The organism is Streptomyces sp. NPDC001515 (genome assembly GCF_053597115.1).
On the sequence record NZ_JBSFHN010000018.1, the window covers coordinates 1 to 113,200 of the forward strand.

At 72.0% G+C, this 113,200-nt stretch carries 104 protein-coding genes, 5 tRNA genes and 2 pseudogenes (1 of these 111 cut by a window edge); 77 read left to right on the forward strand and 34 right to left on the reverse strand.

Going from position 1 to position 113,200, the window contains the following annotated elements; translation table 11 throughout:
* Both ACWCXC_RS19915 and ACWCXC_RS19920 read left to right on the forward strand, forming a co-directional pair.
* Positions 1-180: carboxyl transferase domain-containing protein (locus ACWCXC_RS19915; RefSeq protein ID WP_306471624.1), on the forward strand; the 180-nt coding region annotated here is incomplete at its 5' end.
* Between the two features lie 65 nt (positions 181-245).
* Positions 246-449, forward strand: a complete 204-nt coding sequence (locus ACWCXC_RS19920; RefSeq protein WP_383644378.1) for an acyl-CoA carboxylase subunit epsilon — start codon at positions 246-248, stop codon at positions 447-449.
* Positions 450-528: 79 nt separating this feature from the next.
* Here the strand turns inward: ACWCXC_RS19920 and ACWCXC_RS19925 are convergent, their stop codons facing one another.
* The 8 genes from ACWCXC_RS19925 to ACWCXC_RS19960 all read right to left on the reverse strand — a co-directional run bounded on the left by ACWCXC_RS19925 (position 529) and on the right by ACWCXC_RS19960 (position 11,023).
* Positions 529-1,110, reverse strand: a complete 582-nt coding sequence (locus tag ACWCXC_RS19925) for a GTP-binding protein (protein WP_014048542.1) — start codon at positions 1,108-1,110, stop codon at positions 529-531.
* On the reverse strand, positions 1,091-1,729 hold the full coding sequence (locus ACWCXC_RS19930) for a DUF742 domain-containing protein (protein WP_450686042.1): 639 nt from the start codon (positions 1,727-1,729) through the stop codon (positions 1,091-1,093). Before ACWCXC_RS19930 ends, ACWCXC_RS19925 begins: the two co-directional genes overlap by 20 nt.
* 91 nt (positions 1,730-1,820) lie before the next feature.
* A complete protein-coding gene (locus ACWCXC_RS19935; RefSeq protein WP_450890100.1) occupies positions 1,821-2,234 on the reverse strand; it encodes a roadblock/LC7 domain-containing protein in 414 nt (137 codons plus the stop codon).
* 10 nt (positions 2,235-2,244) lie between these two features.
* Positions 2,245-5,466: a nitrate- and nitrite sensing domain-containing protein gene (locus ACWCXC_RS19940; RefSeq protein WP_450890101.1), complete on the reverse strand. Its 3,222-nt coding sequence runs from the start codon at positions 5,464-5,466 to the stop codon at positions 2,245-2,247.
* Between the two features lie 347 nt (positions 5,467-5,813).
* Positions 5,814-6,395, reverse strand: coding sequence for a GTP-binding protein (locus ACWCXC_RS19945; protein WP_376688983.1), 582 nt, complete (start codon positions 6,393-6,395; stop codon positions 5,814-5,816).
* Positions 6,376-6,783: a DUF742 domain-containing protein gene (locus tag ACWCXC_RS19950; protein ID WP_073738726.1), complete on the reverse strand. Its 408-nt coding sequence runs from the start codon at positions 6,781-6,783 to the stop codon at positions 6,376-6,378. The genes ACWCXC_RS19945 and ACWCXC_RS19950 overlap by 20 nt, the downstream gene beginning before the upstream one ends.
* Before the next feature lie 133 nt (positions 6,784-6,916).
* A complete protein-coding gene (locus tag ACWCXC_RS19955) occupies positions 6,917-7,330 on the reverse strand; it encodes a roadblock/LC7 domain-containing protein (protein ID WP_006127850.1) in 414 nt (137 codons plus the stop codon).
* A gap of 9 nt (positions 7,331-7,339) precedes the next feature.
* Positions 7,340-11,023, reverse strand: a complete 3,684-nt coding sequence (locus ACWCXC_RS19960; RefSeq protein WP_450680785.1) for a nitrate- and nitrite sensing domain-containing protein — start codon at positions 11,021-11,023, stop codon at positions 7,340-7,342.
* Between the two features lie 579 nt (positions 11,024-11,602).
* Between ACWCXC_RS19960 and ACWCXC_RS19965 the strand changes: the two genes are divergently transcribed.
* From ACWCXC_RS19965 to ACWCXC_RS20005, 9 genes are all read left to right on the forward strand, one after another.
* Positions 11,603-11,791 carry a hypothetical protein gene (locus ACWCXC_RS19965; protein ID WP_450680784.1) on the forward strand — a complete coding sequence of 63 codons (189 nt, stop codon included), beginning with the start codon at positions 11,603-11,605 and terminating at the stop codon, positions 11,789-11,791.
* A 107-nt stretch (positions 11,792-11,898) separates the two neighbouring features.
* Positions 11,899-12,675: a fumarylacetoacetate hydrolase family protein gene (locus tag ACWCXC_RS19970; protein ID WP_450680783.1), complete on the forward strand. Its 777-nt coding sequence runs from the start codon at positions 11,899-11,901 to the stop codon at positions 12,673-12,675.
* Complete coding sequence (gene gltX, locus ACWCXC_RS19975; RefSeq protein WP_450680782.1) at positions 12,668-14,140, forward strand: glutamate--tRNA ligase; 1,473 nt, start codon at positions 12,668-12,670, stop codon at positions 14,138-14,140. Before ACWCXC_RS19970 ends, gltX begins: the two co-directional genes overlap by 8 nt.
* An 86-nt stretch (positions 14,141-14,226) precedes the next feature.
* Positions 14,227-14,949 carry an HAD family hydrolase gene (locus ACWCXC_RS19980; protein WP_450680781.1) on the forward strand — a complete coding sequence of 241 codons (723 nt, stop codon included), beginning with the start codon at positions 14,227-14,229 and terminating at the stop codon, positions 14,947-14,949.
* A gap of 85 nt (positions 14,950-15,034) precedes the next feature.
* Positions 15,035-15,106: transfer RNA gene (locus ACWCXC_RS19985), tRNA-Gln, on the forward strand.
* A gap of 27 nt (positions 15,107-15,133) precedes the next feature.
* A tRNA-Glu gene (locus tag ACWCXC_RS19990) sits at positions 15,134-15,206 on the forward strand.
* A 60-nt stretch (positions 15,207-15,266) separates the two neighbouring features.
* Positions 15,267-15,339 (forward strand) — tRNA-Glu (locus tag ACWCXC_RS19995).
* Between the two features lie 12 nt (positions 15,340-15,351).
* Positions 15,352-15,423 (forward strand) — tRNA-Gln (locus tag ACWCXC_RS20000).
* Between the two features lie 20 nt (positions 15,424-15,443).
* Positions 15,444-15,516: transfer RNA gene (locus tag ACWCXC_RS20005), tRNA-Glu, on the forward strand.
* A gap of 210 nt (positions 15,517-15,726) precedes the next feature.
* Here the strand turns inward: ACWCXC_RS20005 and ndgR are convergent.
* On the reverse strand, positions 15,727-16,443 hold the full coding sequence (ndgR, locus tag ACWCXC_RS20010; protein ID WP_026237628.1) for an IclR family transcriptional regulator NdgR: 717 nt from the start codon (positions 16,441-16,443) through the stop codon (positions 15,727-15,729).
* A 174-nt stretch (positions 16,444-16,617) separates the two neighbouring features.
* On the opposite strand from ndgR, the gene leuC reads away from it, so the two are divergent.
* From leuC to ACWCXC_RS20030, 4 genes are all read left to right on the forward strand, one after another.
* Positions 16,618-18,042 carry a 3-isopropylmalate dehydratase large subunit gene (leuC, locus tag ACWCXC_RS20015; protein ID WP_450680780.1) on the forward strand — a complete coding sequence of 475 codons (1,425 nt, stop codon included), beginning with the start codon at positions 16,618-16,620 and terminating at the stop codon, positions 18,040-18,042.
* A gap of 5 nt (positions 18,043-18,047) precedes the next feature.
* Positions 18,048-18,641: a 3-isopropylmalate dehydratase small subunit gene (gene leuD / locus ACWCXC_RS20020; protein WP_450890102.1), complete on the forward strand. Its 594-nt coding sequence runs from the start codon at positions 18,048-18,050 to the stop codon at positions 18,639-18,641.
* Positions 18,642-18,745: 104 nt separating this feature from the next.
* Entirely contained in the window at positions 18,746-18,973 is a 228-nt protein-coding gene (locus tag ACWCXC_RS20025) for an SCO5555 family protein (protein ID WP_450680778.1), read from the forward strand.
* Between the two features lie 142 nt (positions 18,974-19,115).
* A complete protein-coding gene (locus tag ACWCXC_RS20030; RefSeq protein ID WP_450680777.1) occupies positions 19,116-19,787 on the forward strand; it encodes an HU family DNA-binding protein in 672 nt (223 codons plus the stop codon).
* Positions 19,788-19,897: 110 nt separating this feature from the next.
* Here the strand turns inward: ACWCXC_RS20030 and ACWCXC_RS20035 are convergent, their stop codons facing one another.
* Together ACWCXC_RS20035 and cofC are read right to left on the reverse strand one after the other, a co-directional pair.
* The gene (locus ACWCXC_RS20035; RefSeq protein ID WP_450680776.1) at positions 19,898-20,101 is read right to left on the reverse strand and encodes a hypothetical protein; all 204 of its coding nucleotides are present in this window, start codon (positions 20,099-20,101) and stop codon (positions 19,898-19,900) included.
* Between the two features lie 10 nt (positions 20,102-20,111).
* Positions 20,112-20,825, reverse strand: coding sequence for a 2-phospho-L-lactate guanylyltransferase (gene cofC, locus ACWCXC_RS20040; protein ID WP_450680775.1), 714 nt, complete (start codon positions 20,823-20,825; stop codon positions 20,112-20,114).
* A gap of 160 nt (positions 20,826-20,985) precedes the next feature.
* Between cofC and ACWCXC_RS20045 the strand changes: the two genes are divergently transcribed.
* From ACWCXC_RS20045 to ACWCXC_RS20055, 3 genes are all read left to right on the forward strand, one after another.
* Positions 20,986-21,738 carry a lysophospholipid acyltransferase family protein gene (locus ACWCXC_RS20045; RefSeq protein WP_450680774.1) on the forward strand — a complete coding sequence of 251 codons (753 nt, stop codon included), beginning with the start codon at positions 20,986-20,988 and terminating at the stop codon, positions 21,736-21,738.
* Positions 21,735-22,745 carry an NAD(P)H-dependent glycerol-3-phosphate dehydrogenase gene (locus ACWCXC_RS20050; protein ID WP_450680773.1) on the forward strand — a complete coding sequence of 337 codons (1,011 nt, stop codon included), beginning with the start codon at positions 21,735-21,737 and terminating at the stop codon, positions 22,743-22,745. Before ACWCXC_RS20045 ends, ACWCXC_RS20050 begins: the two co-directional genes overlap by 4 nt.
* A gap of 70 nt (positions 22,746-22,815) precedes the next feature.
* Positions 22,816-23,973, forward strand: coding sequence for a D-alanine--D-alanine ligase family protein (locus tag ACWCXC_RS20055; protein ID WP_450890103.1), 1,158 nt, complete (start codon positions 22,816-22,818; stop codon positions 23,971-23,973).
* 48 nt (positions 23,974-24,021) lie between these two features.
* On the opposite strand, the gene ACWCXC_RS20060 is transcribed toward ACWCXC_RS20055, so the two are convergent.
* Together ACWCXC_RS20060 and ACWCXC_RS20065 are read right to left on the reverse strand one after the other, a co-directional pair.
* Positions 24,022-24,507 carry a DUF3515 domain-containing protein gene (locus ACWCXC_RS20060; RefSeq protein ID WP_450680771.1) on the reverse strand — a complete coding sequence of 162 codons (486 nt, stop codon included), beginning with the start codon at positions 24,505-24,507 and terminating at the stop codon, positions 24,022-24,024.
* 20 nt (positions 24,508-24,527) lie between these two features.
* On the reverse strand, positions 24,528-24,761 hold the full coding sequence (locus tag ACWCXC_RS20065) for an Lrp/AsnC family transcriptional regulator (RefSeq protein WP_383644314.1): 234 nt from the start codon (positions 24,759-24,761) through the stop codon (positions 24,528-24,530).
* Between the two features lie 327 nt (positions 24,762-25,088).
* On the opposite strand from ACWCXC_RS20065, the gene ACWCXC_RS20070 reads away from it, so the two are divergent.
* Together ACWCXC_RS20070 and thiD are read left to right on the forward strand one after the other, a co-directional pair.
* Entirely contained in the window at positions 25,089-26,060 is a 972-nt protein-coding gene (locus ACWCXC_RS20070) for a thiamine-phosphate kinase (protein WP_450680770.1), read from the forward strand.
* Positions 26,061-26,070: 10 nt separating this feature from the next.
* Complete coding sequence (gene thiD / locus ACWCXC_RS20075) at positions 26,071-26,880, forward strand: bifunctional hydroxymethylpyrimidine kinase/phosphomethylpyrimidine kinase (protein ID WP_450890104.1); 810 nt, start codon at positions 26,071-26,073, stop codon at positions 26,878-26,880.
* 117 nt (positions 26,881-26,997) lie between these two features.
* Here the strand turns inward: thiD and rpmB are convergent, their stop codons facing one another.
* Positions 26,998-27,183 (reverse strand): 50S ribosomal protein L28, encoded by a 186-nt coding sequence (rpmB, locus tag ACWCXC_RS20080; protein WP_003965989.1) that lies wholly within the window; start codon positions 27,181-27,183, stop codon positions 26,998-27,000.
* A 256-nt stretch (positions 27,184-27,439) separates the two neighbouring features.
* Here rpmB and ACWCXC_RS20085 point away from each other — a divergent pair, with 256 nt between their 5' ends.
* Positions 27,440-29,062, forward strand: a complete 1,623-nt coding sequence (locus ACWCXC_RS20085) for a DAK2 domain-containing protein (protein ID WP_450890105.1) — start codon at positions 27,440-27,442, stop codon at positions 29,060-29,062.
* Positions 29,063-29,107: 45 nt separating this feature from the next.
* On the opposite strand, the gene ACWCXC_RS20090 is transcribed toward ACWCXC_RS20085, so the two are convergent.
* Both ACWCXC_RS20090 and ACWCXC_RS20095 read right to left on the reverse strand, forming a co-directional pair.
* Complete coding sequence (locus tag ACWCXC_RS20090; protein ID WP_450890106.1) at positions 29,108-32,035, reverse strand: tetratricopeptide repeat protein; 2,928 nt, start codon at positions 32,033-32,035, stop codon at positions 29,108-29,110.
* Positions 32,032-33,900 carry an HSP90 family protein gene (locus tag ACWCXC_RS20095; protein ID WP_450680766.1) on the reverse strand — a complete coding sequence of 623 codons (1,869 nt, stop codon included), beginning with the start codon at positions 33,898-33,900 and terminating at the stop codon, positions 32,032-32,034. Before ACWCXC_RS20095 ends, ACWCXC_RS20090 begins: the two co-directional genes overlap by 4 nt.
* Positions 33,901-34,073: 173 nt before the next feature.
* Here ACWCXC_RS20095 and recG point away from each other — a divergent pair, with 173 nt between their 5' ends.
* The 8 genes from recG to mutM all read left to right on the forward strand — a co-directional run bounded on the left by recG (position 34,074) and on the right by mutM (position 41,623).
* A complete protein-coding gene (recG, locus tag ACWCXC_RS20100) occupies positions 34,074-36,359 on the forward strand; it encodes an ATP-dependent DNA helicase RecG (RefSeq protein ID WP_450680765.1) in 2,286 nt (761 codons plus the stop codon).
* Between the two features lie 106 nt (positions 36,360-36,465).
* Positions 36,466-37,050, forward strand: coding sequence for a 16S rRNA (guanine(966)-N(2))-methyltransferase RsmD (gene rsmD, locus ACWCXC_RS20105; protein WP_450890107.1), 585 nt, complete (start codon positions 36,466-36,468; stop codon positions 37,048-37,050).
* A gap of 26 nt (positions 37,051-37,076) precedes the next feature.
* Positions 37,077-37,556, forward strand: coding sequence for a pantetheine-phosphate adenylyltransferase (coaD, locus tag ACWCXC_RS20110; RefSeq protein ID WP_450680792.1), 480 nt, complete (start codon positions 37,077-37,079; stop codon positions 37,554-37,556).
* A 98-nt stretch (positions 37,557-37,654) separates the two neighbouring features.
* The gene (locus ACWCXC_RS20115) at positions 37,655-38,830 is read left to right on the forward strand and encodes a cell division initiation protein (protein ID WP_450680763.1); all 1,176 of its coding nucleotides are present in this window, start codon (positions 37,655-37,657) and stop codon (positions 38,828-38,830) included.
* 217 nt (positions 38,831-39,047) lie between these two features.
* Positions 39,048-39,647, forward strand: coding sequence for a YceD family protein (locus ACWCXC_RS20120; RefSeq protein WP_450890152.1), 600 nt, complete (start codon positions 39,048-39,050; stop codon positions 39,645-39,647).
* A 2-nt stretch (positions 39,648-39,649) separates the two neighbouring features.
* Positions 39,650-39,823 (forward strand): 50S ribosomal protein L32, encoded by a 174-nt coding sequence (gene rpmF / locus ACWCXC_RS20125; protein ID WP_003965982.1) that lies wholly within the window; start codon positions 39,650-39,652, stop codon positions 39,821-39,823.
* Positions 39,824-39,842: 19 nt separating this feature from the next.
* Positions 39,843-40,667, forward strand: coding sequence for a ribonuclease III (gene rnc / locus ACWCXC_RS20130; RefSeq protein WP_450680762.1), 825 nt, complete (start codon positions 39,843-39,845; stop codon positions 40,665-40,667).
* An 89-nt stretch (positions 40,668-40,756) separates the two neighbouring features.
* On the forward strand, positions 40,757-41,623 hold the full coding sequence (gene mutM / locus ACWCXC_RS20135; RefSeq protein WP_450680761.1) for a bifunctional DNA-formamidopyrimidine glycosylase/DNA-(apurinic or apyrimidinic site) lyase: 867 nt from the start codon (positions 40,757-40,759) through the stop codon (positions 41,621-41,623).
* Between the two features lie 61 nt (positions 41,624-41,684).
* On the opposite strand, the gene ACWCXC_RS20140 is transcribed toward mutM, so the two are convergent.
* Both ACWCXC_RS20140 and ACWCXC_RS20145 read right to left on the reverse strand, forming a co-directional pair.
* A complete protein-coding gene (locus tag ACWCXC_RS20140) occupies positions 41,685-42,104 on the reverse strand; it encodes a winged helix-turn-helix transcriptional regulator (RefSeq protein WP_450680760.1) in 420 nt (139 codons plus the stop codon).
* 149 nt (positions 42,105-42,253) lie between these two features.
* Complete coding sequence (locus tag ACWCXC_RS20145; protein ID WP_450890108.1) at positions 42,254-43,255, reverse strand: CAP domain-containing protein; 1,002 nt, start codon at positions 43,253-43,255, stop codon at positions 42,254-42,256.
* A gap of 144 nt (positions 43,256-43,399) precedes the next feature.
* Here ACWCXC_RS20145 and ACWCXC_RS20150 point away from each other — a divergent pair, with 144 nt between their 5' ends.
* From ACWCXC_RS20150 to ACWCXC_RS20165, 4 genes are all read left to right on the forward strand, one after another.
* A complete protein-coding gene (locus ACWCXC_RS20150; protein WP_148021059.1) occupies positions 43,400-43,681 on the forward strand; it encodes an acylphosphatase in 282 nt (93 codons plus the stop codon).
* A 439-nt stretch (positions 43,682-44,120) separates the two neighbouring features.
* Positions 44,121-44,333, forward strand: a complete 213-nt coding sequence (locus ACWCXC_RS20155) for a hypothetical protein (protein ID WP_383644275.1) — start codon at positions 44,121-44,123, stop codon at positions 44,331-44,333.
* A gap of 362 nt (positions 44,334-44,695) precedes the next feature.
* Positions 44,696-48,703, forward strand: coding sequence for an AAA family ATPase (locus ACWCXC_RS20160; RefSeq protein ID WP_450890109.1), 4,008 nt, complete (start codon positions 44,696-44,698; stop codon positions 48,701-48,703).
* A 101-nt stretch (positions 48,704-48,804) separates the two neighbouring features.
* Positions 48,805-50,223, forward strand: coding sequence for a sugar porter family MFS transporter (locus ACWCXC_RS20165; protein ID WP_450890110.1), 1,419 nt, complete (start codon positions 48,805-48,807; stop codon positions 50,221-50,223).
* 18 nt (positions 50,224-50,241) lie between these two features.
* On the opposite strand, the gene ACWCXC_RS20170 is transcribed toward ACWCXC_RS20165, so the two are convergent.
* Both ACWCXC_RS20170 and ACWCXC_RS20175 read right to left on the reverse strand, forming a co-directional pair.
* A complete protein-coding gene (locus tag ACWCXC_RS20170) occupies positions 50,242-51,207 on the reverse strand; it encodes an LLM class flavin-dependent oxidoreductase (RefSeq protein WP_450680756.1) in 966 nt (321 codons plus the stop codon).
* Positions 51,208-51,257: 50 nt separating this feature from the next.
* Positions 51,258-52,649, reverse strand: coding sequence for a purine-cytosine permease family protein (locus tag ACWCXC_RS20175; RefSeq protein WP_450680755.1), 1,392 nt, complete (start codon positions 52,647-52,649; stop codon positions 51,258-51,260).
* Positions 52,650-52,788: 139 nt separating this feature from the next.
* Between ACWCXC_RS20175 and ftsY the strand changes: the two genes are divergently transcribed.
* The gene (ftsY, locus tag ACWCXC_RS20180) at positions 52,789-53,988 is read left to right on the forward strand and encodes a signal recognition particle-docking protein FtsY (RefSeq protein ID WP_450890111.1); all 1,200 of its coding nucleotides are present in this window, start codon (positions 52,789-52,791) and stop codon (positions 53,986-53,988) included.
* Positions 53,989-54,099: 111 nt separating this feature from the next.
* Here the strand turns inward: ftsY and ACWCXC_RS20185 are convergent, their stop codons facing one another.
* A complete protein-coding gene (locus ACWCXC_RS20185) occupies positions 54,100-54,759 on the reverse strand; it encodes a bifunctional DNA primase/polymerase (protein ID WP_450680753.1) in 660 nt (219 codons plus the stop codon).
* A gap of 419 nt (positions 54,760-55,178) precedes the next feature.
* Here ACWCXC_RS20185 and nsdA point away from each other — a divergent pair, with 419 nt between their 5' ends.
* The 6 genes from nsdA to ftsH all read left to right on the forward strand — a co-directional run bounded on the left by nsdA (position 55,179) and on the right by ftsH (position 64,955).
* Positions 55,179-56,654, forward strand: coding sequence for a transcriptional repressor NsdA (nsdA, locus tag ACWCXC_RS20190; protein ID WP_450680752.1), 1,476 nt, complete (start codon positions 55,179-55,181; stop codon positions 56,652-56,654).
* A gap of 369 nt (positions 56,655-57,023) precedes the next feature.
* Positions 57,024-58,373, forward strand: coding sequence for an ammonium transporter (locus ACWCXC_RS20195; RefSeq protein ID WP_450680751.1), 1,350 nt, complete (start codon positions 57,024-57,026; stop codon positions 58,371-58,373).
* Positions 58,370-58,708 carry a P-II family nitrogen regulator gene (locus tag ACWCXC_RS20200; protein ID WP_383644249.1) on the forward strand — a complete coding sequence of 113 codons (339 nt, stop codon included), beginning with the start codon at positions 58,370-58,372 and terminating at the stop codon, positions 58,706-58,708. Before ACWCXC_RS20195 ends, ACWCXC_RS20200 begins: the two co-directional genes overlap by 4 nt.
* Before the next feature lie 31 nt (positions 58,709-58,739).
* Positions 58,740-61,193 (forward strand): [protein-PII] uridylyltransferase, encoded by a 2,454-nt coding sequence (locus ACWCXC_RS20205; RefSeq protein WP_450680750.1) that lies wholly within the window; start codon positions 58,740-58,742, stop codon positions 61,191-61,193.
* 120 nt (positions 61,194-61,313) lie between these two features.
* Positions 61,314-62,864, forward strand: coding sequence for a signal recognition particle protein (gene ffh / locus ACWCXC_RS20210; protein ID WP_450680749.1), 1,551 nt, complete (start codon positions 61,314-61,316; stop codon positions 62,862-62,864).
* A 174-nt stretch (positions 62,865-63,038) separates the two neighbouring features.
* Positions 63,039-64,955, forward strand: coding sequence for an ATP-dependent zinc metalloprotease FtsH (ftsH, locus tag ACWCXC_RS20215; RefSeq protein ID WP_450890112.1), 1,917 nt, complete (start codon positions 63,039-63,041; stop codon positions 64,953-64,955).
* Between the two features lie 13 nt (positions 64,956-64,968).
* Here ftsH and ACWCXC_RS20220 read toward each other — a convergent pair whose 3' ends face one another.
* On the reverse strand, positions 64,969-65,799 hold the full coding sequence (locus ACWCXC_RS20220; RefSeq protein WP_450680747.1) for an SAM-dependent methyltransferase: 831 nt from the start codon (positions 65,797-65,799) through the stop codon (positions 64,969-64,971).
* Between the two features lie 551 nt (positions 65,800-66,350).
* Between ACWCXC_RS20220 and ACWCXC_RS20225 the strand changes: the two genes are divergently transcribed.
* From ACWCXC_RS20225 to ACWCXC_RS20305, 17 genes are all read left to right on the forward strand, one after another.
* Complete coding sequence (locus ACWCXC_RS20225; protein ID WP_097867061.1) at positions 66,351-66,944, forward strand: hypothetical protein; 594 nt, start codon at positions 66,351-66,353, stop codon at positions 66,942-66,944.
* 157 nt (positions 66,945-67,101) lie between these two features.
* A complete protein-coding gene (gene rpsP / locus ACWCXC_RS20230; RefSeq protein WP_383644233.1) occupies positions 67,102-67,536 on the forward strand; it encodes a 30S ribosomal protein S16 in 435 nt (144 codons plus the stop codon).
* Positions 67,537-67,538: 2 nt separating this feature from the next.
* Complete coding sequence (locus ACWCXC_RS20235) at positions 67,539-67,778, forward strand: RNA-binding protein (RefSeq protein ID WP_005311361.1); 240 nt, start codon at positions 67,539-67,541, stop codon at positions 67,776-67,778.
* Positions 67,779-67,856: 78 nt separating this feature from the next.
* Complete coding sequence (gene rimM / locus ACWCXC_RS20240; RefSeq protein ID WP_450890113.1) at positions 67,857-68,441, forward strand: ribosome maturation factor RimM; 585 nt, start codon at positions 67,857-67,859, stop codon at positions 68,439-68,441.
* Positions 68,441-69,262, forward strand: a complete 822-nt coding sequence (gene trmD / locus ACWCXC_RS20245; RefSeq protein ID WP_450680745.1) for a tRNA (guanosine(37)-N1)-methyltransferase TrmD — start codon at positions 68,441-68,443, stop codon at positions 69,260-69,262. The genes rimM and trmD overlap by 1 nt, the downstream gene beginning before the upstream one ends.
* A gap of 126 nt (positions 69,263-69,388) precedes the next feature.
* The gene (rplS, locus tag ACWCXC_RS20250; protein ID WP_383644224.1) at positions 69,389-69,739 is read left to right on the forward strand and encodes a 50S ribosomal protein L19; all 351 of its coding nucleotides are present in this window, start codon (positions 69,389-69,391) and stop codon (positions 69,737-69,739) included.
* A 45-nt stretch (positions 69,740-69,784) separates the two neighbouring features.
* Positions 69,785-70,555, forward strand: a complete 771-nt coding sequence (gene lepB / locus ACWCXC_RS20255; protein WP_450890114.1) for a signal peptidase I — start codon at positions 69,785-69,787, stop codon at positions 70,553-70,555.
* Complete coding sequence (gene lepB, locus ACWCXC_RS20260) at positions 70,548-71,639, forward strand: signal peptidase I (protein WP_450890115.1); 1,092 nt, start codon at positions 70,548-70,550, stop codon at positions 71,637-71,639. Before lepB (ACWCXC_RS20255) ends, lepB (ACWCXC_RS20260) begins: the two co-directional genes overlap by 8 nt.
* Complete coding sequence (lepB, locus tag ACWCXC_RS20265) at positions 71,527-72,435, forward strand: signal peptidase I (protein WP_450680790.1); 909 nt, start codon at positions 71,527-71,529, stop codon at positions 72,433-72,435. Before lepB (ACWCXC_RS20260) ends, lepB (ACWCXC_RS20265) begins: the two co-directional genes overlap by 113 nt.
* Before the next feature lie 49 nt (positions 72,436-72,484).
* Complete coding sequence (lepB, locus tag ACWCXC_RS20270; protein WP_450680742.1) at positions 72,485-73,249, forward strand: signal peptidase I; 765 nt, start codon at positions 72,485-72,487, stop codon at positions 73,247-73,249.
* The gene (locus tag ACWCXC_RS20275; protein ID WP_450680741.1) at positions 73,239-73,727 is read left to right on the forward strand and encodes an NUDIX hydrolase; all 489 of its coding nucleotides are present in this window, start codon (positions 73,239-73,241) and stop codon (positions 73,725-73,727) included. The genes lepB (ACWCXC_RS20270) and ACWCXC_RS20275 overlap by 11 nt, the downstream gene beginning before the upstream one ends.
* A 66-nt stretch (positions 73,728-73,793) precedes the next feature.
* Positions 73,794-74,102: a DUF2469 domain-containing protein gene (locus ACWCXC_RS20280; RefSeq protein ID WP_003965949.1), complete on the forward strand. Its 309-nt coding sequence runs from the start codon at positions 73,794-73,796 to the stop codon at positions 74,100-74,102.
* Between the two features lie 84 nt (positions 74,103-74,186).
* Positions 74,187-74,546 (forward strand): YraN family protein, encoded by a 360-nt coding sequence (locus tag ACWCXC_RS20285; RefSeq protein ID WP_450680740.1) that lies wholly within the window; start codon positions 74,187-74,189, stop codon positions 74,544-74,546.
* A complete protein-coding gene (locus tag ACWCXC_RS20290) occupies positions 74,546-76,168 on the forward strand; it encodes a YifB family Mg chelatase-like AAA ATPase (protein ID WP_450890116.1) in 1,623 nt (540 codons plus the stop codon). The genes ACWCXC_RS20285 and ACWCXC_RS20290 overlap by 1 nt, the downstream gene beginning before the upstream one ends.
* A gap of 461 nt (positions 76,169-76,629) precedes the next feature.
* Positions 76,630-77,751 carry a DNA-processing protein DprA gene (gene dprA, locus ACWCXC_RS20295; RefSeq protein WP_450890153.1) on the forward strand — a complete coding sequence of 374 codons (1,122 nt, stop codon included), beginning with the start codon at positions 76,630-76,632 and terminating at the stop codon, positions 77,749-77,751.
* Positions 77,752-78,041: 290 nt separating this feature from the next.
* Entirely contained in the window at positions 78,042-78,878 is an 837-nt protein-coding gene (gene whiG / locus ACWCXC_RS20300; RefSeq protein WP_450890117.1) for an RNA polymerase sigma factor WhiG, read from the forward strand.
* Positions 78,879-78,998: 120 nt separating this feature from the next.
* Positions 78,999-79,574, forward strand: a complete 576-nt coding sequence (locus tag ACWCXC_RS20305) for a TetR/AcrR family transcriptional regulator (protein ID WP_450680789.1) — start codon at positions 78,999-79,001, stop codon at positions 79,572-79,574.
* Between the two features lie 158 nt (positions 79,575-79,732).
* Here ACWCXC_RS20305 and ACWCXC_RS20310 read toward each other — a convergent pair.
* Positions 79,733-80,275 (reverse strand): annotated as a pseudogene (locus ACWCXC_RS20310) (peptidoglycan DD-metalloendopeptidase family protein); the annotation flags it as partial.
* Between the two features lie 276 nt (positions 80,276-80,551).
* Here ACWCXC_RS20310 and rpsB point away from each other — a divergent pair.
* The 9 genes from rpsB to ACWCXC_RS20355 all read left to right on the forward strand — a co-directional run bounded on the left by rpsB (position 80,552) and on the right by ACWCXC_RS20355 (position 90,491).
* Positions 80,552-81,460, forward strand: a complete 909-nt coding sequence (gene rpsB / locus ACWCXC_RS20315) for a 30S ribosomal protein S2 (protein WP_450680736.1) — start codon at positions 80,552-80,554, stop codon at positions 81,458-81,460.
* A 99-nt stretch (positions 81,461-81,559) separates the two neighbouring features.
* On the forward strand, positions 81,560-82,396 hold the full coding sequence (tsf, locus tag ACWCXC_RS20320; protein WP_450680735.1) for a translation elongation factor Ts: 837 nt from the start codon (positions 81,560-81,562) through the stop codon (positions 82,394-82,396).
* Positions 82,397-82,554: 158 nt separating this feature from the next.
* A complete protein-coding gene (gene pyrH / locus ACWCXC_RS20325) occupies positions 82,555-83,331 on the forward strand; it encodes a UMP kinase (RefSeq protein WP_450890118.1) in 777 nt (258 codons plus the stop codon).
* Between the two features lie 171 nt (positions 83,332-83,502).
* Positions 83,503-84,060: a ribosome recycling factor gene (gene frr, locus ACWCXC_RS20330; protein WP_450680733.1), complete on the forward strand. Its 558-nt coding sequence runs from the start codon at positions 83,503-83,505 to the stop codon at positions 84,058-84,060.
* The gene (locus tag ACWCXC_RS20335; RefSeq protein ID WP_450680732.1) at positions 84,060-85,145 is read left to right on the forward strand and encodes a phosphatidate cytidylyltransferase; all 1,086 of its coding nucleotides are present in this window, start codon (positions 84,060-84,062) and stop codon (positions 85,143-85,145) included. Before frr ends, ACWCXC_RS20335 begins: the two co-directional genes overlap by 1 nt.
* Positions 85,146-85,314: 169 nt before the next feature.
* Complete coding sequence (gene rlmN / locus ACWCXC_RS20340) at positions 85,315-86,421, forward strand: 23S rRNA (adenine(2503)-C(2))-methyltransferase RlmN (RefSeq protein WP_450890119.1); 1,107 nt, start codon at positions 85,315-85,317, stop codon at positions 86,419-86,421.
* A gap of 241 nt (positions 86,422-86,662) precedes the next feature.
* Complete coding sequence (locus ACWCXC_RS20345) at positions 86,663-87,763, forward strand: thiamine ABC transporter substrate-binding protein (protein WP_450890120.1); 1,101 nt, start codon at positions 86,663-86,665, stop codon at positions 87,761-87,763.
* 86 nt (positions 87,764-87,849) lie between these two features.
* The gene (locus ACWCXC_RS20350; protein WP_450680729.1) at positions 87,850-89,463 is read left to right on the forward strand and encodes an ABC transporter permease; all 1,614 of its coding nucleotides are present in this window, start codon (positions 87,850-87,852) and stop codon (positions 89,461-89,463) included.
* Between the two features lie 2 nt (positions 89,464-89,465).
* On the forward strand, positions 89,466-90,491 hold the full coding sequence (locus tag ACWCXC_RS20355; protein ID WP_450680728.1) for an ABC transporter ATP-binding protein: 1,026 nt from the start codon (positions 89,466-89,468) through the stop codon (positions 90,489-90,491).
* A gap of 15 nt (positions 90,492-90,506) precedes the next feature.
* Here the strand turns inward: ACWCXC_RS20355 and ACWCXC_RS20360 are convergent, their stop codons facing one another.
* The 4 genes and pseudogenes from ACWCXC_RS20360 to ACWCXC_RS20375 form a co-directional block, all read right to left on the reverse strand.
* Positions 90,507-91,688 (reverse strand): hypothetical protein, encoded by a 1,182-nt coding sequence (locus tag ACWCXC_RS20360; RefSeq protein ID WP_450890121.1) that lies wholly within the window; start codon positions 91,686-91,688, stop codon positions 90,507-90,509.
* Positions 91,670-92,323, reverse strand: a pseudogene (locus tag ACWCXC_RS20365) (ABC transporter ATP-binding protein); the annotation flags it as partial. The gene ACWCXC_RS20360 and the pseudogene ACWCXC_RS20365, both read right to left, overlap by 19 nt.
* Positions 92,324-92,675: 352 nt before the next feature.
* Positions 92,676-94,055 (reverse strand): aspartate aminotransferase family protein, encoded by a 1,380-nt coding sequence (locus tag ACWCXC_RS20370; protein ID WP_450680726.1) that lies wholly within the window; start codon positions 94,053-94,055, stop codon positions 92,676-92,678.
* Positions 94,040-94,531: an Lrp/AsnC family transcriptional regulator gene (locus tag ACWCXC_RS20375; RefSeq protein WP_450680725.1), complete on the reverse strand. Its 492-nt coding sequence runs from the start codon at positions 94,529-94,531 to the stop codon at positions 94,040-94,042. Before ACWCXC_RS20375 ends, ACWCXC_RS20370 begins: the two co-directional genes overlap by 16 nt.
* 178 nt (positions 94,532-94,709) lie before the next feature.
* Here ACWCXC_RS20375 and ACWCXC_RS20380 point away from each other — a divergent pair, with 178 nt between their 5' ends.
* The 3 genes from ACWCXC_RS20380 (at position 94,710) to ACWCXC_RS20390 (ending at position 98,111) form a co-directional block, all read left to right on the forward strand.
* Positions 94,710-96,149, forward strand: a complete 1,440-nt coding sequence (locus ACWCXC_RS20380) for a gamma-aminobutyraldehyde dehydrogenase (RefSeq protein ID WP_450680724.1) — start codon at positions 94,710-94,712, stop codon at positions 96,147-96,149.
* Positions 96,150-96,349: 200 nt separating this feature from the next.
* Positions 96,350-97,513, forward strand: a complete 1,164-nt coding sequence (locus ACWCXC_RS20385; RefSeq protein WP_450680788.1) for an ABC transporter substrate-binding protein — start codon at positions 96,350-96,352, stop codon at positions 97,511-97,513.
* 52 nt (positions 97,514-97,565) lie between these two features.
* Positions 97,566-98,111 carry a hypothetical protein gene (locus tag ACWCXC_RS20390; protein ID WP_450680723.1) on the forward strand — a complete coding sequence of 182 codons (546 nt, stop codon included), beginning with the start codon at positions 97,566-97,568 and terminating at the stop codon, positions 98,109-98,111.
* A 1-nt stretch (position 98,112) separates the two neighbouring features.
* Here the strand turns inward: ACWCXC_RS20390 and ACWCXC_RS20395 are convergent, their stop codons facing one another.
* The 6 genes from ACWCXC_RS20395 to ACWCXC_RS20420 all read right to left on the reverse strand — a co-directional run bounded on the left by ACWCXC_RS20395 (position 98,113) and on the right by ACWCXC_RS20420 (position 104,020).
* On the reverse strand, positions 98,113-99,312 hold the full coding sequence (locus tag ACWCXC_RS20395; protein WP_450890122.1) for a serine hydrolase domain-containing protein: 1,200 nt from the start codon (positions 99,310-99,312) through the stop codon (positions 98,113-98,115).
* Between the two features lie 89 nt (positions 99,313-99,401).
* On the reverse strand, positions 99,402-100,133 hold the full coding sequence (locus ACWCXC_RS20400) for a response regulator (protein ID WP_450890123.1): 732 nt from the start codon (positions 100,131-100,133) through the stop codon (positions 99,402-99,404).
* Positions 100,130-101,329, reverse strand: coding sequence for a sensor histidine kinase (locus ACWCXC_RS20405; protein ID WP_450890124.1), 1,200 nt, complete (start codon positions 101,327-101,329; stop codon positions 100,130-100,132). The genes ACWCXC_RS20400 and ACWCXC_RS20405 overlap by 4 nt, the downstream gene beginning before the upstream one ends.
* Positions 101,329-102,165: an SAM-dependent methyltransferase gene (locus tag ACWCXC_RS20410; RefSeq protein WP_450680719.1), complete on the reverse strand. Its 837-nt coding sequence runs from the start codon at positions 102,163-102,165 to the stop codon at positions 101,329-101,331. The genes ACWCXC_RS20405 and ACWCXC_RS20410 overlap by 1 nt, the downstream gene beginning before the upstream one ends.
* A gap of 89 nt (positions 102,166-102,254) precedes the next feature.
* Positions 102,255-102,959: a glycerophosphodiester phosphodiesterase gene (locus ACWCXC_RS20415; protein ID WP_450680718.1), complete on the reverse strand. Its 705-nt coding sequence runs from the start codon at positions 102,957-102,959 to the stop codon at positions 102,255-102,257.
* A 26-nt stretch (positions 102,960-102,985) separates the two neighbouring features.
* A complete protein-coding gene (locus ACWCXC_RS20420) occupies positions 102,986-104,020 on the reverse strand; it encodes an adenosine deaminase (protein WP_450680717.1) in 1,035 nt (344 codons plus the stop codon).
* A gap of 123 nt (positions 104,021-104,143) precedes the next feature.
* Here ACWCXC_RS20420 and ACWCXC_RS20425 point away from each other — a divergent pair, with 123 nt between their 5' ends.
* Positions 104,144-104,971: a DUF4190 domain-containing protein gene (locus tag ACWCXC_RS20425; RefSeq protein ID WP_450890125.1), complete on the forward strand. Its 828-nt coding sequence runs from the start codon at positions 104,144-104,146 to the stop codon at positions 104,969-104,971.
* 100 nt (positions 104,972-105,071) lie between these two features.
* Here ACWCXC_RS20425 and ACWCXC_RS20430 read toward each other — a convergent pair whose 3' ends face one another.
* On the reverse strand, positions 105,072-105,674 hold the full coding sequence (locus ACWCXC_RS20430) for an NADAR family protein (protein WP_450680715.1): 603 nt from the start codon (positions 105,672-105,674) through the stop codon (positions 105,072-105,074).
* A gap of 189 nt (positions 105,675-105,863) precedes the next feature.
* On the opposite strand from ACWCXC_RS20430, the gene ACWCXC_RS20435 reads away from it, so the two are divergent.
* From ACWCXC_RS20435 to ACWCXC_RS20465, 7 genes are all read left to right on the forward strand, one after another.
* On the forward strand, positions 105,864-107,378 hold the full coding sequence (locus ACWCXC_RS20435; protein ID WP_450890126.1) for a gamma-aminobutyraldehyde dehydrogenase: 1,515 nt from the start codon (positions 105,864-105,866) through the stop codon (positions 107,376-107,378).
* A 42-nt stretch (positions 107,379-107,420) separates the two neighbouring features.
* Positions 107,421-108,671, forward strand: coding sequence for an ABC transporter substrate-binding protein (locus ACWCXC_RS20440; protein ID WP_450890127.1), 1,251 nt, complete (start codon positions 107,421-107,423; stop codon positions 108,669-108,671).
* A gap of 52 nt (positions 108,672-108,723) precedes the next feature.
* Positions 108,724-109,872 (forward strand): ABC transporter ATP-binding protein, encoded by a 1,149-nt coding sequence (locus ACWCXC_RS20445; protein ID WP_450890128.1) that lies wholly within the window; start codon positions 108,724-108,726, stop codon positions 109,870-109,872.
* Positions 109,869-110,795, forward strand: coding sequence for an ABC transporter permease (locus ACWCXC_RS20450; RefSeq protein ID WP_450680711.1), 927 nt, complete (start codon positions 109,869-109,871; stop codon positions 110,793-110,795). The genes ACWCXC_RS20445 and ACWCXC_RS20450 overlap by 4 nt, the downstream gene beginning before the upstream one ends.
* Positions 110,795-111,595, forward strand: coding sequence for an ABC transporter permease (locus tag ACWCXC_RS20455; RefSeq protein ID WP_450890129.1), 801 nt, complete (start codon positions 110,795-110,797; stop codon positions 111,593-111,595). The genes ACWCXC_RS20450 and ACWCXC_RS20455 overlap by 1 nt, the downstream gene beginning before the upstream one ends.
* A 22-nt stretch (positions 111,596-111,617) precedes the next feature.
* Entirely contained in the window at positions 111,618-113,033 is a 1,416-nt protein-coding gene (locus ACWCXC_RS20460) for an NAD(P)/FAD-dependent oxidoreductase (protein ID WP_450890130.1), read from the forward strand.
* A gap of 138 nt (positions 113,034-113,171) precedes the next feature.
* On the forward strand, positions 113,172-113,200 hold the 5' end (the start) of the coding sequence (locus tag ACWCXC_RS20465; protein WP_450680708.1) for a hypothetical protein. 442 nt of this gene lie beyond the right edge of the window; the window shows 29 of its 471 coding nt (coding positions 1-29); its start codon is at positions 113,172-113,174; its stop codon lies beyond the right edge, outside the window.

The window sequence follows — 113,200 nt, forward strand, 5'->3', positions numbered from 1 at the left end:
CGCATGGTCAAGGAGTACAAGGCCGAACTGATGCACCCGTACTACGCGGCCGAGCGCGGCCTCGTCGACGACGTCATCGACCCCGCCGAGACCCGCGAGGTCCTGATCGCCTCGCTGGCCATGCTCCGCACCAAGCACGCCGACCTGCCGTCCCGCAAGCACGGCAACCCCCCGCAGTAGTCCGCGGCCCCGCAGCGACCCTGCCCGGACCCCGCGACCCCCTGCCGAGAGACGGAGAACCCTTCATGAGTACTGCCACTGCCGAGTCCGTGCTGCGCGTCGAGCGGGGTCAGGCCGACCCCGAGGAGCTGGCCGCCGTCACCGCCGTCCTGCTCGCCCGCGCCGCCGCCCAGCCCGCCGACGCCCCCGTCCGCCGCCGCGACACCGCCGGCTGGCGCCGGCTGGAGCGCACCCCGGGCTTCCGCGCCCCGCACAGCTGGCAGGGCTGACGGGCCCCGGCACCCCGCACACGGAAGGGCCCCGCACTCCACGAGGAGTGCGGGGCCCTTCCGTGTACGACCGGAGGTGCTAGCGCAGCCGGGCCATGAGGGCGTGCTCGACTAGGGTGATCAGCGCGCTCTTGGCGTCGGCGCGGTGGCGCGCGTCCGTGGTCAGGATCGGGGTGTCGGGTCCGATCTGGAGGGCTTCGCGGACCTCGTCGGGGGTGTAGGGCTGGTGTCCGTCGAAGCCGTTGAGGGCGATGACGAAGGGGAGGCCGCTGTTCTCGAAGTAGTCGACGGCGGGGAAGCAGTCGGCGAGGCGGCGGGTGTCGACGAGGACGACGGCGCCGATGGCGCCGCGTACGAGGTCGTCCCACATGAACCAGAAGCGGTCCTGTCCGGGGGTGCCGAAGAGGTACAGGATCAGGTCCTGGTCCAGGGTGATGCGGCCGAAGTCCATGGCCACCGTCGTGGTGGTCTTGTCCCCGGTGTGTGTCAGATCGTCGATGCCCGCGGACGCGGACGTCATCACGGCTTCGGTGCGCAGCGGATTGATCTCCGAAACGGCACCGACAAACGTGGTCTTACCCACGCCGAAGCCCCCTGCCACCACGATCTTCGCCGAGGTAGTGGAGCGGGCCGCTCCGCCGCTAGAGCTTGCGAAGTCCACTGAGCACCCTTTCGAGCAGTGTCACATCTGGCTGGCCGCCGGCGGACTCGTCTCCGCCGGGCTGATGGATGGCGACGAGTCCGGCCTCGGCCAGGTCGGCCACGAGGATCCGGGCTACGCCGAGGGGGATCGAGAGCAGGGCCGAGATCTCGGCCACCGACTTGATCTCGAAGCACAGCCGGCAGATCCGCTGGTGCTCGGGCAACTGCCCTTGCAGCCGGGACGGATCGGCCGTCGTACTGACCAACGCCTCAATCGCGAGTTGGTAGCGCGGTCGGGTCCGTCCGCCCGTCATGGCGTAGGGGCGGACCAGAGGATTGTGCGCGGCCGGGGCCGTGGGAACGGCGGGCTCGGGCGCCCGCCGGGGCTGCACCGGCTGGATACGGGGCGGCTGCGGGGCCTCCAGACGGTGCGGACGCTGCGCCCGGTGGGGCTGCTGCGGCTGCGACGGCCAGTCCGGGCCCTGCTGCTGCGGAGGCTGCGGCTGCTGGTACGGGTCGTAGGGCTGCGGAGCGCCCTGTCCGCCGGGTCCGAAGGGGAAGCCGAAACCCTGGTCCCCGTACTCACCCGGTACCTGCTGACCACCGTCGAACTGGTGCCCGCCTGGGGGTGTCCCCACGTCTCCTCCTCGGCCTGCCGGTCCCGATCCCAGTGGGTCCGCGCCACCGCACCCTATGGCGCGGTGACGCAAAACGCACGGTCTGTGTCCATTAGTTAAGAAGACTGCCCTGGAGCTCGGCGCGGAGGTCCGGGGTCAGAACATTGCCCGCACGGTCCACCAGAAGGGCCATTTCGTACCCAATCAGACCGATGTCGGCGTCCGGGTGTGCAAGAACGGCCAAAGACGATCCATCGGAAACGGACATGATGAAGAGGAATCCTCGCTCCATCTCCACAACTGTCTGATTCACGGCGCCGCCTTCGAAGATCCGCGAGGCACCCGCGGTCAGCGAGGTCAGACCGGAGGCGACGGCCGCCAACTGGTCCGCACGGTCGCGCGGGAACCCCTCGGACATCGCCAGCAGGAGTCCGTCGGCGGAGACCACCACCGTGTGGGACACCCCGGGGGTGTTGTCCACGAAGTTGGTGATCAACCAGTTGAGATTCTGCGCCGCCTGGCTCATCGGGCTCACACTAACGCTCCTGGTGGTAGGTATTACTGGTGTCCGAACCCGCGTTGCGTCCCCGCAGCACGCCGCGCCGCAGGTTGCTCAACCTGCCACGCACGTCCTCCGGAGCGCGGGAGACCTGGGGGCCGCCCTGATCGGTCTGCTCGGCCGTGCCCTCGACCAGGTTGGCCTTGGGCACCCGCCGGGGAAGACCGGACGGAGTGACCCCGCCCGCCTTCGGGTCGCGGAGCTTCTCGGCCCGCTCCCAGCGCTCGTCGTTCGCCGAGCGCCAGTCGTCGGAACCGCCCCCGTCCGTCCGCTCGGGCGAGGTCCGCTGCGGCAATTCCGCCTGCCGCTGCGGCTGTTGCCCGTCGGCCTCGGGACGCCGGTTCCCGCGGCCGGTCGGCTGCCAGTGCTGCTGGGCGCCGCGGCGCGGCAGACCGGCGTCGGTCAGCTCGTGCCCTGCGTTCGGAACGGGGCCCGAACGCTCGAAGCCTACGCGTTCGAGCGAAGGATCGGGAGCGCTCGGCTGAGATTCCGGTTCCGGCTGGGCAACCGGTTCGTAAGTGCCCTGGTACGCACCCTGATCTGCCCACTCTTCCTGCTGGGGCTGGGCGGCGTACTGCTCGTCATAGCCCTGGGCGGGAGCCTCGGGAGCCGGATATGCAGCCTCCGGATAGCCACCCTGGGCGGGGTAGCCGACCCCCTCGGGATAGCCGGTGCCGCCCCGGTAGGGGTCGTAGGCGCCCTCGTAGCCGGGCTGCTGCTGGGCGTAGGGCTGCTCCGGCTGGACGGCCTGCTGCGGCTCCTGGGCGTACGGCCCGGTGTAGGGCGCCTCCTGGCCGTAGCCCGCCTCCGCGTACGGCTGCCGCGGTGCCTCCGGCTGCTGCTGCTCTGGGAAGGCCGGGCGCTCGGCCCCGGTCTGCGCCTCCAGCGCGGCCCGGCGCTCCTCGCGCATCAGCGAGCGGCCCACCGGGTCGAGCTGGGCGGCGTCCGGGGCCGGCTGCTCGTAGCGGGAGTCGTCGAAGCCCAGTTCGGCCGCCGTCCGCATCCCCTGGACGGGCGCCGTGTCGAAGGCCTGCTGCTGCGGAATGATCGAGGAGACCGTGAAGTCGTCCTGCGCGGGGGAGCCGTCGCCGCCGCCACCGTGGGTGATGGCGTCCGGCAGCATGACCAGCGAGGTCGTGCCGGCCTGCTCGCCCGAGGGGCGCAGCTGGACCCTGATGCCGTGCCGGTCGGCCAGCCGACCGACCACGAACAGGCCCATGCGCTGGGAGACCGCCGCGTCCACGGTCGGCGGGTTGGCCAGCTTGTGGTTGATGTCGGCGAAGTCCTCGGCGGTGAGGCCGATGCCCTTGTCGTGGATCTCGATCATCACCCGGCCGTCGGGCAGCCGGGTCGCGGTGACCCGCACCTTGGTCTGCGGCGAGGAGAACGTGGTGGCGTTCTCCAGCAGCTCGGCCAGCAGGTGCACGAGGTCGGTGACGGACTGACCGTGGATCTCGGTCTCCGGGACGCCGGAGAGCTCGATGCGCTCGTACGACTCCACCTCGGAGGAGGCGGCCCTGAGCACGTCCACCAGCGGCACCGGCTGGTTCCAGCGGCGGCCGGGCTCCTCACCGGCGAGGACGAGGAGGTTCTCGCCGTTGCGCCGCATGCGGGTCGCCAGATGGTCCAGCCGGAACAGGCTCTCCAACTGGTCGGGGTCGGCCTCGTTGTTCTCCAGATCGGTGATCAGGGTCAGCTGGCCCTCGATGAGCGACTGGTTGCGGCGCGAGAGGTTGGTGAAGATCGCGTTGACGTTGCCCCGCAGCATGGCCTGCTCGGCGGCGAGCCGGACGGCCTCGCGGTGCACCTGGTCGAAGGCGCGGGCGACCTCGCCGATCTCGTCCTGGCTGGTGATCGGGATCGGCTGGACACGGGTGTCCACCCGGCCCGGGTCGGTCCGCGAGAGCTGGTCGACGAGCGAGGGCAGCCGCTGCTCGGCGATGGAGAACGCGGCGGTGCGCAGCCGGCGCATCGAGCGGCTCATCTGCCGGGCCATGAGCCCGGCCAGCACGAACGCGGCCAGCAGCGCGACGATCACGACGGCCGCGTTGACGAAGGCGTCGGTCCGGGCCGAGGACGAGATCTCCGCCGCCTCGGTCACCGCCTTGTCGACCAGCTCGTCCTCGACCGTGGTGTAGCCGTCGAACTTCGCCGTGGCGGCGGACATCCAGGTCTCCGGGGTGATCCCCTTCGCCTTCAGCTGCTCGGGGCTGCGGCCCAGCCCGATCTCCTTGGCCATGCCGTCGTAGACCGAACCGTCGATGGCCGGCGGCGCCACGAAGGGCGTGCCCGCCGCGTCGGCCTGCTGCTTGGCGGTCTTGAGCTTGGCGGCGCTCTCGGCGGCCTTCTGGGACATCACCGTCTTCAGCCGCGCGGCGTCGGCGTCCGTACCGCCGGAGGTGAACTCGCCGAGGGCGATCTGCTCCAGGTAGTTGTACGAGCCGAAGGCCTTGACCTGGTCGTTGAACAGGCCGTCCTCCCGGCTGGGGCGGACCAGGAGGTGCATGCCGATCGAGCGCTGAAGCGATTCTGCGGCCTTGGCCAGCTCGATCGCGTAGACGGTGCGGCCGTAGCTGGTGATGTTGCCGGTGCCCAGGCCCAGCTCGTTGGAGAACTCCATCAGCGAGTGCTGGACCTGGGTGTAGCCCTCCTCGGTCTTCACCGGGTCGAGGGCGGCGGTGTACGCGGCCTTGCGCAGCTGCGGGAGCTTCGGCTCCTCCAGCCGGAACAGCTTGAGGCGGCGGTCGAGGCCGCGCTTTCGCGGCATGTCCTTCACCGCGGTGTCGAACTTCTCCGCCGCCGCGTCGGTGGTGGCACGGGCCTGGGTGACGACCTCGGAATCGCGCTTGTTGGAGAGGAGGGGCTGCGCCGTGAGGTCGCGCTCGTTGAGCAGCGCCTGGCCGTACTCGGCGGCGGCGCGCACGACCAGCGCGGTCTTCTCGGCGTCCTGGGCCTCCTGCCAGGTGTCGATGGATCCCTTGACCTGGAAACCGCCCATGACCAGGCCGACCAGGACGGGGATCAGGAGGATCGCGTTCAGCCTGGTGGGCACTCGCCAGTTGCGCGGGGACAGCCGGCTGGTGCTGCCACCGGCCGGCCTCTCCGCGGACATCTCGGCGGACGGCACCGCGGCACGGGGCGGCGGGGTGAAGTTGCCCCGCTCAGCCTGCGCCGTGGAGCCCTCGTTGTTACGCCTCACTCGACCAACAACCTCTCGGCGTCGGCACCTACGCTGTGCCGTTTTTCGTTCAGGGCCGTACTACTCGCAAGTTCGTCGCATTGCAGCACGGCTACCTGTCGCCTTCCAAACAGTCGGAATCGGCGATTCGACGTGGCCCATACCTCAGATAAAACGGGCATAAAGAGCGAGCCCCGCCAAAAGGCGGGGCTCATGTGAGCGCAGCGATACCGGTCGTACGCGTCGGGTGTCGGCCGTGCGGCAATTCTCTGTCGAAACGTTATGAACACGGGGGCGGATCGTGTCAAAGGACACAGTCCGCCCCCGTGTGACTACGGCAACTGGCGTACCGCACTTCCGACTTGTGCCTACTTGAGCCGGGCCATGAGGGCGTGCTCGACCAGGGTGATCAGGCCGCTCTTGGCGTCGGCGCGGTGGCGCGCGTCCGTCGTGATGATCGGGGTGTCGGGTCCGATCTGGAGGGCTTCGCGGACCTCGTCGGGGGTGTAGGGCTGGTGTCCGTCGAAGCCGTTGAGGGCGATGACGAAGGGGAGGCCGCTGTTCTCGAAGTAGTCGACGGCGGGGAAGCAGTCGGCGAGGCGGCGGGTGTCGACGAGGACGACGGCGCCGATGGCGCCGCGTACGAGGTCGTCCCACATGAACCAGAAGCGGTCCTGTCCGGGGGTGCCGAAGAGGTACAGGATCAGGTCCTGGTCCAGGGTGATGCGGCCGAAGTCCATGGCCACCGTCGTGGTGGTCTTGCCTCCGGTGTGTGTCAGATCGTCGATGCCCGCGGACGCGGACGTCATCACGGCCTCGGTGCGCAGCGGATTGATCTCCGAAACGGCACCGACAAACGTGGTCTTACCCACGCCGAATCCACCCGCCACCACGATCTTCGCCGACGTGGTGGCACGGGTCGCGCCGCCGCTAGAGCTTGCGAAGTCCACTGAGCACCCTTTCGAGCAGTGTCACATCCGGCGCGCCGCCGGCCTCTCCGTTGCCCGGCTGGTGGATGGCCACCATGCCGGCTTCCGCCAGGTCCGCGACCAGGATCCGCGCCACCCCGAGCGGCATCGACAGCAGCGCCGACACCTCCGCCACCGACTTGACCTCACGGCACAGGTGGCAGATCCGCTGGTGCTCGGGGAGCAGGGTCCCCAGATGCGCGGGGTCGGCCGTGGTGCTGACCAGCGCCTCTATCGCGAGCTGGTAGCGAGGTCGGGTCCGTCCGCCGGTCATGGCATACGGGCGGACCAGCGGCTGATCGCCTTCACCTTCGTACGATGCGTGGTTCAACGCACCGTACGGATCGGGTGAGGCGGGTGGCGGGGTCATGAATCCTCCGGGCGTGACAGCAGGGTGTCGGCTTGCCGTCTGAAGGGGCCGGTGGGGGGCTCTAAGCGGCCTGACGGGCGAGGGTTGATTGCGGTACCTGGGCTAATCGTCTGTGTCACCGATGCACGGCCGCCTAGTGGAGCAGGCTGCCCTGGAGTTCGGCTCGGAGGTCCGGGGTCAGGACGGTGCCCGCCCGGTCCACCAGGAGCGCCATCTCGTAGCCCACCAGACCGATGTCGGCGTCCGGGTGGGCCAGGACGGCCAGCGAGGAGCCGTCGGAGATGGACATGAGGAAGAGGAACCCGCGTTCCATCTCCACCACGGTCTGGCTGACGGCGCCGCCCTCGAAGATCCGGGAGGCGCCCGCGGTCAGCGAGGTCAGACCGGAGGCGACGGCCGCCAGCTGGTCGGCGCGGTCGCGCGGGAAACCTTCGGACATCGCCAGCAGCAGGCCGTCCGCGGAGACCACCACCGTGTGGGACACCCCGGGGGTGTTGTCCACGAAGTTGGTGATCAGCCAGTTCAGATTCTGCGCGGCCTGACTCATCGGGCTCAACTAACGCTCCTGCTGGTGAGTGGGGCCGATAGGGAAACTGCCGGTCGACTGGCCGTTGTTGTTGGCCTGACGCCCCTGCTGGATGCCCCGGCGGAGATTGGTCAGCCGCCCGCGCACATCATCGGGCGCACGCGACACCTGGGGACCGGACTGGTGGTTCTGCTGCTGGGCGGTGCCCGGCACCAGATTGGCACGCGGAACCCGGCGAGGCAGCCCGGACGTGGTAATTCCACCCGCGGCGGGCTTCTTCACGCGCTCCGCCTGCCGGACGATCTCGTCGTTCGGCGAGGGCCGCCAGACGGGCGTCGCACCGGTGGACTCGTTGCGCGACTCGGGGACCGGGGCCGGACGCGGTCCGCCGGACTGCTGCGGGAAGGCGGCCGGGGCCTGCGGCGCGGCGGGCTGCTGGGGGGAACCCTGCTGCGGACCGTGGAACCAGTTGGTCTCCAGCGTGTCGTACAGCGGGGTACGGCCGTCGCCGGGGCCGGCCGGGGGCAGCGCCTCCGGCTGCTGCTGCGGGCGGAAGTCGTTGCCCTGCGGCTGGACCGGCGGACGCGGCGCGCCGAAGTCCTGCGTGTCGCGGTCCCGCTGGCGCGGTGCCGGCTGCCCCTGGTCCTGACCGGGCAGCGGGGCACCGAAGTCCGGACGCGGGAACTGCGCGGTGCTCGCCGGGTCCTGGGCCTGCGGCTGCGGCGCGAACGGCTGCTGCGGGGCCGGGGCCGAGAAGTCCGGGCGGGCGAACTGCGCGGTGCTCGCGGGGTCCTGGGCCTGCGGCGGGAACGGCTGCTGCGGACGCGGCGCCGCCGGACGCGGGAACTGGCCGGTGGACTCGGGCTCCTCGTGACCGCGCGGCGCGTCGAGCGGAGCGCGGTGCGGGGCGGCCGGATCCTCCGTGCTGCCCCAGCTGGTGGTCTGGGGGCGCTGCGGCTGGGGGTTGCCCCCCGGCAGCTCGGCCCGCGGGCCGCCGACCGGGGGCAGCTGACGGCCGCCCTGGCCGGGGCCGCCGGACTGCGGGAAGCCGGTGTCCTGGCCGGACCGGTCCTGCGGCGGGTGCGGAACCTGGCGGGCCGGGCCGACGGGCTGCTCGGGGCGCCGCTGGTCGAACAGGCTCGGCCGGCTCGCCTCCGGGCCGTTGTCGCCCTGGCCGCGGGCGCCGAGGCGGGCACCGCCGCCGAAGGCTCCGGCCAGTCCGCCGCCCTGGCGCGGGGCCGGGGCCTCGGGCTGACGGCCCTGCGGGGCGTTGCCGCCCGTACCGCTCGGGAACGAGGACTCGGCGGGGCCGCCGGACTGACCGGGCGGGCCCTGCGGGTTCTGGCCGCGCACGGCGTCGCGGGACGGCAGGGCCGCCCGGGGACCGCTGCCCGCACCGACCTGGCCGCGCGCGGCGGCGGGGCCGCCGGCGAGGAGGCCGCCCGGGGCAGAGGGCGCGCTGTCGAGGCCGGGACGCGGCGCGTTGCCGCCGGCCGGCAGACCGCCCTGCGGGGAGGACTGCTGGGGCTGGCCCGGAGCCTGCTTGGGAGCGGGCTGCTTGCCGCCGTGCGCCACGTCGACCGGGAGCATGACCAGCGCGGTCGTCCCGCCGGAGTCGGAGGGGCGGAGCTGGATGCGGATGCCGTGACGCAGCGAGAGCCGGCCGACCACGAACAGGCCCATGCGGCGCGAGACCGAGACGTCCACGGTGGGCGGCGAGGCCAGCCGCTCGTTGATCGCCGCGAGGTCCTCGGGGGAGAGGCCGATGCCCGTGTCGTGGATCTCCACGAGCACCCGGCCGTCGGGCAGCGCGTGGCCGGTGACCCGGACCTTCGTCTGCGGCGAGGAGAACGAGGTCGCGTTCTCCAGCAGCTCGGCGAGCAGGTGCACGAGGTCGTTGACGACCCGGCCGGCGACCTCGGTGGCGGGCACCGCGGCCAGTTCGATGCGCTCGTACTGCTCCACCTCGGACGCGGCGGCGCGGAGCACGTCGACCAGCGGCACGGGGCGGGTCCACCGGCGGCCCGGCTCCTCGCCCGCGAGGACGAGGAGGTTTTCGCCGTTGCGGCGCATACGGGTCGCGAGGTGGTCGAGCTTGAAGAGCGAGGACAGCTGGTCCGGGTCGGCCTCGCGCGACTCCAGCTCGGAGATGAGCGAGAGCTGGCGCTGGATGAGGCCCTGCGAACGGCGCGAGAGGTTGGTGAACATCGCGTTGACGTTGCCCCGGAGGAGGGCCTGTTCGGCGGCGAGGCGGACGGCCTCGCGGTGCACGTCGTCGAAGGCCGCGGCCACCTTGCCGATCTCGTCGCGGGAGTGGACACCGACCGACTCGACCGAGGTGTCGACGTCCTGCGGGTCCGACTCCGAGAGCTGCTTGACGAGCTCGGGCAGACGGTCCTGGGCGACCCGGGTGGCCGTGTCCTGGAGGCGGCGCAGCGAGCGGATCATGGACCGGGCGACGACGAAGGCGCCGACCAGCGAGACACCGAGGACGAACAGGATGAGCGCACCGCTGATGATCGCTTCGCGCTGGGACTGGTCGCGCAGCTCGCGCGCCTTGCCCTCCATGTCGCTGAGGAGCGTCTCCTCGATCTGCTTCATGGCCTGGATCTTGGTGGAGTCCTGGTCGTACCAGTCCATGTACGAACGGCGGGCGCCGGGGCTGCCCATGCCGTTCGCGTTGTCGAGCACCTTCTTGGCGTAGGTGTCGGCGGCCTTGATCTCGGGCTGGCCGTCGTCGAGCGTGGAGGTCAGTTCCTCGGCGCTCTTGCCCGTGGTGGTGTAGATCGCCTCGAAGGAGCGGCGGGCCGCGTCCTCCTTGCGCTGGGCGGCGAGACCGAACTGCTGGTCGTTCCGGCTGAGATGGGGTTCCTTGGCGTTGCTGTTGGGCAGCGCCGCGGCGATGATCGCGCGCTGGATCGACGCGTACTCCTTGGCGGAGGAGAAGGCCGCCAGGGCACGCGTGCGCTTGATCATCTCGGGGCTGCTGGTCGCCTGCGCCATGTCCTGGGAGAGGCTCAGCAGCGAGGTGATCAGCTGGCTGTAGGCGTCGACGGTCTGGAGACTCGGGCTGCCGTCGGCGTACGCCTGCTTGCGGATGTCGCGGATGCCGCCGAGCTGCGAGGCGATCTGCTGGACGCTGGAGTGGATGCTCTCCAGGGCCTCGTCGCCCGAGGTGTCACCGATGTCGTTGGTCGCGGTGAAGAACGCCTTCTTCGCCCGGTCCGTCTTCTTGCGGGGCTCGGTGACCTTGAAGTCGTCCGCGGCGACGCCGTTGGAGAGCGGGCCCGCCGACCGGTCGCGCTCCTCCTGGAGCGCCTGGGCCAGCGAGGTCGCCTGCTTCGTCATCTTCGTCAGCAGCTGCATGTGCTCCAGCTGCTGGATGTCGTTCATGGAGTCGTTGATGCGCAGACCACCCAGCGTGGTCGCGGCGACCACGGGGAGGGCCAGCAGGGAGACCAGGCGCGTGGAGATGCGCCAGTTGCGGAGCGCCACGCGCGATCCCGTGTTGACCGGGCCGCGCGGCTTGAGCGCGGAGGCCGGGTCGGTCTCGCCGCCCGCCGTCACGCCGGGCCGCCGGTCGCGGTCGCTGCTCTCACCGGCCGCGGCCGGTCCGGGGTTCTGGGCGTGCTGGGGCGAGGAACCGCGGTCGGTCCCGCCGCGCGGCTCCTGTTCCGCCGCAGCGCTGCCATCCCTCTTGAAACGTCCCTGCACTAGCGTCGCAACCTCTGGACCAGGCGTTCCTCCGTCAAGGACGGTGGGAACGGTGTCGGCGTCGTGGGGCGTCTTACCGCCCCATGGTGGTCTTTGAGTGGCCGGCGCTCTTCCCCTTCCCGCCGCCACTCGGCGCTGCGTTGCGCCCCCTGCGCGCCGGCTTGAAACCCGCGGCGGTGCGTGGAATTCCAGCACAGTGCCGGATCTCCAACAAGGCCCCGGTATCGGCCCGTGACCTGCGTGACGGGTTGTGATGACAGGGTAACAAGCCGTGGAACGCGATCATCGGCATAACGGACTATTGCGGGTGAATCAGGTGGGGGCGGATGGTGTCCCAGTCGACATGATCAGGGGCGGAATGGTGGATTCAGGTGGGCAATGTCGGGTTTCTCCGGTCGTAAAGGCAGCCCGAATTGACGCGTATGTCTGTCACTTCGTGAGCAAACTCACATGATGATCGCCGTCTCTTCCTGGCCTTTGAAGGGAATCGGATGTTTAGCCTGGCGCTTTACAGGGATGGCAGAACCGACAACCGGCGCCCCCAGGCGGGGTGCCCCTACCGACAGGGTCCGACCGCAGATGAAGACGACGATGACGTTCCGCAACACCGCCAACCCCCGGCGCACGACGCTGGCGCACCTCAAGGACGCCGAGACGCTGAGCACGCCGGAGCAGCGGGAGCACGCCGTCGAGCTGCCGTCGCAGACCGCCAACCCGCGCCGCACGATCCTGATGACCGCCCCCGCGGCCCCCGCGCCCGCCGAATAGTCCGGCGGCCCCGGCCGCCGTCCCGGCACGCGCACCGCGCCCCCTCACCGCGTTAGCCTGGAGCGTCAGTCTTCAGCCAGCCAGCAAGTGAGGGGCGACAGCAACCCGTGCGCATCGCCAGGTTCTCCATCGACGGCAATGTCGCCTTCGGCGCGGTCGAGGGCGACGGACCCGATGGTCTCGTCCTCGACATCATCAAGGGCATCCCGTACGCCGAGTTCGAGCTCTCCGGGACCAAGGTCCCGCTGAACAAGGTCCGGCTGCTGCCGCCCGTGCTCCCCAACAAGGTCGTGGCCATCGGCCGCAACTACGCGGAGCACGCCGCCGAGCTCGGCCACGAGGTCCCCGACGTCCCCGTCGCCTTCCTCAAGCCCACCACCTCGGTGATCGGCTCCGGCGACGCCATCGAGTACCCCTCCTTCTCCCAGGACGTGCACTACGAGGGCGAGCTGGCCGTGGTCATCGGCCGGATGTGCCGCGAGGTGCCCCGCGAACGCGTCAAGGACGTCGTCTTCGGCTACACCTGCGCCAACGACGTCACCGCCCGCGACGCGCAGCAGCGCGAGAAGCAGTGGGCCCGTGCCAAGGGCTTCGACACCTCCTGCCCCCTGGGCCCCTGGGTGGAGACCGACCTCGACCCCGGCGACCTCGCGATCCAGACGACCGTCAACGGCGAGCAACGCCAGCTCGGCCGGACGAGCGACATGGTCCGGAGCATCGAGGACCTGGTCGTCCACATCACGGAGGCCATGACGCTGCTCCCGGGCGACGTGATCCTCACCGGCACACCCGCGGGGGTCGGACCCCTCCACGTCGGCGACGAGGTCGCCGTCTCCATCGAAGGCATCGGCACTCTCACCAACAAGGTGATCAAGCGTGGCTAACGCACCTGTACGCGTCCGTTTCTGTCCCTCCCCGACGGGCAACCCCCACGTCGGTCTGGTCCGGACGGCCCTCTTCAACTGGGCCTTCGCCCGGCACCACCGGGGCACCCTGGTCTTCCGCATCGAGGACACCGACGCGGCCCGCGACTCCGAGGAGTCGTACGAGCAGCTCCTGGAGGCCATGCGCTGGCTCGGCCTCGACTGGGACGAGGGCCCCGAGGTCGGCGGCCCGCACGCCCCGTACCGCCAGTCGCAGCGCATGGACATCTACAAGGACGTCGCCGAGAAGCTGCTCGCCGCCGGCCACGCGTACCCCTGCTACTGCACCACCGAGGAGCTGGACACCCGCCGCGACGCCGCCCGCGCCGCCGGGAAGCCGTCGGGCTACGACGGCCATTGCCGCGACCTCACCGCCGAGCAGAAGGCCGCGTACGAGGCCGAGGGCCGTACCTCGATCGTGCGCTTCCGGATGCCCGACGAGGCCATCACCTTCACCGACCTGGTCCGCGGCGACATCACCGTCCAGCCGGAGAACGTGCCGGACTACGGCATCGTCCGCGCCAACGGCGCCCCGCTGTACACCCTCGTCAACCCGGTCGACGACGCCCTGATGGAGATCACCCACGTCCTGCGCGGCGAGGACCTGCTCTCCTCCACCCCGCGCCAGATCGCCCTCTACCGGGCGCTCACCGAGCTGGGCATCGCCAAGGACACCCCGGCCTTCGGGCATCTGCCCTACGTCATGGGCGAGGGCAACAAGAAGCTCTCCAAGCGCGACCCGCAGGCCTCGCTCAATCTCTACCGCGAGCGCGGCTTCCTGCCCGAGGGGCTGCTCAACTACCTCTCGCTGCTGGGCTGGTCGATCGCCGAGGACCGCGACATCTTCGACATCGACGAGATGGTCGCCGCCTTCGACATCACGGACGTCAACGCCAACCCGGCCCGCTTCGACCTCAAGAAGTGCGAGCACATCAACGCCGAGCACATCCGCCGGCTCGATGTGAAGACCTTCACGGAGGCCTGCGGACCGTGGCTGCGCGCCCCGTTCGCCCCCTGGGCCCCCGAGGCGTTCGACGCGGACGTGTTCGCCGCGATCGCCCCGCACGCCCAGACCCGCGTCACCGTGCTCTCCGAGATCACGGCCAACGTCGACTTCCTCTTCCTCGACGAGCCGGCCGTGGACGAGGCGTCCTGGGCCAAGGCGATGAAGGAGGGCTCAGACGCCCTGCTCACCACCGCCCGCGCCAAGCTGGCCGATGCGGAGTGGACCGCGGACGCGCTGAAGAACGCCATCCTCACCGCCGGCGAGGAGCACGGCCTGAAGCTCGGCAAGGCCCAGGCCCCGGTCCGGGTGGCCGTCACCGGCCGGACCATCGGCCTGCCCCTCTTCGAGTCCCTGGAGATCCTGGGCCGCGAGCGGACCCTGGCCCGGGTGGACGCGGCCCTGGCCAGGCTGGCCGCGTAACGCCCGCCCCGTACGACCGACGGGCCCGGCCGCCGCACCGCGCGGAGGCCGGGCCCGTCCGTCGTGTCTGGGCATAGAGTCGGAGCATGCCGACGATCAGAGCCGTTCTCTGGGACGTGGACGACACCCTCTTCGACTACACGGCCGCCGCCACCACCGGGATGCGCGCCCATCTCGCGGCCGAGGGGCTGCCCGCCCGGTACGGGACGCCCGAGGAGGCCGTCGAGGACTGGCACCGGCTCACCCGGCGCCACTGGGCGCGCTTCGCGGCGGGGGAGACCGACTGGGAGGGCCAGCGCCGCGACCGGGCCAGGGAGTTCCTGGACGACCCGCTGGACGACGAGGCCGCCGACGCCTGGTTCGGGCGCCACATCGCGCACTACGAGGCCGCCTGGGCCCTGTTCCCCGACGTCGTGCCCGCCCTGGACGCCCTCGCGGCCGGCCACCGGCACGCCGTGCTGTCCAACTCCAGCCTGAGCCACCAGCACCGCAAGCTGGAGGTGCTCGGGGTGCGCGACCGCTTCGAGACCGTCCTGTGCGCCGCCGAGCTGGGCGTCTCCAAGCCCGACGCCGCCGCCTTCCACGCGGCCTGCGAGGCCCTGGAACTCGCTCCCGCCGAGGTGATGTACATCGGGGACGAGCCGGACATCGACGCCGCCGGCGCGGTCGCCGCGGGGCTCACGGGGGTCTGGCTGGACCGCCGCGGGCGTGGCGGGCGGCCCGAGTTGAAGCGGATCACCGGGCTCGGACAGCTCCCCGGGCTGCTGACGGGCGATACCCGTTTTGGAGCGCCGGACACCTTCGGGTAATGTTCTTTCTGCGCCGCCCGAGCGGGCCGAAAGATCCGGCCGGGAAGCGCAGACAGAAATGAAGCCCCCAGGGGTTGATTTTCAGTGGGCTATGGTGTAATTGGCAACACTACGGTTTCTGGTACCGTCATTCTAGGTTCGAGTCCTGGTAGCCCAGCGCAGTACAAGCAAGTTGCAGGAACAAGCCCCCGTTGTGTAGCGGCCTAGCACGCTGCCCTCTCACGGCAGTAGCGCCGGTTCGAATCCGGTCGGGGGTACAGATCCTTCCCGCGAGAACATCTGGGTCGCACCCACGTTCTCGATGCAGGATCGCTAGGGCCCCCGTTGTGTAGCGGCCTAGCACGCTGCCCTCTCACGGCAGTAGCGCCGGTTCGAATCCGGTCGGGGGTACTTGTCACACCATGGGCTATGGTGTAATTGGCAACACTACGGTTTCTGGTACCGTCATTCTAGGTTCGAGTCCTGGTAGCCCAGCGTAACACCGCAGTATCCACGCCCCCGTTGTGTAGCGGCCTAGCACGCTGCCCTCTCACGGCAGTAGCGCCGGTTCAAATCCGGTCGGGGGTACAACAGAGAAGAACACGAAGGCCCTTCACTCCGGTGAGGGGCCTTTCGTCTGTCCGGCCGGGCGGCGGGAGGCCGGGCGGCGGGAGGCCGGGGGGCGGACCGTCTCGCGCGCCGCTCGCCGGCGCGGTGGGGCACGGCGGGGTCCTGCGCGAGGAGGGGGCCGCCACGACGCTGGGGCGGCCTCTGGAGGGGAGGGGCGGCTGTGCGGGCTCAGCCGGAGCGGCGCAGCGCCTCGCTGAGACGGGCGGCCGAGTCGATGACGGCCTGGGCGTGCATCCGGCCCGGGTGGCGGGTCAGCCGCTCGATCGGTCCGGAGACCGAGACGGCCGCGACCACCCGGTTCGACGGGCCGCGCACGGGGGCGGAGACCGAGGCGACACCCGGCTCGCGCTCGCCGATCGACTGGGCCCAGCCCCGCCGGCGAACGCCGGAGAGCGCCGTCGCCGTGAACCGGGCGCCCTGGAGGCCGCGGTGCAGGCGCTCCGGCTCCTCCCAGGCCATCAGGATCTGCGCGGAGGAGCCCGCCTTCATGGTGAGCGTGGAGCCGACCGGGACCGTGTCCCGCAGCCCGGACAGCCGTTCCGCCGCCGCCACGCAGATCCGCATGTCGCCCTGTCGGCGGTAGAGCTGGGCGCTCTCGCCGGTGATGTCGCGCAGGTGGGTGAGCACCGGTCCGGCCGTGGCCAGGAGCCGGTCCTCGCCCGCCGCCGCCGCGAGTTCCGACAGGCGGGGGCCGAGAATGAATCTCCCCTGCATGTCCCTCGCCACCATGCGGTGATGTTCGAGTGCCACGGCCAGCCGGTGGGCCGTGGGTCGTGCGAGCCCGGTCGCCGCGACCAGCCCGGCGAGGGTGGCCGGTCCGGACTCCAGGGCGCTCAATACCAGAGCCGCCTTGTCGAGAACGCCGACGCCGCTAGAGTTGTCCATACGACGATACTCGCGTCTCACTCTGTGAAACGCAAGTTCAATTTTCCGGGGAAGTTGCGAACCTGTACCGGCGGCCCCACAACGGCCCGTAGCCACCGCCCCGCACGGGGGTCCGGACGGGGGCGCACCGAATCTCTAGTTGGGCCGGCGAAGACGCCGGCCGGAGGGAAAGCGATGGGTAGGACACTCGCGGAGAAGGTTTGGGACGACCACGTCGTCCGGCGCGCCGAGGGCGAGCCCGACCTCCTCTTCATCGATCTGCACCTGCTGCACGAGGTGACCAGTCCCCAGGCCTTCGACGGTCTGCGGCAGGCCGGACGCCCGGTGCGGCGCCTCGACCTCACCATCGCCACCGAGGACCACAACACCCCGACCCTCGACATCGACAAGCCGATCGCCGACCCGGTCTCCCGCGCCCAGCTGGAGACGCTGCGCAAGAACTGCGCGGAGTTCGGCGTCCGGCTGCACCCGCTGGGCGACGTCGAGCAGGGTGTGGTCCACGTGGTCGGCCCGCAGCTGGGACTGACCCAGCCCGGCACGACGGTGGTCTGCGGCGACTCCCACACGTCCACGCACGGCGCCTTCGGCGCCCTGGCGTTCGGCATCGGCACCAGCCAGGTCGAGCACGTGCTGGCGACCCAGACGCTGCCGATGGCCCGCCCGAAGACGATGGCCATCACCGTCGACGGCGAACTGCCCGAGGGCGTCACCGCCAAGGACCTGATCCTGGCGATCATCGCCCGGATCGGCACCGGCGGCGGCCAGGGCTACATCCTGGAGTACCGCGGCTCCGCCATCGAGAAGCTCTCGATGGAGGCCCGGATGACCATCTGCAACATGTCGATCGAGGCCGGCGCGCGGGCGGGCATGATCGCCCCCGACGCGACCACCTTCGAGTATCTGCGCGGCCGCGACCACGCGCCGCAGGGCGCGGACTGGGACGAGGCCGTCGCGTACTGGAAGACGCTGCGCACGGACGACGACGCGGTCTTCGACGCCGAGGTCGTCATCGACGCCGCCGCGCTCTCGCCGTTCGTCACCTGGGGCACCAACCCGGGCCAGGGCGCGCCCCTGTCGGCCGCCGTCCCCGACCCGGCTTCGTACGAGGACGCCTCGGAGCGCACCGCCGCCGAACGGGCCCTGGAGTACATGGGGTTGACCGCCGGACAGCCGCTGCGCGAGATCGGCGTCGACACCGTCTTCGTAGGCTCCTGCACCAACGGCCGCATCGAGGACCTGCGCAACGCGGCCGCGGTGCTGGACGGCCGCAAAGTCGCCGACGGCGTGCGGATGCTGGTCGTCCCGGGCTCGGTCCGGGTCGCCCTGCAGGCCGTCGAGGAGGGCCTGGACAAGGTCTTCACCGCCGCCGGCGCCGAATGGCGGCACGCGGGCTGCTCGATGTGTCTCGGCATGAACCCCGACCAGCTGGCCCCCGGCGAGCGCTCCGCCTCCACCTCGAACCGCAACTTCGAGGGCCGGCAGGGCAAGGGCGGCCGTACGCACCTGGTCTCCCCGCAGGTCGCCGCCGCCACCGCCGTGCTGGGCCGTCTGGCCTCGCCGGCCGACCTGTCCGACGCCCGTACGCCCGCCGGAGTCTGAGAATCATGGAAGCTTTCACCACACACACCGGCCGGGCCGTCCCGCTGCGCCGCAGCAACGTGGACACCGACCAGATCATCCCCGCCCACTGGCTGAAGAAGGTCACCCGGGACGGCTTCGAGGACGGGCTCTTCGAAGCCTGGCGCAAGGACGAGACCTTCGTCCTCAACCGCCCGGAGCGCCAGGGCGCCACGGTCCTGGTGGCCGGCCCCGACTTCGGCACCGGCTCGTCCCGCGAGCACGCCGTCTGGGCGCTCCAGAACTACGGCTTCAAGGCCGTCATCTCCTCCCGGTTCGCCGACATCTTCCGCGGGAACTCGCTGAAGAACGGCCTGTTGACCGTGGTCCTGGAGCAGCCGGTCGTCGACGCCCTCTGGGAGCTGACCGAGGCCGACCCGACCGCCGAGGTCACCGTCGACCTGGAGAAGCGCCAGGTCGTCGCCGGGGACATCACCGCCGCCTTCGAGCTGGACGAGAACTCCCGCTGGCGGCTGCTGAACGGCCTCGACGACATCAGCCTCACCCTGCAGAACGAAGCGGACATCGCGGCCTACGAGGCGGCCAGGCCGGCCCACAAGCCCCGTACAATTTCCGCCTGAGCAGCGCGTTTCCAGGACTGCGCCCCCTGCCTTCTGGTAGGGGGCGCAGTCGCTTGTTGAGACCCCGTCGGGCGACAACTCGCCCCAGATGGCACAATCGGTGCATGGAACGCGACAGCCAACTCAAGCTTTACGGCCATGTCGCCGACCAATTGAAGGAAGCGCACTCCCGGGTGCGCGCACTGCAAGTCCCGGAGGGCGTACGGATGGCGCTCAACCGGAAGCTGCTGGTCGTCACGGCCGCGGCGAAGCACGATCTCCCGGATGCGGCAAGGCGTCTGGACCGTTTGATGAAGGACCTCGACGAGGGCCGATTCCCCGAAGGTGACTGACTCTGCGGAACTGCGCAGCGGTCGACTTCGTTGCGGCACTAGGGTGATTAGCCCGTTTCGTGTTTGATTTGCGGTATATATCTGCCTAACGTGCGAAAAAGCCGGAAAGTTTCGTTCCGGCAATGTCTCCGAAGGGGAAGACGTGAACAAGGCCCAGCTCGTAGAAGCGATTGCCGACAAGCTCGGCGGCCGTCAGCAGGCCGCGGACGCCGTGGACGCGGTGCTCGACGCCATCGTCCGTGCCGTCGTCGCAGGTGACCGCGTTTCGGTCACCGGCTTCGGCTCGTTCGAGAAGGTCGACCGCCCCGCCCGCTACGCCCGCAACCCGCAGACGGGTGAGCGCGTCCGGGTCAAGAAGACCTCGGTGCCCCGCTTCCGCGCGGGACAGGGCTTCAAGGACCTGGTGAGCGGCTCCAAGAAGCTCCCCAAGAACGATGTGGCCGTGAAGAAGGCCCCCAAGGGCAGCCTCTCGGGCGGATCTTCCACCCGGACGACGGCCAAGGCCGCCGCCAAGAAGGCGACGGCGAAGAAGGCCACCGCCAAGAAGGCCACGGCGAAGAAGGCCGTGACCGCGGCGAAGACCACCCCGGCCGCCAAGAAGACCACCGCGAAGAAGACCTCCGCGGCGGCCAAGAAGACCACCGCGGCCGCGAAGAAGGCGGCCCCCGCGGCGGCGAAGAAGGCCACCCCGGCCAAGAAGGCCACCGCCGCCAAGACCGCGCCCGCCAAGAAGGCCACGGCCAAGAAGGCGCCCGCGAAGAAGACCACGGCGCGCAAGACCACGGCCAAGAAGACCACCGCACGCAAGAAGTGAGACCGGCCCGCACCGGGCCCTCACACGCGCCGGGCCGGGCTCCCCTCGGGGAGCCCGGCCCGCGGGCTGTCCGGGACCCGTGCGCGCACGGGCCCGTGACGCCGGAGGGTTCAGAAGGTCTGGAGCGTCACCAGGGTGATCCGCAGATCCGCCCCCGCGCCCTCGCCCTCGATCCGCACCCGCTGCCCCGGACGCAGCAGCCGCAGCCCGCCCGCGTCGAAGGCCGCGGCGTCGAAGTCCACCGGTGTGCCGTCGTCGAGCAGCACACTGCCGGTACGGGTCTCGGGGTCGTACGTGTACGAGGTCGCCTGCATGGACGGCAGCTTAGGGCCTTCCGCCCGGACCCTGCCGGGCCCGCCGGTCCGCCGAGGGCACCCCCGCGGCCCACCGCCCCGCCGTGTACGGGCCGACGCCCAGGGCCAGCGCTGCCCGCAGGTCCTCCCCGGTGTCCACGTCCCGGCGCACCGAATCGATGCCCGCCAGCGTGATCTCCACCGCCCCCGACGCCAGATGCCGGGCCCGTGACGGACCGCCGAATGCGGGCCGCATTTCCACCCCCGGACCCGCCGACAGAAAAGTCGTCCCGATTCCCTCCGCATCGGTCACAAAAGCGCGCGGAAAAGCGGCGGCGAATTCGATGACACGGGACAATTCCGCCGGACGCAGCGCGGGGAGATCCGCGTTCAGCGCGGCGACCGCTCCCCGGGGCCTGCCGGCCCGCACCGCGCGCGCCCCGTGCGCCAGCGCGGCGTTGAGCCCCGCCGCCGGGACATCGGGCACGATCCGCGCCCCGAGGGCCGCCAGCGCGGCCGAGGCCGCCGCGTCGTCCGTGACGACCACCACATCGGCCACCGCCGGGCAGGACAGCGCGGCGGACACCGTGTCGCGGGCGAACGCCAGGGCCAGCCGGGGCCGCAGCAGCGGCCCGGAGGCGGGCGTCAGCCTGCTCTTGGCCCGCGCCAAGGGCTTCAGCGGGACGACCAGTGACCAGGGGCCGGTCGGGTCGGTGTTCGTGGCGGTCTCCCCGTCGGTGCGCATGGCCGCCTATTCTCGCCTGCCGGTGCGACAACCCGGAGGGTCGGTCCCGAAGGCGAGGCGTACGGTGTTCTCGACAGAGCAGGGGCCTGGGGCGAGACTTGACCCTCGGTAGTCAGGCAGCAGTTCGCTCCACAGACAGGCCATAGAGGAAGGTGTCCGAGTGTCCCGCCGCAGAATCGGCTTCTGGTACCGCCTGGCGGCGGTCATCGCGAAACCGCCGCTGGTGATTCTGTTCAAGCGCGACTGGCGGGGAATGGAGCACATTCCGGCCGACGGCGGATTCATCACCGCGGTCAACCACAACTCCTACCTCGACCCGCTGTCGTACGGGCATTTCCAGTACAACACCGGCCGGGTGCCCCGGCTCCTCGCCAAGGCGGGCCTGTTCAAGGCCCCCTTCGTCGGCATGATGCTGCGCGGCACCGGCCAGATCCCGGTGTACCGCGAGACGACGAACGCGATGGACGCCTTCCGCGCCGCCGTCGACGCCATCGAACGCGGCGAGTGCGTCGCCTTCTACCCCGAGGGCACCCTCACCCGCGACCCCGACATGTGGCCGATGGCCGGCAAGACCGGCGCAGCCCGCGTCGCGTTGACGACCCGCGCGCCGGTGATCCCGGTCGCGCAGTGGGGCGCCAACCTCGTGATGCCGCCGTACGCCAAGGAGAAGAAGGTCCGGCTCTTCCCCCGCAAGACCCTCCGCGTCCAGGCGGGCCCGCCCGTCGACCTCTCCCGGTTCTACGATCAGGAGGCCACGCCCGAGGTGCTCCGCGAGGCGACCGAGGTCATCATGCGGGCGATCACCGAACAACTGGAGCAGGTGCGCGGCGAGAAGGCCCCCGCCGAGCCGTACGACCACCGCAGGGCCCGTGCCGAGCAGCGGCGCAGGGCCGAACGAGAGGGAACCACGTGACGCACCCCGTCAAGGCCGCCGTCTTCGGAACCGGCTCCTGGGGTACGGCCTTCGGCATGGTCCTCGCGGACGCGGGTTGCGAGGTCACCCTCTGGGGACGCCGGGCCGAGGTCGCCGACGCCGTCAACACCACCCGCACCAACCCCGACTACCTGCCCGGCATCGAGCTGCCCGCCTCCGTCCGGGCCACCACGGACGCCGCCGAGGCGCTGCGCGGGGCCGACTTCGCGGTGCTCGCCGTTCCCTCCCAGACGCTGCGCGCCAACCTCGCGGCCTGGACGCCGCACCTGGAGCCGCGGACGGTCCTGGTCTCCCTGATGAAGGGCGTCGAACTCGGCACCGCCGAGCGGATGAGCGAGGTCGTCCAGGAAGTCACCGGGGTCGGCGCCGACCGGGTCGCCGTCGTCACCGGACCCAACCTCGCCCGGGAGATCGCCGAACGCCGTCCCGCGGCCGCCGTCGTCGCCAGCACGGACGAGGCCGTCGCCCGCCGCCTCCAGGCCGCCTGCCACACCTCGTACTTCCGCCCCTACACCAGCACCGACGTGGTCGGCTGCGAACTCGGCGGCGCCGTCAAGAACGTCATCGGGCTGGCCGTCGGCATCGCCAACGGCATGGGGCTCGGCGACAACGCCAAGGGCTCGCTCATCACCCGCGGCCTCGCCGAGACCATCCGGCTGGGCGTCGCCATGGGCGCCGACCCGCTGACCTTCTCCGGGCTGGCCGGCCTCGGCGACCTGGTGGCGACCTGCTCCTCGCCGCTCTCGCGCAACAACACCTTCGGCACCAACCTCGGCCGGGGCATGACGCTCCAGGAGGCCATCGAGGCCACCAAGCAGACCGCCGAGGGCGTCAAGTCCTGCGAGTCGGTCCTCGACCTGGCCCGGCGACACGGCGTCGACATGCCCATCACCGAGACCGTCGTCGGCATCGTCCACGAGGGCAAGTCGCCGCTGGTCGCGGTCAAGGAGCTGATGTCGCGCACCGCGAAGGCCGAACGGCACTGACCCCGTTCGGCCCCCGGGCGGCCCCGGCCACGCTGACGCCACCGGTACCAGCAGGTACGCTCAACGCGATATGAGCAGCGAGAACCTCCCCCAGAGCACGGAGCACCAGCTCCGCAAGCCGCGTGTGGCCGTCGTGTTCGGCGGCCGCAGCTCCGAGCACGGCATTTCGGTGGTCACGGCCGGCGCGGTCCTGAACGCGATCGACCGGACGAAGTACGACGTCCTGCCGATCGGCATCACGACGGACGGCCGCTGGGCGCTCACCGCCGACGCACCCGAACGCATGGCCATCACCGAGCGGCGGATGCCGGACGTGACCGAACTGGCCGAGTCCGAGGACGGCGGCGTCGTGCTCTCCGTCGACCCGGGCAGCCGCGAAGTGGTCTACACGGAGCCCGGATCGGTCCCCAAGGCGCTCGGCGAGGTCGACGTCGTCTTCCCCGTCCTGCACGGCCCGTACGGCGAGGACGGCACGCTCCAGGGCCTGCTGGAGCTCTCCGGCGTGCCGTACGTCGGCGCCGGGGTGCTCGCCTCGGCGGTCGGCCAGGACAAGGAGTACATGAAGCGGGTCTTCACCTCCTTCGGCCTCCCCGTCGGCCCCTACGTCGTCGTACGCCCCCGAGAGTGGGACCACGACCGGCAGGCCGCCCGCAAGCGCATCGTGGACTTCGCCGGCGAGCACGGCTGGCCGCTCTTCGTGAAGCCCGCCCGCGCCGGCTCCTCCATCGGCATCACCAAGGTCGACGACCTCGCCGGGCTGGACGAGGCGATCGAGGTGGCCCGCCGCCACGACCCCAAGTTCCTCGTCGAGTCCCTGCTGCGGGGCCGCGAGATCGAGTGCGGGGTGCTGGAGTTCGAGGACGGCCCGCGCGCCAGCGTGCCCGCCGAGATCCCCCCGGTCACCGCGCACGACTTCTACGACTTCGAGGCCAAGTACATCGACGCGGCCTCCGGGATCGTGCCCGCGCCGCTCACCCCCGAACAGACCGCCGAGGTCCAGCGGCTCGCCGTCGAGGCGTTCGACGCCTGCTCCTGCGAGGGCCTGGTGCGCGCCGACTTCTTCCTCACCGAGGACGGCACCTTCGTCATCAACGAGATCAACACCCTGCCGGGCTTCACCCCGATCTCCATGTACCCGCGCATGTGGCAGGAGAGCGGTGTCGACTACCAGCAGCTGGTGGACCGCCTCATCCAGGCGGCGCTGGACCGGCCCACCGGCCTGCGCTGACCCGCACGGCACCCCTGCGGGGCGTGCGCCCCGCGAACGGCGCACGCCCTACAGGCTGGGCGGAACGGTCTTCTTCACCGCGGCGGCGAACGCCGCGAGCGGCGTCGCGTCGTGCGCGTACGCCTCCGAGAGCGTCACCTCCACGTACGCCTTGCGCAGCGTCGTGGTGAAGCGGGGTCCGGCGCCCTCGCGCTGCTCCAGCAGCCAGTTGACGCCGTCCGCCTCCGCGGCCTTCGCCTGGGGGTCGCCCATCTTCTCGGGGCGCGGGACACCGCAGCGCAGTACGATCGCCCCGTCCCCCCACCCGGCCGTCAGCTCGGAACGGGGCGCGGGGTCCTCGCGCTCCAGCCCCGCGACGGAACGCGGCAGCTCCTTGTGCAGGGCACGGCAGTAGGCTGCGGCTTCCGAGGACGGGGTGGGCACCGTCACCGACGCCGCCGGGTCCGGGGAACAGCCCGCCGCGGCCAGCAGAACCAGGACGGCGGACGGACCGAGGAGCACGGGGTGGAGGAGCCGGCGGCGGGTGGATGTCACCGGCCCAGCGTAGACGGGGGCTACAGGTGAACGACCGGGCAGGTCAGGGTTCGGGTGATGCCGTCCACTTGCTGGACCTTGGCGACCACCATGCGACCGAGTTCATCGACCGTGTCGGCCTGGGCCCGCACGATCACGTCGTAGGGGCCGGTGACGTCCTCTGCCTGGATCACTCCCGGAATCCGGGAGATGGTCTCGGCGACGGTCGACGCCTTGCCCACCTCGGTCTGAATAAGGATGTACGCCTGTACCACGGAACCTCCAGGGCGGCCACGAGGATCATGTGGGGGAAAGGGACGCCACGTTATCGCGTCGCCGCACGCCGCGGGGAGACCTGGGGGCCGGAAGACGTCCACAGCGTGGCGTACGGAACGCACAGGTTGACGTATCCCTTGACGGTACCGACCGCGAGGAGGACCCGCGACCGCGCGTCGGGCGGCGCGGACGGGGGACGGACATGCCCGTGACCAGCAAGACCGGCCGTACGCGCCGGCGACCGCGCTCCACGACCGGGGCGGGCACCCGGGCCGCGGGAGCAGGCCGGACGCCCGTCCGGCCCCATCGATGAGAGGTGAGACTCGGTGAAGGGAACCGTGGGCGAGTTGGGGGAGTTCGGCCTCATCAGGGAGCTGACGTCCCGGCTTACCACCACTCCGGCGGTACGGCTGGGGCCCGGCGACGACGCCGCGGTCGTGACCGCCCCCGACCGCAGGGTCGTGGCCAGCACGGACATCCTGCTGGAGGGGCGCCACTTCCGGCGCGACTGGTCGACGGCCTACGACGTCGGCCGCAAGGCCGCCGCGCAGAACCTCGCCGACATCGCCGCCATGGGGGCCGTGCCCACCGCGCTGCTCCTCGGTCTGGTCGCCCCCGCCGAACTCCCGGTCACCTGGGCCGGCGAGCTGATGGACGGCATCCGTGACGAATGCCAGGTCGCCGGGGCCGCCGTGGTGGGCGGCGACGTGGTGCGCGGCGACACCATCACCGTCGCGATCACCGCGCTCGGCGATCTGCGCAACCACGAACCGGTCACCCGGGCCGGCGCCCAGCCCGGCGACGTCGTCGCCGTCACCGGCTGGCTCGGCTGGTCCGCCGCCGGATACGCCGTGCTCTCCCGGGGCTTCCGCTCGCCCCGCGCCTTCGTCGAGGCCCACCGCCGGCCCGAACCGCCCTACCACGCGGGCCCCGCGGCGGCCGGGCTCGGCGCCACCGCGATGACCGACGTCAGCGACGGACTCGTCGCGGACCTGGGCCATATCGCCGAGGCCAGCAAGGTCCGCATCGACCTGCGCTCCGGTTCCATCGACATCCCCTCGCAGATGTCCGACATCGGCCAGGCCGTCGGCGTCGACCCGCTCCAGTGGGTGCTCACCGGGGGAGAGGACCACGCGATCGTCGCCACGTTCCCGCCGGACGTGAAGCTGCCGGCCCGCTGGAAGGTGATCGGCGAGGTCGTCAACCCCTCCGCGCTGCCCCAGGTGACCGTCGACGGGGCGCCCTGGACCAGCACCAGCGGCTGGGACCACTTCGGCGGCATCGAGGACGCCCAGTAGATTGCGGCCCATGCCGATATCTTCCGCCGCACCTCCCCGTGTGCTCACCGTCGCCGGATCCGATTCCGGCGGCGGTGCGGGCATCCAGGCCGATCTGAAGACCATGCTGGCCTTCGGCGTCCACGGGATGAGCGTGCTGACCGCCGTCACCGCGCAGAACTCGCGGGGCGTCCAGGGCGCCTGGGAGCTGCCCGCGGACGCCGTGCGCGCCCAGTACCGCAGCGTCATGGACGACATCGGGGCCGGGGCCGTCAAGACCGGCATGCTCGCCTCGGCGGAACTGGTGGAGACCGTCGCCGATCTGCTGGCCCGGACCGCCGCCCCGGCCGTCGTCGACCCCGTCGGCGTCTCCAAGCACGGGGACCCGCTGCTCGCCGCCGAGGCGCTGGACACCGTCCGCGCGAAACTGCTGCCGGTCGCCACCGTCGCCACCCCGAACCTCGACGAGGTGGCGCAGCTCACCGGGATCGCCGTCACCGACGAGGCCGGAATGCGCCGGGCCGCGGCCGCTGTGCTGGAGTACGGGCCCCGCTGGGTGGTGATCAAGGGCGGGCACCTGCCGGGCGACCCCGTCGACCTGCTCACCGACGGCACCGAGGAGCACTGGCTGCGCGCCCCCCGCCACGACAACCGCCACACCCACGGAACGGGCTGCACGCTCGCCTCCGCCATCGCCTGCGGACTGGCCACCGGCCAGGACGTGCCCACGGCCGTACGGGCCGCCAAGGACTACGTCACCGGGGCGATCGCCGCGGGCTTCCCGCTCGGCTCCGGGATCGGCCCCGTCGACCACGCCTGGCGCCTGCGCGACCCCCGCTGACCGGCCGGGCCCGGCGCACCGGGCCCGGCTTTCCGGTTCCGGGCACGGCAAAAAGCCGGTCCACCGAGATGGACCGGCTTTTTGGGCAACCGGTAGGGCTGCGCTACGACGGGAACGTCAGCGCGCGACCTTGCCGGCCTTGATGCACGAGGTGCAGACGTTGAGCCGCTTCGGCGTCCGCCCGACCACGGCACGCACGCGCTGGATGTTGGGATTCCAGCGACGGGACGTACGGCGGTGCGAGTGCGAAATGCTGTTGCCGAAGCTCGGCCCCTTGCCGCAAACGTCGCAGTTGGCAGCCACGGGTCACTCCAAAACTTCAGATGCACTTACAGTGAATTCCGGCACGCCGGATTCATTGGATGAAGTGGCGGTACCGGGGGAATGTCCCGACTTACGTCGGGCAACCGAAGCAGCATACAACGGCCGCGTCGGAGATACGAAACTACCATGGCTTCGGCGACCGCCCGCCCCGCCCCTGGAGCCCGGCCGACCGCCGGCCGGACTACTCTGCGGTGCAGCCCGCCGGCCCGGTACGCGTTTCGAGGAGGACCATCAGGTGTCGCAGACCGCCGACGACCTGGACGCCGACGCGGTGCGCACCTGGTGCTCACGGGCGCTGGACGCGCTGGGCCGGGAACGCGAGGCCATCGACGCGATCAACGTCTACCCCGTCGCCGACGGCGACACCGGCACCAACCTCTATCTGACCGTGGAATCCGCGGCCGCCGCCGTCGAAGCCGTCTTCGCCGCCCACGAGACCGGGCCGCTGGCCCCCTCCACCGCCGACGCGGTGCGCGCCATGGCGCACGGGGCGCTGATCGGCGCCCGGGGCAACTCCGGCACGATCCTGGCGCAGCTGCTGCGCGGCATGGCCGGGGTGCTCGCCGGGGAGGCCGGACCCGGCTCGCTGCGGCTCGCCCTGGCCCGCGCCGCCGTGTCCGCCCGCGAGGCCGTCGCCCACCCCGTCGAGGGCACCGTCCTCACCGTGGCCACCGCCGCCGCGGAGGCCGCCGCCCGGACCCCCGCAGACGCCACGACGGCGGCGGTGGCCACCGCCGCCCACGCGGGTGCGCGCACGGCCCTGGACGCGACCCCGGGGCAACTCCCCGTCCTCGGCAGGGCCGGGGTCGTGGACGCGGGCGGACGCGGACTCGTCGCGGTGCTCGGCGCCCTGGTCGAGGCGGTCACCGGACAGGCCCCGGAGCCGGTGGCCCCCACGGCGCCCGCCCCCGTCCCGGTCCTGGACTGCCCCTCGGCCGACGGCCCCCAGGACGGCCCGGCCTTCGAGGTCATCTACCTCCTGGAGGCCGAGGACGCCGCCGTGGAGCGGCTGAGGACCCGGCTCGACGCCCTGGGGGACTCCCTCGTCGTCGTGGGCGGGGACGGACTGTGGAACGTCCATGTCCACGTCGACGACGCGGGCGCGGCGGTGGAGGCGGGCGTCGAGGCCGGCCGGCCGCACCGCATCCGGATCACCCACTTCGCCGCCGACCGGGGCCACGCCCGCCCCGAACCCGTCCAGCGCGCCGTCGTCGTGGTCGTCCCCGGCGACGGGCTCGCCGGCCTCTGCGCGCAGGCCGGCGCCACCACCGTGCTCGCCCGCCCCGGCGAACCCCTCGCCAGCGGCGAACTCGCCGACGCCATCCGCCGCGCGCACGCCCGCGAGGTGGTCCTGCTGCCCAACGACGGGGACCTGCGCCACACCGCGGCCGCCGCCGCCGAACAGGCCAGAGCCGCCGGCATCCGCGTCGCCCTCGTCCCCACCCGGGCCGCCGTCCAGGGCATCGCCGCCCTCGCCGTCCACGAACCCGACCGCAGCTTCGACGAGGACGTGGTCGCGATGACCGCCGCGGCCGGAGCCACCCGCTACGCCGAACTCGCCGTCGCCGAACGGCAGTCCTGGACCATGGCGGGCATCTGCCAGGCCGGCGACGTCCTCGGCCTCATCGACGGCGACGTCGCCGTCATCGGCCACGACCTCCCCGCCACCGCCTGCGCGGTCCTGGACCGCATGCTCGCCGCCGGCGGCGAACTGGTCACCCTCGTCCTCGGCGAGGACGTCCCCGACGCCCTCGCGGACACCCTGGAGAACCACGTCCGCGAGGGCTATCTCGCGGTCGACACGGTGGTCTACCGGGGCGGCCACCAGTGCGCACCCCTGCTGATCGGGGTGGAGTAGGTCCGGACGCCGGACGGGCCCCGGGGCCCGTCCGGCGCGTCGGGCTCAGGCGCGCACCGCGCCCGTCGCGTACCCGCGGAGCGACTCGGCCTCGGCACGACGGGCGTCCGCGGTCTCGTCGGTGTCCGGGGGGACGTCCTCGTACGCGGCGACGACGGCGGCGGCCCGGCGCAGGGCGCCCTCCGGACGCCCGAGATCGGCCTCCAGCCAGGCCGCCATGAGTTCCGCCGCGGTGCGCTGCGCCAGGGCCTCGGGACCGGCCGGGGCGAGGAGGGCCACCGCGCGGTCGACCAGGGCGAGAGCTTCCTCGTACGCGAGTCGGGCGGGGTCGTCGGGGGCCTCGCCGGGGTCCTCCTCGCAGGCGTGGGCGATCAGTTCGGCGGTCTGGCGGAAGGTGTCGGCCAGCTCCTCACGGAGTCCGGCGTCCTCGCAGACGCGCTCGGCCTCGGCCATGAAGGCGCGTGCGGGGGCGAGTCCCGCCTGGCCGTCGCGGACGGCGATCCAGGCCCGGACGCGCAGGGTGCGGACCAGGGAGGGCAGCTCGCCCAGCTCGCGCCAGAGCTCACCGGCCCGGGTGTAGGCCCGGTCGGCCTCGGGGTTCAGCTCGGCCCGGTAGAGCGCCTGCCCGGCCAGCTGGGCGAGCATCGCGTGGTCGTGCTGCTCCGGCCAGCCGCGGGCGACATCGGCCGCCCGCAGCCAGTGCCCGGCCGCCTCCCGGGGCTCGTCGAGCGCCATGAGGCCGTCGCCCAGCCACCAGAGCGTCTGGACGAGCAGGCCCTCCCCGTGGTCCTCGGCATCGATGTCCGGCAGCACGGACTCCAGCACGGCGGCGGCCTCCGCCGCCCGCCCCAGCCGCAGCAGCCAGCCGCCCAGCTGATGCCGGGCGTAGACGCCGAGCGCCTCGTCGCCGCCCTCGTCCGCCCAGTGCGCGGCGTCCAGCGCGGCGTCCGCCGCCTCCTCGAACCGGCCCGCGCCGGCCAGCGTCTCGGCGAGCTGGAGCAGCAACCGGGCCCGCCCGGCCGCCGGCAGCCGGCTCCCGCCGTGCTCCAGCGCCGCCCGGACGGAGCGCTCCGCCGCCCCGTGGTCGCCGAGCTGCGCCTCGATCCGGCCGGCCCGCGCCTCGTACTCGACCGCGTACCACGGCAGTCCCGCCGCCACCGTCTCGGCGGCGGCGCGGTTGTACAGCCCGGCCGCGCCGGGGCCGTCGCCGCCGAACCCCGCGACGTCCGCGAGGAAGCCCAGCACCTCGGCGAGGCGGGAAGGAACCCCGTCCTCGTCCCGCAGCGGCTCGGCGAACTCCAGGGTCTCCCGCGCCGCCCGGTCGAGCGCGGCGATCGCCGCCTCCCCGTCCTTCTCGTCCTCGGCGCGCACCAGCCGCTGCCGGGCTATCCGGGCCCGGCACACCAGCACCCCGCTCGCCTGCCGGGCCGTGGCCGCACCCTCCGCGTGCAGCGCGAGCGCCCGGCCGACCAGCGGCTCGATCTCCCGCGCCGCCTCGTCGACGGCGCCCTCCATCGAGCGCAGGAAGGCCCGCCGGGCCAGGGCCGCCACGGCCTCCCCGGCGTCGCCCGCCTCCTCGTACAGCCGGGACGCCGTCGCGAACAGCTCCGCGCACTCGGCCGCCGGCCGGTCGCCGTCCATCGCCAGATGGTCCGCCATGCTCGCCCGGTCGTGGACGGTCAGCACATCCGGCTCGCCGTCCTTCCCGTCCCGGTCCGCGACCGCCTGCCAGGCGGGACCGGCCTGCGGGTCATGGGCCTCCGAGAGCCGCTTCGCCTCGGCCAGCAGCCCGGCCAGATCCCGTTCCGCCTCCCCGGACCGCCCCTCCCGCGCCGGGGCCACCGGCACGGCTGCGGCCACCGGCCGCGCCGCCCGCACGCCCAGCGGCAGCCGGTCCAGAAGCGGCCGGCGCGCCAGCCGCTCCCGGGTCTGCCCGCCCACGTAGCCGTTGCCGTTGCGCGCGTCGAAACGGGCGGCGAGGGCCAGCGCCCGCGCACGGGCCTCGACGGCCAGCGTCGCGGCGGTCCACTCGGTGCCGGCCGGACCGGGCACCGGCTGCTCCCCGTGCCCCAGCGCGACCAGCCGGTCCATCAGCACGGCCGTCACGGCCAGATAGTCCAGCAGGCTGCCCGGATTGCCGTCGTCGGTGAAGTACGCCGGACGCTCGGCCAGGATCTCCAGCCCCCGCGCCTCGTTGCCCGTCAGGGCGCAGAACTCGATGTGCAGCGCGACCGCGTACCGCATGCTCTCCATCGGCCGCACCAGCCGGTAGCCGCGCAGATGGTGCGCCCTGGCCCGCTCCGCCCGCCCGGTCCGCAGCAGCGGCAGCAGCGAGGCGGCCAGCACCGCGTGCGGCTCGTGCGCGCAGGTGTGCTCGCCCTCCAGCACCGGCGCCCAGGCGGCCAGCGCCTCCTCGTCCCGGCCCCGCAGCACCTGCCAGCTGCCCTGCTCGTGCAGTTCGCAGGCATGGCAGTTGGCCATCCGGTCGCGCTCGGCCGCCTGCCACGCGGCGTACGCCCGCCCGGCCCGCTCCATGTCGCCCAGATGCCGGGCGATCTCCAGCTCTCCCTGGTGCACCGCCCGCGCGGAGTGGCCCGCGAGGCGGTAGCGGTGCGCCATCTCCGCCTGCCACTTCTCGATGGCGGCGAGCGGGATGTGCGGCTGGTCGACCATGGAGCTGGAGACCCACTTGAACATCCAGAACAGATGGTGGGTCATGAACGCGTTGAAGTCGTCCGGCCGTTCGTCCCACATCCGCAGCAGCCGCGCGAACGGGACGAACATCTTGTCCTTCTCGGAGCTGTAGTTGTAGACCTGCAGCTGATGGACCAGCGCCTCCACCAGCAGCGGGGCGTCGCCGCTCTGCTCGGCCTCGGCCAGCAGCCGCTCCGCGCGGGCGTTGCGGGCCGGCCCCTCGGGCTCGTCCAGCAACTCCCGCAGGGACCGGCGGATCGTCTCGGTTCCGGCGCTCATCGGCCGTCCTCCTGGGGGTGTGCGGGGGAGTTCCCCGGTACGGCGGGGGCGGCCCACTCCAGCAGTCCGGCGAAGGCCCGGTTCAGCAGCGCCGAGTCGGCCGGCCGCAACGGCCGCTGGGCCATCAGCAGTGCCTGCCCGTACAGCGCCTCCGTGGCGGTCGCCGCCAGCTCCGGGGCGTCCAGCGCACCGATCCGGCGGATCAGCGGATTGAGATGGTTCAGCACCAGCCGGGCCCGGGGCGCCGAACCGCGCAACGAGCCGAGAATGCCCGCCCACAGCTCGTCCGCCTGCTCCTCGGCCTCCGCCCGCGCCTGCTCGTGACGGGCCGAACGGTCGTCCAGATGCAGTGCCGGCACCGTCAGCGGATGGAACGCGCGCAACGCCACGTCGCAGCCCAGCGGATCCAGCCGGGCCCGCGCCGCCGCCAGGAACGGCCCCAGCGCCAGCTCCTCCCGCGGATCGACCGCGTCCAGATGCGCGGTGACGGTGTCGGCGTCCAGCTCCGCGACCACCGTCCCCGGCCGGACCGAGGGCAGCGCCTCCACCAGCTCGGTGTCGTACGTGTAGCCGCCGTTGACCACCCCGATGCCCTGCGCGGACGCGATCGGCGCGACCTGGCGGAACTCCTCCACGGACCGGGTGAAGTGCACCACCGGATGGCGCCGGGCGAACTCCTCCAGCGACAGCCGGCCGTCCGTCGTCTCGAACGGCAGCCACGGCAGCATCGTGCGCAGCATCGCCCCGTCGTGCCGGGCCAGCGACTTCACGCCCAGATGGTGCACGGACAGGAACTCCGCGAGCCGCTCCGGATCGCCCGCCGCGAGCCCCGTCAGCCACCCCCTGATCCGCTCGCCCAGCGCCTCGCGGACCGCGGCCAGCGTCTCGTCCGCGTACAGCGCCTCCCGCGAGGCCGTCGGCCGCAGACTGTCCGTGTCGATGACGCACCGCACGAAGAACGCCCACTCCGGCAGCAGCTCGTCCGCCCGGTCCGTGAGCAGCATCCCCTTGAGATGGACCCGGTGGCCCGCGCGCTGCGCCGGACTCACCGCCGACGGCAGCACGTACGCCACCCCGCGGATGCCGGCCGGCGGCAGGTCCAGGTCGATCGTGTCGAGCGGCGAGAAGCCGAACAGCTCGTGGCAGTGGCGGGCGAGCGCCACCCGTCGCGCCGCCGGGCTCGGATGCGCGCGGTCCCACGGGGCCGGCAGATCCGTGACGGCCACGTCACCGACCCGCACGTCGTACGGCAGCAGCGCACCGAAGTCCCGGGCCAGCGCGCGCACCCGCTCCTCGGACAGCCAGTCACCCGAGCCCGGCCGGGCCGTCAGGCACACGGTCGTGCCCGGCTCCGGCCGCGCCTCGTCCGGCAGGGTGCGGACGGTGTACGAACCGTCGTCGCGGGCGCACCACTCCACCGGAGGCGCACCGGGCGTCCGCGCCGAACGGCTCACCACCCGGATCTCCGCGGCGACCACGAAACAGGCGAGCAGCCCGATCCCGAACTGGCCCAGGAACTCCGCCCGCGCCGAGGCCAGCCCCTCGGCGCCGTCCCGTTTGGAGCTGCGCCCGATCGTGGCGAGCAGGCTGTGCACATCGGACTCGGTCAGCCCGATGCCGCTGTCCTCGACGCGCAGCCGGCCGCCCTCGGCGTACAGCCGCACCCGCGCGGGGGCGTCCGGCGCTTCGGCGCGCCGTGCCGTGATGGCGTCCACGGCGTTCTGGAGCAGCTCGCGCAGATAGACGCGCGGCGAGGAGTAGAGATGATGGGAGAGGAGGTCGACCAGGCCGCGCAGATCCACCTGGAAGGTGTGCGGGGCGGCGGGGTCCGGGGACGCGGAATTCGCTGAGTTCTCAGATGTCATTCGTCGCAGCGCCGGTGGGGGGACTTGCGACAGCGCGGGTCGGGCGATCCCCCGCAGGGCGATCGCGAACGAGAGCGTGGGAGCCGATCCTAGGGTCGGGCGACAAATCTGACCAGGAGTTTCGGAGGGCGCCGGTGGTGCCCCCGGCCCGTCTGTCAGTGCGGTGGTGTGCAATGGATCGCGTGTCTGCGTTCGACGAACCCCTCAAGAAGCTCCTCGGCGGTGCCACCGCGAAGGTGATGGCCGAGCACCTCGATCTGCACACGGTCGGTGATCTGCTGCACCACTACCCGCGGCGGTACGAGGAGCGCGGGCGGCTCACGGCACTGACCGATCTCCCGCTCGACGAGCACGTGACGGTCGTCGCCCAGGTCGCCGACGCCCGGGTGCTGACGTTCAGCGGCGGCCGGGGCAGCGGCAAACGCCTCGAAGTCACGCTCACCGACGGCCACGGCCGGCTCCAGCTCGTCTTCTTCGGCCACGGCGTCCACAAGCCGCACAAGGAGCTGCTGCCCGGCCGGCGCGCCATGTTCGCCGGCAAGGTCTCCGTCTTCAACCGCAAGACGCAGCTCGCCCACCCCACGTACCAACTGCTCGACGCCGACCCGGCCGACGGGAGCGCCGCCGAGGCCGTCGACGCCTTCGCGGGCCGGCTGCTCCCCATCTACCCGGCCTGCAAGCAGCTCGACTCCTGGCGGATCGCCAAGGCGGTCGACGCCGTGCTTCCCAGCGCCGGGGAGGCCGTCGACCCGCTGCCGCCGGCGCTGCGCGAGGGCCGCGGTTTCGCCACGCTGCCCGAGGCCCTGCTGAAGATCCACCGCCCGCAGACCAAGGCCGACATCGCCGAGGCCAGGGAGCGCCTGAAATGGGACGAGGCCTTCGTCCTCCAGGTCGCCCTGGCCCGCCGCAGGCACGCCGACACCCAACTGCCCGCCGTCGCCCGCCGGCCCGCCCCCGGCGGCCTCCTCGACGCCTTCGACGCCAAGCTGCCCTTCACCCTCACCGAGGGCCAGCGGAAGGTCTCGAAGGAGATCTTCGACGACCTCGCCACCGAGCACCCCATGCACCGCCTCCTCCAGGGGGAGGTGGGTTCCGGAAAGACGATGGTGGCGCTGCGCGCCATGCTCGCCGTCGTGGACGCCGGCGGCCAGGCCGCGATGCTCGCCCCCACCGAGGTCCTCGCCCAGCAGCACCACCGCTCGGTGACCGAGATGATGGGGGAGCTGGCCGAGAAATGGGGGCTGTGGCGCGGAGCGCCTCTCGATGAGGGGCGGCGGTCGGGAGACGGGCGGGCGCTGGGCGGCGCCGAGCAGGGGACGAAGGTCGTGCTGCTCACCGGATCGATGGGGACCGCGGCCCGCCGGCAGGCGCTGCTCGACCTGGCCACCGGCGAGGCCGGTGTCGTCATCGGGACGCACGCGCTGATCGAGGACAAGGTCGCGTTCCAGGACCTGGGCCTGGTCGTCGTGGACGAGCAGCACCGCTTCGGGGTGGAACAGCGCGACGCCCTCCGGTCCAAGGCGCACACCCAGGGGGAGAGGAGGTCCCCGCATCTGCTCGTCATGACCGCCACCCCCATTCCCCGGACGGTCGCCATGACCGTCTTCGGCGATCTGGAGACCTCCGTCCTCGACCAGCTCCCGGCCGGCCGCTCGCCCATCGCCAGCCACGTCGTCCCCGCGAAGGACAAGCCCCACTTCCTCAGCCGTGCCTGGGAGCGGGTCCGCGAGGAGGTGGAGAACGGCCACCAGGCCTACGTCGTCTGCCCCCGCATCGGTGACGACGACGACCCCGCGAAGAAGAAGGGCAAGAAGTCCGCCGAGGAGGAGGCCGCGGCGGACAAGCGCCCGCCGCTCGCCGTCCTGGACGTCGCCGACCAGCTCGCCAAGGGGCCGCTGCACGGCCTGCGCGTCGAGGTGCTCCACGGCAGGATGCAGCCCGACGACAAGGACGACGTGATGCGCCGCTTCGCCGCCGGCGACGTCGACGTCCTCGTCGCCACCACCGTCATCGAGGTCGGCGTCAACGTCCCCAACGCCACCGCCATGGTGATCATGGACGCCGACCGCTTCGGCGTCTCCCAGCTCCACCAGCTGCGCGGCCGGGTCGGCCGCGGCTCCGCCCCCGGACTCTGCCTGCTGGTCAGCGAGGCCCACGAGGCGAGCCCCGCCCGCGCCCGGCTCTCCGCCGTCGCCGCCACCCTCGACGGCTTCGAGCTCTCCCGCATCGACCTCGAACAGCGCCGCGAGGGCGATGTCCTCGGCCAGGCCCAGTCCGGCGTGCGGTCCTCCCTTCGGGTCCTCAGCGTCATCGACGACGAGGAGGTCATCGCCGCCGCCCGCCAGGAGGCCGCCGCCGTCGTCGCAGCCGACCCGGAGCTGGAGCACCTGCCGGAGCTGCGCACGGCGCTCGACGCCCTGGTCGACAAGGAGCGCGAGGAGTACCTCGACAAGGGCTGAGCCGGGGGCACGCCCCGGGGCGCCGGGCCCCGGGCGACGCCATATCGTGGGGCGTACGGCGTCCGCAGCACCCTGCCCGCCGCCCCGACCCGAGGACCAGACACCCATGACCCGCGTGATCGCAGGCGTGGCCGGCGGACGCCGCCTGGCCGTCCCGCCCGGCACCGGCACCCGCCCCACCTCCGACCGCGCGCGCGAGGGCCTGTTCTCCACCTGGCAGGCGCTCCTCGGCACCCTCGACGGCATCCGGATCGCCGACCTGTACGCCGGTTCGGGGGCCGTGGGCCTCGAAGCCCTCTCCCGGGGCGCCGCCCACGCCCTGCTCGTGGAGGCCGACGCCAAGGCCGTGCGCACCGTCCGCGACAACGTCCGCGTGCTGGGCCTGCCCGGTGCCGAGGTCCGGGCGGGCAAAGCCGAACAGATCGTGACAGGGCCGCCCCCGGCCGCGCCGTACGACGTGGTCTTCCTCGATCCGCCCTACGCCGTCACGGACGACGATCTGGGCGAGATCCTGATCACACTCCGTGCCCAGGGGTGGCTCGCGGACGACGCGGTCGTCACCGTGGAACGCAGCACCAGAGGCGGAGAATTCAGCTGGCCCAAGGGATTCGATCCCCTGCGGGCCCGTCGCTACGGCGAGGGAACGCTTTGGTACGGTCGCGCCGCCGCTACGTGCGAAGACGCACGATGACCGGACCGGAGAGCGAGGGAATCACGTTGCGCCGCGCCGTATGCCCGGGGTCGTTCGACCCCATCACCAACGGACATCTCGACATCATCGGCCGTGCGTCGAAGCTGTACGACGTCGTGCACGTCGCGGTGATGATCAACCAGTCCAAGAAGGGCCTGTTCACCGTCGACGAGCGGATCGACCTCATCCGCCAGGTCACCGCCGAGTTCGGCAACGTCGAGGTCGAGTCCTTCCACGGTCTGCTGGTCGACTTCTGCAAGCAGCGCGACATCCCGGCGATCGTGAAGGGCCTGCGGGCCGTCAGCGACTTCGACTACGAACTCCAGATGGCCCAGATGAACAACGGGCTCTCGGGCGTCGAAACGCTCTTCGTGCCGACCAATCCGACCTACAGCTTCCTGTCGTCCTCGCTGGTCAAGGAGGTGGCGACCTGGGGCGGCGACGTCTCGCACCTGCTGCCGCCCCCGGTCCACGCCGCCCTGACCGAGCGCCTCGCCGAACGCTGAGCCGCTGACGGCACGTCACCAGGTGTCGGGCGGGCACCGACTGGCCGTACAGTCGTCCCGTCCGTCTCCAATCCGCAGTAGAGAGTGGCGAGCACACGGTGGACGTGCAGAAGAAGCTCGACGAGATCGTCGAAGCGGTCGGGAACGCCCGGTCCATGCCCATGTCGGCGTCCTGCGTGGTCAACCGCGCCGAACTGCTCGCGATGCTCGAAGAGGTGCGCGAGGCGCTGCCCGGCTCGCTCGCCCAGGCCGCCGAGGTCATCGGCGGCCACGAGCAGCTCGTCGAGCAGGCCCGCCAGGAGGCCGGACGGATCATCGAGTCGGCCCGTGCCGAGCGCGACTCCCTCGTCTCCGACACCGAGGTCGCCCGCCGCGCCCAGGCCGAGGCCGACCGGATCCTCGGCGAGGCCCGCAAGGAGGCCGACGAGGTCCGCGCCGAGGCGGACGAGTACGTCGACAGCAAGCTCGCCAACTTCGAGGTCGTCCTGACCAAGACCATCGGCTCCGTCGACCGGGGCCGCGAGAAGCTGCTCGGCCGGGGCCGGGGCACCGACGAGCACGGCTACGAGGACCCCGACTTCACCGAGGCCCCCGAGCGCAGCGCCGACCCGGACACGCTCCGGCGCCGCGCCGACGAGTACGTGGACACCAAGCTCGGCGCCTTCGAGGCGGTGCTCGCCAAGACCCTGGAGGCCGTCGGCCGGGGCCGGCAGAAGCTGCACGGCCGGGTCGCGACGGACGAGCTGGGCGCCCACATCGCCGCCCAGGACGCGGCGGGCGACCAGGGCCGCACCAGTGACGAGGACCACTGGGCCGGACTGGCCGAGGTCGCCGCCCCGCAGCCGCTCCCGCTGCCCCGGCAGGGCGAGCCCGCCTACGGCGCGCAGCCGGAGCCGCAGTACGCCCAGACGTACGGCTACCAGGACCAGGGCCAGGACTCCTACGGGGGCCAGGGACAGGACGCCTACGGCGAGCCGCAGCGGCAGGACGTCTACGGGGACCTGCGCCAGGACGCCTACCGGGACCCCGCCGCGCAGGACGTCTACGGCTACCCTCAGCAGTCCGACCCCTACGCGGCCTACCAGCAGCAGGGCTACGACCCGAACCAGGGCCCGGCCGCGCTTCCGGCCCAGGGCGGCTACGACGCCTGGCAGCAGCCGGTCCAGGGGCAGCAGCCCCCCTCCCAGGGCGAGGGTGCGCTGGACGAGACCAGCCTCTTCGACACCAGCATGATCGACCTGGACCAGCTCCGCCGGTACGAACAGGGGCGCTGACCGCCTCCGGGCGCCCGGCCGGGCAGCCGGGGCGGGGGACGGGGCCGGATTGGGAGCTGGGCGGTGTGTCCAGTATCCTGGCTCTTCGGTCGCGCGTATGTCCGCGATCCCGGCTGCCCGCTTCGACTCCGGACCGGTCGGCCCCCACCTCCCTGACGCGCACGATCCGAAAGCAGGAAGACCCCTGAACGGCAACCTCGACCACCGCAACCCCCTCGTGTTCGATACGCACGAGCTGGGTCGGCGTCCTGGTGCCATGAAGCGGCTGACCCGCACGGTGGACGCCCCGAAGGACTTCGGTATCGACGGGGTCATCGGTGTGCCGGAGGGCGCTCCGGTGGAGCTGGAGCTCCGCCTCGAATCCGTCATGGAGGGTGTGCTCGTCACCGGCACCGCCCGTGCGGCCGCCGAGGGGGAGTGCGTAAGGTGTCTGGAGCCGCTGAGCCTTGAGGTCGAGGCGGACTTCCAGGAAATGTTCTCGTACCCTGACGCCGATGACCGGAACGGTGGCACGTCCGCCGCCCCGGTCGACGACGCCGAGGACAGGTTCTTCCTCGAGGACGGCTTGCTCGACCTCGAGTCGGTGCTGCGTGATGCGGTGGTGCTCGCACTGCCGATGCAGCCGGTGTGCAAGGAGACCTGTGCCGGTCTGTGCTCCGAGTGCGGAGTCAGGCTGGACGAGAATCCCGGCCACCACCACGATGCCGTCGACGCTCGTTGGGCGGCACTGCAAGGACTCGCCGAGACCATTCAGGACGGCGAGAAGGACAACATGGGCGGCGCCGGCACCGGCGTCGACGAGAAGCAGGAGAAGTAGCCGTGGCTGTTCCGAAGCGGAAGATGTCGCGCAGCAACACGCGCCACCGCCGGTCGCAGTGGAAGGCTGCGGTCCCCACCCTGGTTTCGTGCGAGCGTTGCCAGGAGCCGAAGCTGCAGCACATCGCGTGCCCGAGCTGCGGCACGTACAACAAGCGCCAGGTCCTCGAGGTCTGAGCGGCTGGTGAGAGGCCCGATGTCTGAGTTGTCCCACGCCAAGAAGCAGGCAGACAACGTCAACACAGCCTCGTCCCACACGCTTCTGGAAGGGCGGCTCGGGTATCACCTCGAGTCCGCCCTTCTGGTGCGTGCGCTGACCCATCGTTCGTACGCGTACGAGAACGGCGGTCTGCCCACCAACGAGCGGCTGGAGTTCCTCGGGGACTCCGTGCTCGGTCTGGTGGTCACCGACACGCTGTACCGCACCCACCCCGACCTGCCCGAAGGCCAGCTGGCCAAGTTGCGGGCCGCGGTGGTCAACTCTCGTGCGCTGGCGGAAGTGGGCCGCGGCCTCGAACTCGGCTCCTTCATCCGGCTCGGCCGGGGCGAAGAGGGCACGGGCGGCCGGGACAAGGCTTCCATCCTCGCCGACACGCTCGAAGCGGTGATCGGCGCGGTCTATCTCGATCAGGGCCTCGACGCGGCATCGGAGCTGGTCCACCGGCTCTTCGATCCGCTGATCGACCGGTCCTCGAACCTCGGCGCCGGCCTGGACTGGAAGACCAGCCTCCAGGAGCTGACCGCGAGCGAGAGCCTCGGAGTCCCCGAGTACCTCGTCACGGAGACCGGCCCCGACCACGAGAAGACCTTTACTGCTGCCGCCCGCGTCGGTGGTGTCTCGTACGGCACCGGCACCGGCCGTAGCAAGAAGGAAGCGGAGCAGCAGGCGGCCGAGTCCGCCTGGCGTGAGATCAGCGCCGCCGCGGAAGCACGGGAGGCGGAGGCCAAGGCCGCCGCCGACGGAGGGGCCGCCGACACCCCTGCCGCACCGTCGCCGTCCACGGACGCCGCTCCGGCCTGACCCACGAGGACCCCCGGTGCGCCCGCGCACCGGGGGTTCTCCGTGCCCGCATCCCCCACCACCCCCATCCCGATCCAGGAGAACCGGACGTGCCCGAGCTGCCCGAGGTCGAAGTCGTCCGGCGCGGTCTCGCCCGCTGGGTCACCGGCCGCACGGTCGAGGACGTGGAGGTCCTGCACCCGCGCGCGGTCCGCCGCCATCTCGCCGGAGGCCCCGACTTCGCGGCCCGGCTCACCGGGACGCGCCTCGGGACGGCGATGCGGCGCGGCAAGTACCTCTGGGTGCCCCTCGACGACGCCGACACCTCGCTCCTGGGCCACCTCGGCATGAGCGGCCAGCTCCTCGTCCAGCCGGAGGACGCACCCGACGAGAAGCACCTGCGCATCAGGGTCCGTTTCGCCGACGCCGCCGGCACCGAACTCCGCTTCGTGGACCAGCGCACCTTCGGCGGGCTCTCGCTCCACGAGAACACCCCCGACGGACTGCCCGACACCATCGCGCACATCGCCCGCGACCCCCTGGACCCGGCCTTCGACGACGCCGCGTTCCACACCGCGCTGCGGCTGCGCCGCACCACCGTCAAACGCGCTCTGCTCGACCAGTCGCTGATCAGCGGGGTCGGCAACATCTACGCGGACGAGGCGCTCTGGCGCGCCCGGCTGCACTACGACCGGCCGACCGCCACGCTGACCCGGCCCCGCACGGCCGAGCTGCTGGGGCATGTCCGGGACGTGATGAACGCGGCGCTCGCCCAGGGCGGCACCAGTTTCGACAGCCTCTATGTGAACGTGAACGGGGAGTCGGGCTACTTCGACCGCTCGCTCGACGCCTACGGCCGCGAGGACGAGCCCTGCCACCGCTGCGGTACGGCGATGCGGCGCCGCCCGTGGATGAACCGGTCGAGCTACTTCTGCCCCCGCTGCCAGCGCCCGCCGCGTCCGAGCGGCGTGTCCTAGGGCGTGTGGTGAAAGTAGCGCCGTCCGCCCGCCGAGCAGGCGGGACTTTCACCACACGCCCTTAGGAGTCGACCGGGGCCGTGCGCGCGGCGTCGTAGCGGTCGCGGGCGTCGAGGACCTCGGACATCCGGCCCTCGACCAGGTCGATGAGGGCCAGGAGCCGGGCGGCGACCTCGCGTCCGAGCGGGGTCAGTTCGTAGTCGACCCGGGGCGGATTGGTGGGCTGGGCCTCGCGGTGCACCAGCCCGTCGCGCTCCAGGGCGTGCAGGGTCTGGGAGAGCATCTTCTCGCTCACCCCGTCGACCCGGCGGCGCAGCGCGTTGAACCGGAGGCGTCCCTCGTACAGGGCGCCGAGCGTCAGACTGCCCCAGCGGCCCGTGGCGTGCTCCAGCGTGGAGCGGGAGGGGCACCGCCGGGAGAACACGTCGAAGAGGAGCGCGTCGACCGCGCCGCCGTTCGCGTCGTCGGCGTTCTCGTCCATGACGACAGCGTACGCCCCACAGCGCTGTCCACGAGTTTGCGCAAACCGTGGGTAAGGCTGTGGGGCGTACGGGGAATCCGTGCCCGATGGTGCGGGGCGCCGGGACCGGCGGGCGGTCCCGGCCGTCCTCGGAAACGTCCCGGCCGACCTCAGAAGCCGAAGTCCTGGGTCCACCAGGGGCCGCCGGCGCCGAAGTGGACGCCGACGCCGAGGGTCGTGTAATCGCAGTTGAGAATGTTTGCGCGGTGGCCCTCGCTGGCCATCCAGGCGTCCATCACGGCCTGGGCGTCGGCCTGACCGCGGGCGATGTTCTCCCCGCCGAGCCCCGAGACACCGGCCGCGGAGGCGCGGTCCCAGGGGGTCTTGCCGTCGGGGTCCGTGTGGTCGAAGAACCCGCGGGCGGCCATGTCGTCGCTGAAGCGCTGCGCCAGCGAGGCGAGCGAGCCGCTGGCCTTCACGGGGGTGCAGCCGACCTTGGCGCGCTCCTGGTTGACGAGGGCGAGCACTGCGGCCTCGGCCGAGGAGGCGGTGCTCGGGGAGACCGGGGCGGTGGCGGCCTTGACGGTGGTGGACGGGCTGGGCGCGGCGGCGGGCGCCGAGCTCTTCGTCGCCGGGGCGGACGCCGCCGACTTCTTCGCCGACTTCGGGGCCGGGGCGGACGAGGTCTTCCTCTCGGCGGCGGGCCGCTCGTTCTGCCTGGTCGCGGCCGGTGTCCGGGTCGGGGTCGCGGTCGTGGAGGGGCTCGCCGACGCGCTCGCGGACGGTGGAGCCGAGGTGGCGGCGGCCTCGGGCGAGACCGTCCGGGCGGGAGCCTTGGCACGCTCGGTACCCCGGCTGGCCGGGGCGGAGGAGGTCGCCCGGTCGGCCGGCGCGGTCCGGCCCCCGTCCTGCGACAGCAGATTCGGGGCGGCCTCGGAGCGGACCTGGTCGGTGGCCGGGCCCCCGCTCACGACGGAGTTGTCGCCGCCGGGTATCAGGCCCGAGGCGACGGCGACGGCACCGACGGCCACGGCGGCGGAGACGCCGAGCAGCCCGGTGCGCATCGGCAGACCGCCGAGCCTGCCCCGGCGCGCGGTCCGGTCGCGGTCCTCGGCCCCGTCGGTGGACCGGTCAGCGGCGGGAGCTGCCGCGGAGCGTCGATGGCGTCCCATCTGCTGTGCCCTTCTGACGATCTGGACGCCGTTGTCGGCGCGCCTTTGCTCACCCGAACGAGTGAAGCTTGTGCGAGGGGACTGTACGCCATGAGGAATCGGGGGGAAGTGCTCCGAAAGTAATTGCCCGGTTAGCGTTCGGGCATGAACGAAGATGTGCGCCTCACGGCATGGGTACGCGGCCGAGTACAGCAAGTAGGCTTCCGCTGGTTCACCAGGGCAAACGCTTTGGAGATCGGCGGGCTCACCGGATTCGCCCTCAATCTCGACGACGGCCGGGTCCAGGTCGTGGCGGAGGGCCCGCGTGAGAATTGCCACCGCCTTCTCGACTGGCTCCGCTCGGACGACACTCCCGGCCGGGTCGACGGAGTCACTGAGATCTGGGACACGCCGCGCGGGGGATACGAGGGGTTCGCGATCCGCTGATCATGCGCACCGGGAGGGTGCGGACGGGGCTCGTGTTCGGGCGGTGTTCGACGTGGGTCGCGGGGTGACGGAGGAGCCACCGGCCCCGCGTACACATGAAATGACCTGCGGAATGTCCTGATGCTTGCCAAGATTCGGTTGCCGTGCCAGGCTGCGGCTCAAGGATGATCCCCGGACCCCTCAGGGCCCCGTCGGAGAGCCGCGCCGCATGATCGCCACCGCCGCGCGCCCCCGGGCCGCCCGCCTCTACGGGGTGTGATCGTGTTGACCGTCAAACTTTTTGGTGAGACTCTGAAATCCCCGCGCACCTCAGCTGTTCGGCAGGGCTGTTTGGCAGCAGAAGAGCAGTGCATACAGAGCACTGCCGAGCACCGCGGGTGCGAATCCCTCACGACCCACACCGCATCGGTCGGTCACTCAGTGTGGAGGACCATCCATCATGGCAAAGGCGCTTCTCGGTTACGTCGGCGGTTCCGACCCGCGACTTCTCGCCGAGATGCGACGGCTCCAGCAGCGCGTCCAGGATCTTGAGTCCGAGCTCGTACGGATTCAGGACGAGAACGACGCGCTCAACGCCGCCGCTCAGCACCAGCAGTCGCTGCTCGAAAGCATCGACATCGATGTACCCCAGGCGGAGCCGGCGCTGACCTGACCGCACGGCCCCGTTTCAGGGGCCGGTCGGGCCGTACGCGCCATCGCACGGACATCATCGCCGGAACGTCACCGGATCATTGAAGATCAATTGCGGAATCACCGCATCACGCGTGTTCCGTCATCCTTGATCTGCCGCTTCGTCCGCCGCGTCATCGAGCCGGTACGCACGCCTTCAACGGGGGCGGCGGATAGCGGCGCGGCACCGCACACGAAATCATTGGGGACGCTTCGGCGTCCCTTCTTTCTTTTCCCCTCCGACCCGCACAGGTCCCGCCCCGGGCGTACACCCCTTCCCTTACCGTCTGATGTGCCCTGCACCTTCATCAGCGAAACCGAGCGCGAAAGGTAGAGTCCGGCGGCGTGCACCTCAAGGCCCTGACCCTGCGTGGTTTCAAATCGTTCGCGTCCGCCACCACCCTGCGGTTCGAACCCGGCATCACCTGTGTCGTCGGCCCCAACGGGTCGGGCAAGTCCAATGTCGTGGACGCGCTCTCCTGGGTCATGGGGGAGCAGGGGGCCAAATCCCTGCGCGGCGGCAAGATGGAGGACGTCATCTTCGCCGGCACCACCGGGCGTCCGCCGCTCGGCCGGGCCGAGGTCTCACTGACGATCGACAACTCCGACGGGGCGCTGCCCATCGAGTACGCCGAGGTGACGATCACCCGGATCATGTTCCGCAACGGCGGCAGCGAATACCAGATCAACGGGGACACCTGCCGGCTGCTCGACATCCAGGAACTCCTCTCCGACTCCGGCATCGGCCGCGAGATGCACGTCATCGTCGGCCAGGGCCAGCTGGACTCCGTTCTGCACGCCGACCCGACCGGCCGCCGCGCGTTCATCGAGGAGGCCGCGGGCGTCCTCAAGCACCGCAAGCGCAAGGAGAAGGCGCTGCGGAAACTCGACGCGATGGGCGCCAATCTGGCCAGGGTCCAGGACCTCACCGACGAACTGCGGCGGCAGCTCAAACCGCTCGGCCGGCAGGCGGCGGTGGCCCGCCGGGCCGCCGTCATCCAGGCCGACCTCCGCGACGCCCGGCTCCGCCTCCTCGCCGACGACCTGGTCACCCTGCGCACCGCGCTCCAGGGCGAGATCGCGGACGAGGCCGCGCTGAAGCAGCGCCGCGAGGCCGCCGAGGCGGAACTCGGCGCCGCCCTGGCGCGCGAGGCCGAACTGGAGGACGAGGTACGGCGTCTGACGCCGAGGCTCCAGCGGGCCCAGCAGACCTGGTACGAGCTGTCGCAGCTCGCCGAGCGGGTACGCGGCACGATCTCGCTGGCCGACGCCCGGGTGAAGAGCGCCACCGCACCCCAGGAGGAGGAGCGGCGGGGGCGCGACCCCGAGGACATGGAGCGCGAGGCGGCCCGCATCCGCGAGCAGGAGGCGGAACTGACCGCCGCTCTGGAGGCGGCCGAACACGCCCTGGAGGACACCGCCGCCCACCGCGCGGAGCTGGAGCGGGAGCTGGCCGCCGAGGAGCGCCGCCTCAAGGACGCCGCCCGCGCCCTGGCCGACCGCCGCGAAGGGCTCGCCCGGCTGAACGGCCAGGTCAACGCCGCCCGTGGCCGGGCCGCTTCCGCGCAGGCGGAGATCGACCGGCTGGCCGCCGCCCGCGACGAGGCCCGGGAACGGGCGGTGGCGGCCCAGGAGGAGTACGAGCAGCTGAAGGCCGAGGTCGACGGCCTGGACGCCGACGACACGGAGCTGGGCGAGCGCCACGAGGCCGCGCGCGCGGAGCTGAAGGAGGCCGAACGGGCCCTGTCCGCCGCCCGCGAGGAGGCCACCGCCGCCGAACGCCGGCGCGCGGCGGTCGCGGCCCGGCACGACGCGCTGGCCCTCGGGCTGCGCCGCAAGGACGGCACCGGTGCCCTGCTCGGTGCCCGGGACCGGCTGACCGGACTGCTCGGCCCCGCCGCCGAACTGCTCACGGTGGCCCCCGGCCACGAGATCGCGGTGGCGGCGGCCCTGGGCGCGGCGGCGGACGCCGTCGCCGTCACGGACCCGGCCGCCGCGGCCGAGGCCATCCGGCTGCTCCGCAAGCAGGACGCGGGGCGCGCGGCCCTGCTCCTCGGCGGTCCGGGGGGCCACGGCGGCGCGGGCGGTGCCGACGGCGAGCACGGGCCCGCCGGCCTCCACGAGGGGCCCGTGGGCGGCCCGGGGGACCGCCGTGGCGTCGTCGACGCCGGCCACGACCGCCGATCCGGCGCCTTCCACGACGCCGGAGCCCCGGGCGGCCCCGGCTCCGGCACCGCGCCGCACGTGCCGGGGCAGGGCGCGGGGCCCCAGGGCTCCGGAGCCGTCGCGGAACCGCATGTTCCCGGCCAGGGCGCGCCGCAGTCCCCTGCCGCCGCCCACCCGGGCGCGGCGCCGCTCCCCGGCCGGGGCACGGAACCGGACGGGAGCACGGACGCCGACCGGGTGCCCGAGCGCGGTGGTCCGCTCCCGCAGCCCGTCACCGCCCTCACGGCGCGGGGGCAGGGACAGGGCCAGACCGGGGGAGCGCACGGGGCGGCGGCGGAGGCCGTCGGCGCCACGGGAGGTTCCACGGCCGGTACCGCCATGTCCGCGGTGGCCGAGCTCGTCACCGGCCCCGTCGAACTGATGACCGCCGTCCGCAGGCTGGTCCGGGACATGGTCGTCGTCGGGACCCTGGAGGACGCGGAGGACCTGGTCGCCGCACGTCCCGAGCTGACCGCCGTCACGAGCGAGGGCGACGTGCTCTCCGCCCACTTCGCGCAGGGCGGTTCGGCCGGCGCGCCGAGCCTTCTGGAGGTCCAGGCATCCGTGGACGAGGCGGCGGCCGAACTGGCCGAACTCGATGTGCGGTGCGCGGCACTGGCCGACGCCCAGCGGGGGGCGGCCGAGCGGCGCGCGGAACGGGCCGCGCTCGTCGAGGAGCTGGGGGAGCGTCGCCGGGCCGCCGAACGGGAGAAGTCCGGGGTCGCCCAGCAGCTCGGCCGGCTGGCCGGACAGGCGCGGGGCGCGGCGGGCGAGGCCGAGCGGATGGCCGCTTCCGCCGCCCGTGCCCAGGAGGCCCTGGAGCGGGCCACCGAGGAGGCCGAGGAGCTTGCCGAACGGCTGCTGGTGGCCGAGGAGGCGGCCGGGGACGGGGCGGACGAGGAGCCGGACGCCTCGGTGCGCGACCGGCTCGCCGCCGACGGGGCCAACGCCCGCCAGACCGAGATGGAGGCCCGCCTCCAGCTCCGTACCCATGAGGAACGCGTCAAGGCGCTCGCCGGGCGGGCCGACTCCCTGGACCGGGGCGCCCGCGCCGAGCGCGAGGCCCGCGCCCGCGTCGAGCGCCGCAGGGCCCGGCTGCGCCACGAGGCCGCGGTGGCCACCGCCGTCGCCTCCGGGGCCCGGCAGCTCCTCGCCCATGTCGAGGTCTCCGTCGTCCGGGCCGAGGAGGAACGGCAGGCCGCGGACGCGGCGAAGGCGGAACGGGAGCGGGGACTGGCAGCCGAGCGCGCCCGGGGCCGGGAGCTCAAGAGCGAGCTGGACAAGCTGACCGACTCGGTCCACCGGGGCGAGGTGCTGGGCGCCGAGAAGCGGCTGCGGATAGAGCAGCTGGAGACCAGGGCCCTGGAGGAACTGGGCGTCGAACCGGCCGGGCTGACGGCGGAGTACGGTCCCGACCAGCTCGTCCCGCCGTCACCCGCCGCGCAGGGCGAGGAGCTGCCGGAGGACCCGGAGCACCCGCGCAACCAGCCGAGGCCGTTCGTCCGGGCCGAGCAGGAGAAGCGGCTCCGGTCGGCCGAACGGGCGTACCAGCAACTCGGGAAGGTGAATCCGCTCGCCCTGGAGGAGTTCTCGGCGCTGGAGGAGCGGCACAAGTTCCTCTCCGAGCAGCTGGAGGACCTGAAGAAGACCCGGGCCGATCTGCTCCAGGTGATCAAGGAGGTCGACGAGCGCGTCGAACAGGTCTTCACCGAGGCATACCGGGACACCGCCCGGGAGTTCGAGGGCGTCTTCTCCCGGCTCTTCCCGGGGGGCGAGGGGCGGCTGATCCTGACCGACCCCGACAACATGCTCGCCACCGGGGTGGACGTGGAGGCCCGGCCGCCCGGCAAGAAGGTCAAGCGGCTCTCCCTGCTGTCCGGCGGGGAGCGGTCCCTGACCGCCGTGGCCCTCCTCGTCTCGATCTTCAAGGCCAGGCCCAGCCCGTTCTACGTGATGGACGAGGTCGAAGCGGCGCTCGACGACACCAATCTCCAGCGGCTGATCCGGATCATGGAGGAGCTCCAGGAGAGCTCCCAGCTCATCGTGATCACCCATCAGAAGCGGACGATGGAGGTCGCCGACGCGCTCTACGGCGTCTCGATGCAGGGCGACGGGGTCTCGAAGGTGATCAGCCAGCGGCTGCGCTGAGCACCGCCGCCCCCGAGTGGTGGCGGGACCGAAGATGTGCGCCACTGGAGAACAGCTCATCCCACGCCCGACGTCGCGGCCCGGCCCCAGGGAGTTCTCACGTGTCCAGCACCCCGCAGGGGCCGGCGTCCGGAGCGCGTACGGCCCATCCGGACCACATCGGCCACGTCATCTTCATCACGGCCGCCGCCGCGATGGGCGGCTTCCTGTTCGGCTACGACAGTTCCGTCATCAACGGGGCCGTCGAGGCGATCCGGGACCGGTACGACATCGGCTCCGGGACCCTCGCCCAGGTCATCGCCATCGCCCTGATCGGCTGCGCGATCGGCGCGGCCACCGCCGGACGGATCGCGGACCGCATCGGCCGCATCCGCTGCATGCAGATCGCCTCCGCGCTGTTCACCATCAGCGCCGTGGGCTCCGCGCTCCCGTTCGCGCTCTGGGACCTGGCGATGTGGCGCATCATCGGCGGTTTCGCGATCGGCATGGCCTCGGTGATCGGCCCGGCGTACATCGCGGAGGTCTCGCCGCCCGCCTACCGCGGCCGGCTCGGCTCCTTCCAGCAGGCCGCCATCGTCGTCGGCATCGCCATCTCCCAGCTCGTCAACTACGGGATCCTCCAGATCGCGGACGGCGACCAGCGCGGGAAGATCGGCGGCCTGGAGGCGTGGCAGTGGATGCTCGGCGTGATGGTCGTGCCCGCCGTGCTGTACGGGCTGCTCTCGTTCGCCATCCCCGAGTCGCCGCGCTTCCTGCTCTCCGTCGGCAAGCGGGAGAAGGCCCGTCGGATCCTGGAGGAGGTCGAGGGGAAGAACGTCGACCTGGACGCCCGGGTCGACGAGATCGAGACCGCGATGCGCCGGGAGCACAAGTCGACCTTCCGGGACCTGCTGGGCAGCCGGGCCGGCTTCCTGCCCATCGTCTGGGTCGGCATCGGCCTCTCGGTCTTCCAGCAGCTCGTCGGCATCAACGTGGCCTTCTACTACTCGGCGACGCTCTGGCAGTCCGTCGGCATCGACCCGACCGACTCGTTCTTCTACTCGTTCACGACGTCGATCATCAACATCATCGGTACGGTCATCGCGATGGTCCTCGTCGACCGCGTGGGGCGCCGCCCGCTGGCCCTCGTCGGTTCGTGCGGCATGGCGGTCGCGCTGGCCTTCGAGGCGTGGGCCTTCTCCGCGGACCTGGTCGACGGCAAGCTCCCCACCACCGAGGGCGCGGTCGCGCTCGTCGCCGCCCATGTCTTCGTGCTGTTCTTCGCCCTGTCCTGGGGCGTCGTCGTCTGGGTGTTCCTGGGCGAGATGTTCCCCAACCGGATCCGCGCCGCCGCGCTCGGCGTCGCCGCCTCCGCCCAGTGGATCGCCAACTGGGCGATCACCGCGAGCTTCCCGAGCCTCTCCGACTGGAACCTCTCGGGCACGTACGTCATCTACGCCTGCTTCGCCACGCTCTCGATCCCCTTCGTCCTCCTGTTCGTCAAGGAGACCAAGGGCAAGGCGCTGGAGGAGATGGGCTGAGGCTCCGGCCCGGCCGGCTCAGTCCTTCACCGCGTCGCAGAACAGCCGCAGACTGCGCCAGCCCTCTTCCGGCGGCATCCCGCCGCACAGGGGATGCAGCACCAGACTGCCCAGCCGGGCGGCCAGCTCCGCGCACGCGTCCGGGGTGACGATCCGGTAGACGCCCTCCTCCCGGAGCCCGTCCACCGTCGTCGCCGCCGAGCGGACGGCCGAGTGGATGTCCTGCGACTGCCACGAGGCGTAGGTGCGCGCCTCGTGCAGGAAGTGCTTCCCGTACGTCTCCCACGCCCGGTCCGGGTCCTCGGAGACGTGCAGCAGCGGGGTCTCGGCCGAGGGCATCATGCAGAAGCCCTCCGTGCCGTGCGCCGCCCGCCGCTCGTCGTAGTACGCCTCCAGCTCCGGCAGATGCGCGCTCGGGAACAGCGGCAGCCCGAGCCGGGCCGCCCGCCGCGCCGCCGCCCGCGAACTGCCGCCCACCAGCAGCAGCGGATGGGGACGGGTGAACGGCCTCGGCGTGACCTGGACCGTACGGCCCCGGTACCCGAACGGCTCCCCGGTCCACGCCTTCAGCAGCGTCTCCAGCAGTTCGTCCTGGAGCCGGCCGCGCCTGCGCCATTCGACGCCCGCCCGCGCGTACTCTTCCGGGCGGTAGCCGATCCCCGCGACCGTCACGAGCCGGCCCCCGCTCATCAGGTCGAGGACCGCGATGTCCTCGGCCAGCCGCAGCGGATCGTGCAGCGGACCGATGATCGCGGAGACCGTGACCGCGATCCGCCGGGTGGCCCCGAACACGCCCCCGGCGAAGGCGAAGGGGGAGGGCAGCCAGGAGTTCGCCACCCCGTGGTGCTCCTCGGTCTGTACGGTGTCGACGCCGTGCTCGTCCGCGTACGCGGCCATGTCCAGGGCCGCGCGGTAGCGGGCGGAGAGCGACGCCGGTGTGGCGCCGGGCTCGACGAGATTGAACCGGACGACGGTGAAGGCCATGACGCTGTCCCCTTACGCCGGGCTGGGCGGGGACCATAACTGACGTAGCGTCAGAAGTGTAGGGGTGCGGACCGCTCCGCCGGCCGGGCCCGGGGCAGCACGGCGTACACCCCGCCGGAGACCAGGATCGTCACGGCCCAGCCCAGGCCGTTGCGGCCCGGCCAGGTCGCGGCGAACGGGCCGGTGAACCACTCCACCCCCGTGAACAGCAGCCCCACCACCAGGCCCACGGCCCACGCGGCCACCGCCGTGCCCGCGAAGCCGCCCGTGTACCAGTAGGCGCCGGCCGGGCCGGTGTCCATCAGCGCCACCGGATCGTAGACACGGCCCCGCAGCCGGTCCACGCCGAAGACCCCGATCCATGCGGCGAACGTCACCGCCAGCACCTGGAGGAAGGAGATGAACGAGCCCAGGAAGCTGCTCGCCGCGAGCATCAGCAGCGCTCCCAGGAACAGGCTGATCGCGGCGTTCACCCCGACCGCCCAGGCGCGCGGAACCGTGAACCCGAGCGTCTGCGCGGTGAATCCGGCGGAGTACATCGACATCGCGTTGATCATCACCATGCCGAGCACGGCGATCACCAGATAGGGGACCGCGAGCCATCGGGGCAGCAGCTCCCCGATGAACGCGACCGGATCCCGGGTCAGGGCGAGTCCCGGCGTCCCCACCGCCATCACCGCCCCCATGAGCACCATCGGCACGATCACCAGCCCGGCCCCGCCGACCGTCGCCGCGCCCATCGCCCGGCCGGACGCGGTCCTGGGCAGATAGCGGGCGAAGTCCGGCCCGGTGGGCGCCCAGCTCATCCCGCCGGCCGCCAGGGTGCCGACCCCCGCGACCATGAGCGGGACCGGGCCCGCCGGCCGCTCCAGCACCGCCCGCCACGCCGTCGTCTCCACGAGATGCGCCAGTACCAGCACGCTGAACGCACCGAAGAGGTACGCCGACCAGGTGCAGCACAGCCGCAGCGCCCGCGCCCCCAGCCCCGACAGCAGAAAACTGGCCGCCACGAAGGCGAGCAGGGCCACCACGGTCGGCGCCGACGTGCCCCGGACCCCGAAGAGCACGGCGGCCACCGCCAGCAGCGCGTACGCCCCCGTGACCGCGTTCACCGTCTCCCAGCCCCAGCGCGCCACCCAGATCAGCGCCCCCGGCGCCAGATTGCCGCGCTGGCCGAACACCGCCCGGGAGAGCGCCATCCCCGGGGCCCCGCCGTCGCGCCCGGCGGCCGAGATCCAGCCGACCAGACCGAAGGAGACCAGCGGCGCCACGACGGAGACCACCAGGACCTGCCAGAGCGCCAGCCCGTCCAGCACGACGAACCCGGCCCCGATGGTGAGCAGCAGCACGGTCATGTTCGCCGCCGCCCAGGTGGGGAAGAGCGCCCGCACCCGGCCGGTCCGCTCGCTGTCGGGCACGGGCTCCAGTCCACGGGTCTCCACGGCGCGAAGCGTACCTTCAGGGCATACAGCTCATTTCGGTCGGATGGTCCGAGGGGTCCGGCCGTCCCCCGGGCGGCACAGCGCGACCGGACCACACGGTCCCCGCTCGCCGCCGCCCGTGACCGATACTGGGTGGGTTATGGAATTCGTCATCCTTGCTGTAGTCATCGCCCTGGTCGCGGTCGGCGTGATCAGCGGGCTCGTGGTCAGCAGCCGCAAGAAGAAGAAGCTGCCCCCGGCACCGTCGAGCACGCCGACCCTCACTCCTCCCGCCGAGCCCCATGTCGGCGAGGAGGCCGAAGAGCCGCGCGAGGAACCGCGCCGCACCATCGAGGACGTCGCGGCCCCGCCCGCCGAGGCCGCCCCGGAGACCGTCGAGCCGCAGGAGCCCGCCGCCCCGGCGCTCGACGTCCCCGAGCCCACCGCCGGCCGTCTCGTCCGGCTGCGGGCCCGGCTCGCCCGCTCGCAGAACTCCCTGGGCAAGGGGCTCCTCACGCTCCTGTCCCGGGACAACCTCGACGAGGACACCTGGGAGGAGATCGAGGACACCCTCCTCACCGCCGACGTCGGCGTCGCCCCCACGCAGGAACTGGTCGAACGGCTCCGCGAGCGCGTCCGCGTCCTCGGCACCCGTACCCCCGAGGACCTGCGCGCCCTGCTGCGCGAGGAACTCATCACCCTGCTCGGCACGGACTTCGACCGCGCCGTGAAGACCGAGAGCGGCCTGGACACCCCCGGGGTCGTGATGGTCGTCGGGGTCAACGGCACCGGCAAGACCACCACCACGGGCAAGCTCGCCCGGGTGCTCGTGGCCGACGGCCGCAGCGTGGTGCTCGGCGCGGCCGACACCTTCCGCGCCGCCGCGGCCGACCAGCTCCAGACCTGGGGCGAGCGCGTGGGCGCCCGCACCGTGCGCGGCCCCGAGGGCGGCGACCCGGCGTCCATCGCCTTCGACGCCGTCAAGGAGGGCATCGCCGAGGGCGCCGACGTCGTCCTCATCGACACGGCCGGCCGGCTGCACACCAAGACCGGGCTCATGGACGAGCTGGGCAAGGTGAAGCGGGTCGTCGAGAAGCACGGACCGCTCGACGAGGTCCTGCTCGTCCTCGACGCCACGACCGGCCAGAACGGCCTGGTGCAGGCCCGGGTCTTCGCGGAGGTCGTCGACATCACCGGCATCGTCCTGACCAAGCTCGACGGCACCGCCAAGGGCGGCATCGTGATCGCCGTCCAGCGCGAGCTGGGGGTGCCGGTCAAGCTCATCGGCCTCGGTGAGGGCCCGGACGACCTGGCCCCCTTCGAGCCGGCGGCGTTCGTGGACGCCCTGATCGGGGACTGACGCCCCGCGGCACCCACGAGGAGCCCGGCAGCACCGAGCGGTGCGGCCGGGCTCCTCGCCGTCCGGGGCCCGGCCGGCTCCGGACCGCCGGACACGACGCGGGCGGGCGGGTCAGGCGCAGGGCGCCAGACGGTGGCAGATGTACGCCAGGGTGCCCAGCAGCAGCCGGGCCTCGGGCGGCGCCGACGCCGTGTCCAGCGACGGCGGACGCAGCCAGCGGACCGGGCCGAGGCCGCCCTGGTCGGACGGCGGCGCCGTGATGTGCGCGCCGGCGCCGAGGGCCCTCAGGTCCAGGTCCGCGTCGTCCCACCCCATCCGGTACAGCAGCCGGGGCAGCTCCTCGGCCGCGCCCGGAGCCACGAGGAACTGCGCCCGGCCCGCCGGTGTCACCGCGACCGGCCCCGGCGGCAGCCCCATCCGCTCCATCCGGACCAGCGCCCGGCGCCCGGCCGCCTCGGCCACGTCCAGCACGTCGAAGCTCCGCCCCACCGGCAGCAGCATCGAGGCGCCGGGGACCTCGGCCCAGGCCCGTGCCGCCGCGTCCAGCGTGGTCCCGGCCGGGACCTCCCGGGCGAATTCCAAGGGATGCGCCCCGGGGGAGGGGCAGCCGGACTCGCCGCACGAGCAGACCCCGCCGGCCGCGCGGGCGCCCGGGACGACCGCCCAGCCCCACAGGCCGGTGTACTCCGCCACCGCGGTGCCCTCGGCCGCACGGCCGCGGCGCCGTGAGCCTGATCGCATCTCACGGATGCCGCCGATCGTGAAGCCCATGCCCCCTCCAACGGGTCCAGCGCGCCGGTGGTTACGAGGCGGAGCGCGGTCCGGCGCTCCTCCGTCCTGGCGGTCCGGATGGGCCGGGGTGAGCCGGGGCGTGCGCGACGACTCGCGCGCCCCCGGGCGCACCCCCGCGCCCACCGTCGATCGCTCTGCGTCAAGTGAATCGCGCCCGGCGCGGACGGCGTTCATCCGAAGGGGTGGCGAATGGTGGCGTTTCCGTAGGCGCCCTCGCGGAGGGGGTGATCGTAGGATTACCGTCGGTACACGAACCATGGAAGTATGTGCGCCCACGGGTATGCCAAAGGCAACCCGATTTTCTGTTCGACGGCGGCAACCCGCATACGGACAGCGCCGGTTCACGGCATTCTGATAGAGGTTCGCGCGAAGGTATTCGGCGGGATGGGGGCGTTCCAGTGAGTGGCAGCGGCGCAGGCAATGCGAATGCAGGCAAGCGCCCGAACGAGCAATTGGGATCATGGTTCGTGCGCAGCGGCTGGTCCAAGGGCGAGCTGGCCCGCCAGGTCAACCGCAGAGCACGGCAGATGGGCGCCCACCACATCAGCACCGACACCTCGCGGGTCCGGCGCTGGCTCGACGGCGAACAGCCGCGCGAGCCGATCCCGCGCATCCTGTCGGAGCTGTTCTCCGAGCGCTTCGGCTCCGTCGTCGCCGTCGAGGACCTGGGGCTGCGCACCGCCCACCAGGCCCCCTCCGTCGCCGGGGTCGACCTGCCCTGGGCCGGACCGCAGACGGTCGCGCTGCTCAGCGAGTTCTCCCGCAGCGATCTGATGCTGGCCCGCCGGGGCTTCCTCGGCAGCTCCCTCACCCTCGCCGCGGGCCCCGCCCTCATCGAGCCCATGCAGCGCTGGCTGGTCCCCGTCGCCGGCGCCGGTGCCGTCGAGGCCGAGTCGCCGGCCGCCGCCCGCCGCCCCTCCCGGCTCTCCGCGCCCGAGCTGGACCTGCTGGAATCCACCACCGCCATGTTCCGCCAGTGGGACGCCCAGTGCGGTGGCGGACTGCGCCGCAAGGCGGTCGTCGGCCAGCTCCACGAGGTCACCGACCTCCTCCAGGAGCCGCAGCCGGCCGCCACCGCCCGGCGCCTGTTCCGCTGCGCCGCCGAACTGGCCGAGCTGGCGGGCTGGATGAGCTACGACGTCGGCCTCCAGCCCACCGCCCAGAAGTACTTCGTGCTCGCCCTGCACGCCTCCAAGGAGGCCGGCGACAAGCCCCTCGGCTCGTACGTGCTCTCCAGCATGAGCCGCCAGATGATCCACCTCGGCCGCCCCGACGACGCGCTCGAACTGATCCACCTCGCGCAGTACGGCAGCCGCGACTGCGCCACCCCGCGCACCCAGGCCATGCTGTACGCGATGGAGGCCCGCGCGTACGCCAACATGGGCCAGCCCAGCAAGTGCAAGCGGGCCGTCCGGATGGCCGAGGACACCTTCCTCGACGCCGGTCTCGACGGCGAGCCCGAGCCCGACTGGATCCGCTTCTTCTCGGAGGCCGAGCTCAACGGGGAGAACTCCCACTCCTTCCGCGACCTGGCCTACGTCGCCGGCCGCAGCCCCACCTACGCCTCCCTCGCCGAACCGGCCATGCGCCGGGCCGTCGAACTCTTCGAGGAGGACGAGGAGCACCAGCGCTCCTACGCGCTCAACCTCATCGGCCTCGCCACCGTGCACCTGCTCAAGCGCGAGCCCGAGGAGTCCACCCTCCTCGCCGAGAAGGCGCTGCGCGTCGCCAAGAAGGTGCGCTCCGAGCGCGTCAACACCCGGCTGCGCAAGACCGTCGACACCGCCGCCAGGGACTTCGGGGACATCCCCGAGGTCGCCCGGCTCACCGATCTCCTCACCGAACAGCTGCCCGAGACCGCCGAAGCGGTCTGAGCGGCACCACAGCCCCGGCCACGACGGCCACCCCGCACGGACCGACTTCGGCTCCCCCGATTGCCAGGTCAGCGGGTGGTCGCCGTGGCCGGTTCGTGTGGTCGTTCCCCCACGGGTGCGTCGTAACCGCACCGTATGCGGCTCCGGCCGCAGAGTAGGCCCGAGCGCGGACCCGGCGCGGGCGGTTCATGGGGACGTAACACACCGGTCCTCTTGGTCACTGCGGCGAAACACCGTGCGGCATCGGTGGAAACGGCGCTGGGCGAACCTCATGGCTCATAACGGCCCGCACCTTTTCCCCAGTGGTCCCGCACGTGGATGCACCCCCCATCGCCCGCACGCGGCCGCACCGACGACGAGGAGACGCCGATGCCCCCAGGCATCACGACGCTTGCAGCAGACGCCCCGACGCTGTCCGCCGCCAACACCGGGTTCATGCTCATCTGCTCGGCCCTGGTGATGCTCATGACCCCGGCCCTGGCCTTCTTCTACGGAGGCATGGTCCGCGTCAAGAGCACGCTCAACATGCTGATGATGAGCTTCATCAGCCTCGGGATCGTCACGATCCTGTGGGTGCTCTACGGATTCAGCCTCGCCTTCGGCACCGACGCGGGCTCGCTCATCGGCTGGAGCCAGGACTTCGTCGGCCTCAGCGGCATCGGCGTGACGGAACTCTGGGACGGCTACACCATCCCGGTCTACGTCTTCGCCGTCTTCCAGCTGATGTTCGCCGTGCTCACCCCGGCCCTGATAAGCGGTGCCCTCGCCGACCGGGTCAAGTTCACCTCCTGGGCGCTGTTCATCACGCTCTGGGTCACCGTCGTGTACTTCCCCGTCGCGCACTGGGTCTGGGGCGCGGGCGGCTGGCTGTTCGAGCTCGGCGTCATCGACTTCGCCGGCGGCACCGCCGTCCACATCAACGCCGGAGCCGCGGCCCTCGGCGTGATCCTCGTCATCGGCAAGCGCGTCGGCTTCAAGAAGGACCCGATGCGGCCGCACAGCCTGCCGCTGGTGATGCTCGGCGCCGGACTGCTGTGGTTCGGCTGGTTCGGATTCAACGCCGGATCCTGGCTCGGCAACGACGACGGCGTCGGCGCGGTGATGTTCGTCAACACCCAGGTCGCCACCGCCGCCGCGATGCTCGCCTGGCTCGGTTACGAGAAGCTCCGCCACGGCTCGTTCACCACGCTCGGCGCCGCCTCCGGAGCCGTCGCCGGACTCGTCGCCATCACCCCGGCGGGCGGCGCGGTCAGCCCGCTCGGCGCGATCGCGGTCGGAGCCATCGCGGGTGTGCTGTGCGCCATGGCCGTCGGCCTGAAGTACAGGTTCGGCTACGACGACTCCCTCGACGTGGTCGGCGTCCACCTCGTCGGCGGCATCGCCGGCTCCCTGCTCGTCGGCTTCTTCGCCACCGGCGGCGTCCAGTCCGACGCCAAGGGCCTCTTCTACGGCGGCGGCCTCGACCAGCTCGGCAAGCAGGCCGTGGGCGTCGTCGCGGTCCTCGCCTACTCCCTCGTCGTCTCCGCCCTCCTCGCCTTCCTCCTCGACCGGACCATCGGGATGCGCGTCGACGAGGACGACGAGATCTCCGGCATCGACCAGGTCGAGCACGCCGAGACGGCGTACGACTTCAGCGGCGCCGGCGGCGGCGCGGCGTCCCGCACCGCGGCCCCCGCCCCCGGCACCACCGCCCCGACCAACAAGAAGGTGGACGCATGAAGCTCATCACCGCCGTCGTGAAGCCGCACCGGCTCGACGAGATCAAGGAGGCCCTCCAGGCCTTCGGCGTCCAGGGCCTCACGGTCACGGAAGCCAGCGGTTACGGGCGCCAGCGCGGCCACACCGAGGTCTACCGGGGCGCCGAGTACACCGTCGACCTCGTCCCCAAGATCCGCATCGAGGTCCTCGTCGAGGACGAGGACGCCGACCAGCTCATCGACGTCGTCGTCAAGGCGGCCCGGACCGGCAAGATCGGCGACGGCAAGGTCTGGAGCGTCCCGGTGGAGACCGCGATCAGGGTCCGCACCGGCGAACGCGGCCCCGACGCACTCTGACCGACTGAACCGCACACGGAAGGGCAGCTGGGTGACGAGCACCGAAGCGACGACCGAATCCGAGGAATCGGGACCCAGCGGCTACGCGGCGGCCCGGCTGCTCCTTCTCCAGCAGAAGGAGCGGTCCGGGCCGCCGCGCCGTGCGGCCCTCGCCTCCCTCACCGACACCTGGCTGACCGGCCTCTTCGCCGCCGCGGCCGAACACGCCGGCGTCCGGGGCGCCGCCCTGGTCGCCGTCGGCGGCTACGGCCGGGGCGAACTCTCCCCGCGCAGCGACCTCGACCTCCTGCTCCTGCATGACGGCCACGCCGACCCCGCGGCCGTCGCCGCCCTCGCCGACCGCATCTGGTACCCGGTCTGGGACCTCGGACTCGCCCTCGACCACTCCGTGCGCACCCCGGCCGAGGCCCGCAAAGCCGCCGCCGACGACCTCAAGGTCCAGCTCGGACTGCTCGACGCCCGGCCCGTCGCCGGTGACCTCGGCCTCGTCGCCTCCCTGCGCACCGCGATCCTCGCCGACTGGCGCAACCAGGCCCCCAAACGCCTCCCCGCCCTCGACGAACTCTGCCGCGAGCGGGCCGAACGCCAGGGCGAACTCCGCTTCCTCCTGGAACCCGACCTCAAGGAGGCCCGGGGCGGACTGCGCGACGTCACCGCCCTGCGCGCCGTCGCCGCGTCCTGGGTCGCCGACGCCCCCCGCGAAGGACTCGCCGAGGCCCGCCGCGTCCTCCTCGACACCCGCGACGCCCTCCACCTCACCACCGGCCGCGCCACCGACCGCCTCGCCCTCCAGGAACAGGACCAGGTCGCCGACGCCCTCGGCCTCCTCGACGCCGACGCCCTGCTGCGCCAGGTCTACGAGGCCGCCCGCACCGTCTCGTACGCCACCGACGTCACCTGGCGCGAGGTCAACCGGGTGCTGCGCGCCCGCTCGGTCCGGCCCCGGCTGCGCGCCATGCTCGCCGGACGGGCGGCGCCGGCCACCGACCGCACCCCGCTCGCCGACGGGGTCGTGGAGTCCGACGGCGAGGCCGTCCTCGCCCGCACCGCCCGCCCCGAACGCGACCCGGTCCTCGTCCTGCGCGCCGCCGCCGCGGCCGCCCAGTCCGAACTGCCGCTCTCCCGGCACGTCGTGCGCCACCTCGCCACCGTCGCGGCGCCGCTCCCGGTGCCCTGGCCGGCCGAGGCCCGCGAGGAACTCGTCACCCTCCTCGGCGCGGGCGAGGCCACCGTCCCCGTCTGGGAGGCGCTGGAGGCCGAGGGGCTGATCACCCGCCTGCTCCCCGACTGGGAGCGCGTGCACTGCCGCCCGCAGCGCAACCCCGTCCACACCTGGACCGTGGACCGCCACCTCGTCGAGACCGCCGTCCGCGCCTCCGCCCTGACCCGCCGGGTCGGCCGCCCCGACCTCCTGCTGGTCGCCGCCCTGCTCCACGACATCGGCAAGGGCTGGCCCGGCGACCACTCCGTGGCCGGCGAGGTCATCGCCCGCGACATGGCCGCCCGCATCGGCTTCGACCAGCACGACGTGGGCGTCCTCGCCACGCTCGTACGCCACCATCTGCTGCTCGTCGAGACCGCCACCCGCCGCGACCTGGACGATCCGGCCACCGTCCGCTCCGTGGCGACGGCCGTCGGCAGCACCACCACCCTGGAACTGCTCCACGCCCTCACCGAGGCCGACGCCCTGGCCACCGGACCCGCCGCCTGGTCCGCCTGGCGCGCCTCCCTCGTCACGGACCTGGTCACCCGCGTCGCCGCCGTCCTGGCGGGCGAGGCCCCCGAGGAACCCGCGCCGAACGCGCCCGGCGCCGAGCACGAGCGCCTGGCCGTGGAATCCCTGCGCACCGGCGAACCCGTCCTCGCCCTCCACACCCGGCCCGAGCCCGCCGCCGAGGACGGCGCCCCCGAACCCGTCGGCGTCGAACTCCTCATCGCGCTGCCCGACCGCCCCGGCGTCCTGCCCGCCGCCGCGGGCGTCCTCGCCCTGCACCGGCTCACCGTCCGCGCCGCCGATCTGCGGGCCGTGGAACTCCCCGCCGCGCTCGGCGGACCGGGGGAGGTGCTGCTGCTCAGCTGGCGGGTCGCCGCCGAATACGGCTCGTTGCCCCAGGCGACCCGGCTGCGCGCCGACCTCGTCCGCGCCCTCGACGGCTCCCTGGACATCCGGGCGCGGCTGGCCGAACGCGAGGCCGCCTACCCGCGCCGCCGGGGGGTGAAGGCCCCGCCGCCCCGGGTGACCGTCGCCGCCGCCGGGTCCCGCCTGGCCACCGTGATCGAGGTCCGCGCCCAGGACGCCCCCGGTCTGCTGCACCGGATCGGCCACGCGCTGGAGGGCAGCGGCGTACGGGTCCGCAGCGCGCACGCGTCGACGCTCGGGGCGAACGCGGTGGACGCCTTCTACGTCACGGACGCGCAGGGGGCGCCGCTGTCGGCGGAGCGGGCGGCGGAGCTGGCCCAGGAGGTCGAGAAGGCGCTCGGCTGACCCCGGCCGCCGAGCCCTCGCCCGTCACGAGAACCGGGCGAGGGCTATGCCTTCCCCGGCGTCCGGATACCCTGGGGAGGACTGTCCGACCGCCCCCGACCCTGAGGACCGACGAGCGCCGTGTTCGATACTCTCTCCGACCGCCTTGCCGCGACTTTCAAGAACCTCCGGGGCAAGGGCCGCTTGTCCGAGGCCGACATCGACGCCACGGCGCGCGAGATCCGTATCGCCCTGCTCGAAGCGGATGTCGCCCTGCCCGTGGTCCGGTCCTTCATCGCCAAGGTCAAGGAGCGGGCGCGCGGCGCCGAGGTCTCCCAGGCGCTGAACCCGGCGCAGCAGGTCGTCAAGATCGTCAACGAGGAACTGATCGCCATCCTCGGCGGCGAGACCCGGCGGCTGCGCTTCGCCAAGACCGCCCCCACCGTGATCATGCTGGCCGGTCTCCAGGGTGCCGGTAAGACGACGCTGGCCGGAAAGCTCGGCCTCTGGCTGAAGGGCCAGGGCCACTCCCCGCTCCTCGTCGCCTGCGACCTCCAGCGCCCCAACGCCGTGAACCAGCTGAGCGTCGTCGCCGACCGCGCGGGTGTCGCGGTCTACGCGCCGCAGCCGGGCAACGGGGTGGGCGACCCGGTCCAGGTCGCCAAGGACTCCGTCGAGTACGCGCGCTCCAAGCAGTACGACGTGGTCGTCGTCGACACCGCCGGCCGCCTCGGCATCGACGAGGAGCTGATGCGGCAGGCCGCGGACATCCGCGACGCCGTGAGCCCGGACGAGATCCTCTTCGTCGTCGACGCCATGATCGGTCAGGACGCGGTCAACACCGCCGAGGCCTTCCGCGACGGCGTCGGCTTCGACGGCGTGGTGCTCTCCAAGCTCGACGGCGACGCCCGCGGTGGTGCGGCCCTGTCGATCGCCCATGTCACGGGCAAGCAGATCATGTTCGCGTCGAACGGCGAGAAGCTGGACGAGTTCGATGCGTTCCACCCGGACCGCATGGCCTCGCGCATCCTCGACATGGGTGACCTGCTCACCCTGATCGAGCAGGCGGAGAAGACCTTCAGCCAGGAAGAGGCCGCCAAAATGGCCTCCAAGCTGGCGTCCAGCAAGGGCAAGGACTTCACGCTCGACGACTTCCTGGCCCAGATGGAGCAGGTCCGGAAGATGGGCTCCATCTCCAAGCTGCTCGGGATGCTGCCCGGCATGGGGCAGATCAAGGACCAGATCAACAACATCGACGAGCGCGACGTCGACCGCACCGCCGCGATCATCAAGTCGATGACCCCGAAGGAGCGCGCCGAGCCGACGATCATCAACGGCTCGCGGCGGGCCCGCATCGCCAAGGGTTCCGGTGTCGAGGTCAGCGCCGTGAAGAACCTGGTCGAGCGGTTCTTCGAGGCCCGCAAGATGATGTCGAAGATGGCCCAGGGCGGCGGCATGCCGGGGATGCCCGGGATGCCGGGCATGGGCGGTGGCCCCGGCCGGCAGAAGAAGCAGGTCAAGCAGGCCAAGGGCAAGCGCAAAAGCGGCAACCCGATGAAGCGCAAGGCCGAGGAAGCGGCCGAGGCCGCCCGCCGCGAGCAGGCGGCCCAGGGCGGCGTTCCGGGCCTTCCGGCCGGCGGCGGCGGCCAGAACTTCGAGCTGCCCGACGAGTTCAAGAAGTTCATGGGCTGACCACGGCTCGTTCGTCCGGCCCCGAGGGGGCGTCCGTCGTGCGGCGGGAGCCCCCTCGGGCGTGCCGCGCGGCCGTACATCCCTCCATGGGCCCATCGGGCCGCCTCTGAGGAGGGCTTCGCCCCTGTTCCTCCCCTAATGTCGGCTGAAAGGCCGTCGGCAGAGGAGACGCGTGTGACCAGTCCCGTACCTCCCCGCGACCGTACGGACCAGCCCTGGCGGTCCGAGGGCGCGCCGCCGCCCCCGAGCCCCGGCCGCAAGATGCCCGGCGGCTGGGGCGGCCTCCTGCTGACCGCGCTGGCGGTCTATGTGATCGCCAACCTGGTGCTCTCGTTCTTCAACGGGGACGAGGAGCGGACCATCGCGTACACCGAGTTCAGCAAGCAGGTGACCTCGGGCAACGTCTCCAAGATCTACTCCAAGGGCGATGCCATCCAGGGGCAGCTGAAGAAGAAGGCGAAGGCGCCCGGCACCGACGACACGTACACCAAGTTCGTCACCCAGCGGCCCGCCTTCGCCGATGACAACCTCTGGGCGGAGCTGGTCAAGGACGATGTCACCGTCACCGCCGAGCCGGTCGTCAAGGAGCGCAGCTTCCTGGCCAATCTGCTGATCTCGCTGGCACCGATGCTGCTGCTGGTCCTGCTGTGGGTGTTCATCGCCCGGCGGATGGCGCGCGGCGGCATGGGCGGCGGCATGGGCGGGTTCGGACGGAAGGCGCCTCCGAAACCGGTGGAACTGGAGGGCGCCAAGCGCACCACGTTCAAGGACGTGGCGGGCATCGACGAGGTCGAGGGCGAGCTCAACGACGTGGTCGACTTCCTGAAGAACCCGGACGCCTACCGGAAGATGGGCGCCCGGATGCCGGGTGGGGTGCTGCTCGCCGGGCCGCCCGGCACCGGCAAGACGCTGCTGGCGCGGGCGGTGGCCGGGGAGGCGGGGGTGCCGTTCTTCTCGGCCTCGGCCTCGGAGTTCATCGAGATGATCGTCGGGGTCGGCGCCGGCCGGGTCCGGGAACTGTTCGCCGAGGCGCGCAAGGTCGCCCCCGCCATCGTGTTCATCGACGAGATCGACACCATCGGCCGGGCGCGCGGCGGCGGCTCCGGCATGGGCGGACACGACGAGCGCGAGCAGACGCTCAACCAGATCCTGACCGAGATGGACGGCTTCTCCGGATCGGAGGGGGTGGTCGTCCTGGCGGCGACCAACCGGGCCGACGTCCTGGACCCGGCCCTCACCCGGCCCGGCCGCTTCGACCGGATCGTGCAGGTCAGCCCGCCGGACCGGAGCGGCCGCGAGGCGATCCTGGAGATCCACACCCGGCGGATCCCGATGGCCGGCGACGTGGACCTGGCCCAGGTGGCGCGGACGACCCCCGGCATGACCGGCGCCGACCTGTCCAACCTCGCCAACGAGGCCGCGCTGCTCGCGGTGAAGCGCGGCCAGTCGCAGGTGGACGCCGCCGACTTCTCGGACGCCCTGGAGAAGGTGCAGCTGGGCGCGGAGCGCGCACTGGTCATGTCGGACGAGGAGCGGCGGCGGACGGCGTTCCACGAGAGCGGCCACGCCCTGCTGGGCATGCTCCAGCCCGGCGCGGACCCGGTCCGCAAGGTGACCATCGTCCCGCGCGGCCGGGCGCTGGGCGTCACCCTCTCCACACCGGACGCCGACAAGTACGCCTATACGGAGGAATACCTGCGCGGGCGGATCATCGGGGCGCTGGGCGGGATGGCGGCCGAGCAGGTCGTCTTCGGGGTGATCACCACGGGCGCGGAGAGCGATCTGGAACAGGTCACCCAGATGGCCCGGGGCATGGTCGGCCGCTGGGGCATGAGCGAGCGGGTGGGGCGTCTGACGGCGATCCCGGGCGACGCCCAGCAGGCCTACGGCCTGTCGGCGGCGCCCGCGACGCTGGACGCGGTGGACGGCGAGATGCGGCGGATCGTGGACGAGTGCTACGCGGAGGCGTGCCGGCTGCTGCGGGAGAACCGGGACCGGCTGGACGCCCTGGCCTCGGCGCTCCTGGCGAGCGAAACGCTCGACGAGGCGGAGGCCTACCGGGCGGCCGGGATCACCCGTCTGTCGAAATGAGGCCCGCCCGGGGCTACGTCGTGCAGACGAGGTAGCGGAACACGTTGGGCATCCACACCGTGCCGTCCTCGCGCAGATGCGGATGCAGGGCCTCCGCGACCTCCTTCTCGACCTGGGTGCGGTCCGTGGCGCGCACGGCCGCGTCGAAGAGGCGGGTCGAGAGCAGGCCCCGGACGGCGCTGTCCGCGTCCGCGTACCCGAAGGGGCAGGCGACCCGCCCCGAACCGTCCGGTTTCAGCCCGGCCCGGGAGGCCACGTCCTCCAGATCGTCCCGCCGCGCGCCCCGGGGCGTCCCCGGCCGCCCGGCGAGCCGGCCCGCGACGCGCAGGACCGCCTCCGTGGCGCACCGCTCGGGAGGCCCCCAGCCGGTCAGGACGACGGTGGAGCGCCGGCCAGCCGCGGGCACGGCCGCGCCGAGCGCCCGCACCAGCGCGTCGGCGTCGCCCTCGGCGCAGCCGATCGGGGTGAAGGCGGTGATCAGGCCGTACGGCTCCGCGACGGCGTCCGGGGCGGGCACGGACTCCCGCAGCAGGGGCGCGCCGGGGGCGGGTGCGTCCGGATCGGGCAGCAGCCGCGCCCGGGCGAGGGCGAGGCGTTCGCGGTCGGTGTCGACGCCGGTGACATGGGCCCCGCGCCCGGCCGCGATGAGCAGCGCGAGCCCGGAGCCGCATCCCAGGGAGAGCATCCGGGTGCCGGGTCCCACGTCGAGGCGCGCGTACACCGCCTCGTAGAGCGGGGCCAGCATCCGTTCCTGGATCTCGGCCCAGTCGCGGGCCCGGGAGCCGGTGTCCGCGCTCGCGGAGGACTCCGTACGAGGGTGGTGCCGGACGAGCGTTCGTGTCATGGAATGCTCCCAATCCGCCGAGATGCCGGTTGTGCCGGTCGGTCCTGCGGGCCGGTCGGCCGGATCGTGCCGGCCGGTCCCGCCCTCCCCCGTATGCCAGGGAACTGCGCATCCGGCGCCGCGTCCAGAGGGGTGCGGGAGGTGCGTGCCCGCGGTGGCGCCGGTGGGTGCGCGCCGGGCGGGAGCGCCGCCGGGACAGGGGCGCGCGGAGCCGGGGCCGCCCGCTCCGCGGTCCCAGTCTCACCCGGTACGGCCGGGCGGGCATGTCGGGCGCTCCGTGCCGGGGGTAGGGTCGTGGCCTCCCTCGGCGGTGGGCCCGCGAGGCCGCCGGATGCCGGCGGCGCGGTGGTCCGCAGGGGGCGTACGCCGCTTTCGCGCGCTCGGGCGTACGCGGCGCTACGTACCGGCTTGGTGCGAGCTGCGCGGCTTCTCCGCAGATCAGCGCACCCGCCCTCGTCGCGACGCATCAACGGCGACTGACTGGTACGTGCAAAATATTTGGGATGGCCCGGAATCGGAACACCGAGGGCCCCGCGCTCGTTGGTCACGACGTGAGCACGACACCACCTGTACTTGCCGCAGAGCTGGCGCAGGCGTGGGCCGACATTCAGCGGTACCACCCCGAGCTGCCCGATCTGGCCGCACCCGAGTCCCTGATCGGAGAGTCCTCGTCCGCCTGTGGCGCCGAGCTCTCCTTCGAGCGACTGCTCCACGAGGCAGTCCACGGCATCGCCGCCGCCAGAGGTGTCCGGGACACCTCGCGCGCCGGCCGCTACCACAACCGGCGGTTCCTCGCGATCGCCGAGGAGCTGGGCCTGGACCACGCCGAGGAGCCGCATCCCAGCAGCGGCTTCTCGCTGGTCACGCTGAATCCGGAGGCCAAGCGCCGGTACCGGCCGACGATGGAGCGGCTGCAGCGCGCCCTCAAGGCGCACACGGTCGCCACCGCCGCCGACACCAAGCGCTCCTTCCGCGGGCCCGCTGCCCGGCACGGCTCCTCCGGAGGGGGCGTGCGGGTCAAGGCCGTCTGCGACTGCGGCCGCAACGTGCGCGTGGTCCCCTCGGTCCTCGCTCAGGCGCCGATCGTCTGCGGTGGCTGCGGAAAGCCGTTCCGGATCCCGGAAGCGGCGGTCGCGGTGGGGTGAGCCGATGGGGTGTGGCACAATGGCTAGCTGTACTCGACAGTCGCACAGGACCCCTCTCTCCTCCGGCTGACGCGTCCATCGGGCACCCGAGTACCGCAACCCCACGTGGCATCTTCGTTGTGCCCAACCACGTCATAGACCAGGAGACACCACTCCCGTGGCAGTCAAGATCAAGCTGAAGCGTCTGGGCAAGATCCGTTCGCCTCACTACCGCATCGTCGTCGCCGACTCCCGTACCCGCCGTGACGGCCGGGCCATCGAGGAGATCGGTCTGTACCACCCGGTGCAGAACCCCTCGCGCATCGAGGTCAACTCGGAGCGTGCGCAGTACTGGCTGTCCGTCGGCGCCCAGCCGACCGAGCCGGTTCTCGCGATCCTGAAGCTCACCGGCGACTGGCAGGCGCACAAGGGCCTCCCGGCCCCCGCGCCGCTGCTGCAGCCGGAGCCGAAGGCCGACAAGCGTGCCCTCTTCGAGGCCCTCACCAAGGACGGCGGCGAGGAGTCCAAGGGCGAGGCCATCACGCAGAAGGCCAAGAAGTCCGACAAGAAGGCCGACGAGGCTGCTGACGCGGCCGCGGCGACCGAGGCCTGAGCATGCTCGAGGAGGCTCTCGAGCACCTCGTCAAAGGCATCGTCGACAACCCCGATGACGTACAGGTCGCCTCGCGCAACCTGCGTCGCGGGCGCGTGCTGGAGGTCCGGGTCCACCCCGACGACCTCGGCAAGGTGATCGGCCGCAACGGCCGCACGGCACGCGCACTGCGTACCGTCGTGGGCGCCATCGGCGGCCGCGGTATCCGCGTCGACCTCGTCGATGTGGATCAGGTCCGCTGACACGTTGAACACCGGCGACGGGCCGGGGAGGGCATGCGCCCGCCCCGGCCCGTTGTCGTACGACAGGAGAGACACAAGGTGCAGTTGGTAGTCGCGCGGATCGGCCGCGCCCACGGCATCAAGGGCGAGGTCACCGTCGAGGTGCGCACGGACGAGCCGGAACTGCGGCTCGGCCCCGGCGCCGTCCTCCACACCGACCCGGCCGCGGCCGGGCCGCTGACGGTCGAGACCGGCCGGGTGCACAGCGGACGGCTGCTGCTGCGCTTCGAGGGCGTACGGGACCGCACCGCGGCCGAGGCGCTGCGCAACACCCTGCTGATCGCCGACGTCGACCCCGACGAGCTCCCGGAAGACCCCGAGGAGTTCTACGACCATCAGCTCATCGACCTCGACGTGGTGCTCGGCGACGGCACCGTGATCGGCCGGATCAGCGAGATCAGCCACCTGCCCTCGCAGGACCTGTTCATCGTGGAGCGCCCGGACGGCACCGAGGTGATGATCCCCTTCGTCGAGGAGATCGTCACCGGGATCGACCTGGAGGAACAGCGCGCGGTGATCACCCCGCCGCCGGGCCTGATCGACGACAGCCAGGCCGTGGTCGCCTCCTCGCGCGACGGGGAACCGGCCGACGGGACCGCTCCGGACACCGGGGACGGCCGCTGATGCGCCTCGACGTCGTCACGATCTTCCCGGAGTACCTGGAACCGCTGAACGTCTCGCTGGTCGGCAAGGCCCGCGCGGCCGGACGCCTGGACGTCCGGGTGCACAATCTGCGCGACTGGACGCACGACCGCCACCACACGGTCGACGACACCCCCTACGGCGGCGGCCCCGGCATGGTCATGAAGACCGAGCCCTGGGGCGAGGCCCTGGACGAGGCCCTGGCGGACGGCTACGAGTCCGGGGCGCACTCCCCGGTGCTCGTGGTGCCCACGCCGAGCGGCCGGGCCTTCACCCAGGAACTGGCCGTCGAACTGTCCGAGCGCCCCTGGCTGATCTTCACCCCGGCCCGCTACGAGGGCATCGACCGCCGGGTCATGGACGAGTACGCCACCCGCATGCCGGTCGTCGAGGTGTCCATCGGCGACTATGTGCTGGCCGGCGGCGAGGCCGCGGTGCTGGTGATCACGGAGGCGGTGGCGCGGCTGCTGCCGGGCGTCCTCGGCAACGCCGAATCCCACCGGGACGACTCCTTCGCCCCGGGCGCGATGGCCCATCTGCTGGAGGGGCCCGTCTACACCAAGCCGCCCGAGTGGCGCGGCCGGGGGATCCCGGAGGTGCTGCTCAGCGGTCACCACGGGAAGATCGCCCGCTGGCGCCGCGACGAGGCCTTCCGCCGAACCGCCCTGCACCGGCCCGATCTGATCGAACGCTGCGATGCCTCGGCCTTCGACAAGAAGGACCGGGAGATGCTCTCGATCCTGGGCTGGTCGCCGGAGCCCGGTGGCCGATTTTGGCGCAGACCGCAGGCCGTGGAAGAATAGGCCGCTGCTGTGCGTCCGCGTGCGCCCCTGCCACAGGGGGAACGACGCCCGTCCGACGTGAACGGCATCCTGAACTCATCACCGTCCCGTCGATGACCTGTGGCATCGGCGAAGAAAGCAGACATCATGGCTTCCCTGCTCGACGACGTCAACGCCGCATCGCTGCGCACCGACGTCCCGGCGTTCCGCCCCGGCGACACCGTCAACGTCCATGTGCGCGTGATCGAGGGCAACCGCTCCCGTATCCAGCAGTTCAAGGGCATCGTCATCCGCCGCCAGGGCGCGGGCGTCAGCGAGACCTTCACGGTCCGCAAGGTCTCCTTCAGCGTCGGCGTCGAGCGCACCTTCCCGGTGCACAGCCCGATCTTCGAGAAGATCGAGCTGATCACCCGCGGTGACGTCCGCCGCGCCAAGCTGTACTTCCTCCGTGAGCTGCGCGGCAAGGCCGCGAAGATCAAGGAGAAGCGCGACCGCTGAGCTGACTGCCTGGTCCACAGGACGGCCGGTTAAGCTCTGGCCCCGATGGACACGGAAGCAGAGCCCCAGGAGCGCGACCCCTCCTCCGCACCCGCGACGGGATCGGAGGAGGGGTCGCGCTTCTCGCGTATCCGGAGCCGGTACGCGCCCTCGCTGTCCTGGCGCCGCACCCTCGCCCTCGGCGTCTTCTGCGCGGTGGCGGTGCTGCTCTTCAGCGCCTTCGTGGTGCAGCCCTTCCTGATCCCCAGCCACTCGATGGAACCCACGCTGAAGGTCGGGGACCGGGTGCTGGTCAACAAACTGGCGTACCGTTTCGGCTCCGTACCCCAGCGCGGTGACGTGGTGGTCTTCGACGGGACCGGATCCTTCGTCCAGGAGCCGCCCGAGGAGAATCCCGTCGTCGGGCTGCTGCACGGAGCGGCGGCCTCCCTGGGACTCGCGGAGCCCGCCGAGACCGACTTCGTGAAGCGGGTGGTGGGCGTGGGGGGTGACCGGGTGGTCTGCTGCGACAGACGCGGACGGGTCGAGGTGAACGGCCGGCCGGTGGACGAGGACTATCTGTACGCGGGCGACGCGCCGTCCCTGGCGCCCTTCGACATCGTCGTGCCCGACGGCACCCTGTGGATGATGGGCGACCACCGGGCCAAGTCCCGCGACTCCCGCGACCATCTGGGCGAGCCCGGTGGCGGCATGGTGCCGGTGGACCGGGTGATCGGCCGGGCGGACTGGCTGGGCTGGCCGCTGGGACGGGTCGGCTCCGTGCCGCGGACCGGGTCCTTCGACGGTACGGACGCGGCGGGGGCCGGCCATGGGTAACCGGGGGCGGCGGCCCGGCACCGTCGATCCGGGGGCGCCGGCGAGCACCGGACCCGGCCCGGCGACCCCGCGCTCGCTGCCCACCCGCGCCGAGCGCCGCAGGCTGGCCCGCAAGGTGAAGCGGAAGCGACGCAGGTCGGCGGTGCGGGAGATACCCCTCCTGATCACCGTGGCGCTGCTCATCGCCCTGGTCCTGAAGACGTTCCTGGTGCAGGCGTTCGTCATCCCCTCGGGGTCGATGGAGCAGACCATCCGGATCGGCGACCGGGTGCTGGTGGACAAGCTGACGCCCTGGTTCGGTTCCAAGCCGCAGCGCGGTGACGTCGTCGTGTTCACGAACCCGTCCGACTGGCCCCCGCCGAACCCGGTGGAGAGCGGCGGTTCGGACTCACCGGTCGTGGTCAAGCAGCTCAAGCAGGCACTGACCTTCGTCGGTCTGCTGCCCTCCGACGACGAGCAGGACCTGATCAAGCGGGTGGTCGCCGTCGGCGGCGACACCGTGCGGTGCTGCGAGCGGGACGGCCGGCTCGTCGTCAACGGCATGGCGATCGATGAACCCTACGTATTTCCCGGCGATTCTCCCTCCACGATCAAATTCGAGGTAAAGGTTCCGGCCGGACGAATCTTCGTCATGGGGGACCATCGGTCCAATTCGGCCGATTCACGGTTCCATCTGGACAAGACGGCCTATGGCACCGTGCCGGAGGATGCCGTGGTGGGGCGGGCCGTGGTGATCGCCTGGCCGTTCGGGCACTGGCGTCGCCTGGAGGAACGGTCGGCGTTCTCCGCCGTGCCGGACCCGCGCGCCGGGACGGCGGCGGGCGACGCGCGGTCGAATAGTGTGTCCGAGGATCCCAACGGAATGATCCGGCTCCCGACCCCTGCGGAACTCCCGCTCGTTATGGGAGTGGTGGGCCTGCACCGGCTGGGGCGCAGGCGGTGGCACGGAATAAGGAGTGGATGTGGGGGATTTGGCGGTCGGCGCACGATCCGGACACGACGAACCCGAGGACCGGCCGGACGGCGTGGGGAATGTCGAGTCCGCCGGGACGACGGCGGACGCGGCGGACTCGGCGGAGCATGACGGCGACTCCCCGGGCAGCGGCAGCACGGCGCAGAAGAAGCCCCGCTCCTTCTGGAAGGAGCTGCCCCTGCTCATCGGCATCGCGCTGATCCTCGCGCTGCTGATCAAGACCTTCCTGGTGCAGGCGTTCTCGATTCCCTCGGACTCGATGCAGAACACGCTCCAGCGGGGCGACCGGGTGCTCGTGGACAAGCTGACCCCGTGGTTCGGCTCGGAACCCGAGCGCGGCGAGGTCGTCGTCTTCCACGATCCGGGCGGCTGGCTGGAGGACAGCCAGGCCCCCGAACCGAACGTGGTGCAGAAGTTCCTCAGCTTCATCGGTCTGATGCCCTCGGCCGAGGAGAAGGACCTGATCAAGCGCGTCATCGCGGTGGGCGGTGACACGGTGGAATGCAAGAAGAACGGTCCGGTCACGGTCAACGGCAAGGCGCTCGACGACACGTCCTACATCTTCGAGGGCAACACTCCCTGCAACGACGAGCCGTTCGGACCGATCAAGGTTCCCAAGGGCCGGATCTGGGTGATGGGCGACCACCGCCAGAACTCGCTGGACTCGCGCTACCACCAGGAGCTGCCCGGGGGCGGCACCGTCTCCAACGACGAGGTGGTCGGCCGGGCGTTCGTGATCGCGTGGCCGGTCAACCGCTGGGCGACGCTGCCGATCCCGAAGACCTTCGACCAGCCGGGGATCAACGCGGCGATGGGACTGGCCCCCGGCGCACTCGGTGTAGCCGGTGCGCTGCCCCTCGTGTTGTGGCGCCGGCGGAGGCTGACCGGCGGGCGTACCGCCGGGTAGGGTGCCGACTCGGATCAGCGATTGTCGATCTCCGATGGGGGACGCTGCGATGAGTGGAACAGGACGTACGGGTGACGGCCGCGGCCGTCTCGGCAGCAGGCTGTCGGGACTGGCCGTGGCCGTCGGCTGTGTGCTCTTCCTCGGCGGCTTCGCCTGGGGGGCCGTGGTGTACCGGCCGTACACGGTCCCGACGCAGTCGATGACCCCCACCGTCGAGGCGGGGGACCGGGTGCTCGCGCAGCGGGTGGACGGCGACGACGTCCGCCGGGGCGACGTGGTGGTCTTCACCGACCCCGCCTGGGGCGCCATGCCGATGGTGAAACGTGTCGTCGGTGTGGGTGGCGACACGATCGCCTGCTGCGGCAAGGACGGCCGGCTCACCGTCAACGGCATACCCGTGGAAGAACCGTATCTGCGCTCCGGGGACCCGGCCTCGGGCAACGACTTCACGGCGGAGGTCCCCCGGGGCAGTCTCTTCCTCCTGGGCGACGACCGCAGGTCCTCGCTGGACTCCCGGGTCCACCTGGAGGACGCCGCGCACGGCTCGGTGCCCCGCAGCGCCGTACAGGCCCGGGTGGACGCGGTCGCCTGGCCGCTGGACGGCATGATCGGGCGGCCCTCCTCCTTCGCGGCGCTCCCCGGCGGCATCTCCACCGAGGGCCCACTCAGGCTCCAGCTCGGCGCGATGGGGATTGGGGTGGTGCTCATTCTGGGCGGCGCGGTGTACGGACCGCTCGCGGCGCGCTCCGCCCGCTCCCGCCCCAAGGGCCCGAAGCGGAACACGCGGCGGATGGCGGCCACCGATGCGCGCTGAGGTCCGCAAGGTCGCCCGTGTGGTGCTCCTCGACCCGGACGACCGCATCCTGCTGATGCACGGCTTCGAACCGGAGGACCCGGCCAGCACCTGGTGGTTCACCCCGGGAGGCGGGCTGGAGGGCGACGAGACCCGCGAGCAGGCCGCGCTGCGCGAACTGGCCGAGGAGACCGGGATCACGGACGTCGAACTGGGCCCGGTGCTCTGGCGGCGCATGTGTTCCTTCCCCTTCGACGGGCGGCGCTGGGAGCAGGACGAGTGGTACTTCCTGGCCCGCACGGAACAGACCACGACGGACACCAGCGGGCAGACCGGACTGGAACGCCGCAGTGTCACGGGTCTGAGGTGGTGGACTTCCGCCGAACTGTCGGCGGCGCGTGAGACGGTGTACCCGACCAGACTCGCCGAGCTGCTGCGCACGCTGCTCGACGAGGGTCCTCCGCGTACGCCGTTGGTCCTGGCCCCCGAAATCGCCTGAGCGACCCGGGAAGCCCGGCGGTCTGGCGCACAATGGGGGAACGCACGGCTGAAGGGGAACATGCCAATGAGCGCCGAGGACCTCGAAAAGTACGAGACCGAGATGGAGCTGAAGCTCTACCGGGAGTACCGCGATGTCGTCGGTCTGTTCAAATACGTGATCGAGACCGAACGGCGCTTCTACCTCACCAACGACTACGAGATGCAGGTGCACTCGGTCCAGGGCGAGGTGTTCTTCGAGGTGTCCATGGCGGATGCCTGGGTCTGGGACATGTACCGGCCCGCACGCTTCGTCAAGCAGGTACGCGTCCTGACGTTCAAGGACGTCAACATCGAGGAGCTGAACAAGAGCGATCTCGAACTTCCGGGTGGCTGAGTTGTCCACAACGGCCGGGTTGTCCACCAAGATCCACTAAGGGCGGTCCGAGGCGTCACAGTCGGTGCCGGAGGTGGTGCCGAGATGAACGCACGGGGTGCACTCGGGCGGTACGGCGAGGATCTGGCGGCACGGCTGCTGACCGAGTCCGGCATGTCCGTACTGGAACGGAACTGGCGCTGTCGCGCCGGCGAGATCGACATCGTCGCGAAGGACGGTGACGCGCTCGTCATCTGCGAGGTGAAGACCCGCAGGACAGGCGGGTTCGAACATCCGATGGCCGCGGTCACCCCGGTCAAGGCGGACCGTCTGCGAAGGCTGGCCGGACTCTGGCTGGCCCGGTACGGCGGCCCGCCGCCGGGCGGGGTGCGGATCGACCTGGTCGGTGTGGTGCTGCCCAGGCGCGGTGCGCCGAGGGCCGAGCATGTGCGGGGGGTGGCCTGATGGCGTTCGCCCGTGCCTGCTCGGTGGCGCTCGTCGGTGTCGAGGGCGTGGTGGTGGAGGTCCAGGCCGACCTGGAGGCCGGGGTTGCGGCGTTCACCCTGGTGGGACTGCCGGACAAGAGCCTGGTGGAGAGCCGGGACCGGGTCAGGGCTGCCGTGGTCAACTCCGGCGCCCAGTGGCCGCAGAAGAAACTCACGGTCGGTCTGTCACCGGCCTCGGTGCCCAAGGGCGGTTCGGGCTTCGATCTGGCCGTCGCCTGCGCCGTGCTCGGCGCCGCCGAACGCATTTCCCCCGCGTCGATCGCCGATGTGGTGATGATCGGGGAACTGGGACTCGACGGCCGGGTGCGGCCGGTGCGCGGCGTCCTGCCCGCGGTGCTCGCCGCTGCCGAGGCCGGATACCGGCAGGTGGTCGTCCCCGAGCAGACGGCGGGCGAGGCGGCGCTGGTGCCCGGCGTCTCCGTCCTCGGCGTCCGCAGCCTGCGCCAGCTCATCGCGATCCTGTGCGACGAACCGGTGCCCGACGAAGCGCGGGCCCCCGAGCAGGGGCGCCCCGACCCCATGCTCGCGGGGCTGATGGTCCCCGGCGCCGGCACGGGGACCGGGCTCCACCGGGCTCCGGCGCCCGGCGAGGGCGGCCGCCCCGATCTGGCGGACGTCGCGGGACAGGAGCGCCCGCGCACCGCCCTGGAGGTCGCGGCGGCGGGCGGCCACCATCTGCTGCTGTCCGGGCCGCCCGGCGCGGGCAAGACCATGCTGGCCGAGCGGCTGCCCGGCATCCTGCCGCCGCTGACCCGGCAGGAGTCCCTGGAGGTCACCGCGGTCCACTCCGTGGCGGGCATCCTCCCACCGGGCGAACCCCTGGTCTCCCGCGCGCCCTACTGCGCCCCGCACCACTCGGCGACCATGCAGTCCCTGGTCGGCGGCGGCAACGGGATGCCGCGCCCCGGTGCCGTCTCGCTGGCCCATCGCGGCATCCTCTTCCTGGACGAGGCGCCCGAGTTCTCGGTCCGGGCCCTGGACGCGCTGCGCCAGCCGCTGGAGTCGGGGCACGTGGTGGTGGCCCGCAGCGCCGGGGTGGTCCGGCTCCCCGCCCGGTTCCTCATGGTGCTCGCCGCCAACCCGTGCCCCTGCGGGCGCCACACGGTCAACGGCGCCGGATGCGAGTGCCCGCCCTCGTCGATCCGCCGCTACCAGGCCCGGCTCTCGGGGCCGCTCCTGGACCGGGTGGATCTGCGGGTCGTCGTCGACCCGGTCAGACGCGAGGACCTGATGGGGCAGGGCGGCCGGGGCGAGTCCTCGGAGACGGTCGCCGCCCGGGTGCGGCGGGCCCGCGGCCGGGCGGCGGAACGGCTGGCGGGCACCCCCTGGACCACCAACAGCGAGGTGCCGGGGCATGAGCTGCGGACCCGGCTGGCGGCGGCACCGGGCGCGATGCTCGCCGCCGAGCGCGACATGGAGCGCGGCATCCTCACGGCACGCGGACTGGACCGCGTCCTGCGGGTGGCCTGGACGGTCGCCGACCTGCGCGACGCGGACCGCCCGGACGCCTCGGACGTCGCGACGGCCCTGGAACTGCGCACCGGGATCCCGCGCGGGGTCCCGCTGGAGAGGGCGTCATGATGGCGCGCGGCACGGAGGGATGCGCGAGGGGCGACGGACCGGACGCCTTCGGCGCGTTGGGCCCGCACGGCGGCGTGCGGGATGTGTCGGGTGCGTACGGCGTGCGGGGTGCGCCGGGGGCAACGGATGCGTTCGGCGTGCGGGATGTGTCGGGTGCGTACGGCGTGCGGGGTGCGCCGGGTGCACCGGATGCGTACGGCGCGCGGGGGGCGCCGGAGACGCATGGCGTGCCGGATGCACACGGAGCGTCGGGCGCACCGGATGCGTTCGGCGAGCGGGAAGCGTACGGCGTACCGGGTGCACCGGACGCGTACAGGGCGCCGGACGCGTGGGACGGTGCGGGCGGGGACGGCGGTACGGCGTGGTCCGGGGACAGCGGTACGGCGGGGTCCGGGTCGTCCAGGTCGTCCGGTGCGGCGGGGGACCGTGGGCCCGAGCGGGAGCGGCGGGCGCGGGCGGCGCTGAGCCGGGTCCTGGAGCCGGGGGACGCGCGGGCCGGAGGCTGGCTGCGGGAGTGCGGTCCGGTGGAGCTGATGCGGCGGATCACGGCCCGGGACGGATCGGCCGAGCGGCTGCCCGGGATGACCGCGCGGCGGCTCGCCGGATACCGGCTGCGGGCGGAGACCGCCCGGCCCGACCAGGACCTCGCCGCACTGGCCTCGGCCGGCGGACGCTTCATCTGCCCCGGGGACCGGGAGTGGCCGAGTCAGCTCGACGACCTCGGTGACGCCGCGCCCACCGGACTGTGGGTGCGCGGCACTCCCGATCTGAGGCTGTGGGCGCTGCGCTCCGTCGCCGTCGTCGGCGCCCGCGCCTGCACGCCGTACGGGGCGCACATGGCGGCCACGCTCGGCGCGGGGCTCGCCGAGCGCGGGTGGGTGGTGGTCTCCGGTGCGGCCTTCGGGGTCGACGGCGCCGCGCACCGGGGAGCCCTGGCCGCCGGGGGAGCGACCGTGGCGGTGCTGGCGTGCGGGGTGGACGTCCCCTACCCGCGCGGCCACACCGAGCTGATCGGACGCGTGGCCGACCAGGGCCTCGTCATCAGCGAGCTGCCGCCGGGGGACCACCCGACGCGCGGCAGATTCGTCCTCCGCAACCGGGTCATCGCCGCACTGACCCGGGGAACCGTCGTCGTCGAGGCCGAGCACCGCAGCGGCTCCCTGGTCACCGCCCGCCGCGCACGGCAGCTCGGCCGGTTCACCATGGGGGTGCCAGGCCCCGCCACCAGCGGACTCTCGGCCGGGGTCCACGAACTCCTGCGGGGCGAGGCCGTCCTGGTGACCGATGCCGACGAAATCGTCGAACTGGTCGGGGACATCGGGGAGCTGGCCCCCGCACGGCGGGGCCCCCTGCTCCCGCGCGACCAGCTGGATCCCGTCGGCCGACGGGTACTTGACGCCCTGCCGGGACGCGGTGAGGCCGACGCGCGCGAGGTGGCGCGCGGCGCGGGAACGAGCGCGGACGAGGCGCTCGGCAAGCTGTACGAACTGCACTCACTGGGGTTCGTCGAACGCGAAGGCGAGGGATGGAGGTTGACGCGGCGGCCGACGCGCAATGGCGACGCGCGGCGAGGCGGTACTTGACCTGGAGCATTCGGGTGAAAAGGTGATGCCGATGACCTCGGTGGATCCTTCGGCGACGCCCCCGGGGCCGGCGCACCGGGCGGCGGCCCCGGCCACCCGTCATGTCCGCGCTCAGGTGCGCCGTCGCGCCCGGCGGCGTACGCCGGTCCACGTCCGTTCACCGGGAGGCGCACGGACCCGATCCCCTATCCTGCGCGCACCGCGACAATCCAGTCACGCTACGCTCACGAGGATTCCGGCACAGGCACACGTCCCCCAGCACGTCACGGCAGAACGGCTCAAGGCACCACATGCCCCAGCACACCTCCGGGTCTGACCGCGCGGCAGTACCACCGGCTGCGCGTGGCACTGTGCGCCCTCCCGCCCCGTCCTCCCTCGACGAGCTGTGGCGCTCGTACAAGACCACGGGCGACGAGCGGCTGCGGGAGCAACTGATCCTGCACTACTCACCGCTGGTGAAGTACGTCGCGGGCCGGGTGAGCGTGGGGCTGCCGTCCAACGTGGAACAGGCGGACTTCGTCTCCTCCGGGGTCTTCGGACTGATCGACGCGATCGAGAAGTTCGACATCGAGCGCGCCATCAAGTTCGAGACGTACGCGATCACCCGCATCCGCGGCGCGATGATCGACGAACTCCGGGCGCTGGACTGGATTCCGCGCTCGGTGCGCCAGAAGGCCCGTGCCGTGGAGCGTGCCTACGCCACGCTGGAGGCCAAGCTCCGGCGCACCCCCTCGGAGTCCGAGGTCGCCGCCGAGATGGGCATCGCCCTGGAGGAACTGCACGCGGTTTTCAGCCAGTTGTCCCTGGCCAACGTCGTGGCGCTGGAGGAGCTGCTCCATGTCGGAGGCGACGGCGGGGACCGGCTCAGCCTCATGGACACGCTGGAGGACACCGCCGCCGACAACCCGGTGGAGGTGGCCGAGGACCGCGAGCTGAGAAGGCTTCTCGCCCGCGCGATCAACACCCTGCCCGACCGCGAGAAGACGGTCGTCACGCTCTACTACTACGAGGGACTCACTCTCGCGGAGATCGGCAACGTCCTCGGGGTGACCGAGAGCAGGGTCAGCCAGATCCACACCAAATCGGTGCTGCAACTGCGCGCCAAGCTCGCCGACGCCGGGCGCTGAGACCGCCCGCCCCGCCACCGGGCGCCCGGGACCGCTTCGGCCAATGGCCGGTACCGCCCGCCCCCTCTCGCGTACCCCTCGCCGTAGAGTGGACGGGTGCCCAGGATTCGAGCGGCCTCGGTGGCCGAGCACCGGACCATGCAGCGCGGCGCCCTCCTGGACGCAGCGCGCTCCCTGCTGTCCGAAGGGGGCACGGAAGCGCTGACCTTCCCCGCCCTCGCCGAACGCACGGGCCTCGCCCGCTCCTCCGTGTACGAGTACTTCCGGTCACGCGCCGCCGTCGTCGAGGAGCTCTGCGCCGTCGACTTCCCCGTGTGGGCGGCCGAGGTCGAGAGCGCGATGGACCGGGCGGACACGCCCGAGGCCAAGATCGAGGCGTACGTCAGGCGTCAGCTGGACCTCGTCGGGGACCGGCGCCACCGGGCCGTCGTCGCCATCTCCGCCAGTGAGCTCGACGCGGGCGCCCGCGAGAAGATCCGGGCCGCGCACGGCGGCCTGATCGCCATGATCGTGGAGGCCCTCGCGGATCTCGGGCACGACCAGCCCCGGCTGGCCGCCATGCTGCTCCAGGGCTCCGTCGACGCGGCCGTCCGCCGGATCGAACTGACCGTGGCGGAGGAGCCCGCCGTGATCGCGGACACGGCCGTCGCCATGATCCTCGACGGCGTCCGGGGCGCCCGCGCCGCCGAGAGCTGAGGCCCCGGTTCCGCCGAGGGCTCGGACAGCGGCACGCCGAACACCGGAAGCAGCCGGGACGGCCCCCGCCGCAGCAGCTCCGGCGGCAGCAGCGACAGCGGGTCCAGATAGGCGTCGGCGCGGCGCAGCCCCCAGTGCAGACAGCCTTCCGCGCAGTGGAACGGGCCGGCCGCCAGGGCCGCGACGATCTGGCCCGTCGTGACCTCGTCCCCCTCCGCCACCCTCGGGCGCACCGGCTCGTAGGTGGTCCGCAGCGGCGGATCGCCCGTCCCGGCGAGCTCGATCACCACCACCCCGCGCCCCGCCACGCTCCCCGCGAAGGACACCCGGCCCGAGGCCGCCGCGCGCACATCGGCGCCCGGAGCCGCGCCGAGATCCACCCCCCGGTGACCGCGCGCGTACGGAGTGGCGGGCGGATCCCATCCGCGCAGGACGGCGGGCCGCCCGGCCAGCGGCCACCCGCGCCGGTCCGCGGGGCCGGCCGGGCCGGGGGGCGCCTCGGCCCGTACGGGCACGGCCGCGGTCCCGGCACCGGCGGCCCGGAGGGCCGGACGGACGGCGGGCCCGCCGTACGCCGGGGCCGGCGGCCGGGAAAGCAGGCCCAGAAGCAGGCCCAGAAGCAGGCAGGCGAGCAGACAGACGCGCAGGCGCGTCGGAGGGCGGGGGCCGCGCGGGCGGTCACGGTTGGTGAGGGAACGCATACCGACACGGTCTCCGACCGGCCCGATTCATGGGGATCATGGCGGAAATCTGTGGACTACCGGCCGGTTGTGGACAGCGCCGTCACCCGGCACCCGACGGGTCCCGTACACTTCTTCTGGCGATCCGGGTCACCGGGTCGACTTCGCACGCCCCGCCACCTCCCTCTTCGCGGAGGTGGCCGCGCTCCTCGGTCCCTCGTGGCACGGCGCGTCGGGGCGTCAGGCGCGACGGCAAACCCGCGGTCGCGACAACCGAGCACCTCAAGGAGAACGGCCATGGCCGTCGTCACGATGCGGGAGCTGCTGGAAAGCGGCGTCCACTTCGGTCACCAGACCCGTCGCTGGAACCCGAAGATGAAGCGCTTCATCTTCACCGAGCGCAACGGCATCTACATCATCGACCTGCTCCAGTCGCTGTCGTACATCGACCGCGCCTACGAGTTCGTCAAGGAGACCGTCGCGCACGGCGGCTCCATCATGTTCGTGGGTACGAAGAAGCAGGCCCAGGAGGCCATCGCCGAGCAGGCGACGCGCGTCGGCATGCCGTACGTCAACCAGCGTTGGCTCGGTGGCATGCTCACCAACTTCTCCACCGTCTACAAGCGCCTTCAGCGTCTGAAGGAGCTCGAGCTCATCGACTTCGAGGACGTGGCCGCCTCCGGCCTCACCAAGAAGGAGCTCCTGGTCCTCTCCCGCGAGAAGGCCAAGCTGGAGAAGACCCTCGGTGGTATCCGCGAGATGCAGAAGGTGCCGAGCGCCGTCTGGATCGTCGACACCAAGAAGGAGCACATCGCCGTCGGTGAGGCGCGCAAGCTCCACATCCCGGTCGTCGCGATCCTGGACACCAACTGCGACCCCGACGAGGTCGACTACAAGATTCCGGGCAACGACGACGCGATCCGCTCCGTCACCCTGCTCACCCGTGTGATCGCCGACGCCGTCGCCGAGGGCCTCATCGCCCGCTCCGGCGCCGCGACCGGCGACTCGAAGCCGGGCGAGAAGGCCGCCGGCGAGCCCCTCGCCGAGTGGGAGCGTGACCTGCTCGAGGGCGACAAGAAGGCCGACGCCGAGGTCCAGTCCTCCGCCGAGACCGAGAAGGTCGCCGACGCCGAGGTCCCCGCCGCCGAGGCCGCTGCCGCCGAGGCCGCCACCGAGGCCCCGGCCGCGGACGCCGAGCAGGCCTGACACCCGTCACGGCTGAAGACGGCGGGGGCGGGTGCCACAGGCATCGCCCCCGCCGTCCACCCGTAGATCTTTCAGACTCCGAGAGAGAAACACAGACTCATGGCGAACTACACCGCCGCTGACGTCAAGAAGCTCCGTGAGCTCACCGGCGCCGGCATGATGGACTGCAAGAAGGCCCTCGACGAGGCCGACGGCAACGTCGAAGGTGCCGTCGAGGCGCTCCGTATCAAGGGCCAGAAGGGCGTCGCCAAGCGCGAGGGCCGTTCCGCCGAGAACGGTGCCGTCGTCTCCCTGGTCTCCGACGACAACACCTCCGGTGTGCTCGTCGAGCTGAAGTGCGAGACCGACTTCGTCGCCAAGGGTGACAAGTTCCAGGCCGTCGCCAACGCGCTCGCCGCCCATGTCGCCGCGACCTCCCCGGCCGACCTCGACGCGCTGCTCGCGTCCGAGATCGAGCCCGGCAAGACCGTCCAGGCGTACGTGGACGAGGCCAACGCCAACCTCGGCGAGAAGATCGTCCTGGACCGCTTCGCGCAGTTCCAGGGTGCCTTCGTCTCCGTCTACATGCACCGCACCATGCCCGACCTGCCGCCGCAGATCGGTGTGATGGTCGAGCTGGACAAGGCCGACGCCGAGCTGGCCAAGGGCATCGCCCAGCACATCGCCGCCTTCGCGCCGAAGTACCTCTCCCGCGAGGACGTCCCGGCCGAGGTCGTCGAGGCCGAGCGCCGCGTCGCCGAGGAGACCACCCGCGCCGAGGGCAAGCCGGAGGCCGCGCTCCCGAAGATCGTCGAGGGTCGCGTCAACGGCTTCTTCAAGGAGGCGACCCTCCTCGGACAGCCGTACGCCCTGGACAACAAGAAGTCCGTCGAGAAGGTCCTGGCCGAGGCCGGTGTCAGCCTGAAGCGCTTCACGCGCATCAAGGTCGGCATCTGAGTCCGTCCGCGAAAAACGGTGGACCCCGATAGGGTCTGGTGCAGTCGACGGCCGCACACCGCCGTACGACCGCAGATCTGACGAGGAGGCCATTGCCGCTGAGGGACACCAGACCCACCGGCAATGGCCTTCTTCGTATGTGCACGAGGAGAATCTCCATGAACAAGGGCGCGGACGCCGTACAGGGTGACCACAAGCGCGACGACGGCAAGGTGCCCGGACGCTTCATGCTGAAGCTGTCCGGCGAGGCGTTCGCCGGGGGCGGCGGCCTCGGTGTCGACCCCGACGTCGTGCACACCATCGCCCGCGAGATCGCGGCGGTCGTCCGTGACGGCGCGGAAATCGCGGTCGTCATCGGCGGCGGCAACTTCTTCCGCGGTGCCGAGCTCCAGCAGCGCGGCATGGACCGGGCCCGGTCCGACTACATGGGCATGCTCGGCACCGTCATGAACTGCCTGGCGCTCCAGGACTTCCTGGAGAAGGAAGGCATCGACTCCCGCGTCCAGACGGCCATCACCATGGGCCAGGTCGCGGAGCCGTACATCCCGCTGCGTGCCGTGCGGCACCTGGAGAAGGGGCGCGTCGTGATCTTCGGCGCGGGCATGGGCATGCCGTACTTCTCCACCGACACCACCGCGGCACAGCGCGCCCTGGAGATCGACGCCGAGGCGCTGCTGATGGGGAAGAACGGTGTGGACGGGGTCTACGACTCCGACCCGAAGACCAACCCCGCGGCCGTGAAGTTCGACGCGCTGGAGTACAGCGAGGTGCTCGCCCGCGATCTCAAGGTCGCCGACGCCACCGCCATCACGCTCTGCCGTGACAACGAGCTGCCGATCCTCGTCTTCGAGCTGACCGCCGAGGGCAATATCGCCCGCGCGGTCAAGGGTGAGAAGATCGGCACGCTCGTGAGCGACCGGGGCACCCGGGTCTGACCCGCCGGCGGGGCGGCAGGCGGGGGACCCGCCGCCGTCCCGTGGGGCCACGGGACGGCCCCGAAAGATGGACAACGGCCTGCCGGTCGGACACCGTGCAGGTGAGGACGCGACGCAGGACCCGCAGGGCCCGAGCATGCCGGGCCCGCTCAAGACACGCAGGAGCACGTGGTGATCGAAGAAATCCTCCTCGAAGCCGAGGAGAAGATGGAGAAGGCCGTCGTGGTCGCGAAAGAGGACTTCGCCGCCATCCGCACCGGCCGTGCGCACCCGGCGATGTTCAACAAGATCGTCGCCGACTACTACGGCGCGCTGACCCCGATCAACCAGCTGGCCTCGTTCTCGGTGCCGGAGCCCCGGATGGCCGTCGTGACGCCGTTCGACAAGACCGCGCTGCGCAACATCGAGCAGGCGATCCGCGACTCGGACCTCGGCGTCAACCCGAGCAACGACGGCAATATCATCCGGGTGACCTTCCCGGACCTCACCGAGGAGCGTCGTCGCGACTACATCAAGGTCGCGAAGACCAAGGCCGAGGACTCCAAGATCTCGATCCGGGCCGTGCGCCGCAAGGCCAAGGAGTCGCTCGACAAGCTGGTGAAGGACAAGGAGTCGGGCGAGGACGAGGTGCGCCGCGCCGAGAAGGAGCTCGACGACACCACCGCGAAGTACGTGGCGCAGGTGGACGAGCTGCTGAAGCACAAGGAAGCCGAGCTGCTCGAAGTCTGATGAACGACTCCTCCTGGGGCGCCCCGCCGGGCGCCGGCCACGGGGCCGCCCCCGAGATGTGGGCCGCTCCGGCGGGTCCTGCCCGTGATGTGCACGACGGCCAGCAGACTCGGCCCATGCCCATCGTGCCGGACAGTCCCGACGCAGGTAGAGACGCTGATGACCGTGATGACCGGGACCGGGGGGCCGGACGCCTGAGCGGCGGCCCCCTGTTCCGTGACGAGATGCCGCAGGAGCCCATGTCCACCGCGCCGCCACCCCCGCAGAAGAAGCGTGCGGGCCGTGATCTGGGATCCGCGATAGGAGTCGGCGTGGGCCTCGGGGCCGTCGTCGTCGCCTCGCTGTTCATCGTCAAGGCCGTCTTCGTCGGTGTGATCGCCGTCGCCGTCGTCGTGGGCCTCTGGGAGCTGACCTCCCGGCTGGAGGAACGCAAGGACATCAAGGCGCCCCTCGTCCCGCTCGCGATCGGCGGCGCGGCCATGGTCGTGGCCGGTTACGCGCGCGGCGCCGAGGGAGCCTGGGTCGCCATGGCCCTGACCACCCTGGCGGTCCTGGTCTGGCGCATGGCCGAGCCGCCGGAGGGGTACCTCAAGGACGTCACGGCGGGTGTCTTCGCCGCGTTCTACGTGCCCTTCCTGGCCACCTTCGTCGCCCTGCTCCTGAAGGCCGACGACGGACCGCAGCGGGTCCTGACCTTCCTGCTGCTGACCGTGGTCAGCGATACGGGCGCCTACGCCGTCGGCTGGCGCTTCGGCAAGCACAAGCTCGCCCCGCGCATCAGCCCCGGGAAGACCCGCGAGGGCCTCTTCGGAGCGGTCGCCTTCGCGATGGTCGCCGGCGCGCTCTGCATGCAGTTCCTGGTCGACGACGGCACCTGGTGGCAGGGCCTGCTCCTCGGCCTCGCCGTCGCCGCCAGCGCCACCCTGGGCGACCTGGGCGAGTCCATGATCAAGCGCGACCTCGGGATCAAGGACATGGGCACGCTGCTGCCCGGCCACGGCGGCATCATGGACCGCCTGGACTCCCTCCTGCCGACCGCACCGGTTGTCTGGCTGCTCCTGGCGGTCTTCGTCGGCTCCGGCTGACCCGGACCGCCCCGCGCCCGCACACGAGGGCCCACGCCTGCGGGCGTCGGGCCCTCGTGGCATGTCCGGGGCCGGGCACACCCGGCCCGACCTGCGACGTCATGGGCGAGAGCCCGTCGTCCACAGGACGGCGGGCGTTGCCCGTCGCGTCTGCGACACTGGAAGAACCATGCCTAAGCCCGGAGAACTCACTTTCGTCGCGCCCCGCGGAGCCAAGAAGCCGCCGCGGCACCTCGCCGACCTCACGCCCGCCGAGCGCAAGGAGGCCGTCGCCGCGATCGGCGAGAAGCCGTTCCGTGCGCAGCAGCTGTCGCAGCACTACTTCGCGCGGTACGCGCACGACCCGTCGGAGTGGACGAACATTCCGGCGGGGTCGCGGGACAAGCTGCGGGAGGCGATGTTCCCGGACCTGATGTCGGTGGTGCGCCACATCAGCTGCGACGACGACACGACGCGCAAGACGCTGTGGAAGCTGCACGACGGCACGCTGGTCGAGTCGGTGCTGATGCGGTATCCGGAGCGGGTGACGATGTGCATCTCGTCGCAGGCGGGATGCGGGATGAACTGCCCGTTCTGCGCCACGGGGCAGGCCGGCCTCGACCGGAATCTGTCGACGGCGGAGATCGTCCACCAGATCGTGGACGGGATGCGCGCGCTGCGGGACGGGGAGGTCCCGGGCGGACCGGCCCGGCTGTCCAACATCGTGTTCATGGGCATGGGCGAGCCGCTGGCCAACTACAACCGGGTCGTGGGGGCCATCCGCCGGCTGACCGATCCCGAGCCGGACGGTCTCGGACTGTCGCAGCGGGGGATCACCGTGTCCACGGTCGGGCTGGTGCCCGCGATGCTGCGGTTCGCCGACGAGGGCTTCAAGTGCCGGCTGGCCGTCTCGCTGCACGCGCCGGACGACGAACTGCGCGACACGCTCGTTCCGGTGAACACGCGCTGGAAGGTGCGCGAGGTGCTGGACGCCGCGTGGGAGTACGCGGAGAAGTCCGGGCGCCGTATCTCCATCGAGTACGCGCTGATCCGCGACATCAACGACCAGGCGTGGCGCGGGGACCGGCTCGGCCGGCTTCTCAAGGGCAAGCGCGTTCACGTCAACCTGATCCCGCTGAACCCGACGCCCGGCTCGAAGTGGACCGCCTCGCGGCCCGAGGACGAGAAGGCGTTCGTCGAGGCGATCGCCGCGCACGGGGTGCCGGTCACGGTCCGGGACACCCGGGGCCAGGAGATCGACGGGGCCTGCGGTCAGCTGGCGGCGGCCGAGCGCTGAGGCCGGAAACCGCCGTGTAGCCTGGGCTCGAAGTCAATTTCATATTTCCGACAGGGGAGCGCCACAGCGCTGAGAGTGCGGCACCGAGGACAGGTCGGCCGCAGACCCTCTGAACCTCGCCCGGGTCATTCCGGGTAGGAAGTTCGGACCATACTCAAGCTGTTGCGCCCTGCCCGCTTCCGGTTCCGTACCGGTGCGGGCAGGGCCGCGTCTCTTCCTGGTCACGTCCAGGAGGAATCACATGAGCACCACCAAGAAGTTCGCGGTGACGGCCGTCGCCGCCGCGCTCGGCGCGACCGCGCTGGCCGGCTGCGGCTCCGACGACGGGGCGTCCGGGACGAAGGGGACCCGGGACAGCGGTTCGAAGACCGTCACCCTCGTCAGCCACGACTCCTTCAACGCCTCCAAGGAGGTGCTGAAGGAGTTCACCCGGCAGACCGGCTACACCGTCAAGGTCCTCAAGAGCGGCGACGCGGGCGCCGCCCTCAACCAGGAGATCCTGACCAAGGGTTCGCCCCGGGGCGACGTCTTCTTCGGCGTCGACAACACCCTGCTCTCCCGCGCCCTCGACAACGGCCTGTTCACGCCGTACGAGGCCAAGGGGCTCGGCAAGGTCGCCGCCGCCACGCAGCTCGACGCCGAGAAGCACCGCGTCACGCCCGTCGACACCGGTGACATCTGCGTCAACTACGACAAGAAGTACTTCGCGGACAAGAAGCTCGCGCCGCCGCGGACCTTCGAGGACCTGGCGAAGCCCGCGTACCGGAACCTGCTCGTCACCGAGAACGCCGCGACCTCCTCGCCCGGCCTCGGCTTCCTCCTCGGCACCGTCGCCGCCTACGGCGAGGACGGCTACCAGGACTACTGGAAGAAGCTGAAGGCCAACGGCGTCAAGGTCGTCGACGGCTGGGAGCAGGCGTACAACGAGGAGTTCTCCGGCTCCGCCGGCGGCAGGAAGGCCAAGGCCGACCGCCCGCTGGTCGTCAGCTACGCCTCCAGCCCGCCCGTCGAGGTGCTGTACGCCGACCCGCGGCCCAAGACCGCCCCGACCGGTGTCGCCACCGGCACCTGCTTCCGCCAGATCGAGTTCGCCGGACTGCTCGACGGGGCGAAGAACGAGGCGGGCGGCAAGGCCCTGCTGGACTTCCTGGTCAGCGAGCCGTTCCAGGAGGACATGCCACTGAACATGTTCGTCAGCCCGGTGAACGAGGACGCGAAGGTGCCCGCGCTCTTCACCGAGTTCGGTGCCGTCGTCGACAAGCCGACGACCGTGGCCCCGGACGCGATCGCCAAGAACCGTGAGCAGTGGGTCCAGTCGTGGTCCTCGCTCGTCGTGAAGTAGCCGGGCCCCCCGTACGCGGACCGGGCGCGCGCGGGAGGTCCGCGCGTGCCCGGTCCCTGCGCGCCGGCGCGGTCCGGCTCGGTCTGATGGCCGTTCCGGTGGCGTTCTTCGCGCTGTTCTTCGCCTACCCCGTCGCCGCGATCGTGGGGCGCGGGCTCAAGGCGGACGGCGTCTGGCAGTTCGGGCGGTTCGGCGAGGTGCTGAGCCGGCCCGACATCGTGGACGTCCTGTGGTTCACGCTCTGGCAGGCCCTCGCCTCGACCGCGCTGACCCTGGTGATCGCCCTGCCCGGCGCGTACGTCCTCGCCCGGTTCGACTTCCCCGGCCGACAGCTCCTGAGGGCCGTCGTCACCGTGCCCTTCGTCCTGCCGACCGTCGTCGTCGGCACGGCCTTCCTCGCCCTCCTCGGGCGCGGCGGCCTGCTGGACGACCTGTGGGGCGTGCGGCTCGACACCACCGTGTGGGCGATCCTGCTGGCGCACGTCTTCTTCAACTACGCGGTCGTCGTGCGCACCGTCGGGGGACTCTGGGCGCAGCTCGACCCCCGGCAGGAGGAGGCCGCGCGGGTGCTGGGCGCCGGACGGTTCGCCGCCTGGCGCCGGGTCACCCTGCCCGCGCTCGCGCCCGCGGTGGCGGCTGCCGGGCTGATGGTCTTCCTCTTCACCTTCACCTCCTTCGGCGTCGTCCAGATCCTCGGCGGCCCCGGGTTCTCCACCCTGGAGGTGGAGATCTACCGGCAGACCGCGCAACTGCTCGACCTGCCCACGGCCGCCGTGCTGACGCTGGTGCAGTTCGCCGCGGTCGGCGGCGTCCTCGCCGTGCACGCCAGGACCGTGCGGCGCCGGGAGACCGCGCTGAAGCTCGTCGACCCGGCGCGCACGGCACACCGGCCGCGCGGGGCGGGGCAGTGGGCGCTGCTCGGCGGGGTGCTGGCGACGGTCCTGGTGCTGATCCTGCTGCCGCTCGGCGTGCTGGTGGAGCGCTCGTTCGACGTCTCGGGCGGCCACGGCCTCGCGTACTACCGGGCCCTCGGATCCGCCGAGGCCAACAGCGGCACGTTCCTCGTCGCGCCGCTGGAGGCGATCGGGAACTCCCTGCGGTACGCGGTCGTCGCCACCCTCATCGCGGTGGTCGTCGGGGGACTGGCCGCCGCCGCCCTGACCCGGAGGGCCGGACGCCTCGTCCGCGGCTTCGACGCGCTGCTGATGCTGCCGCTCGGCGTCTCCGCCGTCACCGTCGGCTTCGGCTTCCTGATCACCCTGGACGAACCGCCCCTGGACCTGCGGACCTCCTGGATCCTGGTGCCGCTCGCCCAGGCGCTGGTCGGGGTGCCCTTCGTCGTACGCACCCTGCTGCCGGTCCTGAGGGCGGTGGACGGGCGGCTGCGCGAGGCCGCCGCGGTGCTGGGCGCCTCGCCGTGGCGTGCCTGGCGGGAGGTGGATCTGCCGCTGGTGCGCCGGGCGCTGCTGGTCGCGGCCGGGTTCGCGTTCGCCGTGTCGCTCGGGGAGTTCGGGGCCACCGTCTTCATCGCCCGGCCCGACACCCCGACGCTGCCGGTGGCGGTGGCTCGGCTGCTGGGCCGCTCCGGGGAGCTGAACTACGGCCAGGCGATGGCCCTCAGCACCGTTCTCATGCTTGTGTGCGCGGTCTCGTTGCTGCTGCTCGAACGTATCCGCGTCGACCGTTCCGGGGAGTTCTAGGGATGCTGACACTCGAATCGGCCACCGTCCGCTTCGGCGGCCGGGCGGCGCTGGACGCCGTCGACCTGGAGGTCGCCGCGCACGAGATCGTCTGTGTGCTGGGGCCGAGCGGCAGCGGCAAGTCGACCCTGCTGCGGGTCGTCGCGGGACTCCAGCCCGCCGACGGAGGGCGGGTCCTGCTGGACGGCGCCGACCAGGACGGGGTGCCGGTGCACCGGCGCGGGCTCGGCCTGATGTTCCAGGACCACCAGCTCTTCCCGCACCGCGACGCCGGTGCCAATGTGGCCTTCGGGCTGCGGATGCACGGGGTGCCCCGGGACGAGCGGAACCGCAGGGTCGCCGAACTCCTCGATCTGGTGGGGCTGCCCGGTGCCGGGCGCCGCGCCGTCGCCGAACTCTCCGGCGGTGAGCAGCAGCGCGTCGCCCTGGCCCGCGCCCTGGCCCCCCGCCCCAAGCTGCTGATGCTCGACGAGCCGCTGGGGCAGCTGGACCGGGGGCTGCGCGAACGGCTCGTCGTCGAGCTGCGCACCCTGTTCGCCCGGCTGGGGACGACGGTCCTGGCCGTCACCCACGACCAGGGGGAGGCTTTCGCGCTCGCGGACCGGGTCGTCGTGATGCGGGACGGACGCATCGCCCAGGCGGGCACCCCGCTGGAGGTGTGGCGGCGTCCGGCGTCCGCCTTCGTCGCCCGTTTCCTGGGCTTCGACAACGTGGTGGAGGCGACCGTCACCGGCGGGGCGGCGGAGACGGTCTGGGGCAGGGTGCCGGTGCCGGCCGGTTCGCCGCAGGGCGTCTGCGACCTGCTGGTCCGGCCGGCCGGGGTGCGCGTCGGGGCGCCCTCGGACGGGCTGCGGTGCACGGTGGAGGCCCGCACCTTCCGGGGCCACCACGTCGCCGTGACCCTGCGCCCCGCGCACGGCCCGGCGCTGGACGCCGAGTGCCCGCTGAACGCCACCCCGGACGAGGGCGCCGAGGTCGGCGTCACCTTCGACCCGGCGGAGTGCGTCGTCCTGCCCACCGCGCGCTGACCGGCCGCCGGCCCCTCACGGGGTCAGCGGCAGCGCGCCCAGCTCGGCGATCGCCCAGGTCAGCGGCGCGAACACCAGCAGCAGAACGCCCGCGCGCAGCGCCGTCGCCGCGCGCAGCGCCGAGACCGGCGCACCGAGCCGCAGCAGCGCGCGCGCCGTCCGGGCGCGGGCCTGCCGGGCCTCCAGAGCCGTGGTCAGCAGCGTCGCCGTCGTGCACCCGATGACGAGCACGGCGCCCAGGGCCGTGAGCGGGCCGAAGGGCCTCGGCCCCGTCCCGTACAGCGCGAACGCGGCGACGACGGCGGAGACCACCGCGCAGACCACGCCCAGCGGACGGCCGATCCGCTGCGCCTCGTCCATCAGGACCCGCCCCGCCAGCAGGCGTACGGCGCCGGGGCGCGCCGCCTGCAGCAGCCGGCCGCACAGATGGGTCAGCCCGGGGCCGGCCATGGCCAGGCCGATGGCCGTCAGCGTCCAGCCCACCAGCACCCAGGCAGGGGTGGAGTCGAGCCGGCCGGGCATCGGGAAGGGGCTGCCGGACGTGGTGCGGTTGGCGTACGCCTCCACGGCCAGCCCGGCGGCGGTCAGGGCCACCCCCCAGGGCAGCCCCGCCGGAGCGGTGGCCGGTGCGGCGATCTGCTCGTCGGGCACCAGGTCCTCGGCGTCGTCCCGGGCACCCGGCCGCACCGGCCGGGTCCGCAGGGCCAGCGCGCTCGCGGACGAGGCGGTCACGGGCACCACGGCCAGCAGGAGGAGGACGGCCGCGAGCGGCAGGGGGGCGTCGGCGGCCAGCAGCCCGGCCGCCGCGCCGTCGAACGGCAGCCCCGACAGATCGCCGCGCAGATGCAGGAAGAACAGCAGCGCGACCATCGAGCCCAGCGTGCAGGAGACGGCCGTGGAGACCGCCGCGATCACGCTGAGCCGGACCGGGCCGAGGCCGACGGCGGAGAGTCCGGGCCGGGGCCGGGTGCTGGGGTCCGTGCGGGCCACCGCGACCGCGAACTGCACGGTGGCGGCCAGCGGGACCAGGCACCACAGCAGCCGGAGCACGGAACCCGCCGAGTGCGCGGGGTGGCCCGAGGCGTAGCCGAGCGTGCAGAGCAGGAGGAAGCCGACCCCGGCCGACGCGGCGGCCACGAGCAGCCGCCCGGCCAGGACCAGGGGATGGGAACCGCGGGCTAGACGGAGAGCGAGCACGCCGCGCGGCCCTCCGCATCGGGCTCGGCGCGCCGGCCGGCCGCGGCGGCCCGCCGGCCGTCCAGCAGCGGCACCTCGCGGTCGGCCAGTGCCGCGATCTCCGCGTCGTGCGTGGCGACCACGACGGTGATGCCGTGCGACCGGGCCGCGCTCGTCAGGGTGCGCAGGACGTGGGCGCGGTCCGTGCGGTGCAGCGAGGCCGTGGGCTCGTCGGCGAAGATCACCGAGGGGGCGCCGGCCAGGGCACGGGCCACCGAGATCCGCTGGCGCTGGCTCTGCTGGAGGGTGTGCGGACGCTTTCGCGCGCAGGGGCCGATGTCCAGGCGCTCCAGCCACTCCATGGCGGCCTTCTTGGCCTCGCGGTGCGGGACGCCGCGCAGCAGGAGCGGCAGGGCGGTGTTCTCCCAGGTGTTCAGTTCCGGGACGAGCTGCGGTTCGGGGGCGATCCAGCCGAACCTGTCGCGGCGCAGCCGCTCGCGCAGCCGGGGGCCCATGGTGTGGACCGGAACGCTGTTGAACCACACCTCGCCCTGCTGGGGCACGAGCTGGCCCGACAGGCAGTGCAGCAGCGTCGTCTTGCCGCTGCCGCGCGGTCCGGTCACGGCGAGGATCTCGCCGTCGCGGATGCCCAGGGAGACCCCGCCGAGCGCGGGCGAGCCGTTGTGGGAGTGCTGCAGGGAACGTGCCCAGATCACGTCGTTGTCCGGCGGGGCCACCATGGCGTACACCTCGGTTCAGATCAGAAATCCCGTTCCCCCGTACGGGGGAACGAAGGCGGGGCCGATCGGTCACTCGGCACCGTAGGGATTCGGATCGCGGTGTGCGCACAGCACGCGGCCCGGGTGCGCCCCTTCCCACTCGAATGGGCGCACCCGGGCCGTGCGGGCCGTATGAAATGACCGCCGCGGCCCCCCTGAGGGGAGGGTCGAGCGGCGGTCGAACGGGGGCCGGGCCCTGGGCCGTCCGGCCCAAGGCGCGGCCCGGCCGTCAGAGCTTCGTCCAGGCCTCGGTCAGGACGGACCGGAGGATGCCCTCGATCTCGTCGAACGTGGACTGGTCGGAGACCAGCGGCGGGGCGAGCTGGACGACCGGGTCGCCGCGGTCGTCGGCCCGGCAGTACAGGCCGTTGTCGTAGAGCGCCTTGGAGAGGAAGCCGTACAGGACGCGCTCGGTCTCCTCGTCGGTGAAGGTCTCCTTGGTGGCCTTGTCCTTCACCAGCTCGATGCCGTAGAAGAAGCCGTTGCCGCGGACGTCGCCGACGATCGGCAGGTCGTGCAGCTTCTGGAGCGTGGTGAGGAAGGCGTTCTCGTGGTCGAGGACGTGCTGGTTGAGGCCCTCGCGCTCGAAGATGTCGAGGTTGGCGAGGCCGACCGCGGCGGAGACCGGGTGGCCGCCGAAGGTGTAGCCGTGCAGGAAGGTGTTGTCGGCCTCGTAGAACGGCGCGGCGAGCCGGTCCGAGACGATGCAGGCACCGATCGGGGAGTAGCCCGAGGTCATGCCCTTGGCGCAGGTGATCATGTCCGGCACGTAGCCGAACTTGTCGCAGGCGAACATCGTGCCGAGGCGGCCGAAGGCGCAGATGACCTCGTCGGAGACGAGCAGCACGTCGTACTGGTCGCAGATCTCGCGGACCCGCTGGAAGTAGCCGGGCGGCGGCGGGAAGCAGCCGCCGGCGTTCTGCACCGGCTCCAGGAAGACCGCGGCGACGGTGTCGGGGCCCTCGAACAGGATCTGCTGCTCGATCTGGTCGGCGGCCCAGCGGCCGAACGCCTCGGGGTCGTCGCCGTGGATCGGGGCGCGGTAGATGTTGGTGTTCGCCACCTTGTGCGCGCCGGGGACCAGCGGCTCGAAGGGGGCCTTGAGGGCCGGCAGACCGGTGATGGACAGGGCGCCCTGGGGGGTGCCGTGGTAGGCGACCGCGCGGGAGATGACCTTGTACTTGGTCGGCTTGCCCTTGAGCTTGAAGTACTGCTTCGCCAGCTTCCAGGCGGTCTCGACCGCCTCGCCGCCGCCGGTGGTGAAGAAGACCTTGTTGAGGTCGCCCGGGGCGTAGTCCGCGAGGCGCTCGGCCAGTTCGACGGCCTTCGGGTGGGCGTAGGACCACACCGGGAAGAAGGCCAGCTCCTGGGCCTGCTTGTAGGCGGCCTCGGCGAGCTCGTGGCGGCCGTGGCCGGCGTTGACCACGAACAGGCCGGACAGGCCGTCGAGGTAGCGCTTGCCCTGGTCGTCGTAGATGTAGGTGCCCTCGCCACGCACGATGGTGGGAACGGGCGCGTTCTCGTAGTCCGACATGCGGGTGAAGTGCATCCACAGGTGGTCGTACGCGGTCCGGCTGAGGTCCTTGCTCACGGCTATCGGGTTCCCCACATATAGGTCTGCTTCTTGAGCTTGAGGTAGACGAAGCTCTCGGTGGAGCGCACGCCGGGGATGGCCCGGATGCGTTTGTTGATCGTCTCCAGCAGGTGGTCGTCGTCCTCGCAGACGATCTCCACCATCAGGTCGAAGGAGCCCGCGGTCATCACCACGTACTCGCATTCGTCCATGGCCGCCAGGGCTTCCGCCACCGGGTCGAGGTCGCCCTCGACGTTGATCCCGACCATCGCCTGCCGCCGGAATCCCACGGTGAGCGGGTCGGTGACGGCGACGATCTGCATCACGCCCTGGTCCAGCAGTTTCTGGACGCGCTGGCGTACGGCGGCCTCGGAGAGGCCGACGGCCTTGCCGATCGCGGCGTAGGGACGGCGCCCGTCCTCCTGGAGCTGTTCGATGATCGCCAGGGAGACGGCATCGACCGCTGGGGACGATCCGCTCCCGTTCCTGGAGTCTGCGCTGCGACTGGCCACGGAGCCACTCTGCACCGGGACTCGTCGGTATCGCAACCCTGGATCGATGAAATTCGTTGTCCTGCTGCCTGGATCTCACTGAATCCGAAGATGGCGGCGGTTGGCTATGTCGAAACCGTTACCCATGCGTTTAGGCTGGACGTCTCACCCATTGGACGTGTCGACAGGAGGGGTGGTTGTGACCACCGAGGTGCGCCGTCTGCGCAACTACATCAATGGAGAGTTCCGCGATGCCGCCGACGGGCGGACCATCGATGTGGTCAACCCGGTGACGGAAGAGGTCTACGCGACCTCTCCGCTGTCCGGTGCGGCCGACGTCGATGCCGCCATGGACGCCGCCGCGGCCGCCTTCCCCGCCTGGCGCGACGCCACGCCCGCCGAGCGGCAGCGCGCGCTGCTGAAGATCGCTGACGCCTTCGAGGAGCGCGCCGAGGACCTGATCGCGGCCGAGTCCGAGAACACCGGCAAGCCGCTCGGTCTGACCCGCACCGAAGAGATCCCCCCGATGGTGGACCAGATCCGGTTCTTCGCGGGAGCGGCGCGGATGCTGGAGGGGCGTTCGGCCGGTGAGTACATGGAGGGGCTGACCTCGATCGTCCGCCGCGAGCCGGTCGGCGTCTGCGCGCAGGTCGCGCCGTGGAACTACCCGATGATGATGGCCGTGTGGAAGTTCGCCCCGGCGCTCGCGGCGGGCAACACCGTGGTGATCAAGCCGTCCGACACCACCCCGGCCTCCACCGTGCTCATCGCCGAGATCATCGGGCAGATCCTCCCCAAGGGCGTCTTCAACGTCATCTGCGGCGACCGCGACACCGGCCGCGCGATGGTCGAGCACAAGATCCCCGCCATGGCCTCCATCACCGGCTCCGTACGGGCCGGCATGCAGGTCGCCGAGTCCGCCGCCAAGGACGTCAAGCGGGTCCACCTGGAGCTCGGCGGCAAGGCGCCCGTCGTCGTCTTCGAGGACACCGACATCGCCAAGGCCGTCGAGGACATCTCCGTCGCCGGATACTTCAACGCCGGCCAGGACTGTACGGCCGCCACCCGTGTGCTCGTCCACGAGTCGATCCACGACGAGTTCGTCACCGCGCTGGCCAAGGCCGCCGCCGACACGAAGACCGGCCTGCCGGACGACGAGGACGTGCTCTACGGCCCGCTCAACAACGCCAACCAACTGGCGCAGGTCAGCGGCTTCATCGAGCGGCTGCCCGCGCACGCCCGGGTCGAGGCCGGCGGCCACCGCGTCGGTGACAAGGGCTACTTCTACGCCCCCACCGTCGTCTCCGGTCTCAAGCAGGACGACGAGATCATCCAGAACGAGGTCTTCGGCCCCGTCATCACCGTCCAGTCCTTCACCGACGAGGCCCAGGCCCTCGAATGGGCCAACGGCGTCGAGTACGCCCTGGCGTCCTCCGTGTGGACCAAGGACCATGCCCGCGCCATGCGCATGTCCAAGAACCTCGACTTCGGCTGCGTCTGGATCAACACCCACATCCCGCTCGTCGCCGAGATGCCGCACGGCGGCTTCAAGAAGTCCGGCTACGGCAAGGACCTCTCCGCCTACGGCTTCGACGACTACACCCGCATCAAGCACGTGATGACCTCCCTCGACGGCTGACCGCCGCCCCGTTCCCCGGACACGGCCCCGGGCGCACACCCGTGCGCGCCCGGGGCCGTTCCCGTTTCAGGGCCGCCCCCAGCCGCACCGCCCTCGACAGGGTGTGCGCACCGGGCGGGCACCGCTGGACGGATGGTCCATTGCCCGCCGCACCGCCCGGACGGCATCCTGCGCGGGTGAGAGCGATCCCGAACCACCTCATGTCCCGCCGGTCCCTGCTCACCGCCCTCGGGGCGGGAGCGGCCGGTGTCTCGCTGGCCGGCTGCGGAGTCCCCGCCGCGTACGTGCAGCCGGGCGACCGCGCCGGCCGCGACCACTCCGCCGGCGATCACACCCTGAACTTCGCCAACTGGCCCCTCTACATCGACACGGACGACGACGACGCGTCCAAGCGGCCCACCCTCGACGCGTTCAGTGAACGGACCGGGATCTCCGTCACGTACACCGAGGAGATCAACGACAACGACGAGTTCTTCGGCAAGATCAGCCCCGCGCTGATGAACCACCAGCAGACCGGCCGGGACCTGATCGTCATCAGCGACTGGATGGCCGCACGCTTCGTCCGGCTCGGCTGGGTCCAGGAGATGGACCGGGCCAAGCAGCCGAACGTCGCGAAGTACCTCGACCCGCAGCTGCGCTCGCCCGCCTTCGACGAGGGACGCCGGCACAGCGTGCCCTGGCAGTCCGGGATCACCGGCATCGCCTACAACCGCAGGAGGCTCGGCCGCGAGATCAAGCACCTGAGCGACCTCTGGGCCCCCGACCTGCGCGGCAAGGTCACCCTGCTCTCCGGTCTCGACGAGTCCTTCGCCCTGCTGATGCAGGGCAACGGCGTGGACATCACCCGCTGGACGCGCGACGACTTCTTCGAGATCTGCGACCAGGTCGAGAAGCTGGTGAAGACCAAGCACATCCGCCGCTTCACCGGCAACGACTACATCAAGGACCTCTCCACCGGCGACGTCCTCGCCTGCCAGGCATACTCCGGCGACGTCATCCAGCTCCAGGCGGACAACCCGGACATCGCGTTCGTGGTGCCCGAGGAGGGCGCCGAACTCTGGGCCGAATCGCTCATGATCCCCAATCTCGCCCGCCACAAGCGCAACGCCGAGAAGCTGGTCGACTACTACTACGAGCCCGAGGTCGCGGCCGAACTGGCCACCTGGGTCAACTACGTCTGCCCGGTCCCCGCCGCCCGCGACATCCTGGCCTCCTCCAAGGACGAGGAGACCGCCGCACTCGCCGAGGACCCGCTGATCTTCCCGGACGACGCCATGCGCAAGCGGCTGGCGATCGCCCGGGACATCACCTCCGAGGAGCGCACCGAGTTCGCCAAGAAGTGGAACGCGATCGTCGGGTTGTGAAGGCGCCACCGGGCGGCGAAAGGGCTTGTAAACCCGGGCGTACGCTGCGGACATGAGCGAGCGACGCGCCCTTCGCCGGCGCATACGCGTGTGGCTGGTCGTCTTCATCGTCTGTCTCGTGCTGAGCGGGCTCACCGCCTTCCCGCTCGTCCACGAAGTGCGCTGGGCCGAGGACCTGCTGAGTTCCTCGGCCTCCCCGGTCCCCGAGCACTTCCCCGCGCTCGTGGAGTGGATCACCCGGGTCCGCACCGGTCTCGACCGGGCCGACGCCGAACACCCCTTCGTCCTCTACGGCACCGACTGGCTGGCTTTCGCCCATCTGGTGATCGCCGTCGCCTTCTACGGCCCCTACCGCGATCCGGTCCGCAACATCTGGGTCGTCGAGTTCGGCATGATCGCCTGTGCCGGCATCATCCCGCTCGCCCTGATCTGCGGACCGATCCGGGACATCCCCTTCTGGTGGTCGGTCATCGACATGTCGTTCGGCGTGTTCGGCGTCATCCCCCTGCTGATCGTGCGCCGGCGGATCAAGGAACTGGAGGCCCTGCCCGCCGAGCCGGCACCGGCCCTCGGCGGAACGCCCGCGCCCGTCGTCTGAGTCACCCGCGCGACGGGGCGCCGAAGGCGGCCACCACCACGTTCATCGTCGTGGGGTTCATGTCCTGGCCCTTCGCGTCCGTCGCGTTGACGTTGTAGACCAGGGTCCGGGACAGATCGCGGGTGGCCCCTATCCCGGTGGTGTACCCCCACCGGCTGCCCGTCTTGCCCCACACCTCGTGACCGCCCAGCCTCATCGCCGAGAGCCCCGCGCTGTGGGTGGCCGGCGCGCCCGTCCCGTACTCGCGCACCTCGTCGCCCGGCAGGGTGAACATCGCCTCCAGCAGCGGGCCGCGCACCACCCGGCCCGCGAACAGCGCCCGGGTGAACCGCTCCAGATCGGCCGTGGTGGAGATCAGGGCGCCCGCCGCCCAGGTGTCGCTGGTGCCCCAGACCGTCACATCGCGCAGCTCGCCGTCCCCGTAGACCTGGTAGCCGTGGTTGTGCGGGCCCCGGATGGTGGGGTCGTCGCCCGGGAGGTAACTGTCCTTCAGACGCAGCGGCTCCAGGATGCGGCGGGTGACCTGCGAGGCGTACGCGTCGTGGGTGATCCGCTCGATCAGCAGCCCCGCCACCGTGTACCCGATGTTTCCGTACTGCTGCCGGGTGCCCGGCGCGAAGCTCCGCTCCCGCGCGGTGGCCGCCCGGACCACCTCCGCCGGGTCGTACCGGTCGAAGCGGTGGGCGTAGACCTCCTCCGGGGTCGCGTATCCGGGGCCGATGTTCGGGATGCCGCTCGTGTGGTTCAGCAACTGGCGCACGGTCACCGTGCCGTACGCGGCCGGGATCAGGTCCGGCAGGTACCGGCGGACCGGACGGTCCAGGCCCACCCGGCCCTCCGAGGCCAGTTGCAGCACGACGGCGGCCGTGAAGACCTTGGTCACCGAGCCGGCGCGGAACCGGCCGGACGGGTCGGCGGGCCGCCCCGACACCAGATCGTGGACTCCGGCGCTGCCCCGCCAGCCGCCCGAGGTGCCGCCGACCCGCACCAGCGCCGCCGTGGCGTCCCCGGACGGCAGCCCCAGGAGCGCCGCGCGCAGCGCCTCCGCGTCCGGCGCGCCGTAGGCCGGGGGAACCGAGGGGGCGGAACGACCGGCGGCGGCCGGGGAAGGGGCCGAGGCCAGGGCCGGAGTGGCGGAACCCGCCGCGATGCCGAGGACCAGGGCCGTCGCGACGACGGTGCGGGACATACGGGTGCTCATGGTCGGTGCCTCCGGGGCGGGTTGGTGAGCGGGACGGATTCCCGGCCGCTCTCGGAATCCATCCTGTGGGACCACCCGCCCCCGGCGGATCACCCGCCCGGGGGTTTCACCGGGGGAGACGGCCTCCCCCGAGCGGGGGAGGCGGCGACGGCCTCTCCCTCGGAGGAGGGAGACACCAGACCGCATTCGTACGCGCAGATCACCGCCTGGATCCGGTCGCGGAGCCCCAGTTTGGACAGCACATGGCCGACATGCGTCTTCACCGTGTGCTCGCTGACCACCAGGGCCGCCGCGATCTCCGCGTTCGACAGCCCCCGCGCCAGATGCAGCAGCGTCTCGCGCTCCCGCGCCGTCAGCACCTCCAGCCGCGCCGAGGGCTCCGCCCCCGGGGCTGCGGGCGGACGCGCGGTGTACGCGGCGATCAGCCGGCGGGCCACCGACGGCGCCAGCAGCGAGTCGCCCGCCGCCACCACCCGGACCGCGTGCACCAGATCGTCCCGCCGCACGTCCTTGAGCAGGAAGCCGCTCGCCCCCGCGTGCAGCGCCTCGTAGACGTACGCGTCCGAGTCGAACGTCGTCAGCATGACCGTCCGGCACCCGCCGGCCCCCGTGATCGCACGGCACGCCTCGATGCCGTCCGTGCCGGGCATCCGGATGTCGAGCAGCGCCACATCGGGCGCGAGCCGCCGCACCGCGTCCACGGCCGCCGCCCCGTCGCCCGCCTCCGCCACCACCTCGATGTCCGGCTGTGCGTCCAGGATCATCGCGAAGCCGCTGCGCACCAGCTCCTGATCGTCCGCCACCACCACGCGGATCGTCACCGCGCCACCCCCGTCTCCTCGTCCCGCACCCGGCCGGACCGGGCGTGCGGGATCGTCACCTCGACCCGGAAACCCCTGCCGTCCGGGCCCGGACCCGTGCGGGCCGTCCCGCCGTGCGCCGCCGCGCGCTCCCGGATGCCGGTGAGACCGTGGCCCACTCCGCCCCCCGGGCCGCGCCCGTCGTCCGTGACCGTGACCGTCAGCGCCTCGGGCCCGTGGTCCAGCACCACCCGGGCCGTCCCGGCCCCCGCGTGGCGCACCACATTCGTCAGGGCCTCCTGCACGATCCGGTAGACCGTCGTCCCGACCACCTGCCCCACCGGCCCGGCCTCGCCCGTCACCTCGTAGCTCACGGCCGGCCCGCCCGCGCCCACCCGCTCCACCAGCGCCCCGATACCGTCCAGGGAGGGCTGCGGGGAGCGCGGCGAGTCAGGCGCGGAGGCGTCCTCGCGCAGCACACCGAGCATCCGGCGCAGTTGCACCATCGCGTCCCTGCCGGTCTCCGAGATCGCGTCGAACGCCGCCTCGGCCCGCTCCGGCGCCGTACGGACCGCCACCGGCCCCGCCTCCGCCTGCACGATCATCAGACTCACCGCATGCGACAGGATGTCGTGCATCTCCCGCGCGATACGGGCCCGTTCGCGCACCGCCGCCCGCTCCGCCTCGATGCGGTGCGTCAGCTCCAGCTGCCGTGCCCGGTCCTCCACCGCCCGCAGATACGCCTTCCGCGTCACCGCGAACCGGCCGAAGGCGTACGCCGCGGCGAACACGAAGAGCGAGAAGAGCAGCTCGCGCAGTTCGTTGCCGCCGACGCCGACCGAGACCACCACGCCGGCCGCCGTGAGCACGCCGATCGCGACCCTCTTCCGCGCGGAGGACCGTTCCGCCACCGTGTACAGCGCCACCAGACCGGTGTACGGCAGCGGCTGGCCCGGCCCGTCGACGGCCAGCCGGTAGAGCGCGCCGGTGGCGAGCACCGCCACGAGAACCGCGACCGGCGCCCTGCGCCGGGCGATCAACGGCACCACCGTCAGGGTCGTCAGCCCGTACGCCGGCCAGGTGGCCTCCGGCAGTTCCGGGGCGCGCGGCACGACGAACGGCATCGTCATGGCGGCCTGGACCAGCAGGGCGACGAGCAGGTCGACGGTGCGCGGCCCGGCCGCGAGGGCCCGTGCCCGCAGGGTGCGTATGCGCATCAGGGCTTCCGCGCCACCGCGCCGAACTGCGCGACCTCGGGCTCGGCCGTGCCGGGCGCGGACCGCCAGCGGGAGCACGACACGATCCCCGGGTCCAGCAGGTCGAGGCCGTCGAAGAAGGCGGCGAAGGCGAAGCGGTCGCGCGCGGTGATCGGGGGAGTGGCGTGCTCGTTCCAGAACCGCATCGCCGCCTCGTTGCCCTCGCCGCCCAGTTCCAGGGTGGGATGGGTCAGGACCAGGTAACTGCCGGAGGGCACCGCGTCCATCAGCCGCCGGACGACGGACAGCGCCTCGTCGGTGTCGAGGACGAAGTTCAGTATGCCCAGCATCATCACCGCGACCGGACGGTCCAGGTCGAGGGTCGGCCGGGCCGCCCGCAGGATCCGCTCCGGGTCCCGGGCGTCCGCCTCCACGTACTCGGTGGCGCCTTCGGGGGTGCTGGTCAGCAGGGCGCGGGCGTGCGCCAGGACGATCGGGTCGTGGTCGACGTAGACCACGCGCGCGTCCGGCGCGGTGTGCTGGGCGACCTCGTGGGTGTTGTCCGCGGTCGGCAGCCCGGTGCCGATGTCCAGGAACTGGCCGATGCCCGCGTCCCCGGCGAGATGCCGCACCGCCCGGCCCAGGAACCGCCGGTCGGCGCGGGCCACTTCGCCGATGGACGGGTACATGGCCGTCACCGAGTCCCCGACCGCCCGGTCGACGGGGAAGTGGTCCGTGCCGCCGAGCCAGTAGTTCCAGACCCGGGCGTTGTGCGCCACGTCGGAACGGACGCGGGCGGGAAGGGGGTCGCGGTGGGGGTCGGTCACGTCGGGCTCCTTGGCGCCGGCCCGGGGCATCCGCCGGACCCCTGCGGGTCTACGGGCCCGGTCCGGACAAAGGCCCCGGCATCATGGACGGTGAGGCGCCCCCCATGATGCCGGACCGATCAAGGCCCCTGCGTCGTCGAGGAGTTCACCAGCGTCCGGCGCAGGACGTCGATCCGGTTGGTGGTGATCGAGTCGACGCCGTCCCGGACCAGCCGGCGCATCGTGCGGCCGGTGTCCGCCGTCCAGGCCGAGACCAGCAGCCCGTCGCGGTGGACCCGCTCGGTCAGCTCCCTGCTCACCAGCCCGAAGCGGTAGTTGAGCCAGCGCGGCCGGACCGCCTCCAGCAGCGCCGGCCGGGGCGGGGCCAGCGTCGTCCAGGTCAGCGCGATCTCGGCGGACGGATCGGCGGCCCGTACCCGGAGCATCGCCTCCGCCCCCGCGCAGTACACCGTGCGCTCGCCCGCCCCGCACTCCCGGACCACCCCGACGACAGCGCGCACCGCGGCGTCCGTGGTGCCCGGCAGATCGATCATGAGGCGGTGCGCCCCGGCGGCGAGCAGCGCCTCGCGCAGCGTCGGCACCCCGCCCCCGGTCAGCCCGGTCAGCTCCGCGTGGGTCAGCCGGTCCAGCCGCACGTCATGGCCCCACAGCCGCTCCAGCGTGGCGTCGTGCAGCAGGACCGGTACGCCGTCGCGGGTGGTGCGGACATCGATCTCGACGAGGTCCGCCCCCCGTTCCAGCGCGGACCGGATCGAGGGGAGGGTGTTCTCGCGGACGCGGTAGGGATCGCCGCGGTGCGCGACGGCGGTGACAGCAGTGGCCATGGGGTCATTGTCGCCGCCCGGGGCCCTCACCGCCCGGTGCTCTCCAGCCACCGCGAGGTGTACGCGTCGATCTCGGTGGTCAGCGCGCGCTTGCCGGCCGGGTCGAGGAAGGACGCCTCCACGGCGTTCTTCGCGAGCGCGGCGAGCCCCCGCTCGTCCAGGTCCAGCAGGCGGGCCGCCACCGCGTACTCGTTGTTGAGGTCGGTGCCGAACATGGGCGGGTCGTCGCTGTTGACGGTCACCAGGACCCCGGCGTCCACCATCTCCTTCAGCGGGTGCTCCTCTATGACGGGCACCGCCCGCGTGGCCACGTTCGACGTGGGGCAGACCTCCAGGGCGATACGGTGCTCGGCCAGGTGCTCCAGCAGCCTCGGATCGCGGACCGCGCTGGTGCCGTGGCCGATGCGCTCGGCCCGCAGCTCCGTCAGCGCGTCCCAGATCGTCTGCGGTCCGGTGGTCTCCCCGGCGTGCGGCACGGAGTGCAGGCCCGCGGCGATCGCCCGGTCGAAGTACGGCTTGAACTGCGGCCGGCCCACCCCGATCTCGGGACCGCCAAGACCGAAGGAGACCAGTCCCTCGGGCCGCAGGTCCACCGCCAGCCGCGCCGTCTCCTCGGCCGATTCCAGACCGGCCTCGCCCGGAATGTCGAAGCACCAGCGCAGCACGGTCCCCAGCTCGGACTCGGCGGACTTCCGCGCGTCTTCGATGGCCTCCATGAACGCCTGCTCGGGGATGCCCCGGCGGGTCGAGGAGAAGGGGGTCACGGTCAGCTCGGCGTACCGGATGTTCTGCCGCGCCATGTCCCGGGCGACCTCGAAGGTCAGCAGCCGGACGTCCTCGGGGGTGCGGATCAGGTCCACGACCGAGAGGTACACCTCGATGAAGTGGCGGAAATCGGTGAACGTGAAGTAGTCGGCCAGGGCCTCGGGGGCGGTCGGGACCTTGGAGTCGGGATGGCGCGCGGCCAGCTCGGCGACGATACGGGGCGAGGCGGAGCCGACATGGTGCACATGCAGCTCGGCCTTGGGCAGCCCCGCGATGAAGGGGTGCAGATCGGTCATCGGATCCTCCGGGTGCGGGAGTTGGCAGGCGGCCCGGGGGTCCAGTGGCGCCGGGCAGGGGACGGGAGTCATCGTAGGCCGGGGCGGGCCGTAGCATGTCGGGCATCACGATGGGGGAGGCCCATGTCAGACAACACCGAACGCCCCGCGGACGGGGCCGCGCCGCGCGATCCGTGGGCTCCGCCGGACAGCAAGGTGCCGCTGAAGAAGAGCACGGCGGACAACGCGGCGGAGACCCCGGCCGCGTCCCCGGCCCCGCAGGACGCCGCGAGCGCCCCCGGGCCGTCGCCCGTGCACGACCAGCAGACCGTCGCGGCGATGCCCGGCCAGGACCCCGCGGCGGCCGGACTGGGGACCCCGGACCAGGCCCCGCCCGCCGCCCCCACCGCGCAGGGCCCCGCTGCCGCGCCCGGCCCCGCCGCGGACCCCTGGCAGGGGCCCGGCGCGGTGCCGCCCCCGCCGGTCGGGCCGAACGGTCCGGGACAGCCGGCCGCCGGGCCGTACGGCTACCCGGCCGCGCCCGGTCAGGGCCAGGGGCAGTACGGCTACCCCGCCCCGTCGCCGCAGTACGGCGACTACGCGGGCTACCCCGGATACGCGGGCTACCCCGCGAACGGCTGGGGACCCGCCCCCGCGAACGGGCTGGGCATCGCCTCGCTGGTGCTCGGCATCATCTCCGTGGCCCTCTTCTGCCTGTGGGGCCTCGGCATCATCCTGGGCGTCCTCGCACTGGTCTTCGGTCTCATAGGCCGGGGCCGGGCCAAGAGGGGAGAGGCCGACAACGCCGGTGTGGCACTGGCGGGCGTCATCCTCGGCTCGGTCGGCATCGTCGTCAGCGCGGCCTTCCTGGGGCTGATGATCTGGGCCATCGCCTCGGACGACTTCGAGACCGAGGAGAGCGGCACCGTCTACGAGCCGACCTCGCTGGTCGTCGACGTCACCCACGGCTAGGCACTCTTCAGGCACGACAAGGGGGGCGTCCGGGCACGGCCCAGGACGCGTTGCGGCCCGTGCGGCCGGCGGGGAGAACCCGCCGGCCGCACGGGCCGTCTCATATCGCCCCGGTCTCCGCGCGCTCGCGCAGCACCGCGCGGGCCTCCATCAGCGCGAAGCCCAGCAGATTCTTCCCGCGCCACCGCTCCGGGTCCTGCGCGCGGGGATCGTCCGCCGCCAGCCCGATTCCCCAGACCCGGTCCATCGGGCTGGCCTCGACCAGCACCCGGTCCCCGGTGTTCCGCAGGAAGGCGCCCAGCTCCGGGTGGCCGCCGAACTTGTGGACACTGCCCTCGGTCACCAGGGCGAACCGCTCGCGCTCCCAGACGGCCTCGTCGAACCCGCGGACCAGCCGGCCCGCCTTCTTCGCCTCGGCCGGGCTCCGGGCCGCCACGGCGCGCTCGGCCGCCTCCGCGTCCCCGAAGAGCCGCGCCTTCCCGGCCATCATCCAGTGCTCCGCCGACGCGTACTCCACGCCGTCGACCGTGAACGGGGCGGGCCACCACTGGCTCAGGCAGCTCGGCCCGATCCGGCCGTCCGGCCGCGGCCGGTGCCCCCAGAACAGCAGATACTTCGCCCGCTCACCGCGCGCGGTCCGCGCCACGAGCGCGTCGACGTCCCGGACATCCCCGATGTGCTCCATGACACGCGAGTCTGTCATCCGCCACTGACACTCCGTACGGTGAATTCCGCGCCGACGCGACACATGGTCGACAGATTCCGTCGCGTAACCAAAAGGCAACAACGGAATCACTTGTTGGGCTCGGTCCCCTCTGTCAGGATCGGCACTCAAATCGAGCAGAAGCTACGCCGCCCCCGGTCTGCGGGGACAGCGGCGGAGGAGAGCGTGATGGGCAAGGGCTTCCAGGTGCAGGACCGCTTCGCGGACGGCGCGCAGTACATCGGGGGAAGGCTGCGGTCCGGCACGTCGGGACGGACGCACGCCGTGGTGAACCCGGCGAACGGCGAGACCGTCTACACCTACGAACTGGCCTCGACGGCGGACGTCGACGCGGCCGTCGCCGCCGCCCGCGACGCCTTCCCCGGCTGGTCGTCGGCCACCCCCGCCGAGCGGTCCGAGGCCATGCACCGCTTCGCCGGGGTCCTGGCCGACCGCGCCGAGGAGTTCGCGTACGCGGAATCCCTCCAGTGCGGCAAGCCGGTCAAGCTCTCCACCGAGTTCGACGTCCCCGGCACCGTCGACAACACGGCCTTCTTCGCCGGGGCGGCCCGCCATCTGGAGGGGAAGTCCGCCGCCGAGTACGACGGCGACCACACCTCGTACGTACGGCGCGAGGCGATCGGCGTGGTCGGCTCCATCGCCCCCTGGAACTACCCGCTCCAGATGGCCGCCTGGAAGGTGCTGCCGGCCATCGCCGCCGGGAACACCATCGTGCTGAAGCCCGCCGAGATCACCCCGCTGACCTCCCTGATGTTCGCCCAGGCGGCCACCGAGGCCGGAATCCCGGACGGGGTCGTCAACATCGTCACCGGCACCGGCAAGGAGGCCGGGGAACACCTCGTCGGCCACCCCGACGTCGTCATGACCTCCTTCACCGGCTCCACCGCCGTCGGCAAGCGCGTCGCGGAGATCGCCACCGCCACCGTCAAGCGGCTCCACCTGGAGCTCGGCGGCAAGGCCCCCTTCGTCGTCTTCGACGACGCCGATCTGGAGGCAGCAGCCAACGGAGCGGTCGCCGGCGCCCTCATCAACACCGGCCAGGACTGCACGGCCGCCACCCGCGCCTACGTCCAGCGCCCGCTGTACGACGCCTTCGTGCGCGAGGTCGCCGCCCTCATGGAGACCGTCCGGATCGGCGACCCCTTCGCCCCGGGGACCGACCTCGGCCCGCTGATCAGCCACGCCCAGCGCGACCGGGTGGCCGGCTTCGTGGAGCGCGCCCGCGGCTACGCCACCGTCGTCACCGGTGGCGAGGCCCCCGGCGGCGCACTGGCCGACGGCGCCTACTACCGGCCGACCCTGGTCACCGGGGCCGCGCAGGACAGCGAGATCGTCCAGTCCGAGATCTTCGGCCCGGTCCTGGTCGTCCTGCCCTTCGACACCGACGACGAGGGCATCGCCCTGGCCAACGACACCCCCTACGGACTCGCCGCCTCCGCCTGGAGCCGCGACGTCTACCGGGCGGGCCGCGCCACCCGCGAGATCAAGGCGGGCTGCGTCTGGGTCAACGACCACATTCCGATCATCAGCGAGATGCCGCACGGCGGATACAAGGCCAGCGGCTTCGGCAAGGACATGTCGGCGTACTCCTTCGAGGAGTACACGCAGGTCAAACACGTCATGTACGACACCACCGCGGTGGCCCGCAAGGACTGGCACCGCACGATCTTCGGGGACCGATAGACCGGCCCAAGGGCCGCACACCCACCCGGAAGGGCAACGCGCATGGAGCAGTACGAGCCCGAGCGTCTCTCCGCGGCCCAGCTGGCCGCGATGCGTCGCACACTGACCAACGGCAGGGGAGCCCTCACCCGCCGCTCGCTGCTGCGCGCCTCAGGCATGGGCGCGCTGGCGATCGGCGGACTGGGCACCCTGAGCGCGTGCGGCATCCCCGCCGCCCGGCGCCAGGGCGACGCCGCCGAGACCTCGGACGACCACTCGGCCAAGGAGAAACAGGTCAACTTCTCCAACTGGACCGAGTACATGGACGTCACCGAGGACGGCAAGCACCGGCCCACTCTGGAGGCGTTCACCAAGCGCACCGGGATCACGGTCAAGTACACCGAGGACATCAACGACAACGTCGAGTTCTTCGGGAAGATCAAGCCCCAGCTCGCCGCGGGCCAGGACACCGGACGCGACATCATCTGCGTCACCGACTGGCTGGCCGCCCGCATCGTCCGCCTGGGCTGGGCGCAGAAGCTCGATCCCTCGCACCTGCCGCACGCGTTCGCCAACCTGTCCGACCAGTTCCGCTCCCCGGACTGGGACCCCGGCCGCGCCCACTCCTACCCCTGGGCCGGGATCCCCGCCGTCATCGCGTACAACTCCAAGGCGACCGGCGGGCGCCGGATCGACTCGGTCAGCCAGCTCCTGGACGACCCCGAGCTCAAGGGCCGGGTCAGCTTCCTGTCGGAGATGCGCGACTCCATCGGCATGACCCTCCTCGACATGGGCAAGGACCCCGCCCACTTCACCGACGCCGACTACGACGCCGCCATCGGACGGCTCCAGAAGGGCGTCGACCGCAACCAGATCCGCCGCTTCACGGGCAACGACTACACCGCCGACCTGGACAAGGGCGACATCGCCGCCTGCGTCGCCTGGGCCGGGGACATCATCCAGCTCCAGGCCGGCAACCCGGACATCAAATACGCGATCCCCGCCGCCGGCTACGTCATCTCCAGCGACAACATGCTCGTCCCCGCGGGCGCCCGGCACCGCTCCAACGCCGAACGGCTCATGGACTACTACTACGAGCCCCCGGTCGCCGCCCAGCTCGCCGCGTACATCAACTTCGTCTGCCCGGTCGACGGCGTCCGCGAGGAACTGGCCAAGATCGACCGCTCGATGGCGGACAACCCCCTGATTCTCCCGGACAAGGAGATGGCGGCCAAGTCGCACGCCTTCCGCTCCCTCACCTCCGAGGAGGAGACGGCGTACGAGGAGAAGTTCGCCAAGCTCATCGGCGCCTGACGCCGGGCCCTCCCCCCCCGATCTCCCTCTGACACCACTGGGACCGCGATCCATGACACAGCAGCAGACAGGCGGCGACGTCCGCCTCACCGGGATCAGCAAGACGTACGGCTCCTTCGCCGCCGTCCACCCGCTCGATCTGACCGTCCCGCAGGGCTCGTTCTTCGCGCTGCTCGGCGCGTCGGGCTGCGGCAAGACCACCACCCTGCGGATGATCGCCGGGCTGGAGGAGGCCACCACCGGCACCGTCACCCTCGGCGGCACCGACATCACCGCCCTCCCCCCGTACAAGCGGCCGGTCAACACCGTCTTCCAGAGCTACGCGCTCTTCCCGCACCTGGACATCGCCGAGAACGTCGCCTTCGGACTCCGCAGGCGCGGCATCAAGTCGGTGAAGAAGCAGGTCGACGAGATGCTGGAGCTCGTCCAGCTCGGGGACTTCGCCAAGCGCAAGCCCCACCAGCTCTCCGGCGGCCAGCAGCAGCGCGTCGCCGTCGCCCGCGCCCTGATCAACCACCCCCGGGTGCTGCTGCTCGACGAACCGCTCGGCGCCCTCGACCTCAAGCTGCGCCGCCAGATGCAGCTCGAACTCAAGCGCATCCAGACCGAGGTCGGCATCACCTTCATCCACGTCACCCACGACCAGGAGGAGGCCATGACCATGGCCGACACCGTCGCGGTGATGAACGCCGGCCGGGTCGAACAGCTGGGCGCCCCCGCCGAGCTGTACGAGAACCCGCGGACCACCTTCGTCGCCAACTTCCTCGGCACCTCCAACCTGATCGAGGGCGAGGTCGTCTCCGCCGGGGACGAGATCACCGTCTCGGCCGGCGGCGGGAAGCTCCGGCTCCCGGCCGGTCGCTGTGCGGGCCCCACCGCCACCGGCGGCAGGCTGCTGCTCGGCATCCGCCCGGAGAAGATCTCGCTCAGCCGCGCCGACGAGGCCGGCGCGATAGCCGACGGACGCAACCGGGTCACCGGCCGGATCGTCGACTCCAGCTTCATCGGCGTCTCCACGCAGTACGTCGTGGAGAGCCCGGCCGGCAAGGCCCTGCATGTGTACGAGCAGAACGTCGAGTCCCGCTCCGGCCTCACCCCCGGGGCCGAGGTCGTGCTGCACTGGAACCCGGACCACACCTTCGGTCTGGACGCGGACCAGGACATCGACGCGGGCGTGGAGACGGTGGAGGACGCGGCGTGAGCCTCATCCAGGAGGCACCGCCGGCCCCTGCCGCCGAGCCGGTCGTGCGCAAGCCCTCCACGCGCAAGCGCCTCGTCCCCTACTGGCTGCTGCTCCCCGGCATCCTGTGGCTGGTCGTCTTCTTCGCCCTGCCGCTGGTCTACCAGGCCTCCACCTCCGTACAGACCGGCTCCCTGGAGCAGGGCTTCGAGGTCACCTGGCACTTCCGCACCTACTGGGACGCGCTGGCCGACTACTACCCGCAGTTCATCCGCTCGCTGCTGTACGCCGGCACCGCGACGGTCCTGTGCCTGCTGCTCGGCTATCCGCTCGCCTACCTCATCGCCTTCAAGGCCGGGCGCTGGCGCAACGTGGTGCTGGTGCTGGTCATCGCCCCGTTCTTCACCAGCTTCCTGATCCGCACGCTGGCGTGGAAGACGATCCTCGCGGACGGCGGCGCCGTCGTCGACGTCCTGAACACGCTGCACGTCCTGGACGTCACCAGCTGGCTCGGCTGGACCGAGAACAACCGGGTGCTGGCCACGCCGATGGCGGTGGTCTGCGGTCTGACGTACAACTTCCTGCCGTTCATGATCCTGCCGCTCTACACCTCGCTGGAACGGATCGACGGCCGGCTCCACGAGGCGGCCGGGGACCTGTACGCCACGCCCGCCACCACCTTCCGCAAGGTGACGTTCCCGCTCTCCATGCCGGGCGTCGTCTCCGGGACCCTGCTGACCTTCATCCCGGCCAGCGGCGACTACGTCAACGCGGAACTGCTGGGCTCCACCGACACCAAGATGGTCGGCAGCGTGATCCAGACCCAGTTCCTGCGCGTGCTCGACTACCCGACGGCGGCCGCGCTCTCCTTCATCCTCATGGCGGTCGTCCTGATCGTGGTCACCGTCTACATCCGCCGCTCCGGGACGGAGGACCTGGTCTGATGCCCGTACTGCGCTGGCTGCGACGCCACCTGGTCGTCATCGCGGGTCTGCTGACCCTCGCCTACATGATCCTGCCGAACATCGTGGTGATGGTGTTCTCCTTCAACAAGCCGAAGGGGCGCTTCAACTACGCCTGGCAGCACTTCTCCCTGGACGCCTGGAAGGACCCCTGCGGCGTCGCCGACATGTGCGGCTCGCTCTCGCTCTCCCTCCAGATCGCCTTCTGGGCCACGGCCGGCGCGACCGTGCTCGGCACGATGATCGCGTTCGCCCTGGTCCGCTACCGCTTCCGGGCGCGCGGCGCGATCAACTCGCTGATCTTCCTGCCGATGGCGATGCCCGAGGTCGTCATGGCCGCCTCGCTGCTCACCCTGTTCCTCAACATGGGCGCGCAGCTGGGCTTCTGGACGATCCTCATCGCACACATCATGTTCTGCCTCAGCTTCGTCGTGACGGCCGTCAAGGCGCGCGTCATGTCGATGGACCCGAGGCTGGAGGAGGCGGCCCGCGATCTGTACGCGGGACCGGTGCAGACGTTCCTGCGCGTGACCCTGCCCATCGCCGCCCCCGGAATCGCCGCGGGAGCGCTGCTCGCCTTCGCGCTCTCCTTCGACGATTTCATCATCACCAATTTCAACGCGGGCTCCACCGTGACCTTCCCCATGTTCGTCTGGGGTTCGGCGCAGCGCGGCACGCCCGTCCAGATCAACGTCATCGGGACGGCGATGTTCATCATTGCCGTCATGGTGGTTCTCGCCGGCCAGCTCGTCGCGAACCGGCGGAAGAACGCACGACCCTGAAAGTCCGAAGGAGTTGGAAACCATGGCCCCCGTCGCCATGCGTACTGCTGCACAATCACTCTCCGACGCGAAGCCGGTGTCCTTCTGGCTCGACGACCCCGGCCGGCCCGAGGCCCTTCCCGCGCTCACCGGGACCGAACACTGCGATCTGCTCGTCATCGGCGGCGGCTACAGCGGTCTGTGGACCGCCCTGCTCGCCAAGGAACGCGAACCGGAACGCGATGTCGTGCTGATCGAGGGCCACGAGACGGGCTGGGCCGCCTCGGGGCGCAACGGAGGGTTCTGTGCCGCCTCCCTCACCCACGGACTGCCCAACGGGCTGGAGCGCTGGCCCGGCGAGATCGCCCGGCTGGAGGAGATGGGGGCCCGCAACCTCGACGCCATCGAGGACGCGGTGTCCCGCTACGGCATCGACTGCGAGTTCGAGCGGACCGGTGAGATCGATATCGCCACCGAGCCCCATCAACTCGATGAGCTGCGCGAATGGCAGCGCGACGCCGAACGCCTGGGCTTCGGAGGGGTCGAGTTCCTGGACCGCGACGCGCTGCGCGAAGAGGTCGATTCGCCGACCTTCCTCGGCGGTCTGTGGGACCGCCGGGGGGTCGCGATGCTGCACCCGGCCAAGCTGGTCTGGGGGCTGAAGCGCGCCTGCCTCGACCTGGGGGTGCGGATCTACGAGCACACCCGCGGACTGGAGCTCGCCCGGACCACAAGCGGAATGGCGGTGCGGACCCCGTACGGCAAGGTGTTCGCCCGTCGGGTCGCGCTCGGCACCAATATCTTCCCCTCGCTCGTGAAGCGGATGCGCCCTTATACCGTCCCGGTCTACGACTACGCGCTGATGACCGAGCCGCTGACGGCGGACCAGCTCGCCGCGATCGGCTGGAAGAACCGCCAGGGGCTCGGTGACAGCGCCAATCAGTTCCACTACTTCCGCCTTTCCGCGGACAACCGGATCCTGTGGGGCGGATACGACGCGATCTATCCCTACGGGGGCCGGCTCAGCGCCGATCTCGACCAGCGGCCCGAGACCTTCCTGAAACTCGCCGGGCAGTTCTTCACCTGCTTCCCGCAATTGGAGGGCGTCCGCTTCAGCCATGCCTGGGGCGGTGCGATCGACACCTGTTCGCGTTTCTCCGCCTTCTTCGGTACGGCGCACCGGGGACGGGTCGCCTATGCCGCCGGATTCACCGGGCTGGGCGTCGGCGCCACCCGGTTCGGCGCCGATGTGATGCTCGATCTACTCGCGGGGGAGCGGACCGAGCGCACCGCGCTGGAGATGGTGCGCAGCAAGCCGATGCCGTTCCCGCCCGAGCCGCTGGCCTGGGCCGGGATCGAGCTGACCAAGCGGTCCCTGGCCAGGGCGGACGCCAACGGCGGGCGCCGCGACCTCTGGCTGCGGACGATGGACCGGCTGGGTCTCGGCTTCGACAGCTGACCCCGCCGCACGGCCCCGCCGTGACGCAGCTCACCCCGGCCGCCGGGCCGAACCCGCGTAAGGGTTCGGCCCGGCGTCGCTCTTTCCCGTGGACGCACCGGCGACCGGCGCCGGAGCCGCACGGAGGGAGCACGGGACATGACGGGCACGGGGGTCAGGGCAGCGGT

Bases quoted from the DNA above. Each gene is read 5' to 3' on its own strand.
- ACWCXC_RS19920 (WP_383644378.1), top strand. From the start codon at position 246: ATGAGTACTGCCACTGCCGAGTCCGTGCTGCGCGTCGAGCGGGGTCAG.
- recG (WP_450680765.1), top strand. From the start codon at position 34,074: ATGGATCGCGTGTCTGCGTTCGACGAACCCCTCAAGAAGCTCCTCGGC.
- ACWCXC_RS20150 (WP_148021059.1), top strand. From the start codon at position 43,400: ATGAACGAAGATGTGCGCCTCACGGCATGGGTACGCGGCCGAGTACAG.
- ACWCXC_RS20290 (WP_450890116.1), top strand. From the start codon at position 74,546: ATGGCGTTCGCCCGTGCCTGCTCGGTGGCGCTCGTCGGTGTCGAGGGC.
- lepB (WP_450680742.1), top strand. From the start codon at position 72,485: ATGAGTGGAACAGGACGTACGGGTGACGGCCGCGGCCGTCTCGGCAGC.
- ACWCXC_RS20420 (WP_450680717.1), bottom strand. From the start codon at position 104,020: ATGACCGATCTGCACCCCTTCATCGCGGGGCTGCCCAAGGCCGAGCTG.
- ACWCXC_RS20455 (WP_450890129.1), top strand. From the start codon at position 110,795: ATGCCCGTACTGCGCTGGCTGCGACGCCACCTGGTCGTCATCGCGGGT.
- ACWCXC_RS20390 (WP_450680723.1), top strand. From the start codon at position 97,566: ATGAGCGAGCGACGCGCCCTTCGCCGGCGCATACGCGTGTGGCTGGTC.
- ftsY (WP_450890111.1), top strand. From the start codon at position 52,789: ATGGAATTCGTCATCCTTGCTGTAGTCATCGCCCTGGTCGCGGTCGGC.
- ACWCXC_RS20335 (WP_450680732.1), top strand. From the start codon at position 84,060: ATGAACGACTCCTCCTGGGGCGCCCCGCCGGGCGCCGGCCACGGGGCC.
- trmD (WP_450680745.1), top strand. From the start codon at position 68,441: ATGCGCCTCGACGTCGTCACGATCTTCCCGGAGTACCTGGAACCGCTG.
- ACWCXC_RS20200 (WP_383644249.1), top strand. From the start codon at position 58,370: ATGAAGCTCATCACCGCCGTCGTGAAGCCGCACCGGCTCGACGAGATC.
- rplS (WP_383644224.1), top strand. From the start codon at position 69,389: ATGGCTTCCCTGCTCGACGACGTCAACGCCGCATCGCTGCGCACCGAC.
- rsmD (WP_450890107.1), top strand. From the start codon at position 36,466: ATGACCCGCGTGATCGCAGGCGTGGCCGGCGGACGCCGCCTGGCCGTC.
- leuC (WP_450680780.1), top strand. From the start codon at position 16,618: ATGGGTAGGACACTCGCGGAGAAGGTTTGGGACGACCACGTCGTCCGG.
- ACWCXC_RS20460 (WP_450890130.1), top strand. From the start codon at position 111,618: ATGGCCCCCGTCGCCATGCGTACTGCTGCACAATCACTCTCCGACGCG.
- ACWCXC_RS20345 (WP_450890120.1), top strand. From the start codon at position 86,663: ATGAGCACCACCAAGAAGTTCGCGGTGACGGCCGTCGCCGCCGCGCTC.
- ACWCXC_RS19950 (WP_073738726.1), bottom strand. From the start codon at position 6,783: ATGACCCCGCCACCCGCCTCACCCGATCCGTACGGTGCGTTGAACCAC.
- rnc (WP_450680762.1), top strand. From the start codon at position 39,843: ATGTCTGAGTTGTCCCACGCCAAGAAGCAGGCAGACAACGTCAACACA.
- ACWCXC_RS20405 (WP_450890124.1), bottom strand. From the start codon at position 101,329: ATGCGCATACGCACCCTGCGGGCACGGGCCCTCGCGGCCGGGCCGCGC.
- ACWCXC_RS20395 (WP_450890122.1), bottom strand. From the start codon at position 99,312: ATGAGCACCCGTATGTCCCGCACCGTCGTCGCGACGGCCCTGGTCCTC.
- ACWCXC_RS20090 (WP_450890106.1), bottom strand. From the start codon at position 32,035: ATGAGCGCCGGAACCGAGACGATCCGCCGGTCCCTGCGGGAGTTGCTG.
- ndgR (WP_026237628.1), bottom strand. From the start codon at position 16,443: ATGGACAACTCTAGCGGCGTCGGCGTTCTCGACAAGGCGGCTCTGGTA.
- ACWCXC_RS20195 (WP_450680751.1), top strand. From the start codon at position 57,024: ATGCCCCCAGGCATCACGACGCTTGCAGCAGACGCCCCGACGCTGTCC.
- ACWCXC_RS20170 (WP_450680756.1), bottom strand. From the start codon at position 51,207: ATGGCCTTCACCGTCGTCCGGTTCAATCTCGTCGAGCCCGGCGCCACA.
- leuD (WP_450890102.1), top strand. From the start codon at position 18,048: ATGGAAGCTTTCACCACACACACCGGCCGGGCCGTCCCGCTGCGCCGC.
- ACWCXC_RS20275 (WP_450680741.1), top strand. From the start codon at position 73,239: ATGCGCGCTGAGGTCCGCAAGGTCGCCCGTGTGGTGCTCCTCGACCCG.
- ACWCXC_RS20410 (WP_450680719.1), bottom strand. From the start codon at position 102,165: ATGCCCCGGGCCGGCGCCAAGGAGCCCGACGTGACCGACCCCCACCGC.
- rlmN (WP_450890119.1), top strand. From the start codon at position 85,315: ATGCCTAAGCCCGGAGAACTCACTTTCGTCGCGCCCCGCGGAGCCAAG.
- ACWCXC_RS20440 (WP_450890127.1), top strand. From the start codon at position 107,421: ATGGAGCAGTACGAGCCCGAGCGTCTCTCCGCGGCCCAGCTGGCCGCG.
- lepB (WP_450890114.1), top strand. From the start codon at position 69,785: ATGGACACGGAAGCAGAGCCCCAGGAGCGCGACCCCTCCTCCGCACCC.
- tsf (WP_450680735.1), top strand. From the start codon at position 81,560: ATGGCGAACTACACCGCCGCTGACGTCAAGAAGCTCCGTGAGCTCACC.
- ACWCXC_RS20220 (WP_450680747.1), bottom strand. From the start codon at position 65,799: ATGACACGAACGCTCGTCCGGCACCACCCTCGTACGGAGTCCTCCGCG.
- ACWCXC_RS20025 (WP_450680778.1), top strand. From the start codon at position 18,746: ATGGAACGCGACAGCCAACTCAAGCTTTACGGCCATGTCGCCGACCAA.
- ACWCXC_RS20350 (WP_450680729.1), top strand. From the start codon at position 87,850: ATGGCCGTTCCGGTGGCGTTCTTCGCGCTGTTCTTCGCCTACCCCGTC.
- ACWCXC_RS19965 (WP_450680784.1), top strand. From the start codon at position 11,603: ATGAAGACGACGATGACGTTCCGCAACACCGCCAACCCCCGGCGCACG.
- ACWCXC_RS20235 (WP_005311361.1), top strand. From the start codon at position 67,539: ATGCTCGAGGAGGCTCTCGAGCACCTCGTCAAAGGCATCGTCGACAAC.
- ACWCXC_RS20280 (WP_003965949.1), top strand. From the start codon at position 73,794: ATGAGCGCCGAGGACCTCGAAAAGTACGAGACCGAGATGGAGCTGAAG.
- ACWCXC_RS20355 (WP_450680728.1), top strand. From the start codon at position 89,466: ATGCTGACACTCGAATCGGCCACCGTCCGCTTCGGCGGCCGGGCGGCG.
- ACWCXC_RS20145 (WP_450890108.1), bottom strand. From the start codon at position 43,255: ATGGGACGCCATCGACGCTCCGCGGCAGCTCCCGCCGCTGACCGGTCC.
- cofC (WP_450680775.1), bottom strand. From the start codon at position 20,825: ATGCGCACCGACGGGGAGACCGCCACGAACACCGACCCGACCGGCCCC.
- ACWCXC_RS20035 (WP_450680776.1), bottom strand. From the start codon at position 20,101: ATGCAGGCGACCTCGTACACGTACGACCCCGAGACCCGTACCGGCAGT.
- ACWCXC_RS19955 (WP_006127850.1), bottom strand. From the start codon at position 7,330: ATGAGTCAGGCCGCGCAGAATCTGAACTGGCTGATCACCAACTTCGTG.
- whiG (WP_450890117.1), top strand. From the start codon at position 78,042: ATGCCCCAGCACACCTCCGGGTCTGACCGCGCGGCAGTACCACCGGCT.
- ACWCXC_RS20415 (WP_450680718.1), bottom strand. From the start codon at position 102,959: ATGGCCACTGCTGTCACCGCCGTCGCGCACCGCGGCGATCCCTACCGC.
- ACWCXC_RS20055 (WP_450890103.1), top strand. From the start codon at position 22,816: ATGAGCAGCGAGAACCTCCCCCAGAGCACGGAGCACCAGCTCCGCAAG.
- ACWCXC_RS20095 (WP_450680766.1), bottom strand. From the start codon at position 33,900: ATGACATCTGAGAACTCAGCGAATTCCGCGTCCCCGGACCCCGCCGCC.
- ACWCXC_RS20140 (WP_450680760.1), bottom strand. From the start codon at position 42,104: ATGGACGAGAACGCCGACGACGCGAACGGCGGCGCGGTCGACGCGCTC.
- lepB (WP_450890115.1), top strand. From the start codon at position 70,548: ATGGGTAACCGGGGGCGGCGGCCCGGCACCGTCGATCCGGGGGCGCCG.
- pyrH (WP_450890118.1), top strand. From the start codon at position 82,555: ATGAACAAGGGCGCGGACGCCGTACAGGGTGACCACAAGCGCGACGAC.
- ACWCXC_RS20155 (WP_383644275.1), top strand. From the start codon at position 44,121: ATGGCAAAGGCGCTTCTCGGTTACGTCGGCGGTTCCGACCCGCGACTT.
- ACWCXC_RS19980 (WP_450680781.1), top strand. From the start codon at position 14,227: ATGCCGACGATCAGAGCCGTTCTCTGGGACGTGGACGACACCCTCTTC.
- ACWCXC_RS19935 (WP_450890100.1), bottom strand. From the start codon at position 2,234: ATGAGCCAGGCGGCGCAGAATCTCAACTGGTTGATCACCAACTTCGTG.
- ACWCXC_RS20430 (WP_450680715.1), bottom strand. From the start codon at position 105,674: ATGACAGACTCGCGTGTCATGGAGCACATCGGGGATGTCCGGGACGTC.
- ACWCXC_RS20385 (WP_450680788.1), top strand. From the start codon at position 96,350: ATGTCCCGCCGGTCCCTGCTCACCGCCCTCGGGGCGGGAGCGGCCGGT.
- ACWCXC_RS20445 (WP_450890128.1), top strand. From the start codon at position 108,724: ATGACACAGCAGCAGACAGGCGGCGACGTCCGCCTCACCGGGATCAGC.
- ACWCXC_RS20435 (WP_450890126.1), top strand. From the start codon at position 105,864: ATGGGCAAGGGCTTCCAGGTGCAGGACCGCTTCGCGGACGGCGCGCAG.
- ACWCXC_RS20185 (WP_450680753.1), bottom strand. From the start codon at position 54,759: ATGGGCTTCACGATCGGCGGCATCCGTGAGATGCGATCAGGCTCACGG.
- ACWCXC_RS20285 (WP_450680740.1), top strand. From the start codon at position 74,187: ATGAACGCACGGGGTGCACTCGGGCGGTACGGCGAGGATCTGGCGGCA.
- rpsB (WP_450680736.1), top strand. From the start codon at position 80,552: ATGGCCGTCGTCACGATGCGGGAGCTGCTGGAAAGCGGCGTCCACTTC.
- thiD (WP_450890104.1), top strand. From the start codon at position 26,071: ATGCCGATATCTTCCGCCGCACCTCCCCGTGTGCTCACCGTCGCCGGA.
- ACWCXC_RS20425 (WP_450890125.1), top strand. From the start codon at position 104,144: ATGTCAGACAACACCGAACGCCCCGCGGACGGGGCCGCGCCGCGCGAT.